The organism is Pedobacter cryotolerans, assembly GCF_005116475.1.
Taxonomy (GTDB): Bacteria; Bacteroidota; Bacteroidia; order Sphingobacteriales; family Sphingobacteriaceae; genus Pedobacter; species Pedobacter cryotolerans.
In genome coordinates, this window is record NZ_SWBO01000002.1 from 173,015 (window position 1) to 288,357 (window position 115,343).

General features: G+C 33.8%; 104 protein-coding genes (2 of these 104 running past the window's edge). 53 read left to right on the forward strand and 51 right to left on the reverse strand.

Translation table 11 applies throughout. The annotated features are described in order from the left end of the window. Nucleotides 1-206, forward strand: partial view of a hypothetical protein gene (locus tag FA045_RS03800; RefSeq protein WP_136874640.1) — the 3' portion only. 82 nt of this gene lie to the left of the window's left edge; 206 of the gene's 288 nt are visible here — the last part of the coding sequence; its start codon lies off the left edge, out of view; it ends in the stop codon at nt 204-206. A gap of 183 nt (nt 207-389) precedes the next feature. Here the strand turns inward: FA045_RS03800 and FA045_RS03805 are convergent, their stop codons facing one another. After that, nucleotides 390-1,208, reverse strand: a complete 819-nt coding sequence (locus FA045_RS03805) for an AraC family transcriptional regulator (RefSeq protein ID WP_225871269.1) — start codon at nt 1,206-1,208, stop codon at nt 390-392. Nucleotides 1,209-1,326: 118 nt separating this feature from the next. Between FA045_RS03805 and FA045_RS03810 the strand changes: the two genes are divergently transcribed. From FA045_RS03810 to FA045_RS03820, 3 genes are read left to right on the forward strand one after another with little or no spacing between them, the layout of a single operon-like run. Then, on the forward strand, nt 1,327-1,887 hold the full coding sequence (locus FA045_RS03810; RefSeq protein WP_136874644.1) for a sugar O-acetyltransferase: 561 nt from the start codon (nt 1,327-1,329) through the stop codon (nt 1,885-1,887). A gap of 1 nt (nt 1,888) precedes the next feature. Continuing rightward, on the forward strand, nt 1,889-2,389 hold the full coding sequence (locus FA045_RS03815; protein WP_136874646.1) for a cupin domain-containing protein: 501 nt from the start codon (nt 1,889-1,891) through the stop codon (nt 2,387-2,389). A 1-nt stretch (nt 2,390) separates the two neighbouring features. Next, nucleotides 2,391-3,431 carry an alpha/beta hydrolase gene (locus FA045_RS03820; RefSeq protein WP_136874648.1) on the forward strand — a complete coding sequence of 347 codons (1,041 nt, stop codon included), beginning with the start codon at nt 2,391-2,393 and terminating at the stop codon, nt 3,429-3,431. A 332-nt stretch (nt 3,432-3,763) separates the two neighbouring features. Here the strand turns inward: FA045_RS03820 and FA045_RS03825 are convergent, their stop codons facing one another. Beyond that, on the reverse strand, nt 3,764-4,906 hold the full coding sequence (locus tag FA045_RS03825) for an aldose epimerase family protein (protein WP_136874650.1): 1,143 nt from the start codon (nt 4,904-4,906) through the stop codon (nt 3,764-3,766). A 148-nt stretch (nt 4,907-5,054) separates the two neighbouring features. Here FA045_RS03825 and FA045_RS03830 point away from each other — a divergent pair, with 148 nt between their 5' ends. After that, complete coding sequence (locus FA045_RS03830; protein ID WP_136874652.1) at nt 5,055-5,750, forward strand: NUDIX hydrolase; 696 nt, start codon at nt 5,055-5,057, stop codon at nt 5,748-5,750. A 48-nt stretch (nt 5,751-5,798) separates the two neighbouring features. Here FA045_RS03830 and FA045_RS03835 read toward each other — a convergent pair whose 3' ends face one another. The 4 genes from FA045_RS03835 to FA045_RS03850 form a co-directional block, all read right to left on the reverse strand. Beyond that, complete coding sequence (locus FA045_RS03835; RefSeq protein WP_136874654.1) at nt 5,799-6,659, reverse strand: OmpA family protein; 861 nt, start codon at nt 6,657-6,659, stop codon at nt 5,799-5,801. A gap of 80 nt (nt 6,660-6,739) precedes the next feature. After that, entirely contained in the window at nt 6,740-7,048 is a 309-nt protein-coding gene (locus FA045_RS03840; protein ID WP_136874656.1) for a hypothetical protein, read from the reverse strand. 144 nt (nt 7,049-7,192) lie between these two features. Next, the gene (locus FA045_RS03845; protein WP_136874658.1) at nt 7,193-7,372 is read right to left on the reverse strand and encodes a histone H1; all 180 of its coding nucleotides are present in this window, start codon (nt 7,370-7,372) and stop codon (nt 7,193-7,195) included. 179 nt (nt 7,373-7,551) lie between these two features. Beyond that, complete coding sequence (locus tag FA045_RS03850; RefSeq protein ID WP_136874660.1) at nt 7,552-7,947, reverse strand: cupin domain-containing protein; 396 nt, start codon at nt 7,945-7,947, stop codon at nt 7,552-7,554. Between the two features lie 112 nt (nt 7,948-8,059). Here FA045_RS03850 and FA045_RS03855 point away from each other — a divergent pair, with 112 nt between their 5' ends. Beyond that, nucleotides 8,060-8,827 (forward strand): MBL fold metallo-hydrolase, encoded by a 768-nt coding sequence (locus tag FA045_RS03855; protein ID WP_136874662.1) that lies wholly within the window; start codon nt 8,060-8,062, stop codon nt 8,825-8,827. 156 nt (nt 8,828-8,983) lie between these two features. On the opposite strand, the gene FA045_RS03860 is transcribed toward FA045_RS03855, so the two are convergent. Then, the gene (locus FA045_RS03860) at nt 8,984-10,009 is read right to left on the reverse strand and encodes a S66 peptidase family protein (protein WP_136874665.1); all 1,026 of its coding nucleotides are present in this window, start codon (nt 10,007-10,009) and stop codon (nt 8,984-8,986) included. A gap of 136 nt (nt 10,010-10,145) precedes the next feature. On the opposite strand from FA045_RS03860, the gene FA045_RS03865 reads away from it, so the two are divergent. Beyond that, nucleotides 10,146-10,466 carry a hypothetical protein gene (locus FA045_RS03865; protein ID WP_136874667.1) on the forward strand — a complete coding sequence of 107 codons (321 nt, stop codon included), beginning with the start codon at nt 10,146-10,148 and terminating at the stop codon, nt 10,464-10,466. 4 nt (nt 10,467-10,470) lie between these two features. On the opposite strand, the gene topB is transcribed toward FA045_RS03865, so the two are convergent. From topB to FA045_RS03890, 5 genes are all read right to left on the reverse strand, one after another. After that, nucleotides 10,471-12,312 carry a DNA topoisomerase III gene (topB, locus tag FA045_RS03870; protein WP_136874669.1) on the reverse strand — a complete coding sequence of 614 codons (1,842 nt, stop codon included), beginning with the start codon at nt 12,310-12,312 and terminating at the stop codon, nt 10,471-10,473. Between the two features lie 680 nt (nt 12,313-12,992). Beyond that, the gene (locus tag FA045_RS03875; RefSeq protein WP_136874671.1) at nt 12,993-13,967 is read right to left on the reverse strand and encodes a transglutaminase family protein; all 975 of its coding nucleotides are present in this window, start codon (nt 13,965-13,967) and stop codon (nt 12,993-12,995) included. 64 nt (nt 13,968-14,031) lie between these two features. Beyond that, the gene (locus tag FA045_RS03880) at nt 14,032-14,958 is read right to left on the reverse strand and encodes an alpha-E domain-containing protein (protein WP_136874673.1); all 927 of its coding nucleotides are present in this window, start codon (nt 14,956-14,958) and stop codon (nt 14,032-14,034) included. 82 nt (nt 14,959-15,040) lie between these two features. Then, nucleotides 15,041-16,486 (reverse strand): circularly permuted type 2 ATP-grasp protein, encoded by a 1,446-nt coding sequence (locus FA045_RS03885; protein ID WP_136874675.1) that lies wholly within the window; start codon nt 16,484-16,486, stop codon nt 15,041-15,043. A gap of 156 nt (nt 16,487-16,642) precedes the next feature. Then, nucleotides 16,643-18,928: a GH92 family glycosyl hydrolase gene (locus tag FA045_RS03890; protein WP_136874677.1), complete on the reverse strand. Its 2,286-nt coding sequence runs from the start codon at nt 18,926-18,928 to the stop codon at nt 16,643-16,645. A gap of 150 nt (nt 18,929-19,078) precedes the next feature. Here FA045_RS03890 and FA045_RS03895 point away from each other — a divergent pair, with 150 nt between their 5' ends. Next, nucleotides 19,079-20,101, forward strand: a complete 1,023-nt coding sequence (locus FA045_RS03895; protein WP_136874679.1) for a LacI family DNA-binding transcriptional regulator — start codon at nt 19,079-19,081, stop codon at nt 20,099-20,101. Between the two features lie 77 nt (nt 20,102-20,178). After that, nucleotides 20,179-21,270, forward strand: coding sequence for a tRNA 2-thiouridine(34) synthase MnmA (gene mnmA, locus FA045_RS03900; protein ID WP_136874681.1), 1,092 nt, complete (start codon nt 20,179-20,181; stop codon nt 21,268-21,270). Between the two features lie 478 nt (nt 21,271-21,748). Here the strand turns inward: mnmA and FA045_RS03905 are convergent, their stop codons facing one another. Together FA045_RS03905 and FA045_RS03910 are read right to left on the reverse strand one after the other, a co-directional pair. Beyond that, nucleotides 21,749-22,696 carry a bifunctional metallophosphatase/5'-nucleotidase gene (locus tag FA045_RS03905; protein WP_136874683.1) on the reverse strand — a complete coding sequence of 316 codons (948 nt, stop codon included), beginning with the start codon at nt 22,694-22,696 and terminating at the stop codon, nt 21,749-21,751. Continuing rightward, nucleotides 22,674-23,429, reverse strand: a complete 756-nt coding sequence (locus tag FA045_RS03910) for a 5'-nucleotidase C-terminal domain-containing protein (RefSeq protein WP_136874685.1) — start codon at nt 23,427-23,429, stop codon at nt 22,674-22,676. Before FA045_RS03910 ends, FA045_RS03905 begins: the two co-directional genes overlap by 23 nt. A 147-nt stretch (nt 23,430-23,576) precedes the next feature. Between FA045_RS03910 and FA045_RS03915 the strand changes: the two genes are divergently transcribed. Then, complete coding sequence (locus tag FA045_RS03915; protein ID WP_136874687.1) at nt 23,577-25,208, forward strand: ABC-F family ATP-binding cassette domain-containing protein; 1,632 nt, start codon at nt 23,577-23,579, stop codon at nt 25,206-25,208. A gap of 118 nt (nt 25,209-25,326) precedes the next feature. On the opposite strand, the gene FA045_RS03920 is transcribed toward FA045_RS03915, so the two are convergent. Beyond that, the gene (locus tag FA045_RS03920) at nt 25,327-26,097 is read right to left on the reverse strand and encodes a M90 family metallopeptidase (RefSeq protein ID WP_136874689.1); all 771 of its coding nucleotides are present in this window, start codon (nt 26,095-26,097) and stop codon (nt 25,327-25,329) included. 62 nt (nt 26,098-26,159) lie between these two features. Next, nucleotides 26,160-26,678, reverse strand: a complete 519-nt coding sequence (locus FA045_RS03925) for a glutathione peroxidase (RefSeq protein ID WP_136874691.1) — start codon at nt 26,676-26,678, stop codon at nt 26,160-26,162. 295 nt (nt 26,679-26,973) lie between these two features. Between FA045_RS03925 and topA the strand changes: the two genes are divergently transcribed. The 5 genes from topA (at nt 26,974) to pbpC (ending at nt 39,203) form a co-directional block, all read left to right on the forward strand. After that, nucleotides 26,974-29,520 carry a type I DNA topoisomerase gene (topA, locus tag FA045_RS03930; RefSeq protein ID WP_136874693.1) on the forward strand — a complete coding sequence of 849 codons (2,547 nt, stop codon included), beginning with the start codon at nt 26,974-26,976 and terminating at the stop codon, nt 29,518-29,520. 72 nt (nt 29,521-29,592) lie between these two features. Further along, on the forward strand, nt 29,593-29,997 hold the full coding sequence (locus FA045_RS03935; RefSeq protein ID WP_136874695.1) for a hypothetical protein: 405 nt from the start codon (nt 29,593-29,595) through the stop codon (nt 29,995-29,997). Nucleotides 29,998-30,299: 302 nt separating this feature from the next. Beyond that, nucleotides 30,300-35,885 (forward strand): alpha-2-macroglobulin family protein, encoded by a 5,586-nt coding sequence (locus FA045_RS03940; protein ID WP_136874697.1) that lies wholly within the window; start codon nt 30,300-30,302, stop codon nt 35,883-35,885. 203 nt (nt 35,886-36,088) lie between these two features. Beyond that, complete coding sequence (locus FA045_RS03945) at nt 36,089-36,640, forward strand: REP-associated tyrosine transposase (protein ID WP_136874699.1); 552 nt, start codon at nt 36,089-36,091, stop codon at nt 36,638-36,640. Between the two features lie 184 nt (nt 36,641-36,824). Continuing rightward, on the forward strand, nt 36,825-39,203 hold the full coding sequence (gene pbpC, locus FA045_RS03950) for a penicillin-binding protein 1C (protein WP_136874701.1): 2,379 nt from the start codon (nt 36,825-36,827) through the stop codon (nt 39,201-39,203). A 1-nt stretch (nt 39,204) separates the two neighbouring features. On the opposite strand, the gene FA045_RS03955 is transcribed toward pbpC, so the two are convergent. From FA045_RS03955 to FA045_RS03975, 5 genes are all read right to left on the reverse strand, one after another. Further along, nucleotides 39,205-39,933, reverse strand: a complete 729-nt coding sequence (locus tag FA045_RS03955; protein ID WP_136874703.1) for a lysoplasmalogenase — start codon at nt 39,931-39,933, stop codon at nt 39,205-39,207. Beyond that, nucleotides 39,914-41,143: a sterol desaturase family protein gene (locus FA045_RS03960; protein WP_136874705.1), complete on the reverse strand. Its 1,230-nt coding sequence runs from the start codon at nt 41,141-41,143 to the stop codon at nt 39,914-39,916. The genes FA045_RS03955 and FA045_RS03960 overlap by 20 nt, the downstream gene beginning before the upstream one ends. A gap of 192 nt (nt 41,144-41,335) precedes the next feature. Beyond that, nucleotides 41,336-41,644, reverse strand: a complete 309-nt coding sequence (locus tag FA045_RS03965; RefSeq protein ID WP_136874707.1) for an RNA recognition motif domain-containing protein — start codon at nt 41,642-41,644, stop codon at nt 41,336-41,338. Nucleotides 41,645-41,754: 110 nt separating this feature from the next. Then, nucleotides 41,755-42,462, reverse strand: a complete 708-nt coding sequence (locus FA045_RS03970) for a DUF421 domain-containing protein (RefSeq protein ID WP_169305014.1) — start codon at nt 42,460-42,462, stop codon at nt 41,755-41,757. 93 nt (nt 42,463-42,555) lie between these two features. Beyond that, on the reverse strand, nt 42,556-43,326 hold the full coding sequence (locus tag FA045_RS03975) for a queuosine precursor transporter (protein ID WP_136874709.1): 771 nt from the start codon (nt 43,324-43,326) through the stop codon (nt 42,556-42,558). 133 nt (nt 43,327-43,459) lie between these two features. Between FA045_RS03975 and FA045_RS03980 the strand changes: the two genes are divergently transcribed. The 6 genes from FA045_RS03980 (at nt 43,460) to FA045_RS04005 (ending at nt 49,391) form a co-directional block, all read left to right on the forward strand. Continuing rightward, nucleotides 43,460-44,656 (forward strand): multidrug effflux MFS transporter, encoded by a 1,197-nt coding sequence (locus FA045_RS03980; protein ID WP_136874711.1) that lies wholly within the window; start codon nt 43,460-43,462, stop codon nt 44,654-44,656. A 65-nt stretch (nt 44,657-44,721) separates the two neighbouring features. Continuing rightward, entirely contained in the window at nt 44,722-45,867 is a 1,146-nt protein-coding gene (locus FA045_RS03985; protein ID WP_136874713.1) for a methionine aminotransferase, read from the forward strand. Nucleotides 45,868-45,889: 22 nt separating this feature from the next. Then, nucleotides 45,890-46,693 carry a nitrilase family protein gene (locus FA045_RS03990; protein ID WP_225871270.1) on the forward strand — a complete coding sequence of 268 codons (804 nt, stop codon included), beginning with the start codon at nt 45,890-45,892 and terminating at the stop codon, nt 46,691-46,693. Between the two features lie 31 nt (nt 46,694-46,724). Then, nucleotides 46,725-47,756 (forward strand): N(4)-(beta-N-acetylglucosaminyl)-L-asparaginase, encoded by a 1,032-nt coding sequence (locus FA045_RS03995; RefSeq protein ID WP_136874715.1) that lies wholly within the window; start codon nt 46,725-46,727, stop codon nt 47,754-47,756. Nucleotides 47,757-47,902: 146 nt separating this feature from the next. Further along, entirely contained in the window at nt 47,903-48,682 is a 780-nt protein-coding gene (locus FA045_RS04000) for a copper homeostasis protein CutC (RefSeq protein WP_136874717.1), read from the forward strand. Between the two features lie 280 nt (nt 48,683-48,962). Beyond that, a complete protein-coding gene (locus FA045_RS04005) occupies nt 48,963-49,391 on the forward strand; it encodes a hypothetical protein (protein WP_136874719.1) in 429 nt (142 codons plus the stop codon). A 201-nt stretch (nt 49,392-49,592) separates the two neighbouring features. On the opposite strand, the gene FA045_RS04010 is transcribed toward FA045_RS04005, so the two are convergent. Further along, on the reverse strand, nt 49,593-50,393 hold the full coding sequence (locus FA045_RS04010; protein ID WP_136874721.1) for a hypothetical protein: 801 nt from the start codon (nt 50,391-50,393) through the stop codon (nt 49,593-49,595). Between the two features lie 108 nt (nt 50,394-50,501). Here FA045_RS04010 and lepA point away from each other — a divergent pair, with 108 nt between their 5' ends. Both lepA and FA045_RS04020 read left to right on the forward strand, forming a co-directional pair. Next, a complete protein-coding gene (gene lepA / locus FA045_RS04015; RefSeq protein WP_136874723.1) occupies nt 50,502-52,289 on the forward strand; it encodes a translation elongation factor 4 in 1,788 nt (595 codons plus the stop codon). An 83-nt stretch (nt 52,290-52,372) separates the two neighbouring features. Further along, nucleotides 52,373-53,254 (forward strand): bifunctional 5,10-methylenetetrahydrofolate dehydrogenase/5,10-methenyltetrahydrofolate cyclohydrolase, encoded by an 882-nt coding sequence (locus FA045_RS04020; RefSeq protein WP_136874725.1) that lies wholly within the window; start codon nt 52,373-52,375, stop codon nt 53,252-53,254. Nucleotides 53,255-53,383: 129 nt separating this feature from the next. On the opposite strand, the gene FA045_RS04025 is transcribed toward FA045_RS04020, so the two are convergent. Beyond that, on the reverse strand, nt 53,384-53,719 hold the full coding sequence (locus tag FA045_RS04025) for a Rieske (2Fe-2S) protein (protein ID WP_136874727.1): 336 nt from the start codon (nt 53,717-53,719) through the stop codon (nt 53,384-53,386). 46 nt (nt 53,720-53,765) lie between these two features. On the opposite strand from FA045_RS04025, the gene FA045_RS04030 reads away from it, so the two are divergent. The 3 genes from FA045_RS04030 to FA045_RS04040 are packed head-to-tail and all read left to right on the forward strand — an operon-like array spanning nt 53,766 to nt 56,764. After that, a complete protein-coding gene (locus FA045_RS04030; protein ID WP_136874729.1) occupies nt 53,766-54,389 on the forward strand; it encodes a 7-carboxy-7-deazaguanine synthase QueE in 624 nt (207 codons plus the stop codon). 48 nt (nt 54,390-54,437) lie between these two features. After that, nucleotides 54,438-56,333 carry an OmpA family protein gene (locus tag FA045_RS04035; protein WP_136874731.1) on the forward strand — a complete coding sequence of 632 codons (1,896 nt, stop codon included), beginning with the start codon at nt 54,438-54,440 and terminating at the stop codon, nt 56,331-56,333. A 2-nt stretch (nt 56,334-56,335) separates the two neighbouring features. Further along, entirely contained in the window at nt 56,336-56,764 is a 429-nt protein-coding gene (locus tag FA045_RS04040) for a DUF6526 family protein (RefSeq protein WP_225871271.1), read from the forward strand. Between the two features lie 5 nt (nt 56,765-56,769). Here the strand turns inward: FA045_RS04040 and FA045_RS04045 are convergent, their stop codons facing one another. The 3 genes from FA045_RS04045 to recQ all read right to left on the reverse strand — a co-directional run bounded on the left by FA045_RS04045 (nt 56,770) and on the right by recQ (nt 60,577). Further along, nucleotides 56,770-57,492: a YqjF family protein gene (locus FA045_RS04045; protein ID WP_136874735.1), complete on the reverse strand. Its 723-nt coding sequence runs from the start codon at nt 57,490-57,492 to the stop codon at nt 56,770-56,772. After that, the gene (kdsA, locus tag FA045_RS04050; RefSeq protein ID WP_136874737.1) at nt 57,492-58,301 is read right to left on the reverse strand and encodes a 3-deoxy-8-phosphooctulonate synthase; all 810 of its coding nucleotides are present in this window, start codon (nt 58,299-58,301) and stop codon (nt 57,492-57,494) included. Before kdsA ends, FA045_RS04045 begins: the two co-directional genes overlap by 1 nt. Nucleotides 58,302-58,387: 86 nt before the next feature. Further along, on the reverse strand, nt 58,388-60,577 hold the full coding sequence (gene recQ / locus FA045_RS04055; protein ID WP_136875306.1) for a DNA helicase RecQ: 2,190 nt from the start codon (nt 60,575-60,577) through the stop codon (nt 58,388-58,390). A gap of 87 nt (nt 60,578-60,664) precedes the next feature. On the opposite strand from recQ, the gene FA045_RS04060 reads away from it, so the two are divergent. Next, the gene (locus FA045_RS04060) at nt 60,665-61,630 is read left to right on the forward strand and encodes a KpsF/GutQ family sugar-phosphate isomerase (protein ID WP_136874739.1); all 966 of its coding nucleotides are present in this window, start codon (nt 60,665-60,667) and stop codon (nt 61,628-61,630) included. A 21-nt stretch (nt 61,631-61,651) separates the two neighbouring features. After that, nucleotides 61,652-62,743 carry a mannose-1-phosphate guanylyltransferase gene (locus FA045_RS04065; RefSeq protein WP_136874741.1) on the forward strand — a complete coding sequence of 364 codons (1,092 nt, stop codon included), beginning with the start codon at nt 61,652-61,654 and terminating at the stop codon, nt 62,741-62,743. A 65-nt stretch (nt 62,744-62,808) separates the two neighbouring features. Here the strand turns inward: FA045_RS04065 and rlmB are convergent, their stop codons facing one another. After that, nucleotides 62,809-63,573 (reverse strand): 23S rRNA (guanosine(2251)-2'-O)-methyltransferase RlmB, encoded by a 765-nt coding sequence (rlmB, locus tag FA045_RS04070; RefSeq protein ID WP_136874743.1) that lies wholly within the window; start codon nt 63,571-63,573, stop codon nt 62,809-62,811. 192 nt (nt 63,574-63,765) lie between these two features. On the opposite strand from rlmB, the gene dnaB reads away from it, so the two are divergent. Next, nucleotides 63,766-65,331 carry a replicative DNA helicase gene (gene dnaB, locus FA045_RS04075; protein WP_136874745.1) on the forward strand — a complete coding sequence of 522 codons (1,566 nt, stop codon included), beginning with the start codon at nt 63,766-63,768 and terminating at the stop codon, nt 65,329-65,331. 481 nt (nt 65,332-65,812) lie between these two features. Here dnaB and chrA read toward each other — a convergent pair whose 3' ends face one another. Together chrA and FA045_RS04085 are read right to left on the reverse strand one after the other, a co-directional pair. Continuing rightward, nucleotides 65,813-67,012 (reverse strand): chromate efflux transporter, encoded by a 1,200-nt coding sequence (gene chrA / locus FA045_RS04080; protein ID WP_136874747.1) that lies wholly within the window; start codon nt 67,010-67,012, stop codon nt 65,813-65,815. Between the two features lie 30 nt (nt 67,013-67,042). Then, nucleotides 67,043-67,378 (reverse strand): tetratricopeptide repeat protein, encoded by a 336-nt coding sequence (locus FA045_RS04085; RefSeq protein WP_136874749.1) that lies wholly within the window; start codon nt 67,376-67,378, stop codon nt 67,043-67,045. A 111-nt stretch (nt 67,379-67,489) separates the two neighbouring features. Between FA045_RS04085 and FA045_RS04090 the strand changes: the two genes are divergently transcribed. The 5 genes from FA045_RS04090 to FA045_RS04110 all read left to right on the forward strand — a co-directional run bounded on the left by FA045_RS04090 (nt 67,490) and on the right by FA045_RS04110 (nt 72,659). Continuing rightward, nucleotides 67,490-68,227, forward strand: a complete 738-nt coding sequence (locus FA045_RS04090; protein WP_136874751.1) for an electron transfer flavoprotein subunit beta/FixA family protein — start codon at nt 67,490-67,492, stop codon at nt 68,225-68,227. Nucleotides 68,228-68,335: 108 nt separating this feature from the next. Further along, the gene (locus FA045_RS04095) at nt 68,336-69,304 is read left to right on the forward strand and encodes an electron transfer flavoprotein subunit alpha/FixB family protein (protein ID WP_136874753.1); all 969 of its coding nucleotides are present in this window, start codon (nt 68,336-68,338) and stop codon (nt 69,302-69,304) included. Between the two features lie 77 nt (nt 69,305-69,381). Next, nucleotides 69,382-69,996 (forward strand): bifunctional nuclease family protein, encoded by a 615-nt coding sequence (locus tag FA045_RS04100; RefSeq protein ID WP_136874755.1) that lies wholly within the window; start codon nt 69,382-69,384, stop codon nt 69,994-69,996. A 124-nt stretch (nt 69,997-70,120) separates the two neighbouring features. Continuing rightward, nucleotides 70,121-71,506 (forward strand): nucleoside permease, encoded by a 1,386-nt coding sequence (locus tag FA045_RS04105; protein ID WP_136874757.1) that lies wholly within the window; start codon nt 70,121-70,123, stop codon nt 71,504-71,506. Nucleotides 71,507-71,537: 31 nt separating this feature from the next. After that, nucleotides 71,538-72,659 (forward strand): DUF3667 domain-containing protein, encoded by a 1,122-nt coding sequence (locus FA045_RS04110; RefSeq protein ID WP_136874759.1) that lies wholly within the window; start codon nt 71,538-71,540, stop codon nt 72,657-72,659. A gap of 447 nt (nt 72,660-73,106) precedes the next feature. Here the strand turns inward: FA045_RS04110 and FA045_RS04115 are convergent, their stop codons facing one another. The 4 genes from FA045_RS04115 to FA045_RS04130 all read right to left on the reverse strand — a co-directional run bounded on the left by FA045_RS04115 (nt 73,107) and on the right by FA045_RS04130 (nt 76,560). Next, nucleotides 73,107-74,375: a citrate synthase gene (locus FA045_RS04115; RefSeq protein WP_136874761.1), complete on the reverse strand. Its 1,269-nt coding sequence runs from the start codon at nt 74,373-74,375 to the stop codon at nt 73,107-73,109. A 103-nt stretch (nt 74,376-74,478) separates the two neighbouring features. Further along, on the reverse strand, nt 74,479-75,012 hold the full coding sequence (locus FA045_RS04120) for a DUF3347 domain-containing protein (protein ID WP_136874763.1): 534 nt from the start codon (nt 75,010-75,012) through the stop codon (nt 74,479-74,481). Nucleotides 75,013-75,344: 332 nt separating this feature from the next. Continuing rightward, a complete protein-coding gene (locus tag FA045_RS04125) occupies nt 75,345-75,887 on the reverse strand; it encodes a hypothetical protein (protein WP_136874765.1) in 543 nt (180 codons plus the stop codon). 169 nt (nt 75,888-76,056) lie between these two features. Then, a complete protein-coding gene (locus FA045_RS04130; RefSeq protein ID WP_136874767.1) occupies nt 76,057-76,560 on the reverse strand; it encodes a hypothetical protein in 504 nt (167 codons plus the stop codon). Nucleotides 76,561-76,913: 353 nt separating this feature from the next. Here FA045_RS04130 and FA045_RS04135 point away from each other — a divergent pair, with 353 nt between their 5' ends. After that, the gene (locus FA045_RS04135; protein ID WP_205943093.1) at nt 76,914-77,384 is read left to right on the forward strand and encodes a BON domain-containing protein; all 471 of its coding nucleotides are present in this window, start codon (nt 76,914-76,916) and stop codon (nt 77,382-77,384) included. A 6-nt stretch (nt 77,385-77,390) separates the two neighbouring features. Next, nucleotides 77,391-77,813: an SH3 domain-containing protein gene (locus FA045_RS04140; protein ID WP_136874769.1), complete on the forward strand. Its 423-nt coding sequence runs from the start codon at nt 77,391-77,393 to the stop codon at nt 77,811-77,813. Between the two features lie 35 nt (nt 77,814-77,848). On the opposite strand, the gene FA045_RS04145 is transcribed toward FA045_RS04140, so the two are convergent. The 7 genes from FA045_RS04145 to FA045_RS04175 form a co-directional block, all read right to left on the reverse strand. Next, nucleotides 77,849-78,463, reverse strand: a complete 615-nt coding sequence (locus FA045_RS04145; RefSeq protein ID WP_205943094.1) for a hypothetical protein — start codon at nt 78,461-78,463, stop codon at nt 77,849-77,851. A gap of 5 nt (nt 78,464-78,468) precedes the next feature. Further along, nucleotides 78,469-79,596, reverse strand: coding sequence for a DNA adenine methylase (locus FA045_RS04150; RefSeq protein ID WP_136874771.1), 1,128 nt, complete (start codon nt 79,594-79,596; stop codon nt 78,469-78,471). Nucleotides 79,597-79,650: 54 nt separating this feature from the next. Continuing rightward, the gene (gene miaA, locus FA045_RS04155) at nt 79,651-80,583 is read right to left on the reverse strand and encodes a tRNA (adenosine(37)-N6)-dimethylallyltransferase MiaA (protein ID WP_136874773.1); all 933 of its coding nucleotides are present in this window, start codon (nt 80,581-80,583) and stop codon (nt 79,651-79,653) included. A 1-nt stretch (nt 80,584) separates the two neighbouring features. Further along, entirely contained in the window at nt 80,585-81,427 is an 843-nt protein-coding gene (locus FA045_RS04160; protein ID WP_136874775.1) for a hypothetical protein, read from the reverse strand. After that, on the reverse strand, nt 81,418-81,798 hold the full coding sequence (locus tag FA045_RS04165) for a hypothetical protein (RefSeq protein ID WP_136874777.1): 381 nt from the start codon (nt 81,796-81,798) through the stop codon (nt 81,418-81,420). Before FA045_RS04165 ends, FA045_RS04160 begins: the two co-directional genes overlap by 10 nt. 63 nt (nt 81,799-81,861) lie before the next feature. Further along, on the reverse strand, nt 81,862-82,938 hold the full coding sequence (locus tag FA045_RS04170) for an MBL fold metallo-hydrolase (RefSeq protein ID WP_136874779.1): 1,077 nt from the start codon (nt 82,936-82,938) through the stop codon (nt 81,862-81,864). Between the two features lie 105 nt (nt 82,939-83,043). Then, nucleotides 83,044-83,514, reverse strand: coding sequence for a YMGG-like glycine zipper-containing protein (locus tag FA045_RS04175; protein ID WP_136874781.1), 471 nt, complete (start codon nt 83,512-83,514; stop codon nt 83,044-83,046). A gap of 351 nt (nt 83,515-83,865) precedes the next feature. Here FA045_RS04175 and FA045_RS04180 point away from each other — a divergent pair, with 351 nt between their 5' ends. Then, nucleotides 83,866-84,051, forward strand: coding sequence for a hypothetical protein (locus FA045_RS04180; RefSeq protein WP_055133765.1), 186 nt, complete (start codon nt 83,866-83,868; stop codon nt 84,049-84,051). 126 nt (nt 84,052-84,177) lie between these two features. After that, nucleotides 84,178-85,563: an MBL fold metallo-hydrolase gene (locus tag FA045_RS04185; protein WP_136874783.1), complete on the forward strand. Its 1,386-nt coding sequence runs from the start codon at nt 84,178-84,180 to the stop codon at nt 85,561-85,563. On the opposite strand, the gene FA045_RS04190 is transcribed toward FA045_RS04185, so the two are convergent. The 6 genes from FA045_RS04190 to FA045_RS04215 form a co-directional block, all read right to left on the reverse strand. Beyond that, complete coding sequence (locus FA045_RS04190) at nt 85,558-85,896, reverse strand: hypothetical protein (protein WP_136874785.1); 339 nt, start codon at nt 85,894-85,896, stop codon at nt 85,558-85,560. The genes FA045_RS04185 and FA045_RS04190 overlap by 6 nt on opposite strands. A 68-nt stretch (nt 85,897-85,964) precedes the next feature. Continuing rightward, nucleotides 85,965-86,501, reverse strand: a complete 537-nt coding sequence (locus tag FA045_RS04195) for a DUF4199 domain-containing protein (RefSeq protein WP_136874787.1) — start codon at nt 86,499-86,501, stop codon at nt 85,965-85,967. An 89-nt stretch (nt 86,502-86,590) separates the two neighbouring features. Then, on the reverse strand, nt 86,591-87,058 hold the full coding sequence (locus FA045_RS04200; RefSeq protein WP_136874789.1) for a response regulator transcription factor: 468 nt from the start codon (nt 87,056-87,058) through the stop codon (nt 86,591-86,593). 6 nt (nt 87,059-87,064) lie between these two features. Next, nucleotides 87,065-87,448, reverse strand: coding sequence for a DUF3037 domain-containing protein (locus tag FA045_RS04205; protein WP_136874791.1), 384 nt, complete (start codon nt 87,446-87,448; stop codon nt 87,065-87,067). Further along, complete coding sequence (locus FA045_RS04210; protein ID WP_136874793.1) at nt 87,426-88,223, reverse strand: HipA family kinase; 798 nt, start codon at nt 88,221-88,223, stop codon at nt 87,426-87,428. The genes FA045_RS04205 and FA045_RS04210 overlap by 23 nt, the downstream gene beginning before the upstream one ends. A gap of 90 nt (nt 88,224-88,313) precedes the next feature. Next, nucleotides 88,314-89,015: a DUF4397 domain-containing protein gene (locus FA045_RS04215; protein ID WP_136874795.1), complete on the reverse strand. Its 702-nt coding sequence runs from the start codon at nt 89,013-89,015 to the stop codon at nt 88,314-88,316. Between the two features lie 244 nt (nt 89,016-89,259). Here FA045_RS04215 and FA045_RS04220 point away from each other — a divergent pair, with 244 nt between their 5' ends. The 7 genes from FA045_RS04220 (at nt 89,260) to FA045_RS04250 (ending at nt 99,775) form a co-directional block, all read left to right on the forward strand. Continuing rightward, a complete protein-coding gene (locus FA045_RS04220) occupies nt 89,260-90,069 on the forward strand; it encodes a hypothetical protein (protein WP_136874797.1) in 810 nt (269 codons plus the stop codon). Next, nucleotides 90,059-92,095, forward strand: coding sequence for a ComEA family DNA-binding protein (locus tag FA045_RS04225; protein ID WP_136874800.1), 2,037 nt, complete (start codon nt 90,059-90,061; stop codon nt 92,093-92,095). The genes FA045_RS04220 and FA045_RS04225 overlap by 11 nt, the downstream gene beginning before the upstream one ends. 4 nt (nt 92,096-92,099) lie before the next feature. After that, nucleotides 92,100-94,187: a ComEC/Rec2 family competence protein gene (locus FA045_RS04230; RefSeq protein WP_136874802.1), complete on the forward strand. Its 2,088-nt coding sequence runs from the start codon at nt 92,100-92,102 to the stop codon at nt 94,185-94,187. A gap of 4 nt (nt 94,188-94,191) precedes the next feature. After that, nucleotides 94,192-94,971, forward strand: coding sequence for an enoyl-CoA hydratase/isomerase family protein (locus tag FA045_RS04235; RefSeq protein WP_136874804.1), 780 nt, complete (start codon nt 94,192-94,194; stop codon nt 94,969-94,971). A gap of 23 nt (nt 94,972-94,994) precedes the next feature. After that, entirely contained in the window at nt 94,995-95,672 is a 678-nt protein-coding gene (locus FA045_RS04240; protein WP_136874806.1) for a hypothetical protein, read from the forward strand. Between the two features lie 137 nt (nt 95,673-95,809). Next, on the forward strand, nt 95,810-97,597 hold the full coding sequence (locus tag FA045_RS04245; protein WP_225871272.1) for an LTA synthase family protein: 1,788 nt from the start codon (nt 95,810-95,812) through the stop codon (nt 97,595-97,597). Between the two features lie 6 nt (nt 97,598-97,603). After that, on the forward strand, nt 97,604-99,775 hold the full coding sequence (locus FA045_RS04250; RefSeq protein WP_225871273.1) for a S9 family peptidase: 2,172 nt from the start codon (nt 97,604-97,606) through the stop codon (nt 99,773-99,775). Between the two features lie 395 nt (nt 99,776-100,170). On the opposite strand, the gene FA045_RS04255 is transcribed toward FA045_RS04250, so the two are convergent. Both FA045_RS04255 and FA045_RS04260 read right to left on the reverse strand, forming a co-directional pair. Then, nucleotides 100,171-100,887 carry a DUF3307 domain-containing protein gene (locus tag FA045_RS04255; RefSeq protein ID WP_136874810.1) on the reverse strand — a complete coding sequence of 239 codons (717 nt, stop codon included), beginning with the start codon at nt 100,885-100,887 and terminating at the stop codon, nt 100,171-100,173. After that, nucleotides 100,888-101,499 carry a SatD family protein gene (locus FA045_RS04260; protein ID WP_136874812.1) on the reverse strand — a complete coding sequence of 204 codons (612 nt, stop codon included), beginning with the start codon at nt 101,497-101,499 and terminating at the stop codon, nt 100,888-100,890. Nucleotides 101,500-101,648: 149 nt separating this feature from the next. Here FA045_RS04260 and FA045_RS04265 point away from each other — a divergent pair, with 149 nt between their 5' ends. From FA045_RS04265 to pdeM, 4 genes are all read left to right on the forward strand, one after another. Further along, entirely contained in the window at nt 101,649-102,671 is a 1,023-nt protein-coding gene (locus tag FA045_RS04265; RefSeq protein WP_136874815.1) for a ligase-associated DNA damage response exonuclease, read from the forward strand. 47 nt (nt 102,672-102,718) lie between these two features. Beyond that, entirely contained in the window at nt 102,719-104,311 is a 1,593-nt protein-coding gene (locus FA045_RS04270; RefSeq protein WP_136874817.1) for an ATP-dependent DNA ligase, read from the forward strand. After that, nucleotides 104,308-106,785: a ligase-associated DNA damage response DEXH box helicase gene (locus FA045_RS04275; protein WP_136874819.1), complete on the forward strand. Its 2,478-nt coding sequence runs from the start codon at nt 104,308-104,310 to the stop codon at nt 106,783-106,785. Before FA045_RS04270 ends, FA045_RS04275 begins: the two co-directional genes overlap by 4 nt. A 273-nt stretch (nt 106,786-107,058) precedes the next feature. Continuing rightward, nucleotides 107,059-107,697 carry a ligase-associated DNA damage response endonuclease PdeM gene (gene pdeM, locus FA045_RS04280; RefSeq protein ID WP_136874821.1) on the forward strand — a complete coding sequence of 213 codons (639 nt, stop codon included), beginning with the start codon at nt 107,059-107,061 and terminating at the stop codon, nt 107,695-107,697. Nucleotides 107,698-107,723: 26 nt separating this feature from the next. Here the strand turns inward: pdeM and FA045_RS04285 are convergent, their stop codons facing one another. Both FA045_RS04285 and FA045_RS04290 read right to left on the reverse strand, forming a co-directional pair. Beyond that, a complete protein-coding gene (locus tag FA045_RS04285; RefSeq protein WP_136874823.1) occupies nt 107,724-109,916 on the reverse strand; it encodes a B12-binding domain-containing radical SAM protein in 2,193 nt (730 codons plus the stop codon). A gap of 416 nt (nt 109,917-110,332) precedes the next feature. Beyond that, nucleotides 110,333-111,523 (reverse strand): BaiN/RdsA family NAD(P)/FAD-dependent oxidoreductase, encoded by a 1,191-nt coding sequence (locus tag FA045_RS04290; RefSeq protein WP_136875314.1) that lies wholly within the window; start codon nt 111,521-111,523, stop codon nt 110,333-110,335. Nucleotides 111,524-111,824: 301 nt separating this feature from the next. Here FA045_RS04290 and FA045_RS04295 point away from each other — a divergent pair, with 301 nt between their 5' ends. Beyond that, nucleotides 111,825-112,967 (forward strand): 5-(carboxyamino)imidazole ribonucleotide synthase, encoded by a 1,143-nt coding sequence (locus FA045_RS04295; RefSeq protein WP_136874824.1) that lies wholly within the window; start codon nt 111,825-111,827, stop codon nt 112,965-112,967. 88 nt (nt 112,968-113,055) lie between these two features. After that, a complete protein-coding gene (purE, locus tag FA045_RS04300) occupies nt 113,056-113,583 on the forward strand; it encodes a 5-(carboxyamino)imidazole ribonucleotide mutase (protein WP_136874826.1) in 528 nt (175 codons plus the stop codon). Between the two features lie 42 nt (nt 113,584-113,625). On the opposite strand, the gene FA045_RS04305 is transcribed toward purE, so the two are convergent. Next, nucleotides 113,626-114,189 (reverse strand): YqgE/AlgH family protein, encoded by a 564-nt coding sequence (locus tag FA045_RS04305; protein ID WP_136874828.1) that lies wholly within the window; start codon nt 114,187-114,189, stop codon nt 113,626-113,628. A gap of 131 nt (nt 114,190-114,320) precedes the next feature. Here FA045_RS04305 and pdxH point away from each other — a divergent pair, with 131 nt between their 5' ends. Further along, nucleotides 114,321-114,971 (forward strand): pyridoxamine 5'-phosphate oxidase, encoded by a 651-nt coding sequence (pdxH, locus tag FA045_RS04310; RefSeq protein WP_136874831.1) that lies wholly within the window; start codon nt 114,321-114,323, stop codon nt 114,969-114,971. Nucleotides 114,972-114,980: 9 nt separating this feature from the next. Beyond that, a protein-coding gene (locus tag FA045_RS04315; RefSeq protein ID WP_136874833.1) for a 3-hydroxybutyryl-CoA dehydrogenase crosses the window boundary here: on the forward strand, nt 114,981-115,343 show its 5' end (the start). The gene runs 525 nt beyond the window's last position; 363 of the gene's 888 nt are visible here — the first part of the coding sequence; the start codon lies at nt 114,981-114,983; the stop codon falls past the right edge of the window.

Here is a 115,343-nt window from a genome sequence, read left to right on the forward strand (position 1 = left end):
TTATTTATAGAGACGCATCAGGTGTTAATTGGGACATCAATGGACAATTCCTTTATTCACCCAAACCAACAGAAATGACCTATTTTGATTGGTTTAGGCAAATTTTGTTAGCCACAAAAGGCGAATATGGATGTGAACTTAAAATAACAAGTGAGACTAATTGGACAAATATTCCGAATGAATTAAAAAATCAAATATGCGGATAGTAGAAAAGCGACCGCATAACAAGGGTTTGCCAAAATGGGGGCAGAAGTGCTAAATTGAACTTTTGTAATACTATCAACTTTTGTGGTTTAATGAACATTTGTACTTCTAATCCCCCACTTCGGCAAGCCCCAAACCGTTAGTGGAAACCATACCAAATAGACCGCATAACCAACATTCACAAACTAATTAACCCGATTTCTAAACTCACTCGGACTTACACCCAAAAGTTTCTTCACATACCTTGTAAAAAAAGAACGGCTTGAAAAATCCATTTCATCGGCAATTTCGGAAATGTTTAGTTCTTTGTTTTGCAACAAAAGCAATATCCGTTCTTTGGCATAACGCTGTATCCATTCCGAAGCGGTAATTCGGGTATTTACTTTGCAAATATAATTGAGGTATTTGGGTGTAATGTTCAGCTTATCACTGTAAAACCGCACTTCTCGTTCTTTCATACAATGTAGTTGAACCAATTGCAAAAACCGTTCATACAAAGTTCCGCTTTGCAAACTGCGTTTTCGCCTGTCGAGTTCATCTTCAAAAATGTGCCACATTTCCAATAAGAAAATTTGCATCTGGAGCTTCAACATTTCTTCGTAAAAACGGTGGTTTGTTTCTTGCGATTTATTGTACAACAATTGAAAATTTTTTAAGATTTTCTCTTTGTCTTCTTTTTCAGGATGCAAAATAGGGTTTTCTTTAGAATGGATGTAACTATCAATACTTGCGTTTGCATTTGGTAAATTTTTGGTCAATAAATCACTATCTACAAACAATATTGTTGCTTTAAAATTTGATGAAAAAGACAGGTCTGAAATGGAAAGCCCAGCCAACCAAAAAATAAATTCGCCTTTTTTGCAATGGAATTGCCTTCCATTGAAACTAAATTTTACCGTTCCGCTTTGGCAATAAATATGAGTATGAAACCGAGTTTGAAAATCAACTGGAAATTGAGCTGTTGATGCAGTTTTGTACAAGATAACTTTTTGATTTTCTGCCATATTTATCCAAATTAAAAATTTGAAAGCAAAAATAGGTAATATTTAACATTAATTACGTTATAAATGTAACAAAACACCTTTCAATTTCTTTTAACTTTGCAGTATTAATTTAAGAATAATGCAGTCAACAGATATTTTTGAAAGATTACAAAACGGAGAAACCATTTCTTCAAACGATGCTGAAGCGTACAAAATGCGTGAAGCTTCTTTTGCTACAAAAGCATTGTTGCTAAAGATGAACAACACCGCAAATCCTGATGAAATCAGAGAAATATTAAGTGAAATTACAGCAACAGAAATTCACGAAAGTGTAACCATTTTTACGCCTTTGTACATCAATTACGGAAAACACACCAAAATCGGTAAAAACGTATTCATCAATTTTGATTGTGTATTTCTGGATTTAGGTGGAATTATTATCGAAGACAATGTACAGATTGCACCCAAAGTAAGTTTGCTTACCGAAAGTCATCCGCTAAATCCTAACGAAAGACAATCGCTAATTCCGAAACCTATTCACATCAAAAAAAATACGTGGATTGGTGCAAATGCAACCATTTTGCAAGGTGTTACGATTGGCGAAAATGCGATTGTAGCGGCAGGTTCGGTAGTTTCAAAAGATGTTCCAGACAATGCAGTTGTGGGCGGAATTCCTGCAAAAATTATTAAAGAATTATAATATGAAAATATCACAAATCACATTTGCAATCATCGCATCAACAATGATGTTGGCTTGCAATCAAAATCAAGAAAAAATGAAAACAAATACAAGCGAACTAACAGAAATTTTTCCAAAAGGTGAAAAAGGTACAAACGATTTATTTACAGGAAACGCTTATCCAACAGCTTTGGTAGATGCAGATAGTGTTTACAATACTTTAGTTGGTAACGTTTATTTCGAGCCTGGAGCAAGAAGCAATTGGCATAGTCATCCTGCTGGTCAAATTTTGATTATTACTGATGGAATTGGCTACCATCAAATAGAAGGAAAAGAAATTGAAATTATTAAAAAAGGAAGCGTTGTAAAATGTCCGCCAAATGTACGTCATTGGCATGGAGCAAGTGCTGATGTGGGTTTACAACAATTGTACATCATTCCAAAAACTGACAAAGGAATTGTAGAATGGAACGAAGCGGTAACGGATGAACAATATTCAATTAAAAAATCAAATGAAAAATAAGATGGAAAGAGTAGCAATTATAGCAATCGTATTTCTGATGACTATTGGACAAAGCTTTGCACAAAATAAAAATTCAAAGAAAATGAATACACCAAAAGAACATTATACATTTCAGTTAAGCAGCAAAGTTACACGTCAAAAAGTAACTTTCAAAAACCGATATGGCATAACGCTTTCAGGCGATTTGTATCTTCCAAAAAATGCTGGTAAAGAAAAATTATCTGCTTTGGCAATCAGCGGACCTTTTGGAGCTGTAAAAGAACAATCGTCTGGTTTGTATGCTAACCAAATGGCGGAACGTGGTTTTGCGGTTGTTGCATTCGACCCATCGTACACAGGCGAAAGTAGTGGAGAACCGAGAAATTTGGCATCGCCAGAAATTAATACTGAAGATTTTAGTGCGGCAGTTGATTTTTTAGGACTTCAAAAAAATGTGAGTAGAGAAAAAATCGGCGTCATCGGAATTTGTGGATTTGGAGGTTTTGCCCTAAACGCAACTGCGGTTGACAAACGCATAAAAGCCGTTATAACTTCCACAATGTACGATATGACCAGAGTAATGTCGAAAGGTTACAATGATGAGGTAACGTTGGAACAACGCTCAAAAATGTTAGAACAATTAGGCGAACAACGTTGGAAAGATGCAGAAACAGCAACATTTGCTTATGGACCAGAAGGAAACAAAGCATTAAATGACGATGCTCCACAGTTTTTAAAAGATTATTATGACTACTACCGAACTGAAAGAGGATTTCACGAGCGTTCGGTAAATTCAGGAAATTCTTGGACAGCAACTACGCCTTTAGCATTTATGAATATGCCTATCCTGACATATATCAGAGAAATTTCGCCAAGACCGGTTTTAATTATTGCAGGCGAAAAAGCTCATTCAAGATATTTCAGTGAAACCGCATTTCAAAACGCCAATGAACCAAAAGAATTAATCATCGTTCCAAACGCTGTTCACGTAGATTTATATGATAAAATAGATGTAATTCCGTTTAACAAAATGGACACTTTTTTTAAAACGAATTTGAAATAGAAGATTAGTAAAACAAAGGGAATTCGTTAACAAGGTATTTTGAAAAGCATGGTTAAAATGTAAACTTCGGCTTTTGTGATTCTGTAAGACTTTTATCAATTAGCTAACGGATTGCTTTGATTGCTCTGCATTCGCCAATATCTAAAATCACAACAATTTATCATACTTCCCTCCCCAAAACCACAACCTTAAATCTCTAGCCCCGATATAAGCGAAAATCCTTTTATTAAAAATCCCAAAAGCTTTTCGGCTTTTGGGATTGATAAAAGATTGAAGCGTTAGCGGGACTGGTTTTGCCAAGCACCACTATAATTGCGCTTCTAAATATTTAATTATTTACTAAACTTATATGTTGTGCTGGTTTTATACGTTTCGCCTGGCTTTAACACTGTACTATCAAAATTAGCGTGATTTGGTGCATCAGGAAAATGCTGCGTTTCTAAACATAAGGCAGAACGGTAAGCATAAGCTTTGCCACCTTTACCATCTTTAGTTTGGCCGGTTAAAAAATTTCCACTGTAAAATTGCAAACCAGGTTCTGTAGTATAAACCTCCATTTTAATACCAGTAACTGTACTTTTTAAGCTTGCAATTGGCGTTTTACCATCGTTGGTTTTTAAGGCGAAATTATGATCGTATCCTTTACCAAACTTCAATTGCTCTTCTTGTTTATCGATATCTTTTCCAATTGTTTTGGCTACGTTAAAATCAAAAGCTGTTCCTTTAACTGGTAGCAACTCTCCTGTCGGGATCAATGTGCTATCTACTGGCGTAATCGCATCTGCAGCAATCATTAATTCGTGATCTAAAATAGTTGCATTACCTTCTCCATTTAAGTTAAAATAAGCGTGATTGGTTAAATTTACAATGGTAGTTTTATCAGTTGTTGCAGTATAATCAATTTGCAAACCATTGTCGTCTGTTAAGGTATAAACAACTTTTACATCTAATTTACCAGGATAACCAGCCTCGCCATCGGCAGAAACATAGCTTAATTCTAATTTTTGTCCATCTTGTTTGGCATCCCAAACTTTATTGTAAAAACCATCGGTACCACCATGTAAGGTATTTACACCATCGTTTAATTGCAATTGATACTCCTTTCCATCTAATGTAAATTTACCCTTACCAATTCTGTTGCCATAGCGACCAATTAAAGCGCCAAAAAATGGCTCGCCTTTTTTAAGATAAGTACCAACGCTATCGTAACCTAAAACAACATCTGTTAATTTTCCGTCTTTGTCTGGCACCATAAACGAAACCACTCTACCACCTAAATTTGTAATGGATACCGAAAGTCCGTTTTTGTTGGTTAATGTGTATAAACTAACCGATTTACCAGCAATAGTAGTGTTGTACTTTGCTGTATCTGTTTGGGTTGTTTTATTTTGTTCTGGCTTTGAATTGCATGATGAAAATGCAATAGTTAAACAAAAGGCAGCAATTGGTAGGGTTTTTAAAAAAATTCTTTTCATAAAATTTACTTTGGTTTTTGCTAAAATAAGAAATAATATTAACGTTAATGTAACGATTAAATTAATCATATTGATATTGATGACAAAAACTTCAAAAAAATGCTCTAATTTTGGCGACAGTACACATATTTAAATGGCTCAGTTTTTAATGGCAAAATATTTAAATCAAAACCCTGTTCTTGTTGCGGTAGACTGTATAATTTTTGGTTACGATGGAGAAAATCTTAAACTTTTATTGATTAAAAGAGCAATTGAACCCGAAAAAAACAAATGGAGTTTAATGGGTGGTTTTATTGGCGAAAATGAAAATTTAGACGGTGCTGCACAGCGCATTTTGTTAGAATTAACAGGCTTACATGATGTATATTTAGAGCAGTTACATGCTTATGGAACTCCAGATAGAGACCCTATTGAGAGAACAATTTCTGTTGCATACTTTGCTTTAATTGATATCAATAAATACAATAAACAGCTTAATGATCAATATCATGCCGAGTGGTTTAAACTTAAGGAAGTACCCAAATTGATATTTGATCATGATAGAATGGTTGTAGCTGCTATGAATAAAATAAGGTATCAAGCTGCCCTACACCCTATTTTGTTTGAGTTGCTACCAAAAAAATTCACCATTCCGCAACTGCAAGCTCTGTATGAGCAAGTATATGATTCGCCAATAGACAATAGAAATTTTATTCGTAAAATTACAGCAAGCGGTTTGTTAATTAAGCAGCCCGAAAAAGATAAATCGAGCTCTAGAAGAGGAGCATTTTACTTTAAATTAGATAAGCAGAAACATAAGGCTCAATTTCAATCGTTTTTGAGCTTAACAATTAAACCTAAATAAAAAAAAGCCCTACATTTCTGTAAGGCTTAAATTGTTTTACATTCAATTTTATGGTTTAGTTTCTGGCGCTTTACCAATTAGCTCCATAAACTGATCTAGCTTAGGTGTAATTATAATTTGAGTACGTCTGTTTTGTGCTTTGCCAGCGGGTGTATCATTTGCTACCATTGGGTTGTATTCTCCTCTACCTCCAGCAGTTAAACGTTTAGGATCAATATTATAATCTTTTTGCAAAGCTTGAACCACCGATGAAGCTCTTAATGCACTTAAATCCCAATTGTTGCGAATGTTTGGCATAGAAATAGGCACATTATCGGTATTACCTTCAATCAGCACATCGTAAGTATTATAATCTGTAATTATTTTGGCAATTTTACTTAAAGTGGTACTAGATTTTTCAGAGATTTCATAACTTCCAGATTTATATAACATATTATCTGATAAGGAGATATAAACAACACCTTTTAATACTTTAACATCAACATCAGACATTTCTTCACGACTTAAAGATCTGGTTAAATTATTAGTCAACACCATGTTAAGCGAATCACTTTTATTTTTGGCATTTACCAATTGCTGAATGTATTTGTTAGATGAATTAATCTCATCAACCAATTTAGATATGTTCACATTACCTTGGTTACTAGAATTCAAACACTTATCTAAAGCGGCTTGTAAGGAAGTTACATTTGCTTTTTGAGCTTCAATTTGCTCTTCTAAACTTTTAACTCTTATTTTCTGACCAGAAACATCAGATTCACTGTCTTGCAAACGTTTATTTAACTCCTGATTACTTTGTTGAAGTTTAGAATTATTTGATTGTAATTCTTGAAATTTTTTGTTACTAACACAACCTTGGGTAAGTATTGCAGCAGCAAACGCAAAAGTTGCTAATAATGGATATCTCATAACTTAAATGTTTTTTGTTACAAACAAGCAACTAAACAGAAAAGTTTTAAATCATATATAAAGTATTATTAAACAATAAGTTATAGCAAACTCAATGAAGAACCTACCAAATCAATAAATTCTATTTTTGGATTTTCAACTAAGCCACTTTCATCTCTTTCATTTTGAAATTGAAGAAATGAAGGAACATTCATCACTTTATCTTGATCTTGTTCACTTTCATACATGGCAATGTGTACAAATGTTAACCTATCTTCTTTTATAAAAACATTATATAAAAAATTACATTGAGGTAAATTTTTAAAATCTGATAAGAACAGCGCAATATTCTCTTTATTTTTTTGAACAAACTCTGGTTTTACCGTATAACTTATGTGTACCGAAATCATAGATGCTCTTTATTTAGTTTGAAATTATTTAAACTTACAAATAATAATGTAAAACTAATGTGGTTTTAATCGTAAAATCATGTCATAAAAAAAAAAGACCTTGCCCTAGCAAAGTCTTTCTTTGTAATGAATGAGCTAAATATCTTATTTATCTGAGTTTTTTTTCTCAGTTACTTCAGTACGGATATCTTGAGCTAAACCTTTAAGATCTTGCATTGCTTTACGTACTCTTGTTCCAGCTGCAGCGTTACCACCGTTATAAAATTTTTCAACATCTGCTTCGATAGCAGCAATTACTTCTTTAACTTTTGAGAATTTTTCCATTTTTTTAGTTTTTATTTTGAATTCAAATATATCATTTAAACAGAATAAACAAGCATTTTTAAAAATTTAACAACATGATAATTCGCCACAATAATGATATAAATTACAAAACCTACTGAATTGCAATTCGTTAGCAATAATTCAAAAAATTAAAAAAAAACAAAAAAAAACAAAAAACCTTATTTAACCATAGTTAAAAGGCATATTACATCATTAATAGCGGTTGCTTTAAACGATAATTGTTGATGTAAAGTTAATAACTCCCCATCGCTTAAGTTAATTTCATTTCCAAAACTTTCGAATTGTAAATTACCTTTTAGTACCTGCAAACTCATCGTTGCTTCATTTTCTTCATTACCAGGATGAAATTTTTGTGTGGCTTGTAAAGCAATGATTGTGATGGTAACCTTATCAGATTTGAATACCGTAATTGCATTTTTGCCGTTTTTGTGATAAGCCTCCTCATTTTTAATTTGTTCACAAAATTTTTCAATATCAATCGGAATAATACCTGCATCTAACGGTCTTGCACCCTCGGGTCTTTGAGGTGTAGCGTAGTTATGTTTCTCTTCCATTATCTTTTTTTGTTATAAAAACATCAATTTCTATTACTTGTTTCACAATTCACACAATGTTTATAAATATGCTGATTTTGATAGGATAAAATGATTTCCTTTGTGTTAAGTTATGGCTTTATTTATCACTTCACTAAATACAGGAAGCAATGGCAATTGTTTTTACATTGGCAATGCCGATGAAGCTATTTTAATAGATGTTGGTTTAAGCTGCAAAGAAACCGAAATCAGGATGCAAAGATTATCACTTTGTATGAGCAAGGTTAAAGCTATCTTTATATCTCACGAACACAGTGATCACATTCGTGGATTACCAGTTTTGGCGAAAAAATATCAGTTACCTGTTTTTATAACCAGCCAAACTTTTACGGGCACAAAACAACAATTACCAATTCATCTACTTCAATCTTTTATAGCTTATCAGCCTGTTAAAATTGGTAATTTAAGCATCACAGCTTTTCCAAAAAAACACGATGCCGCAGAGCCACATAGTTTTACAGTTTGTTGCAACGAGGTAACTGTAGGCGTTTTTACAGATATTGGCGATCATTGTGAGCATGTAATCAATAATTTTAAGTTATGCAAAGCAGCGTTTTTAGAAGCAAACTATGATGATGAAATGCTCAACAACGGCAGTTATCCCTACTTTTTAAAAAATCGCATTCGCGGAGGTAATGGTCACTTATCTAATCAAAAAGCATTAGATTTATTTATGGCGCATAGGCCAAGTTACATGTCTCACCTTTTTCTTTCTCACTTAAGTAAGGATAACAATTGCCCTGATTTAGTGAGCAAAATGTTTAATGAACATGCAAACGGAATTGAGATTGTTGTAGCATCAAGATTGCAGGAAACACCGGTTTATTATATTTCTGCTTGATGTAGTTTTTTCGTCATATCGAGTGAGCGCAGCGACGAGATATCTTTTTTTGTCTTGCATTAATTTTGTTACTGCAAGAACTTAATACATCACTCAAGAAACATAGAGGTTTCTCCTCGTGAAGAACTCGTTCGAAATGACGGTGATTAAAAATATCTAAACCTCTTCCAACTTTGTTCCGCTCTCCCAAACTTCCAATCTATGTTTAACTCCACATTTTAAAGCAAAATTTGCTTTTTGGTGCCCTACTGGGAAATCAAAACATACCGGAAAATCTAAACCAGCCACCTTATTTAAAACAATCTGTTCTAAGGTATTACTAAAACCATCATTACTGCTATCTGTTTTAATTTTAAAACCTCCAACAATTAATCCTTTTAGTTTATTTAGTTTTCCACTACGTTTTAGGTTGTAAAACATTCGATCTATACTATACAAATACTCGCCAGTATCTTCCAGAAACAAAATTTTTCCATCCGTATCAATTTCAGATTTACTACCCGCTAAATTTTCAATACAGCGTAAATTACCACCAACTAATTCTCCAGTTGCTACTCCCGTCCTATTATCTATGTTGTAAGGAGTTGAATATTTCATTTTATCGCCCTTTAAGGCTTGCTCAATAGAATTAATGGTTTCAATTTGAATTGGTTCTGCCAAAGCCCAATCAGACGGAAAACTATTGCACATTTTTGAGTGAATGGTGGCCACATGGTATTTAGTATTAATGTGACTGTGCAAAATTGTAATGTCACTAAAACCAATTAGCCATTTCGGCGATGATTTAAACTTACTAAAATTCAATTGATCTAAAATTCTAATGGCGCCATAACCACCACGAGCACACATAATCGCTTTGATGTTGGGGTTATCCAGCATTTGTTGTAAATCTGTTAAACGTTCTTCGTCAGTACCACCAAAGGTGAAATCTCTTTTATCAACCGTGTTACCAATAAGAACGTTAAATCCCCAACTTTTCATCCTAATAACTGAAGCCTCAATTTCTTTAGCGGTAATATATCCAGCCGGACAGGTGATTCCAATTGTATCTCCTGGAATTAGATAATCTGGTATTTTGTTTTTTTTCTGCTCTTTTAAAGTATCAACTGATGCGTAACTTTTAAAAGATTGCAACATTAAACTTGCAGGAATTAAAGATGATAAAAAGTATTTGCGGTTCATGGTGTTAAATATAAAAAATATCGAACAAATACTGAAAAAGCAGTTTTTAGGTACACAAATGAGTTGTAACAAAAAATTATTTAATAAAAACTTAGTTCAATAAACCCTGTTAAAACAGTGTAGTAAATTACAGCCTATGAAAAAATGCCTTACTTTTAACAATCATCAAACACTACAATTGCAACTTAAATGTATGCGTTTAGAAATGAAACAACAAGAAAACGGAATGATAAGCGACACCAAAAATTATGTTAAAAGCATTCCTAAAAACATCATGCTCGGCAATAAAAATAAAACCTTAAATCCTAAGGCTGTAGCTAATCCGATAGGTAGGATTTTAGCAAAAGGAATTAACGCTACTTTATTAAATAAACAGGGATTTTTAACAAAAATTATTGCAGGTTTCTTTATCAAAAAGGTGAGCAAAAAATTAGAGAACAAATTACTCAAAACCTAATTTATTATACTGCTGCCTCGGCAAACTGAGCCGAAATACCGATACCCGCCAATAATAACTCTTGCGTAATAGTTTTGGTGTACTCGCAAATTTCAGCTTTAAATTCTTCCACAGATGCACCTGTTCTAATTTCTTCTAAACGTTTTTCCCATTGCCCAGTTAATTCTGCTTGGGCAATTTTTTTGTCTTTTACCACCTCATAAACGGCTAAACCTTTTTGTGTTGGCACCAAACTGCGCTTTTCTCGCTTAATATATTCTCTAGTAAGTAATGTTTCAATTATTGCAGCACGAGTAGCTGGAGTACCTAACCCACTGTCTTTCATTGCATATCGCAACTCTTCATCCTCAATTTCTTTACCCGATGTTTCAAGTGCTTTTAATAACGATGCTTCGTTGTACAAAGCTTTTGGTTTAGTCTGTTTTTCTAACAAAGCTTTATTTACAATTGGCAATAACTCTCCTACTTTAACTTTGGGCAAAGCCGGATTTTCTTCGTCCTTCTTTTCATCTTCAACTTCATTAAATACCGAACGCCATCCCGCAGAGCGGATTACAGTTCCGTTGGCAATAAATACCGAACCACTTTCTATCGTAATTTTAGTAATCTCCTTTACGCATTCTTGATGAAAAGCTTCCAACATCCTGCCTGCTACCATATCATAAATCGCTTGATGATCTTTACTTAAGTTATAAGGTTTTACACCCGTGATTAATACCGCATGGTGATCTGTTACTTTTTTAGCATTTACACTTCGTTTATTTAAAGTTGCCGTTTGCAAAAAAGTAGCCTGATTACCAAATAATTGATGATCTGTTAATGTGCTAATTAATTGAGGTACAGTTGCAAAAACATCATCTCCAATATATCTACTTCCAGTACGCGGATAAGAAACTAGTTTGCTCTCGTATAAATTCTGCAATAGATTTAAAGTCTGATCTGCCGTAAAGCCATTTTTCTTATTACCTTCTTGTTGCAAACTACTTAAATCATGCAAAAGTGGTGGTGGTTCTTTTCTGGGTTTGGCTTCAACCGCAGTAATATTTCCGCCAGTTGCAAAACCCGAAGCCACATCTTGCACCTTATCAAACACTGCCTGAGCTTCTGGTTGGGTGTTAAAATTGGCTACAGAAATTGCTTTAAATAATTGTCCATCTTTATCTAATTGTATAGCTATTTGATAAAATGTTTGAGGCACAAAATTTTTGTTTTCTAAAAATCTAGCGCAAATCATAGCTAAAGTTGGTGTTTGTACCCTACCTAAAGATAAAACCGATCTGTTACCAGCCGACAGACTTAAAGCTTGTGTAGCATTCATGCCCACTAACCAATCGCTTTGCGAACGTGCATGGGCAGAATTAAATAATGTATCGTAATCTGTGCCAGGTTTAAGGTTTCTAAAACCATCTTTAATGGCTTCATCAGTTTGCGATGAAATCCACAAGCGTTTAAATGGCTTTTTACATTTTAGGTAATAGTAAATATACCTAAAAATCAATTCGCCTTCTCGTCCAGCATCCGTTGCTACAATAATTTCGGTTGCTTCATCAAATAGCTTTTTTATAATGTCTAATTGTTTTCTAACTCCTGGGTCTTCTACAAAACCATCTTTGGTTTTTACCTTGCGGATAGAAAGTTTAAATTTTGCAGGCAGCATCGGTAAGTGTTCTTTACGCCAACCAATGTAGCCATACTCTTGTGGCGGAGCGAGTTGCAACAAATGCCCGAAAGCCCAAGTAAAAGAATAACCTTTGCCTTCTATGTAACCGTCTTTTCTGGTTGTTGCACCAAACACTTTAGCTAACTCTCTACCAACAGATGGTTTTTCGGCAATAATTACTTTCATTATCAAATATTCAGTTCTTTCGGAGGGTTAAATATCCTAAAAATTATGCAGTGGGCAATGTTAAAGTTATCTACATTAAATTTTACGTCATTTCGAACCGAAGGGAGAAATCTGTCCTTTTGCATCAGCGTCAGCTTAATTGGTAATCATCATACAAAAAAGGTTTGGTAGAAAGTACATAAAATTACGAAAAGCAATTTTAGTAGTCTTTATGTCAATTCAGTCCCGCCTGCCTGCCGCAGGCAGGTTTTTCGTTGCAATTTTTTTGTTTTTGTAATTGCTATTTACGCTTGTGCTCAGCTTGACTGGGCATCTATCTACCTACAATCCTTCGACAAGCTCAGCATGACATCAAAACAAAAAAGATTTCCACTACAACCGGGTTTAAAAGGCAAGTATTGTGCATTTATTTAGGTCTAAGCGCCCAGCAACTTTCAATAGAAGTACAGCCCTCGTTTTATAAACGGGATATAAGTGTAAATCCTTTTGTCATCCTGAGCTTGTCGAAGGACAAAAGATTGAAACGATTAGCCCGACTGACATTTATAAAAGCTACTGTATTTGCTTTTCAAAAAAAATGATTAAAGAATTTAGTTTCGGTCGGTGAGACACCTACCGATAGGCTTTGAGATTCCTTCCCGAAAAGTCGGGACAAGCTGTGCCTCGGAATGACAAAATATTTACTGTTGCTGCTGTTGTTGCTGCATTTCAATAAATTTTTGATAAGAGTTAGTTACTACAATTGGTTCTGAAATTTCATGTACATAAACTGCTTCCTGCTGTAAGGCGATTTCTTCTTCGGCTTTAATTTTTTCGTTGGTTATTACAACTGCAACCGATAATGTGTGTGCCGATGAACCTTTGTAGGTTCCTTTTACCGGTGTGCAATCACTAAAATTTCGTCCAAAAGCAATGCGAATGTGTCTGTCGCTTACCAAACAATTATTTGTTGGATCGATGCCTAACCAACCATAATCTGGTATGTAAGCTTCTACCCAAGCATGAGTTGCACCAATACCGCGTAACTCATTCCCCATCGGACAAATGTAACCACTCACATATCGAGCAGGAATTGCAGAAATTCGCAACATTTCTAACAATAAATGGGCAAAATCTTGACAAACTCCAGCCTTTAGTTCCCAAATTTTATCGATATCAGTTTCTACATCAGTTACGCCTTGTTGATAGGTGATTTGCTCATAAACGTAAGCTGAAAGTGCTTGCACACATTGCAAAACAGTTTTTTCTCTATGGGCAATTGCTGTTATATCGTTTTTAATATCATGTAATGATTGGTAAGTACCATATTTAACAAAGTCTAAAAAATCTACTTCTAAACTAGTTTTGTCAATGTTTTCCCACTGGCTTTTTGCCGACCAAAAATCTGTAGGAACAGGTACAGGTTTAGTTTCTACTTCTGCATCAACCACAATTACTAAATCTGTATGAGGTTCTACAATGGTAAAAACACCAACTTTATTACCGAAATAATCGAAATAGCTATCAACAATTGCAGATGGTCTAATTCTAATTTCATGGTTAATAATTTCTTGGTAATTATCAGACGGCGGACTTAAAATAATTTGATTGGCGCTATCAATTACTGGCGATGGATAAATATATTTTGTGGTATGTTTTACGTGGTAAATTGGCATAATTTTTTAGTTGAATTGGTTCATTAGGTTAGTTGCAAATTGCATACTGAAAATTGTTAACTGACTAACTGTTTATTCCGAAATAATTTTGATTTAGAGATTGGATGATGTTTAAAATATTACTTTCTACAGTTTCTAACAAACCTACTTGCGCTTCGGTATCTGCACCTGGACTATTATATTTTAAAATTGCTGATGCTTTGCCAATTGCGAATTCTATTTTATTAAAGCTTTCGTCTAAACTTACCGATTTTAAACGTTGCGCATAGCGATTGATTTGATTTAAACCATAAGCTATTGAATGCGGAAAATGCATTTCGTACAAAACCTGTTTAAAAATCAAATCAGGTTTTACAGAGCCAGAATTTTCTTTTAAATAATATTCGTAACCTGATATTGATACTAAAAAGTAGCGCCAACTTACAATATCCATACTATCGGTACTTAAGCCATTGGTTCTGCTAATTTGCATTTTTAAGGCAGTTATGCTTTGCAACAATCTTTCTATAAACTTACCTATACTTAAATAATTAAACCCCTCGCTCCTAAACATAGAAACATCTACTACTCCGTAATACAACATACATTGTTTAATGAGTTGGTCTATAATAGTAACCGGGTCGCCAGCAAAAACTTGCTTTTGCAAACCTGTATCTCTAATTAAATGATAGTAATCATTTAAGCACTGCCAAAGTTCTTTGGTGATATGATCTTGGGCACTTCGGGCATTTTCTCTTGCCCTAAAAATATTATTTACTACAGAGCTATCGTTATTTTTATCAAACAAGATAAACTGTAAAACCTCATTGGCATTCATGGTTTTTTCGGGTGATTTGCCATGGTTGTAATACCTATACACATCATCCCATTTTACAAATGGCACGCCATCTTGCGATGCAATATAATAGGTTCTTAAAATCCTTAATTGCACATTGGTACGCTCCATGTAACGGCTCATCCAAAATATATTTTCTGCTACTCTACTCAGCATTTACTTATTGTTTAAAGGTTGAAAAGTTTTAAGGTTGAAATGTTGCTAGGCCTTAACTGAAAACTCGAAACTGAAAACTGGACTAGTCTACCACCCAAGTGTCTTTGCTACCGCCACCTTGCGATGAATTAACTACAATTGAACCTTCTTTTAAAGCTACACGAGTTAATCCTCCTGGTACAATCTCAATTCCATCTGGCCCGCTCAAAGCAAAAGGCCTTAAATCTACCCTGCGTGGTTGTAATTTGCCATCAATATAGCATGGTGCTGATGAAAGGCTGATAATTGGCTGTGCAATAAATTGTCTGGGCGATTTAACAATCTCTTCACTAAATTCTTTCAACTCTTGATCTGATGCAATATTACCAATCAGCATACCATAACCGCCACTTTCATTGGTGCGTTTAACTACCATGTTGTTCAAGTTTTTCAAAGTATATTCACGTTCATCAACGTTTTCCATTCTGTAAGTTGGTACGTTTTTAAGGATAGGTTCTTCGTTGAGGTAATATTTAATCATATCTGGTACGTAGGCATAAATTGCTTTATCATCGGCTACGCCATTACCCATTGCGTTTACAATGGCCACATTTCCTTTTCTATAGGCATGATAAATTCCTGGAACGCCCAACATACTATCAGGACGGAAAATTAGCGGATCTAAAAACTCATCATCTACTCTTCTATAAATCACATCAACCTTTTTTAACCCTCTTGTAGTTCGCATGTAAACTTTATGGTTATCAACCACTAAATCTCTTCCTTCTACCAACTCTATGCCCATTAAACGAGCTAAAGTAGTATGTTCGAAATAAGCAGAATTGTAAATACCAGGAGTTAATAAAACTACAGTTGGTCTACTGGTATGTCTATTGCCTAAACCCAAAAGGTTTTTCATTAACAAATCTGGATAATCACTTACCGGACGAACTTTATTTTCTGGAATTAGGTTTGGGAACAATCGATAGCTAATGTTTCGGTTCTCGAGCATGTAACTCACACCAGATGGCGTTCGCAAATTATCTTCTAAAACATAGTATGAACCATCATGATCACGAATTAAATCGATACCGCTAATGTGCGTGTAGATATCAAAAGGTACATCTACATTCATCATCTCTCGTAAATAATTAGGACTAGAATAAATCAGCGCTGCTGGAATAATCCCATCTTTAATGATAAATTGTTGATGATAAACATCTTTTAGAAAGATATTAAGTGCTCGTAAGCGTTGCTTGATCCCTCTTTCAATAAAATCCCATTCGGCAGCTTGTATAATTCGTGGGTAAATATCAAAAGGAAAGATCTTTTCGATGCCTTCGCCACTGCTGTAAACAGTAAAAGTGATCCCTTGAGTTAAGAAAAGCTTCTTGGCAAGCTCATCTTTTAGCGTCATTTCAGATGAATTGATGTTTTGAAAGGCAGACATGAATGAATCGTAATGCTTTCTTACATCTTCATTGCATTTCATCTCATCAAAAACACCATTTATGGTCTGATATTGTTTAAAATATTCTATATTTTCCATAATGTTGATTAAATTACAGATAAATACATGATAATTTCAAAATTTATAACTTAAATATTTAAATTAATTTAATATTTAATTAATAATTAAAGTATTTAACACAAAAAAACATCAAATCGATGGCTTTTTATAATTTTTTAATAAAAATAAATCTATTTAAGACTTTTTTGGCTTAGCACTCATATAAAAGGTAAGTTTTCCGCCAGATGTAATATCACTATGTTTAATAAATGGTTTATTTAATTCTTTTCCATTCATCAAAACCTTTTGTACATAAACATTTTTGTCACTTTGGTTAATTGCTTCAACTGTAAATGTCTTGCCATTCTCTAAAGTTAAAGTTGCATTTTTAACTGATGGCGAGCCTAAAGCATATTCATCGCCACCTGGCGAAACCGGATAAAAACCTAAAGAAGAAAACATGTACCAAGCACTCATTTGTCCGCAATCATCATTACCACCTAAACCATCTGGCGTAGGTTTATATTGCATTTTTAAAATTTTACGGATTTGCGCTTGAGCTTTGTAAGCTTGGTCTGTCCAATTATAAAAGTAAGCCACATGATGTGCAGGCTCATTTCCATGTACGTAACCACCAATAATTCCTTCACGAGTAATATCTTCAGTATCTGCAAAAAACTCGTCAGGCAAATGCATGGTAAATAAAGTATCTAAACGAGCTGCAAACTTCTTTTTTCCACCCATTTGCATCATCAACGCTGTTGGATCATGAGGAACAAAGAAACTGTAATTCCAGCTGTTTCCTTCAATAAATCCTTGTCCGTGAGTATTTAGTACATCAAATTCTTTTTTAAATGTTCCATCAGCCATTCTCGGGCGCATAAAACCAATAGAAGGATCGAAATTATTTTTCCAATTACCAGAACGTTTGATAAACTCTTGGTAAACATCTTCCCTATTTAGCTTTTTAGCCAATTGCGCAATACACCAATCATCATAAGCATATTCTAAAGTGTTGGAAACCGAAACTCCACTTTTTTCTGCGGGAATGTATCCCAAATCCATATAATAACCAATCCCTTCGTAATTGCGTTTTTTTGCTGTCGCTATGCAAGCATCTAATGCAGCATTTGGATCACCGTTATAAACTCCTTTTATAATTGCATCAGCAATAACAGAAACACTGTGGTAACCGCTCATACACCAATTATCGTTTGCATAGTGCGACCAAATTGGCAACATCTTTAACGAATTTTGCTCGTAATGTGCCATCATAGATTTTACCATATCGTTACTGCGAGCAGGTTGCATGATATTAAAAAACGGATGCAAAGCTCTGTAGGTATCCCACAGAGAAAAAGTGGTGTAATTGGTAAAACCATTTGCGGTATGCACACCTTGATCTAAACCTTTATACTGCCCATTAACATCCATATAGGTTGTTGGGTTGATAAAAGCATGGTACATCGCCGTATAGAAATTGATTTTATCATCTTCTGATGCATCTATTTTGATTTTATTTAATTCTTTAGCCCAAGCAGATTGTGCTTGCGCTTTCACTTTATCAAAATCCCAACCAGTTACTTCTGCACGCATATTTTGTAAGGCATTTTCTTGACTAACTGGAGATAGCGCAAATTTAATTTTAACTTTTTCTCCTTCATTGGTATCAAAATCAAAATACATTCTCACTTTTCTGCCAGCAATTTCTGGATGGTTTCTAGTTTGATCAAATTTACCCCAGAAACCTCTGTAAGCTTGTTTAGCATCATAATTTTTCTGTCCGTAAGATTTAAATGGCTTAGAAAAACTCATCGAAAAATAAACCGTACGTGTACGAGCCCAACCGTAAGTTTGGCGGTAACCAGTTACTAAGGTATCATTAACCACACGAACGTAAGTCCAAACAGTTTTATCATCATAATTGTAAATACCCGCCATTAAATCTAATATGATATGACTTTGATCAGATTTTGGAAAAGTATATTGATGAAAACCAACTCTATTTGTTGCCGTTAACTCGGCGGTAATGTTATCATCATCTAATTTTACTTTGTAATATCCAGCCTCTGCAGTTTCATTGGCATGAGAAAATGCAGAGCGATATCCTGATTTTGTATCATTCGCGGTACCCGGATTTAATTGCAATTTACCTTGAGTTGGCATAATTAAAAAATCGCCCAAATCTGAGTGACCAGTGCCGCTAAAATGCGTGTGACTAAAACCTGTTATTGTTTTGTCTTCATATTTATAACCAGCACAATATTTATAAACACTGCCATTATATTTTCCATTTACTTCATAAGGAATGGTATCAGTATCAGGACTTAATTGTACAGCTCCAAAAGGTACTGTTGGTCCTGGGAAAGTATGTCCCATTTTTTCGGTTCCAATAAGTGGTTTTACATATTTTACTAAATTTTGCTGTGCATTAACTCCTAAAGCTGCAAAAAATAGTGCATAAAAAAAGAATTGTTTCATGTTTTAGTTTTGGGTTGATAAATCAAAAATCTAAGATATAAAAATTACCTTAAAACACTAACTAAAACCTTTTAGTAAATCAAATTTTACGTTAACGTATTTTTTAAGGTTTGATAAATCTGTATATTTACCAAGAGCAAACCTTAATAAATGCAAAACATTACCCTACGTGATATCGCCAAAGTTTTAAACCTATCTGTTTCAACAGTTTCTAGGGCCTTAACTGATAGTTACCAAATTGGCGATAAAACTAAAAAACTTGTTTTAGAATACGCAAAAGCCCATAACTATGTACCAAACCGAATGGCTCGTGGACTTAAAGAAGGAAAAAGCAGATCTATTGGCGTAGTTGTTTGCTCAATCGATAATAGTTTTGTTTCACAAATGCTCGATGGTATTGATCACTTTTGTACAGCTAATGATTATCAGTTAATTATTATGCAAAGCAAAGAGAATTTTGAGCAAGAAAAATCATGTATTCATTTACTTTATGCTGGTGGAATTGATGGATTGCTTATCTCTCCCACCTATCAAACAACTGATTTTGAATACTTAAAACAACTACAAAATGATGGTTTACCTATCGTTCTTTTTGATAGATTAAGCGAGCACATTGATACGCATAAAGTTGCGGTTGATAATTTTAATGGAGCTTATAACGCTGTTGCGCATTTAATAAAAAACGGATATCAAACAATTGCTCATATTAATAGTGAAAGCAAACTCAATTTAACAACCGATCGTTTTGAAGGTTATAAAAAAGCATTAAGTGATCACAACATTGCTTACAATGAAGATTTAGTTAAATTTTGTAACACCAATAATTTAAATGAAAGCTTAGAAATTGCAATTGAACAATTAATGAGTTTAGCTAAAAAGCCTGATGCTATTTTTACTGCAACTGATCAAATTAGTACAAAAAGCCTCGCCGTTTTAAATCAACTAAACTATAAAATCCCTCAAGATATTGCCTTAATTGGATTTAGTAATACTGATTTAGCAAATGTATTTAATCCGGCATTAAGTACAATTCATCAACCTGCTTTCGAGATTGGAAGCTTAGCCGCTAAACAATTACTCCATTTAATTGAACATAAAAATGAAGTAATATTTGAAACTATTTTACTTGATACCGAGTTGCAATCTAGAGCATCCACCAAACCAAGGGCCTAGTGTTTTTTACATTGCTCAGACTCCACTGGTCAATTAATTCATCTAAAACCTGTATTTTTGCATTCTGATTTTTAATAATGAGTAAACACGGAAGAATTTTGGTGGCCATGAGTGGCGGGGTTGATAGTTCGGTTGCAGCAGTAATGCTACACGAGCAAGGTTATGAAGTTATTGGCTTAACCATGAAGACCTGGGATTATGCCACATCTGGCGGAAGCAGTAAGGAAACAGGATGTTGCAGCTTAGATAGCATTAACGATGCCCGTACTTTAGCTGTAAACTATGGTTTCCCTCATTATATTTTAGACATCAGAGATGAATTTGGGGATTTTGTAATCGACAATTTTGTGGATGAATATTTAGCCGGCAGAACACCAAATCCATGTGTTTTATGCAATACCCACATCAAGTGGGAAGCTTTGTTAAAACGTGCTAACAAATTAGATTGCGAATTTATTGCTACTGGCCATTATGCAAATATCCGCCAGCAAGATAGTGGTAGGTATGTAATTTCTAAAGGTAAAGACGAAAACAAAGATCAATCTTATGTACTTTGGGGCGTTTCTCAAGAAAATTTATCTCGTACTAAATTCCCGTTGGGTAGTTTCGCAAAAGCGGATATCCGCCAGATGGCTTTAGATATGGGTCAAGAAGAATTAGCAAAAAAATCAGAAAGTTACGAGATCTGTTTTGTACCTGATAATGATTACCGAGCCTTCTTAAAACACAAAGTAGAAGACTTGGAAGATCGCGTAGCCGGTGGTAACTTCATCAATAGCCAGGGTATGATTATCGGTCAACATAAAGGTTACCCGTTTTACACCATTGGCCAACGTAAAGGTTTAGGCGTTGCATTTGGCGAACCTATGTTTGTTACGCAGATTTTACCTGAAAGCAATACTGTTGTTTTAGGCAGAGCCGATGAATTAGAACGTAAAGAAGCAATGGTAAGAAACATCAACTTGGTTAAATACGAAAATATTTACGAGCCGATGGATAATGTAATTACCAAAATCCGTTATAAAGATGCTGGAATGCTAAGCACAATTGTGCAAGAAAAAGACCAAATGAGAGTGGTATTTGATCATAATGTTTCTGCAATTGCACCTGGTCAATCCGCTGTATTTTACGAAGGCAATGATTTGTTAGGTGGTGGATTTTTAGTTTAACTCATAAATCCCCGCCGCGGCGGGGACTTACATTTGTCATTCCGAGGAACAGCTTGTCCCGACTTTTCGGGAAGCAATCTCAATTGTTAATTGTAAATAGAGATTCTTCGCTGCGCTCTGAATGACAAATAGTACCTAATGGTTGGTATCTCCATCAAGCATCTAAAGTTAGACTAAAACAAATTTAGTCATTCCGAGGAACAGCTTGTCCCGACTTTTCGGGAAGGAATCTCAATTACAAATTAGTGGACAGAGATTCTTCGCTGCGCTCTGAATGACAAAAAGTACCTAATGGTTGGTGTCTCCACCAACCATCGTTTAAATATAGTTTCGGTAGGTGAGACACCGACCGATAAGAAAAGGTTAGACTTAACAAACTTTGTCATTCCGAGGAACAGCTTGTACCGACTTTTCGGGAAGGAAACTAAATTGTTAATTGTTATTAGAAATTCTTCGCTGCGCTTTAAATGACAAATAGCTACGCATCTAACTTATTATTAATTAAATAAGGCGTGCCAACCTTCATCTTTTTGGCTTTGTAAGGCTCAAAGTAATAATCTATCCTCCCTAAATTAATCCCTGCAAAACCAACTTGGTTAATGGTGGTAATTTGACCATCTAAATTTTTAACATCTTCGGGTATATCTAAAAAAGTATGGGTATGTCCGCCAATAATTAAATCGATATTTTTGGTACTAGCCGCTAAAACCTTATCAGATACTGCATTATTTCTGTAAGCATAACCCAAATGAGATAAACAAATTACCAAATCACATTTGTAATCATTTTTAAGCTTCGCCGCAGTTTCATTTGCTATTGCTATGGGATCTAAATATTGAGTTTCACCATAATTTTTAGGATCAACTAAACCTTTCAATTGTATTCCTAAACCAAAAACGCCAATTTTAAGTCCTCCCTTTTTAAAGATTTTATAAGGCTGTGTAGATTTTGATAACTGCGTGTTCGTTAAATCGTAATTGGCAATTAATACTGGGAAATTGGCATTTGGCAGTTGTTTATAAAATCCTTCAATTCCATTATCAAAATCGTGGTTTCCTAAAGTTGTAGCATCATATTTCATTTGGCTCATTAACTTTAGTTCTAATTCGCCACCATATTTATTAAAGTAAGGTGTACCTTGAAAAATATCACCAGCATCTAGCAACAACACATTTTCTTGTTCTGCCCGTATTTTTTTAATTAAAGCCGAACGTCTTGCTGTTCCGCCTAAACCCTGATTTCTTGAACCATCCATCGGAAAAGGTTCTATCCTACTGTGCACATCATTGGTATGCAAAATAGTCAGTTTTTGTAATCGCCCATTGGCAAAAGCATCTAAAGAATTTATGTTCAATGCAGCTGCCGCACTTGCAACACCACCAACTTTAATAAAATTTCGGCGATTAATTTTTTGTAATTCTTCCATCTAATTTAGTGTTGATGCTTTTACCAGCAGCTTTAAATTCTTTAACTTCTTTTAATAAGGCATCGCGAACTAATAAACCAATATTTTTTTGTGAAATTGGTGTAGCAAATCCAGTAGCATCATCGCCACCACTGGCAATATAATCTGATGCAACAACCCAATAATTAACATTTACATCAAAAGCCTTCCCATTAATCTGGATATTTTCTGCATGTTTATCTTTAATATTAAATCTCAATCCGCTAACTGGCTGACCATTACTTGCAGCAATGTAATTAACCACCTTTAAAACATCACTTCCTTTTAGATTAAACATTACCAATTGATTTTCGAAAGGCATTAACTCAAAAATATTTGAAACTTTAATTTCGCCTTTGGCAATATCATTCCTCAAGCCACCTTTAGTAGTAGGAAAAACAAAATCAACCTGCGGCAGTAACTTTTTTACTTGATTAAAAACTGCATCGGCAAAAAAATTACCTAAAACAGATTCGGGCAAGGTTGATGCTTTAGACAAGACCACATCAGTATTGCCAATAACCTCATTCATTTCGGCATCTAACTTGGCTTTATAAGGCAAATATGTTTTTATAATATTGCTATCTACAGCAATATCGCTACTTATTTTATACTCTTCTCTGTTCGATTTTGTAAGTGCGTACTTGGTGCGGCAAGAGCCGAAAAGTAGCGCCGAAAATGCGAAAATATAAATCGGTTTTTTAATACTAATCATATCTTTTTATGGTAAGCGAAGATAGACTGCATAACAGCAAAAACAAAATTAATTCGTCATTAAGCTATTAAAAACAAATTGAAAACACATTACTATAAAAAACCATTTCTTCAATTATCTTTGCGGCTTATTTTAAAATTCTAAAAATTGATCGACGTAAATAACATCTCCGTATCATTTGGTGGCACAACGCTTTTTAGCGATGTATCTTTTTCTATTAACGAGAACGATAAAATTGCTCTTATGGGTAAAAATGGTGCGGGCAAATCAACTTTGTTAAAAATTATTGCTGGCGAAGGTAAAGCCACTAGCGGGCATATTTCTGGGCCGAAAGAAGCTGTAATTGCCTATTTACCACAACATTTGCTTACCAAAGATGATGTAACTGTTTTTGAAGAAACTTCGAAAGCGTTTAGCGAAGTTTACGTGATGCGTGATGAACTGGAAAGTTTAAATGAGCAATTAAACATCCGAACAGATTATGATACCGACGATTACATGAAGTTAATTGAGCGAGTATCTGAATTGAGTGAGAAATTTTATTCGATTGAAGAAGTAAATTACGATGCTGAGGTAGAAAAAGTATTAAAAGGTTTGGGCTTTTTACGTAGCGATTTTACACGTAAAACTTCAGAATTTTCTGGCGGATGGAGAATGCGTATCGAATTGGCTAAAATCTTACTCAAAAAACCTGATTTAATTTTATTGGATGAACCTACCAACCACATGGATATTGAAAGTATCCAATGGTTAGAAGACTTTTTAATTAACTCGGCCAAAGCGGTAATTGTAATTTCTCACGATAGAGCCTTTGTAGACAACATTACAAACCGCACCATTGAGGTTACGATGGGTCGCATATACGATTACAAAGCGAAGTACACTCATTACCTACAATTGCGTAGAGAACGCCGTGAGCACCAAATAAAAGCCTACGAAGAACAACAACGCTTTATTGCCGATAACCAAGAGTTTATAGATCGTTTTAAAGGCACTTACTCTAAAACTTTGCAAGTACAATCTCGGGTTAAAATGTTAGAGAAATTGGATGTAATTGAAATTGATGAGGTTGATAATTCTGCCTTACGTTTAAAATTCCCTCCTTCTCCTCGTTCTGGAAGTTACCCTGTGATGGTTGAGGAATTGACGAAAGCTTATGGAGATCATGTTGTTTTCGAAAAAGCTAATATGGTTATTGAACGCGGACAGAAAGTTGCTTTTGTGGGTAAAAACGGCGAAGGTAAATCAACCATGATTAAAGCTATAATGAACGAAATTGATTTTGAAGGAGAATTAAAGGTTGGTCACAATGTAAAGATTGGCTATTTCGCTCAAAATCAAGCTGCTTTATTAGATGGAGAATTAACTGTTTTTGATACCATTGACCAGATTGCCGTTGGCGATGTTCGTGTAAAAATTAAAGATTTGCTGGGTGCTTTTATGTTTAGCGGCGATGATACCACAAAAAAAGTTAAAGTTTTATCTGGTGGAGAAAAAACGCGTTTGGCTATGATTAAACTTCTGTTAGAACCAGTTAATATGTTAATTCTTGATGAGCCAACTAACCATTTAGATATGAAAACCAAGGATATCATTAAAGATGCCTTGAAAGATTTTGATGGCACTTTAATCTTAGTATCTCACGATAGAGATTTTTTAGATGGTTTAGCCGAAAAAGTATTTGAATTTGGAAACAAACGTGTTCGCGAACATTTTGAAGACATTAAAGGTTTCTTGGCTTATAAAAAGATGGCTAGTTTAAAGGAGATTGAGAAGTAATTTACTTTTTAGTTAGGTGTTTGCGTCATTCCCGCGAAGGCGGGAATCGTAAAGCATTGAGACCATCTACCTTTTAAAGCATTACGATTGCAAGTCGAGCCAGCAATGACGGAACTAACTATAACTTCTGCCCAAAAGTTTTACTCAACATATCGTACAACCTCGGGTGTTTATCTTTTAAAATTTCTGGTTGCTCAAAAAAGTATTCTGAAACAACAGCAAAAAACTCAGCTTCATTAGTGAGTGCGTAAGGATTAATATCAGATTTGTCATCTTCAATCTCGGCAATTTTTTCTCGCATTAGTTTTATCCAAGGCAAAGTATATTCATGCGCCAATAAATTTGAGGGAATACCATTTACAGCACCATCAGATTTGTCTAACAAATGAACAAACTCATGTATCCCTGTATTTTCTTTACCTGCACTTTTCGAAAATCCGTGTCGCAATGCAGCTAACGATAAAATCATTTGTCCGTTCATAAAACCACTGCCAACCATTCCCATAATATTTCTATCGCCACCTTCAAACTGAAAATCCTTATTAAAAGTATCTGGATATAACAACACGTTAGTTAAATTTTTATATTCCCAATCGTCGAAACCAAATATGGGTATTACTGCACTTGCAGCAACTAACAATCTATCTAAAACTGATAATTCAAGTCCAACTCCTTCTATTTTAACAATGGCTAAAAAACGAGCTATCTTTTTTTCAAATCGCTGCTTTTTTTCGCCATCAAGGCGGATATAAAAATCAACGTGCTCATTTAAAAGTTTAACATCAGCTTTGCTTAATTGGGCTACAACAACTTTTTTCTTTCTAAATATGAAATACAAAGCAACAATAAATACTGCCAATAAGATTAGCCAAGGTAAAATGTTCATCATCAATAATAACAAAAAAACCCAAAACAATTAAGCTTTGGGTTCGATAAAATATTTTATACTAATTATAAGTTCTGTACAATTTTATTATCAAAAGGTGTTGTAGCAGAACGAAATCTGTGCACCAACTGACCTTTTTCGTTAATCAAGAATTTCTCAAAATTCCATTTAATGTCTCCAGTAAAATCAGGATTTTCTTGCGAAGTTAAATAAGCAAACAATGGTGTAATATCATTACCCTTAACACTAACTTTTTCGCTCAATAAAAACGAAACACCAAAATTCTTTTTACAAAAATCTTGTATTTCAGCATTGGTTGCTAATTCTTGACCACCAAAATTACCTGCCGGAAATCCAATTAGTACCAACTCTTTGCCATATTGTTTGTGCAATTTCTCTAAATCTTCGTATTGTTTGGTATATCCACATTTAGATGCAGTATTCACAATCATTATCTTTTTGCCTTTAAACTGAGATAACTTAACTGTTTTTCCATCAATTGTTTTAATGGTATAATCATAAACTGATTTTGGGGGATTTGGTGCAATCCACATCGTAACTAGTAATAATAAGGTATTGATCATTTTATTTTAAGTTTAATTGTTTTAACTGCTAAGTTGTATGAAAAATCAGTCATAGTTCCTCCTTTCTAATCTCTCCCTACTTTATACGAAGATACTTACTAAACAGATTTATTACCTATATATATTACTACTAATGCAATTTTTTACAAAATAAATATAAATACTATTCTAATAGGTTTAAGCCGTGTAATAGAGCTATTTAAACTTCATTTGTAGGTGCTGTTTTTAAAATAAATAGTTCATCAATTTTGATTTTAGCGTTATTTATAGTTTTATTTGCAGAAAAACGTTCTGAATGGCAAAAAATTTACTGATAGTCGAGTCACCTGCAAAAGCTAAAACCATAGAGGGTTATTTAGGAAAAGATTTTTTGGTTAAGTCTAGTTATGGTCATATCCGCGATTTGGTAAAAGGCGATATGGGAATTGATATCGAAAATGATTTTTCTCAAACCTACGAAGTACCTGCCGATAAAAAAGCGCTTGTTGCAGAACTAAAAAAATTAGCTAAAGGTGCCGAAATGGTATGGCTAGCATCCGATGAAGACCGTGAGGGAGAAGCCATTTCTTGGCATTTATACGAAACTTTGGGCTTAAAAGAAAGCAACACCAAACGTATTGTTTTTCATGAAATTACCAAACCAGCAATTTTAAAAGCAATTGATAATCCGCGTACCATAGATTATAACTTAGTTAATGCCCAACAAGCTCGTAGAGTATTGGATAGATTAGTGGGTTTTGAGCTTTCTCCCGTTTTATGGAAAAAAGTAAAACCGTCGCTTTCTGCTGGTCGTGTACAATCTGTAGCTGTACGTTTAATTGTTGATAGAGAAAGAGAAGTTAATAAATTTAATAGTACCGCTGCATTTAAAATAACTGCACAATTTACCACCGGCAACGGAAAAGAAATTGTAAAAGCAGAATTGCCACAACGTTTTGAACAAGCTGCTGATGCGGAAAAATTCTTGCAAGATTGTATCAATGCAGGTTTTGCTGTTAGCAATTTAGAAGTTAAACCAGCAAAACGTAATCCTGCAGCTCCTTTTACCACATCTACCTTACAACAAGAAGCATCACGTAAGTTGGGTTTCTCGGTTGCCAGAACCATGCAAATTGCGCAGCGTTTGTACGAAAATGGTAAAATTACTTATATGAGAACAGATTCAGTTAATCTTTCTCAAACGGCTATAGATGCAGCATCGGCTGAAATTAGATCGGCTTATGGCGATAAATATCATCAACCAAGAGTTTATAAAACAAAATCTGCTGGTGCACAAGAAGCTCACGAGGCCATTCGCCCTACTTATTTTAATCAGCATAGTGTGGATGGAGATAACTCCGAAAAACGCTTGTATGATTTGATTTGGAAACGTGCCATTGCCTCTCAAATGAGCGAAGCAATTTTCGAAAAAACCAATGTCAACATCAGCATATCAACCAGAAAAGAAGAATTATTAGCCGAAGGCGAAGTAATGAAATTTGATGGATTTTTAAAAGTTTATCTTGAATCAACTGATGATGAAGATGAAGAAAATGAAGATAGCAACTTACTTCCGCCATTAGCAAAAGGCCAAGCTTTAAACTTAAAAGAATTAGCTGCGACAGAACGTTTCTCTCGTCCGCCAGCAAGATATACTGAGGCTAGTTTAGTTAAAAAATTAGAAGAATTAGGCATCGGCCGACCATCTACTTATGCCCCTACAATTTCTACGGTTCAAAATCGTGGTTATGTTGTTAAGGAAGATAGAGATGGAAGAAAAAGAGAATTTGGAAGTATGGTTCTGGCTAATGGAAACATTAGTAAAGTAACCAAAACTGAAATTACTGGAGCAGAAAAATCGAAACTCTTCCCTACCGATATTGGCGAAGTTGTAAACGACTTTTTAGTAGAGCATTTTAAAGGAATTGTAGATTTTAATTTTACGGCCAAAGTAGAAAAACAGTTCGATGAAATTGCGCAAGGTTTACAAGAATGGACAAAAATGCTTCATTCTTTTTACACTCCTTTTCACAATGAGGTTGAAGATACCTTAGAAAATGCCGATCGTGCAAATGGCGAGCGTTTATTAGGTATCGACCCAACGACTGGTAAAAATGTTTATGCTAAAGTTGGGCGTTATGGTCCTTTAGTTCAAATAGGAGAATTATCTGATGATGAGGAAGATAAGCCTCGTTATGCAAGTTTAGGTAAAACACAATCTGTTGGTACAGTTACTTTAGAAGAAGCACTAGATCAATTTAAATTACCTTTCCAATTAGAAGATTACCAAGATAAAGAAGTATCAGTTGGGGTTGGTCGTTTTGGTCCTTACGTAAAATGGGGCGATGCATTTATTTCTATTCCAAAAAATGAAGATCCATTAACAGTTGACCAAGCGAGAGCCATAGAAATTATTGGCGAAAAAATTACTGCCGATGCTCCTGTTGCTGAATATGAAGGTTTACCAGTTACTAAAGGAACTGGTCGTTTCGGTCCTTTTATCAAATGGAACAGCCTATTTATCAATGTACCTAAAGCATATAATTTCGATGCACTTTCTGCAAACGATATTAAGGAATTGATTGAGAAAAAGATCGAGAAAGAGAACAACCGCTATATTCAGCAATGGGATAGTGAGAAAATTGCGATAGAAAATGGTAGATGGGGACCTTTTATCCGTTTCGGTAAAGAAATGTTGAAATTGAGAAATAACCCAAAAACTAAAGCAAAATATACAGCAGAAGAATTAGCAGAAATACCTTTGGATGATGTTAAAAAACTAATCGTAGAACAATTACCTAAAGCGTTTGATGTTAAGAAAAAAGCGCCTGCGAAAAAGAAAGTAGTAGCGAAGAAGAAGTAACCCCCTACCCCCTGAAGGGGGAATAGAGGAAATTAACACATTTTACAAAAAGCCCCTTTAGGGGTTTGGGGTATGAAAAAAGATTTACCAGAAAATATAGTTGAAGATGTTGCTATTGCAGTTGCTTTAGTTGGCGAAACTGCAGAAGTTGGTAGTTGGACGGTTTATGTGGTAAATTTTAAAAATGAACCAATTTCCAATGTTTTAATAACTTCTAAAGGATACGGAGAAAAAGATGGTAAACAGGTTAAAACATCTTTACTTAGACATTCTATAGGTGATTTAGCAGAAAATTCTTTTGCAGGTGTTGAAGCCATTGATCCTGCTGTATTTGGTTTAACAAACGAATATTGGCTAAGCTATTACATTGGCAATACAATTTTCGATAAGAAATTTATCTTCCTCCCAGAAAGTATTGTAGAAAACAACCTAATTAGAGTGCCAGTTTTAAATAAACCAGGAGTGATGATTAAGTAAATTTAGTTGGTGGGTTTTAATGTTGTGTTTTACACTGCTGTTGCCATCTAAACCGTATTGAAGCGGTATCCTTTTTTGGAATACCTTAACAAACTTACGAAGTCTCCACTAACCGAAATAAGATAGACTTCGTAAGTTTTGGCACTAAAGCCAAAAAAGATTTAGCGTAAAGACGGGCTTCCATTACCTATTTACTCATCATTTGATTTACTAACAATCTATAAACTTAGTTGATAAATAATTTCTTTTAACCAATTCTTTTTTACCTAAATTTCATACAACATTTACCCATGTAATTTTGTATGAAAAACAGTCTAAAATACTCCTCTTCAACTTTCAAAAAATTGCTTTTTGCTGCAGTAGGCGTAATGTCTTTAGTAGCAATTTATTTTCTATTTTTTAATAAAAAGAAAGAACAAGATAATCAAGCTTATGCCAAATATGTAGAATCGTATACTTCGGGCACTATTTCTAAAAAGAGTTCAATTAAAATTCATTTGGCCAGTTCGGTTAAAAGTTTAAGCGATTTAGGTAAACCTGATGAAAGGGAAATTTTAGATTTCTCGCCAAATATTAAAGGAAAAACCTTTTGGTTAGATCCGCAAACGATAGAATTTAGGCCAGATGAACCTTTAAAACCTGATCAAAAATATGAGGCTACGCTAAATTTAAGCGCTATAACTACTACAGAAAAAGGCTTAGAAAAATTTGATTTTGATTTTAAGGTGATTAAGCCAGGGATGAATTTACTGCAAAACGGTTTAGTTTCGCAAAACAACACTTCGCTCACCTACATGAAATTAAGTGGAGAAATTAACACTTCTGATGATGAAGATCAGCAAAAAATAGAGCAATCTTTAGCTATAAATTTTGACCAGAAATTAAAGATCAAATGGACACATGAACCTCAAAAGCACCGTTCTGTTTTTGTGATTGATAGTATTAAAAAAATAAATAAAGCAACCGATTTAATTTTAAAATGGAATGGAGAAGAAATAGATGCAGATGAGGATAAAGGTGAAGAAAAGATTGTGGTACCTGCAAAAACGATATTTAAAGTATTGGATATTAAAGCTATACAAGGAGCCGAAGATTATGCTTTAATACAATGCAGTAATCCGGTTAATGTTGCGCAAGATTTAAATGGTTTAATTTCTTTAGGGGATTTACAAGATCTTCGTTTTACAATTGATGCCAGCCAAATTAAAGTTTATGCACCAAATGAGTTACAAGGCAATTACACTGTTAATGTAAATTCAGCAATTACTGATATAGAAGATCAAAAACTCGAAACAAATAAAGCAGCAAACATTATTTTTGAAGATAAATTACCATCTGTTACTATTGCAGGTTCGGGCACAATTTTGCCAAATTCTGGCAAATTGGTTTTGCCATTTGAAGCCGTAAACCTAAAAGCAGTTGATGTTACCGTTATTAAAATTTATGAAAATAACATTCCTCAGTTTTTTCAGGTTAACAATTACAAAGAAGGGAATGAATTAAGAAGAGTTGCCAAACCGGTTGTTCAAAAAACTATCCGTTTAGATGAAGATAAAGCGGTTAATCTGCACAAAAAAACTCGTTTTACTTTAGATTTAGATAAACTGATTAGAACTGAACCAGGAGCCATGTATCGGGTAACTATTGGTTTTAGGAAAGAATATAATGTTTATGAATGCACAGATTTGTCTGCATCAAACAATAGTGATAATGATTATGAGGAAGATTATGATAGCTATGGTGAGAAAATTGATGAGGATGATGAATTTTGGAATGCCTACCAAAATTATTACCCAAATAATTACAGATGGAGCGATAAAGATAATCCTTGTACACCTTCTTATTATACCAACGAACGCTGGGCAAGCAGAAATCTTTTAGCCTCTAACATTGGCTTGGTAGCTAAAAGAGGTAATGACAATAGCATGCTAATTGTTGCTACCGATTTGTTAACTGCAAAACCTTTAAGTGGCGTAAGTTTAGAATTACAAGATTACCAACGCCAAATTTTAACAACCGTAAAAACAGATGGTGATGGTTTGGCTATTTTTGACCTAAAAAGAAAACCATTTTTATTGATAGCCAGAAATGGAAATGAACGTGGGTATCTGAAATTAGATGATGGCAATTCATTACCATTAAGCAGATTTGATGTTGGTGGTGATGTTGTACAAAATGGCGTAAAAGGCTTTATTTATGGCGAACGTGGTGTTTGGCGCCCAGGGGATAGTGTTTTTGTTTCGTTTATTTTAGAAGACAAACAGAAAAAACTACCTGCAAATTATCCAGTTACATTCGAATTTTTTAATCCAAAGGGACAATTATCCAAACGAACTGTAGTTACACAAGCTTTAAATGGGTTTTATACTTTTAAAACTGCTACTGATAATACTGCTCCAACTGGTAATTGGCTAGTGAAAGCAAAAGTGGGTGGTGCATCGTTTTCAAAAACGATTAAAATTGAAACCATTATGCCTAACAGATTAAAAATCAATTTTAATTTGGGCGGAAAAACTTATCTAGGTAATGGCTCATCATCTGCTACTACCCTATCTGCAAAATGGCTTTTTGGTACACCAGCACAAAATTTAAAGGCTAAGGTTGATGTAAATCTAAATACTACAGAAACAAAATTTAAGAGTTTTGATGGTTACTCATTTGACAATCCGACAGTAAATTTCGAATCGCAAATTAAAACAATTTTCGAAGGCACCTTAAACGCGGCCGGAAATGCAACAATAAATACTAATCTGAGTGAAAACGATGCCGCTCCAGGTATATTGAGAGCAAATTTTAGCACTAAAGTATTTGAGCCAGGAGGTAATTTCAGCATCGATAACTTTAGCATTCCCTACCATGTTTACAATAATTATTTAGGTGTTAAAGCTCCTGATGGTGATAAATTGAGCGGTATGTTATTAACCGATAGAGACCACAAAGTGGAAATTGTAAATGTTAACAGGGATGGAAAATTATTAGGCGGTAGCAAAACAGTAACTGTTGAATTATATAAAGTGCAATGGCGTTGGTGGTGGGAACAAGACAATCAACAAAGTTACGCCAACTTTACTCAAAACGAATATAACAAACTGATTACCAAGCAATATGTAAATTTAAACAACGGTAAAGGAAGTTACACGTTACGCATAAACGAACCAAATTGGGGCAGATATTTAATTTTGGTAAGGGATGAAAATGGCGGTCATACTACCGGAAAATCTGTTTATGTAGATTGGCCAGGTTGGGCACAACGTGAACAGGGCGACAATCCAACTGAAGCTTCAATGTTATCATTTACCGCCAATAAAAATAAGTTTAATGTTGGTGAAGATATTACTTTAACCATCCCGACAGGCGAAAATGGTAAAGCTTTGGTTTCAATAGAAAATGGTAGTAAGGTTTTAAAAACCTATTGGGTTGATACTAAAAAAGGCCAAACACAATTTAGTTTTAAGGCTGAGAAAAATATGGCGCCAAATGTTTTCGCAAATATTACCTTATTACAACCTCATGCCCAAACTTTAAATGATTTACCAATTAGAATGTATGGTGCAATTCCATTAACTATAGAAGACCCAGAAACTATACTAAAACCTGTAATTAAAATGGCTGCTACTTTAAAACCTGAAGTAGAAAGCACTATATCAGTTTCGGAAACTAACGGCAAAGCGATGACTTATACCATTGCCTTGGTTGACGAAGGTTTGTTAGACTTAACTCGTTTTAAAACACCAGATCCTCATGCTGTATTTTATGCCAGAGAAGGTTTAGGCGTTAAAACATGGGATTTATTTGATCAGGTTTTAGGCGCATGGGGCGGAAATTTAGAACGTATTCTAAGTATCGGTGGCGATGGATCAGTAAATAGAAATTTAAATCCTGCAAAGGCTAACCGATTTAAGCCTGTTGTTAAGTTTATGGGGCCATTTTACTTAGCCAAAGGAGAAAATAAAACCCATAAATTTACTTTACCACAATACATCGGCTCGGTTAGAGCAATGGTTATTGCCGGACAAAATGGTGCTTATGGTTATGCAGAAAAAGCAGTAGAAGTTAAAAAACCTTTAATGGTTTTGGCAACCTTACCGAGGGTAATTGGCCCTGGTGAAAGTTTTACTTTGCCTGTAAATATTTTTGCAACTAATAATAACCTTAAAAATGTATCTGTACAATTACTGAGTAGTAATTTAACAGTAGATGGTATAAAAACGCAACAATTAAGCTTTAAACAAGCAGGCGAGCAAATGACTTATTTCCAAGTTGTTGCAGCTAATAGTGTTGGTGTAGCAAAGGTTAAAATTATTGCACAAAGTGGAAGCGAAAAAACAGTTTACGATGTAGAAATGGATATTCGAAATCCAAATCCATACGTCACAAATGTAGTTTCGGCAACTATCCAACCTAAACAAAGTTGGAGTATGAAATATGCACCAATTGGTATGAAAGGAACAAACTCTGGTTCTATTGAAATATCATCTATCCCTCCTATCAATTTAAATAAACGTTTAAGTTATCTAATTCAATACCCTCACGGATGTGTAGAGCAAACAACTTCTAGTGTTTTCCCTCAACTAATGTTAGATAAATTAACACCACTTTCTACACAGAAAAAAGCAGAAGTTGAGCGAAACATTAAAACTGGTTTAAATAGATTAAAAGGTTTCCAAACTACTGATGGCGGTTTAAGTTATTGGCCAGGAAATGCAACTGCAGATGAATGGGGAACAAACTACGCTGGTCATTTTTTAATTGAAGCACAAAATGCTGGTTATACTTTACCTGCCGGGATGTTTGATGAGTTAATTCGCTTTCAAAAAACAAAGGCAAATAATTGGGTGCCAAATTCAGAAAACTTTTACGGTGGCGATATTAGCCAGGCCTATCGTTTATACGTTTTGGCTCTAGCTAAAAAACCAGAAATGGCCGCTATGAATAGGCTTCGTGGTTTTGAATATCTTTCTGTTGCTGCAAAATGGCGTTTGGCTGCTGCCTATCAACTAGCAGGACAAGCGGCCGCGGCAAATGCATTAATTAATGGATTAGAAAAAACTGTTAAACCTTACAACCAATTAAGTGGTACTTATGGTTCAGATTTAAGGGATGAAGCAATGATTATGGAGACCTTAACCTTAATGGGCAAAAAAAGCCAGGCAGCTCAATTGTTAACAAAAGTTGCTTCGAGATTAGGACAAGATACTTGGTACAGTACCCAAACAACAGCATATAGTTTATTAGCCATTGCTAAATTTTGCGGTCAAAATAGTTCGGCTAATAAACTGCAGTATAATTATATTTTAGATGGTGCAAAAGGCAGTACAAATAGCGAGCAATATTTAAATAGTACAGCATTAACATTTAAAAACAATTCAGCAAGCATTACAAATACAGGTAATAATGTATTGTTTGTGAGGTTAATTTTGCAAGGTCAGCCAATTGCTGGTCAAAATAATTTCTTACCAAATAATGCTGATGTGTTAGATATGAGTGTGGCTTACAAAACATTAAATGGTAGAAATTTAGATCCTACAATATTAAAACAAGGAACTGATTTTTATGCAGAGGTAACAGTGAAAAATCCAGGTAAAATGGGTTTTTATGAGCAAATGGCATTAACACAGATTTTCCCTTCTGGTTGGGAAATTATTAACACGAGATTGAGTGATAATGAAGGTGCTTTAACTTCTGCTCCTTATACCTACCGAGATGTAAGAGATGATCGTGTATTTACTTATTTCAACATTCGGGAAAATGAAACGCTGATTTATCGTGTATTATTAAATGCATCTTACATTGGTAAATACTATTTATCGGCTGTGCAGTGCGAAGCGATGTATAATAACAATATTAGCGCAACTAAAGCTGGTAAATGGGTACAGGTGGTTAAATAGGTTTATAGATTTCAATAGTAGCGAGACGAATACTAGTCGTAGCGTCTCGCTACGACTTAAAAAGCACTATCTTAATATGTATAATTGATTTATATTAAAGGCCTTAGCGATAAGCTAAGACCAGTGTTTCCACTAAAGTACTAGTCGTAGCGTCTCGCTACGACTTAAAATTAAATAACTAAATAAATAATAAAATACAACTAATGGGAAGGAAATACAAATTTCACGATGATAGAAAATTATATTTTGTAACATTTACAGTTATTGATTGGATTGATATTTTCACTAGAAACGAATACACAGAAATTATTTATGATTCTATAAAATATTGTCAACAAAATAAAGGTTTAGAGGTTTATGCGTATTGTATAATGACCAATCATATCCATCTAATAATAGGCTCTGAGCATAATGTATTATCAGATATTGTAAGAGATTTTAAAAGTTTTACTTCCAGACAAATTAGAAAAGAAATTATTAATAATCCAATAGAAAGTCGTAAAGTTTGGACGTTAGATTTAATGGAAAAACAAGGATTGGCTAATGATAGAAATAAGGATTTTCAATTTTGGCAACAACACAATCATCCAATAGAATTAAGCACCAATGAAATGTTAGACCAACGCCTTAATTACATTCATCAGAACCCAGTAAAAGCTGGTTTTGTTGAAAAAGAAGAGGAATGGTTAAATAGTAGTGCAGGCGATTATTATGGAATAAGAAAAGGTAAAATCGATTTGATTTTTATAGATTGATAAAATGGTTGTAGCGAGACGCTACGACCAGTGATCGATACTATCCAAAGCTATTCTAGTCGTAGCGTCTCGCTAAGACTTAAAAAATATGTCGTAATACAAATAATTGATTTAGATTAGGGTCGTAGCGAGACGCTACGACCAGTGTATCCAATAACCGAAATATAGCGGATAATAAAACAAAATGTACAAACAAAAAGCACTTCTAATTTCAGACATCATTTGCTTATTGTTATTTGTAATTTTCCTATTTTCCTTACCTAAACAACTTTTCAAATCCCCTACTTCTTATGTATTGGAAGCCAGTAATGGCGAGTTACTAAGCGCTTCAATTGCAAGCGATGGCCAATGGCGATTTCCAGTTGCCGATAGCGTGCCAGTTAAATTTGTAAAATGCATAACTGCTTTTGAGGATAAGCGTTACTTCTTGCATTTTGGGGTAGATCCTGTTGCGATGAGCAGGGCGATGAAACTAAATTTGAAAGCTAAAGCTGTGGTTAGTGGTGGTAGTACCTTAACAATGCAAGTTATGCGGTTATCGCGAAAGCAAAACCGTAGTATTTGGCAAAAACTAACTGAAATGTGGTTGGCAACAAGATTAGAATTTACGTACTCCAAAAAAGAAATAATAGGATTATACGCTGCAAATGCTCCATTTGGTAGTAATGTGGTAGGTTTAGATGCAGCAAGTTGGCGTTATTATGGTCGTAAAGCAGAGAATTTATCTTGGGGCGAAATGGCAACATTGGCAGTATTACCCAATAGTCCATCGTTGGTTCATCCTGGAAAAAATTCAGTAAGATTAATTAAAAAACGAAATGATTTATTAGATAAGTTGGTAAAGCTAAACATCATCGACCAACAAACAGCGAACCTATCTAAATCAGAACCAATTCCGAGCAATCCACTACCATTGCCTCAAAATGCACCACATTTGTTAAGCAGGTTTAAGGAAGAAAGAAAATCTTTACAAATCAGTTCTACGAGCCTAAAAACAACCATAGATTACGATTTACAGTTAAAATTAAACGAACTACTTAAACGCTACAACAATCGCTATAAAGCAAATGGGATTAATAACATTGCAGCCTTGGTAATAGATGTAAAGACTGGAACGGTAATGAGTTACATCGGCAATTGCTATCAGCCAGAAAATGCTGCTTTTGAAAGTTATGTTGATATGATAAAAGCACCTAGAAGTCCGGGGAGTACCTTAAAACCATTGCTTTATGCTAGTATGCTAACAGATGGAATGTTATTGCCTAAAACATTGGTGGCAGATGTGCCTACACAAATTTCGGGTTATACCCCTCAAAATTACGATTTAGGTTACGATGGAGCCATCTCGGCAGATAAAGCTTTAAGCAGATCGCTGAATATTCCGGCAGTAAAAATGTTGCAGCAATATAAATACGAAAGATTTTACGACAAATTAAAAAAATTAAATTTCTCTACTTTAAATCAGCCTGCAGATCATTATGGCTTATCGCTAATTTTGGGCGGAAGCGAAGTTACAATGTGGGATTTAGCCAAAAGTTATATGGGAATGGCCAAAACATTGAACCAATATAACGAATATCAAGGTAAATATAATCCACACGATTATGATGCACCAGTTTATGCAAAAGAACAAAAATCATCCTTCAAAAAAGAAGAAACAGAGTTAAATTCTATCTTAGATCATGGCTCTATTTGGGCAACTTTTAATGCAATGGAAGAAGTAATGCGACCAGGTGATGAAGGTTTATGGGAACAATTTTCATCATCGCAGCGCATAGCTTGGAAGACTGGAACAAGCTTTGGTTTTAGAGATGCTTGGGCAATTGGCTTAACACCAGATTATGTAGTTTGTGTTTGGGTGGGCAATGCCGATGGAGAAGGTAGACCGGGTTTGGTTGGTATCGATATAGCAGCACCCGTTCTGTTTGATATTTTCAGACAACTACCATCATCTAAATGGTTTGTAACCCCGCAAACAAAGCTGAAGAAAATGCTTGTTTGTAAACAAAGTGGATATAAAGCAGGAGATTTTTGTACAGATAAATCATTAGAACTTGTGTCTTTTGCTGCCGAAAAAACAAATACTTGCCCCTACCATAAATTAATACATTTAGATAAAACAGGGACGTTTAGAGTAACAGATGATTGTGAAACAACAAGCTCGATGATACATCAGAAATGGTTCGTTTTACCACCATCTATGGAATATTATTATAAAATTAAACATAGCGAATACAAGATTTTACCGCCATTTAAACAAGGATGTGATGTTGTTGGAAATGCTGTAATGGATATGATTTATCCTAAAAATAATGCTACAGTGTATATTCCTATAGAATTGGATGGTACAAGAGGAAAAGTAATTTTAAATGCTGCACATAGAAATACAGAGCGTAAAATTTATTGGCACATTGACCAAGAATATATTGGTAGCACAAAGTCTTTCCATCAAATTGCTATAAGTCCGCAACCAGGTAAACATACGTTAACCTTAGTAGATGAAAAGGGTGAACGTTTGGTTCAGGTTTTCACAATATTGGATAAAGATAAAAAAACCAATTAATTTATCTGTTGCTAGGGTCTATGGCCATAGACTTTCTTAGTTTTCGCTCAACAGCGCCAATAGTAATTAGAAACTGTGCCAACATATAAGTAGACATAATAACCAAACCAGCACCTTTAAACGGATTTACAAATTTATTGTAGGCCAAAACAGAATCTGAAATTAGAAATAATATAGCACCAAAAAAAATCAATTGATAACTTAAGGTACTTACTCTACCCTTTCTGTTTACAGCCATCATGGCCATTAACGATATTACAAAAGCATAAATCAATACCGGAATTTTCATCCCACCTAAATGTGGTCTAATGAATAAATAAAATACTGCACAAAAAACACCAAATACAACTAAAGCAATTCTGGTAGCTGCTTTTTCTATAGATGGATTCCATTTATAATCTAAATAAAATGCTGAGATGTACAATAAATGGCCGATTAAAAAGGCTATTAAGCCGTACATAAAGAAAGCTCCATTAACATCAACAAACATCAATAAACAATCGCCTATTAAACCAAATAAAAGACCAATGAAAATTCTTTTCGCAAACCTTCCATTTAGTTGCGTTTTAAAAGCATAAAACATCATCAATGAAATAGTAATTGAAGGTTTTATGATAAATTTAAAATTTCCTAATACTAAATGAGTGGTTTTTTCATCCAACAGTGTAATTAATTGAATAATGAATATAATGGCAAAGGCGAAACTAAATTCAAGATATTTTTTGAGCATTAGAAGAGAAATATTGTAAATAAAAAAACCAAATTAATGAAACAATTTGCAAAATAACTACTGTTACTAATAAATTATCAAAAATGGGTAAGTCTTTAAAAAATAATAGTACAACTAAGCTTAAACCAATTCTACCATATTCAAATTTTTTAACCCATTTTTTATCTTCAAGCAATGCTCCACAGCTTAATAAGATTAAAATTACTTGAATGGAGGCTATGCCTACTTGATAAATATTTATTTTAGCGTATAAAAACAATAAGGCAGAACCTAAGGTTAATGCAATAAGAAATTGAAAAATAACATACCCTATAACATATTTACTATGTACAGTATCAAATTTTTTATAATTAACCGTATCAATTTCTGGAGCAAATTTAAAACCACCTAACGAAGCTGGAAACCATCCAGGAGGTTTTACAAATACCCTAAACTTTTCGCCAATATGATTAGTCTTTTTAGCCGTATTCCATAGTTCATTCCAATAATGAACATTTGCCCAAACAGGGTTCCAGCTAGCTAATGGGGTAGTAATACCATAATAAACCTCTTCTTCTTCTTTCTGAAAAGTACCAAACAGCTTATCCCAAATAATTAATGAGCCGGCATGGTTTTTATCTATATATTTTGGATTGCTGCCGTGATGAACTCTATGATGTGAAGGTGTATTTAGAATATGTTCCAAAAACCCCATACTTTTAATAGCTCTGGTGTGTATCCAAAATTGATATAAAGTATTAAAAGCACTTAAGGTAAGAAACATTAACGGATCGAAACCTACAAAAGCTAAAGGCAAATAAAATACCCAAGAAAACCAACTTTGAAACCAAGATTGTCTTAATGCAACAGTTAAATTATACTCTTCTGATTGATGATGAACAATATGAGCTGCCCACAGTGCATTAATTTGATGGCTCATTCGATGAAACCAATAATAGAAAAAGTCTACCCCAATAAAAAGTATAATCCATACCCAAATGGTTTGTGGTAAATCAAATAATCTCCAATTTTCGAAAACATATTTATAGCCAAAAAACAAGGCTGTTTTCATAAACAAGCCTGTAATTTGCGAGCCTATACCCAGACTTAGATTTGCAATTGAATCGTTTAACCGGTAATAGCCTAATTTTTTATAAAATGAATAGGCCAATTCTATCACTATAAGAATAAAAAATACTGGTACAGATAACGCAATGTAATCAACTTTCATTACTCTAATTTAGAAAAAATCCGTCATTTCTAAAATTTAACAAAGTTGATGATTAGCTCAATTAAATTTGAGGTAAAAAAATTGCGGATCCAAGACCCGCAATCAATATGTATTCGAAACCATTTTTATTAGTTTCAAAAAAATAAGACATAAATAAACCAACTATTAAAATTGGTTTGATTTAGTGAAAAATTAAAAACTACGTTCTCTTGTGTTGTTACGCTTAAAACCACCACCAGCGTTTCCGCCACCAGTATTTGGCTTGTCTTGAGCCTCAGCAACTTTAATTCTGTTGCCATTGTAGTCACCACCGTTCATTCTTTTGATAGCTTCTCTAGCTTCATCATCATTTGGCATCTCTACAAAACCAAAGCCACGGCTTTGATTAGTTTCGCGATCTTTAATAATTCTAAGTGATTTTACTTGACCGAAATCACCAAAAACGGCTGTTAATTCATCTTCCCCTACTTCTAAAGGAAGGCCTGTAATAAATATCTTCATTAATGTTTAAAAATTTGCACAAAGATAGAAAAAATAATGGAATTTTTGCTACATAAGTGTCAGTAAAAAGTATTATAAGTTATTGTTTTTCAATTATATTGATATTTTTTTTAAGTAATTCTCTTAGTTGCTAATGATTTTACCCATTTTGTTTTTTTACATCTTTTGCAATTTATCTCATTACTTACAATTAATTCTTCAGTAAATCCACAAAAACTGCATGAATAATATGCCTTTTCTATAATTGCAATATGTTTTTCACAAAAAAGATGAGGCAAAATTGGTAAACCATATTTTACAAGATCATCTGAATAATAGAACAAACTTACACTACCAGATGTTTCGATTATTGCCAATTCTACCTGACCTAAATGAGAAACACCCTGAAATCTTAATTCGCTAAAAAATTCATCTTGTGCTAAGGTTTCCTTTTTAAAGTTTTCAATTGAAAACATTCCATTTTCTATCAGGTAGGTAGCTTTTCCTTCTAAAATTTGCTCAGCTTTTTTACTTCTATTAACTATTAGCGATGTTAATTTATACGCAACAACTACTACCACAAATACAGTTAATGCAGCTAAAATACCTACTTCTTGATAAAACATAGGATCTCCAGCTGCAGAGCCTAAGCTAATAATTACAACTAATTCAAATACAGAAAGTTGTTTTACTCCTCTTTTACCTAAAACTCTTAAGCTAAAAAGTAAAATTAAGTACATAATTAGCGTACGCAGAGCGATTTCAGGAATGAAACCCCATTCTACATCACCTAGAAGAAAGTTTTGAAAATTTTCTGTAAGAAAAATACCAATCAACATATTAAAATATAAGTTATGAAGTATAACACCTCATTGCAAAATCTGTTTTAACCAAATTGAGGCTAAAAAATAATATGTATAATTAATCGATCATTATCCTCTACTTGCCAGTTTAGTCATTCGGTGAGCTAAGTCTTTACCTAAATATTGATCGATGATACCATGAACCAGATATAAAATAGGTGTCATTAAAAGTGCGATTACAAATTTATAGGTATAACCGACTAGACCAATTGCAGCAACCATTTGCCAACTCCAATTGTATGCTGGATTTAAATAAAAAGCAATAAAAATTACCACAAAACTATCTATCAACTGAGAAAAAATGGTAGACCCTGTTGCTCTTAACCACAATGCTCTTTCTCCAGTAAATTTTTTGATGCGATGAAATACTAAAACATCAACCATTTGACCTATTAAAAAAGCGGTTATAGAACCAATAATAATCCACATACCTTGTCCAAAAATTGCATCAAAAGCAGATACCATGTTTACATTTTGACCATTAACTTTTTGCATTACCCAAAAATCCGATGGTTGTAGTTTCATCGCAAGCCAAACAATTAAAAATGCGAAACCAATTAAAATACTAGTTAAAATTGATAAAAACCTAACTTGCTTAACACCAAAATATTCATTAATTATATCAGTCATTATAAAAATAATTGGCCATGTTAAAACACCAGCAGACATATTGAAAGATAAATTAGGCACACCAAATAAATTGATGTCCAATTTATTAAAACCCAATGTTTCTTCAACCGAAAATATTTTAACTCCTATAAATTCTGAGAGTATCGCATTAGCAACAAAAAATGCACCTAGAATAAGGAGCAATCGGCTTTCTTTAGTTTTAAAAGTCATGTGCATAAAAATAGTATTTATTTCATATAAATGAAATTGTTCCGATCTAGATAGAGATAATCTCTCTTAATTTTACAATGATTGTACTTATGCAAACGCTTTATTTGTCATCTTTGCGGCTTCAAAAATTCTAATGGCAAAATCTAAATCATTTTTCATCATCCTAATTTTAGGATCTCTAGCAGCATTGGCTCCGTTTTCGATTGATATGTATTTACCTGGTTTTAAATCAATTGCTGCAGACTTAAATACTGATGTCCCTAGTGTTTCGCTATCTCTTGCGACATTTTTTATTGGTATTTCTGCTGGTCAATTACTTTATGGCCCATTATTAGATAAATTTGGAAGGAAAAAACCTTTGTATTTTGGCTTAGTGCTTTACATCATTTCTTGTTTAAGCTGCGTTTTTGTCACTTCAATAGATCAATTAATTGCGTTAAGATTTATACAGGCCATTGGTTGCTGTGCCGCAACTGTAGCAGCCATTGCCATGGTTAGAGATTTATTTACGGTAGAAGAAAGTCCGAAAGTTTTTGCCTCATTAATGCTTGTAATTGCAGTTTCGCCAATGTTAGCTCCTACTGCTGGCGGATATTTAATTACCGTTTTAGGCTGGAAATCTGTATTTGTTTTTTTAGGCGTAATGGCAATTTTAATGATTTTAGCTTGCATGTTTTGGTTAAAAGAAAGTTACAAACCAGATCCAACCTATTCACTAAAACCAAAACCAATCTTAAATAATTTTTATACAGTTATTGAAGAACCAAATTTTTACACTTACGCTTTAATTAGTGCATTTACTTTTAGCGGGTTGTTTGCTTATGTATCCTCATCTCCTGTGGTATTTATGGACATTTATAAAGTTACAGAAACTGGTTACGGGTGGATATTTGCTTTACTATCAGTATTTTTTATAGGTTTTAGTCAAGTAAATAGTTACATCTTAAAATGGTTTAGTAGTAAAAAAATAATCGTTTGGGCTTTAAGTCTTCAGTGCATTTTTAGTGGATTATTTCTTTTGGCTGCGGCTAACAATTTATTAAACCTTTATTCTACAGTTGCTTTTATCGCATTATTTTTAGCTTGTTTGGGTTTTATAAATCCAAACGCATCAGCTTTGGCTTTAGCTCCATTTCAAAAAAATGCAGGTAGTGCATCGGCATTAATGGGTGCATTACAAATGGGCCTTGGAGCGTTAGCATCTGCTGCAATTAGCATGTTTGCCGCAAACGTAGTGTGGCCTATGCCGGCAGTTATGTTTATAGCGGCGGTTATAGCAGTTTTGTGTTTAACAATTGGCAGCAATCAGATAAAAAATAGAAATCAATAAAACTATACCTATCATTCTCTATACAACGTTAATAATCTATCAGATTATTTCTATTTTCGTACTGAATGATACATATTAACTCTAAACTTCCTACAGTAGGCACCACCATTTTTTCGGTAATGTCTAAGCTAGCTCAAGAACATAACGCAATAAATCTTTCGCAAGGTTTTCCAGACTACCCTACCGACCCGAAATTAATAGCGCTAATAAATGATGCAATGCTTGCTGGCCATAATCAATATGCGCCAATGGTTGGCTCGGCAATATTAAAAGAAATTGTTGCGAAGAAAATGATCGCACATTATGGTGCAAAATATAACGAAGAGACAGAAATTACCATAACAGCTGGCGGAACGCAGGCAATTTTTACAGCAATCGCATCAGTAATTAATCCTGGTGATGAAGTTATCATATTTGAGCCTGCTTATGATTGTTATGCACCAACTGTTAAACTATTTGGCGGTTTGGTAAAACCATTTACACTTCATGCTCCAGATTATACAATTGACTGGGAAATGGTAAAAAAACTATTTTCTGCTAATACCAGAATGATCATTTTAAACAGTCCACAAAACCCTACTGGTAGTATTTTAAGCAAAACTGATATAGAAGCATTGATTAAACTAACCAAAGATACCGATGTACTGATATTGAGTGATGAAGTTTATGAACATGTTATTTTTGATGACGCACAGCATGAAAGTATTGCTCGTTATCCAGAATTAAGGGATAGGAGTTTTATCATTGCCTCTTTTGGTAAACTATTACATACAACCGGTTGGAAATTAGGTTATTGTTTAGCACCGATTAAATTAACATCAGAATTTAGAAAAGTACACCAATTTAATGTTTTTAGCGTTAATACACCTATGCAAATAGGGATCGCGAATTATTTAGCTAATGATCAGATTTATAGAGATATTTCTTTGTTTTTTCAGCAAAAACGAGATCTATTTAGAACTTTGTTAAGTGAGACCAAATTTAAATTATTACCTTGCAAAGGCTCATATTTTCAATGTGTTAGTTTCGCTCACCTTACTGATGAGAGTGACATAGAATTTGCAAAAAGAATAATAACTGAATTTGGTGTGGCAAGTATCCCCGTCTCTGCATTTTACACCAACAAAACAGACGATAAAATCTTAAGATTTTGTTTCGCTAAAGAACAAAAAACATTAGAAGCGGCTGTAGAAAAACTGAAGAAAATATAATTTATCCCTAAAAAATTATAAAATGGAAAATCTTAAATATCTTAATATAGAAAACCTAAAGATCACCGTCTTTCAAGCCTATTTATTTTGGGAGAATGCGGATAAAAATCTACAGAACATTTCTTTAAAATTATCAAGCGGGGTTAGAGAAAAAACCGACCTTATTGTGTTGCCAGAAATGTTTAATACTGGTTTTACTATGCGTGCCGATGAAATGGCCGAACAAATGGACGGCAAAACCATGCAATGGCTTAGTAAAACTGCGGCAAGTTACGAATGTGTAATTACGGGCAGTTTAATCATTAAAGAAAATGGTAATTTTTATAACAGAATGATTTGGATGAAACCAAATGGTGAATATCAATATTACGATAAACACCATTTATTTAGCATGGCTGATGAAAATAAACATTTTGAAGCAGGAAATGAGCAGCTAATTGTTGAATTAAAAGGATGGAAAATTCGATTAGCAATTTGTTATGATTTACGTTTTCCGGTTTGGTTAAGAAATAAAAATGCCGAATACGATATTTTGTTATTGGTTGCTAGTTGGCCAGATAAACGTTCTTCTCATTGGCGAACGTTGATACATGCTAGAGCAGTTGAAAATCAAACCTATGTTGTTGCAGTAAACCGAGTTGGGCACGATGGAAATCAAATTTATCACAGTGGTCACTCGATGTGTATTGATCCTTATGGTAATACAGTTTATTACAAACCAGAAGATGAAGATCTTTATACTTTTAGCATCAATTATCCCGAATTAGAGAAAATAAGAAGGCAATTTCCTTTTTTAGATGATGCAGATAATTTTAATTTAAATTAACAAATTTCTCCAATCCATATTGTTTCCTTAAATGTTTAACAGAAGAAAATTCCTAAAAGCATCTGCCCTTTCAACTGCACTTTTGGCGGTTAATAAAAATAGTTTTGCCAATGATATTCAAAAAAGCACTTCAATAAAAAATCAGCCAATTGTTATTTCTACTTGGGATTTTGGTGTTGCGGCCAATGCTGATGCATGGAAAGTTTTAAGCAAAAATGGAAGAGCGCTTGATGCTGTTGAACAAGGCGTTTGGGTACCAGAAGCTGATGAAACAAACCAGACTGTAGGTTATGGGGGTTTGCCAGACCGTGATGGCAGGGTAACTTTAGATGCCTGTATTATGGATGAACTGGGTAATTGTGGAGCTGTTTTAGCATTAGAGCATATTAAACATCCCATTTCTGTAGCTCGTAAAGTGATGGAAAAAACGCCACATGTAATGCTTGCTGGCGATGGAGCATTGCAATTTGCGCTAGAACAAGGATTTAAAAAAGAAAACTTACTAACTCCTGCAAGCGAAAAAGCTTGGAAAGAATGGCTAAAAGAAGCTAAATATAATCCTGTGATGAATATCGAGAATAAGCTTTACGATAAAGCCGCTCCCCAAAGATTACCTGGTAACCAGTATAACCATGATACCATTGGGATGATAGCTTTAGATGCTCAAGGAAATCTTTCTGGTGCTTGTACAACTAGCGGAATGGCTTATAAATTACATGGTCGTATTGGTGATAGTCCAATTATTGGCGCTGGATTATATATTGATAATGAGATTGGTGGAGCAACATCAACAGGTGTTGGAGAAGAAGTAGTAAGAAACGTAGGCTCATTTTTAGTGGTTGAATTAATGCGACAAGGGTATTCTCCTGAAGATGCATGTAAAGAAGCGGTTATGCGTATCATTAGAAAAAAACCAGAAACTGCAAAAAATATCCAAGTTGGCTTTTTAGCACTAAACAAAAAAGGAGAATATGGTGCTTATGCTATACAAAAAGGTTTCTCTTATGCTGTTTGCGATACCAAAAAACAAGATTTAGTGATTAAAGGAAAAAGTTATTATTAATCCCTAACAAATGTTAAGAAGTTAAGCGTTGGCGGGGATGCCAACCCAAGAGATTTCCAGCGTTGGCGTCCCCGCCAACGTATTTAAAAATCCTTAAATTATTGACATTCAATAGCATATAAAAATATTAAAAAGCAATCTTATATATGCATCAAAGAAGTAGTGCCGTTGAGGCAAAGCCCCCTCTAGGCGTTTGGAGGTTAGAAATCTGTGCCAACTCCTACACCTCTGCTTTAGCGGCGCAAAATGGTGGCGCACACCGTGTAGAGCTGTGCGAAAACATGGCAGAAGGCGGAACTACGCCAAGTTATGCACAAATCAAATTATGTAAAGAAAGATTAAATATCCAAGTTTGGCCAATTATTCGTCCTCGAGGCGGAGATTTTTTATATAATGATGATGAGTTTGATTTAATGAAAGAAGACATCAAAATTTGTAAAACTTTAAATTGCGATGGTGTAGTTTTTGGTATTTTAAAAGACAATGGAGAAATTGATGTAAAACGTTGCGCAGCATTAATTGAATTGGCAAAGCCGATGCCTGTAGCCTTTCACAGAGCTTTTGATATGAGTATTAACTTAGAAAAAGCTTTGGAAGAATTGATAGAGTTGGGTTTTGTAAGAGTTTTAACATCTGGAGGAGCCAATAATGCTTTTGAAGGAATAGAAACCATTGCTAAATTAGTTAATCGAGCTGCTGGTAAAATTGAAATAATGCCAGGAGCAGGAATAAATCCATCAAATATTGCTACAATCGCTACAAAAACAGGTGCAAAAAATTTCCATTCATCTGCCAGAATAAATGTCAAAAGTAAAATGAAGTTTCTCAATTCGGATGCCAAAATGGGAAGCATTAAAGACGAATATCAGTACCAGCAAACTTCTGCCGAGTTAGTTAAACAAATGGTAGATAAATTAAACAAATAAAAACTATCGGTCGGTGTCTCACCGACTGAAATAAAATAAAAATTCCGGCTGGTGAAACAACAGCTGACAAACTAAATTTCAAACCAATGAATGCTAGATACATAAGTTTTACTGTAGGAATAATATTTTTCGTATTATCTTACGTAGTTAAAAAAACAATAGACATTAATTTTCAGGACACTTATTATATTATTGAATATGCTTTTGTATTTAAGCTGATAGCTTTCTTCGCATTTTTCGTTTCCGTTATTTTAAGTTTTAAAAACAAAAATTCTAACAAATGAGGCTATTGACATTGCTCCTATTTTTTCCTTTATTTTCTTTAGCTCAAAAGCAAAAAGCGCCAGATTTTGCTTTAGGTAATTTTACCGATGATTACAAAATAACCTACACCATAAATGATACAATTTGGATTCAACATCCAAATACTAAATATCATATCATAAAATGGAATAAGAAAAAACAATATGTAGTAGCTAAAAACGCTGCAAGTAATAAAGAAGATGCAAACAAATATACGCGTATCGATTACATGACCTTTAGCAACATGGAGCCTTACCTTTGGGGTTTTTGTTTAACAGTTTACGATGCCGCAACCGAAAAAATTGCTAAAAAAACCGCTTACGTGGATAGAAAAAATCCTAAAAAAGGCTGCAATGGTTATCCATTTTCGAGAATGAAAAGGGTTGAGGAGAAAGTTGTTAAATAAGACTTTAAACTTCTTTTGAAACATTGCAACCTTAAATAGTAGCACAAACCTTTGTTATCTAAACCAGATTGAAGCGAAAATCCTTTTGTGTTTTTTATGCTGAGCAAAGCGAAAGCAACACAAAAGATTGCAGCAAAAAGCTGGATCAAATATTCAAAAAAGCCACCGCTTTTGCTTTTCTAAATTAAAAAGTTGCAGTTGTTAATTCAATTTAATTGTTTGCGTTTCATTATAGTTTTTAATCACTTTTAAAATCTTAAACTCATTGTGTACCATCACAATATTATAAGCCAACAAAGCAAAAATAATAGGATCTATATTATTCTGAAACTTAAACCCAATAATTTCTGAAGGAATAAATACGAGCACCACTACTCCTATTATGGTGAAAAATGAAAATTTTAAGGATTGAGTAAGAACAGTTAATCTAAATATATTGGCGTTTCTAAAGTCCTTCGGATTTTTAAAAAGTTGCACTAAACTATTAAATAGATAGAATAAAATTAAAAAAGTTGCAATGCTTGATGCTATACCATTATTAAAACTAGGAAACTTGAGGTAATCGTTATAAATGAAGTAGAAAATAAATAATGTACAGACTAAAAACTTAAGCAATTGAAAGTTTTTACACTGTAATACCCAATTTAAGGAAGTGTTTTTGGTTTGTGTTGCAAATTCTGAAATTTTTAGAATTGTAGCTTCACTTAAATTTGTAAAAGGATTAACTAAACTAATTATTACCAAAAGTAATGTAGAGTAAAACTGAAAAGAGACATCGTTTACCAATGCCATTACGCGGTCTTCTGTTAAAAGATCAGCTGAAAAAATGGAAATTACAATAAATAGCACAATAGTAATATGAAATACTAAAGGTAAATAATTGATAATGATGTTGTTTGATGCTTGTTTTTGAAAAATTGAAGTTGTTGCATCTCTGTCTAAAAAACTGTTAATCTTTCGGACAAAGAGCATAATACTAAAAATAAAGAATATGCCTAACATAGATATAAAGTAGAATGTTCACAAATATATTTTCTTTTGTGAAAATGTACTAATGTGTAGCTACTAATCGCTCTAAAATTTCAACAAAAAAACTATCTTTGCACAAAGATGAAGCACATACGTAATTTTTGCATTATTGCACATATAGACCACGGAAAAAGCACTTTAGCCGATAGGTTGTTAGAATATACAGCGACGATTTCTCAACGGGAAAGTCAGGCTCAATTGCTTGACAATATGGATTTGGAGCGTGAGCGTGGTATCACGATTAAAAGTCACGCGATACAAATGAATTTTAAAATTGATGGTCAGGAGTACAATTTTAACTTAATTGATACACCAGGACACGTTGATTTCAGTTACGAAGTATCTCGTTCTATTGCGGCTTGCGAAGGCGCTTTATTGATTGTTGATGCATCACAAGGTATTCAGGCACAAACCATTTCTAACCTTTATTTAGCATTAGAGCATGATTTAGAAATCATTCCGATTTTAAATAAAATGGATTTGCCAGGTGCGATGCCAGAAGAGGTTAAAGACCAAATTATTGATTTGATTGGTTGCAACAGAGAAGATATTATTCCTGCATCTGGTAAAACCGGAATGGGTATACCAGAAATTTTGCAAGCCATTGTAGATAGAGTTCCGGCACCAGTAGGCGATCCAGAAGCACCTTTACAAGCGCTGATTTTTGATAGTGTTTTTAACTCATTTAGAGGAATTATTGCTTATTATAAAGTTGTTAATGGCGAAATAAAAAAAGGTGACAAGGTAAAATTTATAAATACTGGTAAAGAATATTTAGCTGATGAAGTTGGTATTTTAAAATTAGATATGTCGCCAAGAAATTCTGTTAAAACAGGAGATGTTGGTTACATTATATCGGGTATTAAAGAAGCTCGTGAAGTAAAAGTTGGTGATACGATAACAAACGTTGCAAGACCATCTTTAGATTCAATTCAAGGTTTTGAAGAGGTAAAACCGATGGTATTTGCTGGTATTTACCCGGTTGATACAGATGAATTTGAAGAATTACGTGAAGCAATGCACAAGTTGCAACTGAACGATGCCTCGATTGTTTTTGAGCCTGAAAGTTCAGCTGCTTTAGGTTTCGGTTTCCGTTGTGGTTTCTTAGGGATGCTGCACATGGAGATTATACAAGAACGTTTGGAGCGTGAATTCGATATGACGGTAATTACCACGGTTCCTAACGTTTCTTATATTGCCCATTCTACCAAAGGCGAAGAAATTTTTGTAAATAATCCATCTGATTTGCCAGATCCAAGTAAATTAGATTCTGTTGAAGAACCATTTATTAAAGCAAATATTATTACCAAAGCTGATTTTGTTGGTCCTGTAATGTCACTTTGTATTCAGAAAAGAGGAACCATCATTAATCAATCTTACCTAACTTCTGATAGAGTTGAGTTGGTTTTCGAAATGCCAATGGGCGAAATTGTATTTGATTTTTATGATAAATTGAAAACGATTTCAAAAGGTTATGCATCTTTCGATTATCACCAAGTTGGTTACCGTAAATCTGATTTGGTAAGATTAGATATGCTGATAAATGATGAACCTGTTGATGCTTTATCTTCATTAATTCACCGTAGCAATGCCTATGATTTTGGTAAAAAAATCTGCGAAAAGTTGAGAGAATTAATCCCTCGTCAGCAGTTTGAGATTAAAATACAGGCATCCATCGGTGCAAAAGTTATTGCCCGTGAAACTTTGAGTGCTTTACGTAAAGACGTAACCGCAAAATGTTATGGCGGTGATATTTCTCGTAAACGTAAGTTATTAGAAAAACAGAAAAAAGGTAAAAAACGTATGCGCCAAGTGGGTAATGTAGAAATTCCGCAAAGTGCGTTTATGGCAGTTTTAAAATTAGATTAAACCCCAGATTTGAGAAATTAGATTTGAGATTTGAGACCTAGTCCAATCTCACATCTCATATCTCATATCTCACATCTCAAGATATGCAACTATTAGACGGCAAATTCGCATCAGAAAAGATAAAAACAGAAATAGCAGCAGAAGCAGCAGATTTTTTAGCACAAAGTGGAAGAAAACCTCATTTAGTTGCCATATTGGTTGGTAACGATGGTGGTAGCGAAACTTATGTAGCTAGCAAGATGAAAAACTGTGAGAAAGTTGGTTTTAAATCTTCATTATTTAGATATGATAACTCGGTTACTGAGGCTGAGTTATTGTTAAAAATTGAAGAAATCAATCAAGATGTTGATGTTGATGGGTTAATTGTTCAGTTGCCTTTACCAAAACACATTGATCCAGAGAAAGTTACCGAAACGATAGATTATCGCAAAGATGTAGATGGTTTTCACCCTGTGAATTTAGGCAGAATGATGCGTAATTTACCTTGTTTTATTCCTGCAACACCTTACGGGATTTTGCTAATGCTGCAAGCTTATAACATTGATACAACCGGCAAACACTGTGTTGTAGTTGGTAGAAGTAATATTGTTGGTAGTCCGATGAGTATTTTGATGGCACGAAACGCAAACCCCGGAAACTGTACTGTAACGCTTACCCATAGCAAAACGCATAACCTAAAAGAAATGGTTTTGCAGGGCGATATTGTTGTAGCTGCAATTGGTAGAAAGAACTTTGTTACTGCCGATATGGTTAAAACTGGTGCCATTATTATTGATGTGGGCATAAACAGAGAAACTTCTACAGAGACAAAATCTGGCTTTAAATTATACGGCGATGTAGACTTTGAAAACGTAGCACAAAAAGCATCGTGGATTACCCCTGTACCAGGCGGTGTTGGCTTAATGACTATTGTTGGTTTATTAAAAAATACTTTAGCATCTGCCAAAGGCGAAATTTATTCTTAATCCCTTTTAAATCTAACCAAAGGAAAGACTTTAGATTTCGTAGAAATAATTTAATAGATTTGTCAGTCTGAAGCGTAGTCGAAGACAAGGGGAAGCGATTTGTCAGCAATGACGACTTATCTAACAAGCTTAAGAAAACAACCTTTTAATCCAGCTCTGCCTGAAACCAATATACAATCCATCTTCCCGTAATTCTAAGGGATAAACATCAATGTAATCTCCTTGACCTGTATAACCTCTACCAGTTTCTAAATTATAGCCATAACGATGAATTGGGCAGATGATATGTCCTTCTTTACACCAGCCTCCGCTTAAAATTCCTCCAGCATGCGGACAGGTATTTTGTATAGCAGCAAAATTTCCTTTATGCTTAACTATACAAATTTTCTTTCCTTCGACCTTTGCCATTTCTACAAAATCATCTCTTTCAGCTTCTTGTTTTGACAAAACCTTTACCCAAATCATCTTTTCTACTTTATTGAATGTGTATATTTGCGCTCTAATTTACAAAATGGCACACAATATACCAGAAGATGGCACATTACTTCCGTTAATGGAAGAATTTTATACGATACAGGGAGAAGGATATAATACCGGAAAAGCTGCTTACTTTATTCGTTTAGGTGGTTGTGATGTGGGTTGCCATTGGTGTGATGTGAAAGAAAGTTGGGATGCTGAACTACATCCACTTACACTTTCTGATGATATTGTAGAAAAAGCTCAAACATTTCCAGGTAAAGCCGTAGTGGTTACGGGTGGCGAGCCTTTAATTTACAACTTAGATTATTTAACAAAAAAGCTACAAGCCAAGGGTATACTAACTTTTATAGAAACTTCTGGTGCTTACCCCTTATCTGGTAATTGGGATTGGATTTGTTTATCACCAAAGAAATTTAAAGCCCCTCGACCAGACATTACTCCTTTTGCCAATGAGCTTAAAGTAATTGTTTTTAACAAAAGTGATTTCGAATGGGCTGAGAAATATGCAGAAAGTGTCTCTCCTACCTGCAAACTTTATTTACAGCCAGAATGGTCAAAATCTAAAGAGATGACACCATTAATTGTAGATTATGTAATGGCAAACCCAAAGTGGGAAATCTCATTGCAAACGCATAAGTTTTTAAACATTCCTTAATATTCGATATTTTATTTTACATTAGTCATAATCAAATTGATGGCCTGGATGACTAAGTTTATAACATTTCTTTGCTGCTTAATCGCTTTTTCGGCCAATGCCCAAAATTCTACAAATAAAAAAGCGCAAGAAAGTTTTGAAGATGCTCAGCAGTATTTAAGACAAAATATTTTTGACGACGGCATCAAATTTTTAGACGAAGCTGTAAAATTAGATTCGAAATTTCAGTTGGCATATATTCAGTTGGGAGATATTTATCGAAGATTAAAAGACCATTCAAAAGCTAAATTAAATTACCAGAAGGCCGTAAATTCTGCTGCTACAATTGAACCTCGTATTTATTATGTGCTTGCTGAAAGTGAACTACTTTCTGGGGATTATGCCAAAGCAAAAGCTAACTTCTTGTTATTTCAACAGAAAAATGTAGGTGCTGATGAGGAATTTATCAGTAAAACCAAAAAATATCTTTTAGATTGTGAGTTTGCAATAACAGCCATAAAAACTCCCGCTAAATATGAGCCCATAAACATGGGATTTTATATTAACAGTGCAAATAGAGATTATTTTCCGGCTTTAACAGCAGATGGAGAAACTATTATATTTTCTCGAGTGGTTAATAATAATGAAGATTTTTATACTTCAACCAAAAAAAACAACCAATGGCAGCAATCACAGTCACTAAGCAACCAAATTAATACACCAAATTATAACGAAGGTGCCCAGTCTATATCGCCTGATGGCAAATACTTATTTTTTACAGGTTGTAATCGCCCAGATGGCTTAGGTAGATGTGACATTTACGTTTCTAGAAAAGAAGGATTAGCATGGGGAAAAGCGATTAATCTTGGTAAAAACATCAATTCTGAATATTGGGAATCGCAACCATCTATCAGCCCAGATGGCTCTACCTTATATTTTGTAAGTAACAGACCTGGTGGAATGGGAAGTTATGATATATGGAAAAGCTTATTGAATGATGAAGGTCAGTGGTCTTTACCTGTAAATTTAGGCGATAAAATAAACACACCTTATGATGAAAATACACCATTTATACATGCAGATGGGAAGACACTTTATTTTGCATCTAACGGTTGGCCAGGATTCGGAGACAAAGATATCTTTTGGAGCAGATTAGAGGAAAGCGGTAAGTTTTCACCTCCAAAAAATTTGGGTTACCCAATTAACACATTTAATGAAGAAGTTGGATTAATTGTTACAGCTGATGGATCTGAGGGTTTATTCTCATCGAATATTAAAAATGGTGGTTTTGGAGATTTAGATATTTATCATTTTAAATTGCCAGAAAGTGTAAAACCATTTCCAGTAACCTATGTAAAAGGTATTGTTAAGGATAAAGAAACAAAGCAATTATTACAAGCTAATGTTTTGGTTATTGATTTAAAAAACAACAATGCTGTATTTAATGATTATACATCTAAAGAAACCGGAGATTTTTTAGCGGTTATGCCAATTGGCAGTGAATACTCGTTTAATGTTGATGCAGCTGGTTATTTATTTAACTCACAACATTTTGAATTATTAAAGAACCAAGGTAATAAGCCCATCGAGGTTGAAATTTTACTCGATAAGATTAAAGTAGGAAGCAATGTAACACTGCAGAATATTTTTTTCGAAACTAATAAATACGAGCTTTTAGCTTCATCTCGGGCAGAATTAAATATTTTAGTAGACTTGCTAAAAGAAAATGAAAATGTAGCTATAGAAATTGAAGGGCATACAGATAATGTTGGCGAGGATAAACTAAACCAGAAATTATCAGAAAATAGAGCGAAAGCTGTTTTTGATTTTTTAATAAACAACGGGGTTGATAAACGTAGATTATCTTACAAAGGCTATGGAAAAACAAAGCCAAAAGCAGATAACAAAACTGAAGAAGGAAGAAGACAGAATAGAAGGACAGAATTTATTGTTACTAAAATATAATTATGGAACAAAACTTAAAAAATCATAGCAAATATGTAACTGGGTATCATGTGGTACTCACATTCTTAATTTTAGCTGGTACCATTGGTGCAGCTATCAATTTTTATCATTCATTGAATAATGCTAATCATTACAACTCAGCTTTGTTATTGATCTTATTTTTTATTGCGATTATTCTTTTTTGGTATGTAAGGCAGTTTCCGTTAAAAGCACAAGATAGAGTAATTAGAGCCGAAGAAAACATGCGTTATTTTAGCATAACTGGCAAATTATTACCAGTTCAATTAAGAAAAAGTCAAATTATCGCATTGCGTTTTGCTGGAGACGATGAGTTTGTAACACTTGTAGAAAAAGCAATAAAAGAAAATTTAACTGCTAAAGATATTAAAGCACTAATTAAAAATTGGCGAGCAGATTATTACCGTATGTAACTAAGCTAAGACCTTATTTTTCGGCCATTTTTAACTTCAATTTCAGAACCTTCTACCAACATGATTGAGTCTGGTTTTACATCTTTTAAATGGCTGAAATCTTTACCGTAATTTTTTTCAAAATCAATTTCAATATTGTAATCTAAGATTGGGTAAGTTTCCCATCTTTGGTGAGCTACTCCATATTCTGAAGTAACATTGTTGCCAATTTTAGTATAACCCCAATAATGCTCTGTAATAAAATCAGCATCACTTTCTAAAGGAATAATTTCACTTTTGGGATGAGCAGTTACTGAAAACTTGTTCCAATTACCAGTTTTCCAAGCATACTCAACTGTTAAATGTTCATTCGTTTCTGTCCATGTGTGTTTCATGGGTAAGGTTCTGTAACTTTCTTTGTAAACAGTATTTGCAATAAATGTGATAGCTGGCTTAGGTACAATCTCACTGATAAATACTGCACCTCTTTTCCATTCGCCATTGTCATTATATTTTACATAAAAACGCAAGTTCACTTCTTCAAAATTACCATGAAAAGGAATTTTTAAACCTTTAAGTTTTGTATTCAAAAACATGAAACCTACAATGCTTACATAATGCTTTCCATTCCAATCATCTAAAACTGTAAATGGAGGAAGGTACTTTTGGAGTATTTCCTTATCAACTGCATAGTTAATTAGTATTAATTTTCTCCATTCAGCCGTTAAAAAAACATCGTTGCTTATCATTATATAATTGCTTGTCTTACGCGGATCAATTTAATCAGTAATTCTTCGAGTAAAGCTAAATTTAGCATGTTTGCACCATCAGATTTTGCATTAGCTGGATCAGGATGTGTTTCTATAAATAAACCATCTGCACCAACCGCAATAGCAGCTTTGGCAATAGTTGTAATTAATTCTGGCTTACCACCTGTTACTCCGCTACTTTGATTTGGTTGTTGCAAAGAATGTGTGCAATCCATTATTACTGGAACTCCAAAACTTTGCATTTCAGGCAAACCACGGTAATCAACAATTAAATCTTGGTAACCAAAAGTATTTCCCCTATCGGTTAACATTACCCTATCATTGCCACTATCTTTAATTTTATCAACTGCAAATTTCATTGATCCGGCAGATAAAAATTGACCTTTTTTAACGTTCACTACCTTTCCAGTTGCTGCAGCCGCAATTAACAAATCTGTTTGTCGGCATAAAAAAGCCGGGATTTGCAATACATCTACATAAGCGGCCGCCATTGCAGCTTCAGCACTTTCATGTATATCTGTAACAGTCGGTATATCAAACTCTTTTCCAACTTTTTCTAAAATTTTCAAAGCTTTTTCATCACCAATGCCAGTAAAAGAACTGCCTTTACTTCTATTCGCTTTACGGTACGAGCCTTTAAAAATAAATGGTATTTGGAGCTTATTAGTAATGGTTAAAATTTTCTCTGCAATCTGCAAAGCCATATCTTCGCCCTCAATAGCACAAGGACCAGCCATTAAAAAGAAATTATTAGAATTTTGGTGTTTTAGTTTTTCTATTTGTAGCATTTTATGAGATGTGAGACCTGAGATCTGAGATTTGAGTTTGAATACTTTGTCTCAAATCTCATAGCTCAATACTCCGATCTATTTTTCTAGTTTCCTAATTCCGACATGAATTTAATTCGCATCAATTGTATTTCTTCACGAGTGTAATCGCTTTCGCCTAAATCATTTAATGCAGCATCAATTGAATCGTTTTCGGCAGCTCTAAAATAATCGAATACTTCATCTTGCCTATCCTCATCAATAACTTCATCTACAAAATAGCCTAAATTTAATTTCGTACCAGAGTTTACAATTGCCTCAACTTCTTTTAAAATATCGAAGTAGGTGATGCCTTTTGATTTGGCGATATCTTCTAAACCTATTTGTCTATCAATATTTTGTATAATAGAAACTTTTAAGGCTGATTTATTTGCTTGAGTTTTGATGACTAAGTCAATTGGTCGTTCAACATCATTATCGTCAACATATTTTTTAATCAACTCAATAAAAGGACTTCCGAATTTTAGCGCTTTACCGTGGCCTACACCAGATATTTGTTTCAATTCATCAACAGTTATCGGATAATGCGTACACATTTCTTCTAATGATGGATCCTGAAAAACTACAAATGGTGGTACATTTTTTTGTTTGGCAATTTTCTTTCTTAAATCTTTAAGCAAGCCTAATAATTGCGTATCCAATGCACCAGAACCATGTTTTACATCTTCTTCATCATCATCTGCTGCACTTTCTATTAACTCATTTAATATAAATTTTAAACTGTATGGGTTTTCGATAAAATCTTTACCAGCTTTTGTTAATTTAAGGATACCATAACTGTCAATATCTTTTGAAACAAAATTATTTAGCACCGCTTGCCTGATTAAAGATTTCCATAAAATCTCGCCAGCTTCTTTACCGTAACCAAATTCTGGTAATTTATTTTGCTCATAAGCAATAGTTTGAGCCGTTTCGCTACCCATAAAAATGTTTAGTAAATGGCTATCATCAAACTTTTCTTCGGTAGATTGAATTAATTTTAAGAAAGTTAGCAGATGTTCTTCAGCTTCAAATTGCTGTTTTGGCTTTTTGCAATTATCGCACATGCAGTTACAGCCAGTTTCGTTAAAATTTTCTCCAAAATAGTGTAAAATCTGTTTTCTTCGGCATACGCCTGATTCTGCATAATCAATAACCTCTTTAAGAATTTGAGTGCCAATTTCACGTTCAGATACAGGTTTATCTTTCATAAACTTGGCTAGCTTATCTACATCCTTTTGTGCATAAAATGCCAAACAATAACCTTCTCCGCCATCTCTCCCTGCCCTACCAGTTTCTTGATAATAGCCTTCCATACTTTTTGGAATATCATGATGGATTACAAACCTAACATCTGGTTTATCTATACCCATACCAAAGGCTATTGTTGCAACAATTACTTCAGCATCTTCCATCAAAAATTTATCCTGCGTATCGGCCCTAACTTTTGGTTCTAAACCTGCATGATAAGGTAAGGCCTTAATTCCGTTGAGGTTTAAAGCTTCGGCAACTTCTTCTACTTTTTTACGACTTAAGCAATAAATAATACCAGATTTCCCTGTATTGTATTTAATATATCTGATAATTTCCTTAATCACATCCCTTTTAGGGCGTATTTCATAAAATAAGTTTGGTCTATTAAATGACGATTTAAACAAGGTTGCATCAGTCATCTGCAAGTTTTTGACAATATCTTGTTGTACCTTAGGTGTTGCAGTTGCAGTTAACGCAATAATAGGAATGTGGGCACCTAAGCCAGTAATTACCTGCCTTATTTTTCGATATTCCGGTCTAAAATCATGTCCCCATTCAGAAATACAGTGTGCTTCATCAACAGCAACAAATGAAATTTTAAGTAATCTCAAAAATTCTATGTTTTCTAGCTTTGCTAAAGATTCGGGGGCAACATAGAGTAATTTGGTTTGCCCATCCAATAAATCAGATTTTACCTGAGTTATTTCGGCTTTATTTAATGATGAATTTAGAAAGTGGGCGATACTATCACTACCTCCGAATGCCCTTAACTGATCAACTTGATTTTTCATCAAGGCAATTAAAGGAGATATGACTATTGCCGTACCCTCACTCATTAATGCTGGTAACTGGTAGCAAATAGACTTACCACCTCCAGTAGGCATAATTACAAACGTATTTTTCCCTTCTAATATATTAGTTATGATGGGTTCTTGGTCTCCTTTAAAATTATCGAAACCGAAGAAAGTTTGTAAATTATCAAACAACGACTTTTTCACGTCCATTTTTTGTATCAAATATTCTGTGCTATTATTGTTCAAAATAACATAATTTTGCAGTAATTAAAGCATCAATATACTAATAAATTCTCTTTGAAAAGTAAAAAATATATAATCGAATCTGCTGTTTCTACTTTAAAGCTAGAATCAGATGCTATTTTAAACCTTACTAACCATATAAATGATGATTTTGTAAACGTTGTACAGGCAATTTTAAACAGCAAAGGCAGAGTAATTGTTACCGGAATTGGCAAAAGTGCCATCATTGCACAAAAAATTGTTGCAACTTTTAATTCTACAGGCACTCCGGCTATTTTTATGCATGCTGCTGATGCGGTGCATGGCGATTTAGGGATGATACAGCGTGATGATATTGTAATGTGCTTATCAAAAAGTGGCAATACACCCGAAATTAAATTACTTGCCCCATTATTAAAGCAGTCCAATAATTTATTAATTGGTATGCTCGGCCAAATAGACTCTGATTTGGCTAAACAAGCAGATTTTATCTTAAACGCTAGCGTAAGTAAAGAAGCTTGTCCGCATAATTTGGCCCCAACAACAAGCACAACTGCTCAATTAGCCATGGGCGATGCATTGGCAATTTGTTTATTGGAGTCTAGAGATTTTAACACTAATGATTTCGCTAAATATCATCCTGGTGGCTCACTAGGGAAAAGATTATATTTAAAAGCTGGTGATTTAGCTTTAAAAAATGAAAAACCAAGTATTTTGCCAAATGCGGCAGTTAAAGATGTGATTATTGAAATTAGCAAAAACCGTTTAGGTGCCGTTGTTGTTACAGAAAATAATCAAATTTTAGGAATTATAACTGACGGTGACATTAGAAGAATGCTTGAAAACCATACGAACATTGAAAATATTACTGCAGCAGATTTAATGAATACAAATCCGAAGCAGATTGATAAAGACGAATTGGCTTTACTTGCATTAGAAATTATTAAAGCAAACAATATTACCCAACTTTTAGTTACTAATAGTGGTATGTATTATGGATTAATACATATGCATGACCTTTTACAAGAAGGTATTATTTAAATAAAATTATCTTTGTGATACATGAATAAAAATAATTACGCATTAATTATGGCCGGCGGAGTTGGCAGCCGTTTTTGGCCGGTAAGTAGAACAGAATTTCCTAAACAATTTATAGATTTTTTTGGCGTCGGAAAAACACTTATTCAAAGTACATACGATAGGTTTTTACAAATCTGTCCACCAGAAAACATATTTATTGTTACCAATGATATTTATGTAGATTTGATTAAAGAGCAAATTCCAAGTATAGGCAATAACCAGATTTTAGCTGAACCAATAATGCGTAATACTGCACCTTGTATTGCTTATGGCTCAATGAAAATTGCCGAACTTAATCCCGATGCAGTAATTGTTGTAGCACCTTCAGATCATACTATTGCCGACCAGCAAGGTTTTATAAAGGCAATAGAACAATCCATGGCTGCAGCAGCTGACAACAATTGTTTAATTACTTTAGGGATTAAACCGAATAGGCCAGATACAGGTTATGGCTATATTCAATATAATCAAGAATTGTTACCAACAGACCAAGAAATTCATAAAGTTAAAACCTTTACCGAAAAGCCAAATTTAGAACTTGCGCAATCATTTGTTCAAAGTGGCGATTTTCTGTGGAATGCTGGAATTTTCATTTGGTCTGCAAAATCGATTAATAAATCATTCGAAAAGCATTTACCAGATATGCATGAGATTTTTAATCAAGGTAAAAACTTTTATAATAGTCAAAACGAAGTTCAGTTTATAGCAAACGCGTATTTACAATGCACTAATATTTCTATAGATTTTGGTATTATGGAAAAAGCCGAGAACGTTTATGTTTTACCATCTGATTTTGGTTGGTCTGATTTAGGTACTTGGGCTTCTATTTACGAAATGGCCGAAAAGGATTATGTTGGTAATGCTGTTATTCCTTCAGAACAAGTGATGATGTTTGATTCATCTAATTGTATGGTTAATGTACCGTCAGAAAAATTAGTAATACTGCAAAGCTTACACAATTATATCGTAGTAGAATCAAATAACACACTACTCATTTGTCCACGCTCTGAGGAGCAAAATGTGAAACATATTGTGGCTGATGTTAAAGCAAAATTTGGGAATAAGTTTATATAATAGATTTGAGAAGTTAGCTATTAGATTTGAGACATTTCTAAATTCTCAAATCTAATAGCTCAATACTATTGACGCTGCCTAACAGCCTCATACAAAATAACTCCAGCAGCTACAGAAACATTTAAAGATTCTATTTTACCTGCCATTGGTATTTTAGCTAAATGATTAGCAACCCTAAGTAAATCATTAGAAATGCCTTCATCTTCCGAGCCCATTACTATTGCTGTTGGCATAGTGTAATCTGGAGCATAAATTAAATCAGTAGTTTTTTCTGTACAAGCAACAATTTGTAAACCACTATCTTGAAGAAATAAGCAGATTTTTTTCAAATTATCATGTCTGCAAATTGGGATATTAAATAACGCACCAGCTGATGTTTTGATGGCATCAGCATTAATTTGAGCAGCATTTTTTAAAGGAACTACTATAGCATGAACACCCACACAAGCAGCGGTACGGGCAATAGCACCCATGTTACGCACATCAGTAACACTATCTAAAACTAGTATTAAAGGCGTCTCCCCTTTTTCAAAAATTGCCGGAATAATATCTTCGATATTTTCATAGGTTATTGGAGAAATTACAGCAATTACACCCTGATGATTTTTCTGCGACATTCTATTCAATTTTTCAACCGGAACAGAACTTAAAGGAATTAAAGTGCCATGAAGTAATGTTTTTAATTCAGTGAATAAATCGCCAGCTAAACCACGTTGTAAATAAATTGTTTCAATATCTCTACCTGCTTTTACAGCTTCTATTACTGCCCTAATACCAAAAACAAATTCATTATTTTCTTTTACGCGTTGTGGTCTTCTAAATTTATCCATGTCTTTTTATCTATTGCAAAAGTAATAAATAGATATGAGATACTAAGATGAAGATGTATTCAATACGATTATCTTTAAATGAAGATTTAGTGGGAAAATTTTATTCTTTATCAACATCAACAGAACCAACTTGTTAACAAACAAATTAAAACTTGTAAAACAACAAGCTTAACTTTTAACTACTTTTGTTAAATGATTACCGATAACGAACCGCAAGGACAAGGCAAACTTTCAACATCAGCACGTAAAAGCAGATTATCCACTTCTATGAATACTATGGGCAAAATACCGCCACAAGCTATAGATTTAGAAGAAGCTGTTCTAGGAGCATTAATGTTAGAAAAAGATGCTTTGTCTACCGTAATCGATATTTTAAAACCAGAAGTATTTTATGCCGAAGCGCATAAGAAGATATTTGAAGCCATCGCAACTTTGTTTCAAAAATCTAAACCTGTTGATATTTTAACTGTTACTTCAGAAATGCGTACGCAAGGTACACTTGAAATTGTAGGCGGTGCATATTATATTACCAATTTAACAAATCGTGTAGCTTCTGCTGCAAATATCGAATACCATGCCCGTATTATTTCTCAAAAATATATTCAACGAGAACTAATTAGAATATCAACAGAAATAATTACCAACGCTTACGAAGATACTACCGATATTTTTGATCTTTTAGATCATGCTGAAAAGAATTTATTCGATATCGCTCAAAATAATTTACGTAGAGATACGCAAAAAATGGACGAGATTATTAAACAATCCTTAGCAACACTAGAAGAATTGCGCACAAAAACCGATGGTTTAACTGGCGTTCCATCTGGCTTTACCGATTTAGACAGAATTACTGGCGGATGGCAAAAATCAGATTTGGTAATTATTGCAGCCAGACCAGCAATGGGTAAAACCGCTTTTGTACTAACCTGTGCTCGAAATGCAGCGGTAGATTTTAAGAAACCAGTGGTTGTTTTCTCTTTAGAGATGTCGTCTGTACAATTGGTTAATCGTTTAATTTCTGGCGAAACTGAAATTGAACAAGAGAAAATTAGAAAAGGAAATTTAGCAGAATGGGAATGGCAACAATTACACAGTAAAATTGGAACCTTGACAGAGGCACCTCTTTTAATTGATGATACACCTGCGCTTAATATTTTCGAATTTAGGGCAAAATGTCGTAGACTAAAAGCACAGTACGATATTCAAATGATCATCATCGATTATTTGCAATTAATGCATGGTAAAGGCGAAGGACAAAGCGGTGGTGGTAACCGTGAGCAAGAAATTGGTAGTATTTCTAGAGCACTTAAATCTGTTGCTAAAGAGCTAGAAGTACCTGTTTTAGCACTTTCTCAATTGAGTAGAGCGGTAGAAAACAGACCAGGACCAAACGGAAAAAGACCATTGTTATCCGATTTACGTGAATCAGGATCTATTGAGCAGGATGCCGATATGGTACTTTTCTTGTACCGACCAGAATATTATGGTTTAACAGAAGATGAAAATGGAAGATCGATGGCTGGAGTTGGCGAGGTAATTATTGCCAAACACCGTAACGGTGAAACCGGTATTGTTCCACTTCGCTTTATCGGTAAATACGTTAAGTTTGCCGATTTGGAAGAGAGTTTTATGCCTCAAAATAGTTTCTCATCTGAAAGCCAAATGATGCCTTCAAGTAACTTTGATAAACCCTCTGGAAATGTAATCATTAAGCCATCAAAAATGGATGATTATAATGATGATGGTGCGCCATTTTAATTAATTTTTGGAAAAACTTCTTCTTACGTTCGCGTCCTCGCCAACGTACAATTAGATTTTCATATTTTTTTTTAAAAACGACTGTTACCAATTCTTGGCTAAACCTGCCCCCACTACTCGCTACCTGCCTACCGCAGGCACAATGTCATAAAGTTAAGCGTTGGCGGGGACGCCAACGCTGGAAGTTTCTTATGTTGGCGTCCCCGCCAACGTGTTAATTATTCTAAACTTAAGGACATTGACCGCAGGCAATCTTTTACCTATTAATCCCAGCCGCGTGTGGCGATAGTAAAAGTATTTGCGCTGCTATTGGGTTTAAAAAACAAAACCATTAACTTTTGGGTTAGGTCTGCTCCCTGCAACCGTAAATAGTAGCAATATCTGCAGTTATCTAAACCTTGGCGTAGCGGCATCCCCCGATTTTTCTTCGGGGATATAGCGAAGCAAAGGACTTTCCTTTAATTTTTATATTGTATTTGCTTTACAAAAAATAGCCTAATATTATACCCGCTATAATAATTAAAGGCGGACTAATTTTGGTAAAATTTAGCAACAAAAAAGTACTCACAATAATAGATAACGGCATTAAATTAAAGCTTATCGGTTTTATCAACAAAATAAAAGCGGCGAAAATAAAGCCAACACTTACTGCATTAATGCCAGAAAGTGATTTTTTAATTCTCGTAATTTTTTTCAAATCATTCCAAAAAGGAACGATAAATAACACCAAAATTAAACCCGGTAAATTTATACCTATTACTGCTAACAGACCTCCAAAAGCTTGCCCAACAATACCGTACCCACCTTGTTTCATACTTAAAGCGCCGAGGTAACTGGTAAATGAAAATGTTGGACCAGGCAAAACCTGTTGCAATGCAAAGCCCGAAATAAAATCAGATTGGAGCAAATACTTTTTCATTTCTACAAACTCGGTAAACATTAACGGAACTAAAACCTGACCGCCGCCGAATACAAAAATACCATTACGGTAAAAATTTTCGAACAGCCTAATGGGTAAACTAAAGGGCGATGTTCTATTAATTAAAGCGCCCAACATAGCCATAAAAAGCAGTACACCAATAAAATAACTGAGTTTACGAGGATTAATATTTGCAAATAAACGAACCCTTATTTGAGCTTCATCTGTTGGTGTTGCAATTGCCGATGACACCATACCGCCAACAAAAATTGCAATAGGAAAAACATAGGCGTTCTTTAAAACCAATGTAGCTACAACCGCACCAAAGGCTAATAAAATAGTAATTTCTGATTTAAGCACCTTTTTTGCAAGGTTAAATGCTCCATAAGCAACTATACCTAATGCAATTGGGTGTACAAATTGAAGTATATCTAGAAATTCTTTCTTCGAATCTAACAATGCATAACTAATTGCAGCGCATGTCATAATAGCTGCCGAAGGTAAAATCCAAATAAAAAAGGTGAGGATAGCTAATTTTAATCCTCCTACTTTATAACCAATACCAACCAATGTTTGGGTAGAAGCTGGTCCGGGTAAAACCTGTGCTAAAGCATTTAATTCTAATAACTCTTCTTCGGTAATAAAATGCGCACTTTTTACAAAATACCTAAGCAATAAGGAAATATGTGCCTGAGCACCTCCAAATGCAGTAAATGTAAAAAGAAATACGTTTTTAATAAATAAGAGTTGTCGCTTAGCCATAAATTAATTGAGCCCTTTGAAGGGTTTGGGTTAATCGTCTTCGTAATCTAAACCAGCTGCAGAATTATAAGCACCCTGTAATTCTGAAAGTGAATGCATATCTCTTTTGGCCCTTGCGGCTAACATTCCTTTTTGATAAATTTCAATTGCTTTTTCTTTCTCGCTTTCTTTTTCGTACAATTTACCCAAATGATAATAAGTACCCACGTAATCTGGATGATCGTTTACCAATTTAAGATAATACATAAATGCTTTTTCTGTGTCATTTAACGTGTTGTATTCTGTAGCTAAAGCGTATAATATAAAGCTATCGTTAGGATCGTTCTCTAAAAACTCTAATAACTTGGCTAAACGTGTATTTTGCATTTTATTTCCCTGCTTTTTTAATTAGATTTGCATAAAGACAATTTTAAAGAAATCATCATTGTACATGATTGTGTAATGTAGGTTTTATTACCATTAATCAAATATATACGTATGAAAATATTAGTTTGTATTAGTAACGTGCCAGACACCACAACAAAAATAACTTTTACTAACGATAATACACAATTCAATACCGCGGGAGTTCAATTTATTGTAAATCCGTATGATGAAATTGCATTATCTAAAGCTATTGAACTATGTGAAGGTGGAAAAGGAACTGTAACCGCCATTAACGTTGGTGAAGCTGCAACCGAACCTACCATTAGAAAAGCATTGGCAATTGGTGCTGATGATGCTGTAAGAGTAAATGCTGCACCAAGAGATGCTTATTTTACTGCCTTTCAGATTGCTGAATATGCAAAAGCAAATGATTTCGACATGATTTTATGCGGACGAGAATCAATTGACTATAATGGTTCTCAAGTTGCTGCAATGGTTGGTGAGTTTTTAGAAATCCCTTCAATATCAATTATTAAAAAATTAGATTTTGACGGTACAACTGCAACAATTGAACGTGAAATTGAAGGTGGAAAAGAGGTTGTAACTGTTACGGGAAAATTTGTAGCAAGTTGTGCAGAAGGAACTGCTGAAGCAAAAATTCCTAACATGAGAGGAATTATGTCTGCAAGAACAAAACCTTTAACTGTAGTAGAGGCCGTAGCAATTGAAGAATTAGGGAAAGTTACAAAGTTTGAAACCCCTGCTCCACGTGGTGCTGTTAAATTAGTAGCTGCAGAAAGTGCAGAAGATTTAATTGGTTTATTGCACAGCGAAGCGAAGGTAATATAGCGAATTGCGTTAAGCGATAAGCGTTGATGAACGCTTAAGACAAGACGCTTAACGTTCAACAATTAACTTAATATTAAAATCCCTGGTGGAAAAATTATAAATTATTATATGTCAGTATTAGTATATGTAGAACAAGCCGATGGTAAATTTAAGAAATCTGTTTTTGAAGCAGTTTCTTATGCAAAAGCTATCGCAGATAATCAAAATACAAGCTTAACTGCTGTTTCAATTGGTAATGTAGCAGAAGCTGATTTAAAAGAATTAGGTAAGTATGGTGCTGCTAAAGTTTTAAATGTTGCTACAGATCAACTTAAAAACTTTGTAAACCAAGCTTATGCAGCTGTAATAGCAGAAGCAGCCACAAAAGAAAGTGCAAACTTAATTATACTATCTAACTCATTCTCTGGAAAAGGTTTAGCGCCTCGTATTGCAGTAAAACTTAAAGCTGGCTTAGTAGATGGCGCCGTAGAAATGCCAAATTTTGATGGCGGTTTTTCAGTTAAAAAAACTGCCTTTTCGGGTAAGGCTTTTGCTGTAACCACATTAACTTCAGAAAATAAAGTAATTGCCTTAAATCCAAATGCTTTTGGAGTTAAAGAGAATGCAGTTGATGCAACAATAGAAAACTTCAATCCAGAAGTAAAAGCAACCGACTTAACGGCTATTGTAAAAGAAATTGTTAGAGCTACCAATAAAATCTCCTTACCTGATGCAGAGTTAGTTGTATCTGCAGGTAGAGGCTTAAAAGGTCCAGAAAACTGGGGTATGATTGAAGAATTAGCTGAACTTTTAGGTGCAGCAACCGCTTGTTCTAAACCAGTTTCTGATGCAGATTGGAGACCACACTCTGAGCACGTTGGTCAAACAGGTATTGCTATTAGTCCTAATTTATATATTGCTATTGGTATTTCTGGTGCAATACAACATTTAGCTGGTGTTAGCTCATCAAAAGTAATTGTAGTAATTAACAAAGATCCAGAAGCTCCTTTCTTTAAAGTGGCCGATTACGGTATTGTTGGTGATGCTTTTGAGGTTGTTCCGAAAATAATTGCTGCATTAAAAGCACATAAAGCATAATCATAAATTGTCATCCTGAGCTTGTCGAAGGATTTGTTGATGATATTTCGACAAGCTCAATATGACATATCTAATCTATGAAAAAAGTAAAACTTGATATTGTTGGCTTATCGTACAGCCAAACCCAATCTGGGGCTTATGCATTGGTGCTAGGCGAAGTGAATGGAAGAAGACGTTTACCAATCATAATCGGAGCTTTTGAAGCGCAAGCTATAGCTATAGAGATTGAAAAGATGACGCCTACTCGGCCTCTTACGCATGATCTTTTCAAATCATTTGCTCAAGTTTACCAAATTGAAATTACCGAAATCATTATCTATAATTTGGTAGATGGTGTTTTCTTCGCTAAATTAATTTGTACTAACGGAGAAAATATTCAAGAAATTGATGCCAGAACATCTGATGCAATTGCTTTAGCTGTAAGGTTTAATGCAACAATTTATACGTACGAATTTATATTATCTTCTGCCGGAATTGTAATTGAAGGAAATGACTTTCTTTTTTTAGAAAACATGGATGCCATAACCAAAGAACATAGTTCTGAAGATATGCCGACATCTATCCCCGTTTCTGGCTACCAATCTTTATCTGTTGAAGACCTGCAGGCTAAATTAAATGAGGCATTGGCAGAAGAGGCTTATGAAAAAGCTGCAAGAATTAGAGATGAAATTGCCAAAAGAAATGCAGAATAAAATTTTGCACTACTAAAGTGAAATTGTATCATAATTTCGAATAATTCTTGCCCTAACTCATTATTATTTTCTAAATAATAGTTATTTCTGCTACATTTAAAAAAACAAACAACTAAAACTATTTATGAATATTAAGATACGCTTAACCCTGATGAATTTCATGCAATTCTTCGTTTGGGGAGCATGGCTAATTACCATTGCAAATTATTGGTTTGGTACTAAGCAATGGGATGGCGCTCAATTTGGGTTAATATTTGCTACCATGGGTTTTGCATCTTTATTTATGCCAACCATAACAGGTATTATTGCCGATAAGTGGATTAATGCAGAAAAACTATACGGAATTTTACACGTGCTTTATGCGGCTACATTATTTTATATTCCTCAAGTAGAAACACCTAACCAATTCTTTTGGACGATATTTTTAGCCATGTGTTTTTATATGCCAACCATTTCACTAAGTAATTCAATTTCCTACTCTACACTTAAATCTAGCGATTTAGATGTAGTTAAAGATTTCCCTCCAATTAGAGTTTGGGGCACAATTGGTTTTATTGCTGCCATGTGGATTACTAATTTAACTGGCAGTAAAGCAAGTGCAAATCAATTTTATATTGCAGGTGTTGCAGCTTTAGCTTTAGGAATTTATGCTTTTTCGTTACCTAAATGCCCTCCATCTAAATTAATTGAAGAAAAATCTACCATAACTCAAAAGTTCGGTTTAGATGCTTTTAAACTTTTTGCCAATTATAAAATGGCTTTGTTTTTTATCTTTTCTATGTTTTTAGGCGGAGCTTTACAATTAACAAATGCCTATGGCGATGTTTTTTTAGATGAATTTAAGCTCTTCCCTATTTATGCAGAGTCATTTGTAATTAAATATTCTACTATCATTATGTCTATTTCTCAGGTTTCTGAGACTTTATTTATTTTGGCAATTCCGTTCTTTTTAAAACGTTTTGGCATTAAAAGAGTAATGGTAATTGCAATGCTAGCTTGGGTTTTCCGTTTTGGTTTTTTCGCTTATGGCGATCCACAGGGAAATTTATGGATGATAATTTTTTCGTGTATTGTTTATGGTATGGCATTCGATTTCTTTAACATTTCAGGCTCCTTATTCGTAGAAACTTCTACAACACCAAAAACACGTTCATCTGCTCAAGGTTTATTTATGATGATGACAAATGGGTTTGGAGCAGTTTTAGGTAGTGTAGTTTCTGGCTGGATGATCCAAAAATATTTCACTAAAGCTTATACAAACATCCAATCTTTGGCAGATCATGTAAAAGCTACAACTACAGATCCGCACTTGTTGAAATTTTTAGAAGATAAAGGTATTTCTGTTTCTGGCAACGGTGATTTGAGTAGAGCACTAGATGTAAAAGATTGGCACAACATCTGGCTTTCATTTACAATTTACGCCTTAGCAATCACAATTTTATTCATGATCTTCTTTAAGCATAAACATACCAAAGCAGAAGAAAAAGCAATTGAAGCCATTACTCATTAATCGCAAATACCCATCGTAAATTAAAGCTCGTATGTCGTCTTTTAAACTTAGAAAAGAGAAAAATTGTCTCAACTGTGGTCATGATGTAGAAGAACATTTCTGCCCAAAATGCGGGCAAGAAAATATTGAAGTTAAAGAAGATGCTTTACACATGGTTGCCCATGCCATTGCAGATTACTTTCACTTTGAACATAAGTTTTTCGGCACCTTAAAACCTTTACTTTTAAAACCAGGGGAATTAACTAAACAATATGTAGCTGGTAAAAGAGTAAGATTTATACACCCAATTAGACTTTACATTTTTGTAAGTATTGTTTTCTTTTTAGTAGTATTAAAAGGAAGTGTTAAAGAAAAACAAGATGGTAAAGAAAAAACTAATACTACCGCCTCTAAAACTACAACTACTAAAAAAGACAGTTTAGATAAACCTAAAAAAGAGCTATCTGCTTCAGAAATTAGCGAAATAAAAGAAACTTTAAAATATGTACCAAATTCTAATGGACTAAGAGATAGTGTAATTAAAAAAGCTATTGAAGAAGAAACTAATGCTAAAACAGAAGATGATGGACCTAGTATTAGATTTGGCAACGGAAAAAAAAGAAAAGTTTTTTCGAACAAATGGGACTCTTCAGATACTACAGTTGCCCAATATGAAAAAAATCAACAGGCTCTTGCTAAAGATAAAAGAGATGGTTTTGTAAAACATTATTTTGTAAAAAGAACTATTGAATTAAATCAGTACGATAACCCAGCAGAGAAATTTTTAGAAGATTTTCTTCATAATATTCCCAAAATGATGTTTTTGTTGTTGCCATTGTTTGCGCTTATTTTAAAACTGGTTTATATTAACAAATCAAAGTATTACTACGAACATTTAATTTATTCATTTCATGTTCACTCTGCTATATTTATAAGCATTTTAGTGATGATGTTTTTACAATGGCTATTTGCTTTGTTTTTTGACATTAGTGGGTTATTAGCTTTCGCCTGCATTATTTACATCATTTGGTACATCTACAGATCGTTAAGAACTTTTTATGCAAGTACCCGCTGGGTAACTGTATTGAAAATGTTCTTCCTTAGTTTTGCATATAATATTGTACTTACAATTTGCTTTTTAATTATTATAGCCATAAGTTTTGTGATGATTTAATAAATATAAGTCATTTAGAAAAGCCCGGTTTAGACACAAATTAAAGTCGGCCGGGCTTTTTGCTGCAATCTTTTTGTTTTAGCGTCATTTCGAACGCAGGGAGAAATCTGTAAGATAGTACAACTACAAAAGCAGATACCTTCCCGATTAATCGGGATTCCTCATTTCGGTATGACGACGAGAACAGAAAAAACAAAAAGGATTTTCGCTTCAATCCCGTTTAAGTAAAGTTTTTGCTAAATGAGCGGTTGCAATTTGCCAAGCACTGCTAACGTTGTAATATAAACCTAATGGGAACGAGCACGATCCCGATTCTTCATCGGGTGAGTAAAGTGGACAGTAGGGCTAGTTTTGCCAAAAGCTCATCACATTCTTTTTCAAAAAAAACACATAAAAAAAAGCCAATACTGATGCATTGGCTTTTAGAATTTGATAAGTTACTAGCTTTTACAAGTGTTTATCTACATCACCTACGTAAATTTGGCGTGGTCTGCCGATAGGTTCCTTATTTTCTCTCATTTCTTTCCATTGTGCAATCCATCCTGGTAATCTGCCTAGTGCAAAAAGAACGGTAAACATTTCGGAAGGGAAACCTAAAGCTCTGTAAATAATACCCGAATAGAAATCTACGTTTGGATACAGTTTACGATCGATAAAATATTGATCTGTTAAAGCTGCCTGCTCTAATTTTTTAGCTATTTCTAAAACTGGATCATTGATACCTAAGCTTTCTAAAATATCATCGCAAGCTTTTTTAATGATTTTTGCTCTTGGATCGAAGTTTTTATAAACTCGGTGACCAAAACCCATCATTCTAAAAGGATCATTTTTATCTTTTGCTTTCGCTATCCATTTATCGGTATCGCCACCGTCTTCTTTAATTTTCTCTAACATTTCGATTACTGCTTGGTTAGCACCACCGTGTAGCGGGCCCCATAATGCCGAAATACCTGCTGAAATAGAAGCGTAAAGATTACAGTCTGATGAGCCTACAATTCTAACGGTAGAAGTTGAGCAGTTTTGCTCGTGATCTGCATGTAGAATTAATAATTTGTTCATTGCACTAACAACTTTCGGATTTGGCTCAAAATCTTCGGTACGTTGACCAAAAGTCATCCAAACGTAGTTGGTAATGTAATCGTATTTATTTTTAGGGTAAATAAGTGGATGCCCCAAAGATTTTTTATAGATGAAAGCTACAATGGTTGTCATTTTAGCTAACATTTTGATAATTGTATCGTTCTTCTGCTCTTCAGATTGATTAGCTTCTAAACTTTCTGGGTAAAATGTTGAAAGTGAACAAACTAAAGAAGATAATTGAGCCATTGGATGAGATTTTGACGGATAGCCATCAAAAAATTTCTTCATATCTTCATGTATCAAAGTATGCATGCTGATATCACTTTGAAACTTCTCTATTTCTTGTTTTGAAGGAAGTACACCATATATTAATAAATAAGCAACTTCTAGAAAAGACGCTTTTTCAGCTAATTCTTCTATTGGATAACCACGATATTTTAAAATACCTTGTTCGCCGTCTAAAAATGTGATGGCACTTTTTGTGGCACCCGTATTTTTATAACCAAAATCTAATGTAATGTGACCTGTTAAATCTCTTAGTTTCGAAATATCGATGGCCTTCTCACCTTCGGTTCCCGTGATTACCGGAAACTCATAAGTTTTACCGTCTATCTTAATTTCTGCAATAGCTGACATATATTATAGTTTTATGAATAACAAAAATAGTTAATGTGTTTTTAAAAATAAGGTTTTGAACCTAACATTACTGTTAAATTGGTGTTAATTTTATCTAAAAAAATTATTTTGTTTTAATTTCTTCAAGTACTGCTCCGCATTCCATCATCTCGTCTCCATAATATGGATTTTGGATTTTCTTTTCTGAAGCTAACCATTCGCCTCCATCGCCATTATTTGCCATTGGGCAACGCTGTACATAAATGGTACCTGATTTTAATTCGGCATGCTTAAATAGAGCAATTACATCTGTACTTAAAGCTGTAAATTCTTTGCGCTGGCTCTTTATATCATTCGAATTTTCAATTTTATTGGCTATTAATGCAGTATTTTCGCAACCTGAATGATTTTTAAGAGCAGTAGCCAACACAGCAGCTTTCTGTTTTGCATCTTCAAACTTAGTAGCAACTAGCGCATCTTTAAGCCCAATGTAAGCATTGTAAAGATTTTGAACTGAATCACTTTCAAAACTCAGATTTGTAGTGGAAGTTGTAGAAATTTTATGAGCTGTTGTATCTTGCTGATCAACAGATTTATCAGTTTTACTGTTACAAGCTAAAACCAATAATAATGCGCCAATACTTAAATATTTTTTCATACTTATATATTTGTTAAAATCAATGATTATTACTAATCAAACTTCAATGATTTTGTTTAGCGCTCAAAATAGCATTTAAAATTTTAAAACCATAAAAAAAACAGTCAAAATTTAAGGAATATCCTATAAAATTAGATTATAGTTATATTTAAAATTTATATCCTAATTTAATAATGAAAATAATATTATTTGGTTGATGTTTGAAGAATATTTTTAGTAGCACTAACTAATAAAAATGATAAGACAGCTTAATTTTACATGATTAAGTTTTTAGCCAACAAAAAAGGCCTCAATAAAAATTGAGGCCTCTTTTTTAAAAAATTTAGCAAGAATTACAATTTGAAATTGTAACCTAAACGTACAGCATATTGACCGTTAACGCGTTGGTAAGTTGATGAAGTACCATCTTGTTGATAACCTTCATAACGAATACCTAACTCTAAACCATTATCCCATTCGTAACCTGTACCACCACCAAAAATAAATGATGTTTTTGAACCATCTTGGATGGCAAAACCTGCACCAATTAATCCGTTGATAAACATTCCTTTTACAGGATAAACTTTAACACCACCAATTGCAGGGATAAAATCGTAATCTGCAAAAACACTTCCTTCTCTAGCCATTAAACGAGTGTAACCGCCAGAAGCAGTTAAAGCAACAGCTGGAGCTAAATCTAGTTGCAAACGTAAATCTGCACCAACTCCGTAACTAAATGGAGAGCTGTCTCTAACTATACCAGCTCCACCGCCAATACCAATTTTAAAACCAGTTTCTCTTGGTGTAGACATGGTAGTTTGTGCATTTACATTACTTGAAAATAAAGTAGCAGAAATGGCTAATGCAGCAGTAAAAATTTTAGTAGTAATTTTCATAAGTTTAAATATTAATTAATTTTTTGAGTTTAATATTGCTACATACGAGCTGAAAGCTATTACAGTTTTCTTTTAATGAATATTTTTCAGAAAAATTATTTAATAATTTAAAAAGCAAAAAAAAAGCCCCAACCAAAAATGGTTAGGGCTAATTCAATTCTATTAAATATTATAATTTAAAGCCATAAGCTAAACGGATACCTGCGTAACCTGTATTACCAATACCTTCATATTTAGCAGCTAAGTCTAATCCATTGCTCCAAGAATAACCTAAAGCTGGAGAGTAAACAAATTCAGTACCACTATAATTTCCAACAGCAAAGCCTGCACCAGCCTCAGCTAAACCATACAAACCAGAACCAGTTGTATCAAAAAAGTATTTTAAACCAGCTTTAACAGGAATATATCCATAAGAAGGAACATCAATACCTGTGTTGCCAATTTCTTTACCAACTAATCTAGTATAACCAGCAGTAAGAGGTACTGAAAGTTGCTTATCGATATCAAATTGATAACGTAAATCACCACCAATAGCCAGACCATAGGCATCACTAGTAGGTACACCGACATTTAAGCCAATACCAAATTTAGGAGATTGTGCGTTTGCGTTTACTGAGAAGAATAAAGCCACTGCAGCTACTGCAGAAGCTATGATTTTTGTAGATTTTTTCATTTTAAAAATACTTTGGTTAAGTTATTTGTTAATAATAAGCACAAATTCATGCTTATACGTGCCACTAAACAAATTGTGTGCCATAAGCCTTAATTAAATAGATCAATTTATTACCATTTAAGGCTTATTGAGTGGTATTTCTACAACTGTCAAATCAATTGAGCTTATTTCTAATCAAGTGTATATTTCTAATTACTAAAAATTAATTCAAAATAGTTAACAAAATTTACTTGTTAGTTAAATTATATAACTAATTGTAAATTAGTGTATTATGTTGATAAATAATCATTCTTGTTTAACAAAAACTACCGCTAAAGTTTATAAATTCATTAAAATTTAAAAATCAATATCAAATGAAAATCATGAAATCAATGGCTTTTATGGCCTTAATTTTTTCGGTATTATTTACTGGTTGTAAACCAAAAGATGCCGATATTAAAACAGCAGTAGAAAAAAGTATTTCAGCTGTGCCAAGTTTAGCTGGTACAACTGTAGAGGTTAAAGAAGGTGTTGTTTCACTTTCAGGACAATTACCAGATGAAACTGCCAAATCATTAGCTGAAACAACAGCAAAAGCAGTTAAAGGAGTAAAATCTGTAGTAAATAACTTAAGTATAGCCGCTCCAATTACCATTGCAGTTGATGAGGTTTTAACAAAATCTGTAAAAGATGCGGTTAAAGATTATCCAACAGTTGTTGCAGCCATAAATGATGGTGTGGTATTATTAACTGGAGAAATAAAGAAAGATGCTTTACCTAAGTTAATGATGGCTTTAAGTTCATTAAAACCTAAAAAAATTGAGAACAAATTAACTGTTAAATAACAAAAAATGGCTTTACAAGATAAATATAAACAACTAACTGATGCCGCAATTAACGGTGGCATTACAGATTTACAAGTTAGAGAGCAAGATGGCGTACTTTATGTTGACGGGACTGCAGCTAATGGAGCAGTAAAAGATCAATTATGGGATGTTTACAATACAATAGATCCGAACTTTGTTTCGGGAGATTTAGTTTTAAATGTTAACGTTTCTATTGATGCAGCTGTTACTAAAGTTAAAGTGATAACCCAAAGCAGCAATTTAAACATTAGAAAAGGACCAGGAACTGACCAACCAATTGTAGGCAAAGCTGCACATGATGAAGTAATTACCTTGGTTAACAGAAGTAATGAGCAATGGTGGTTAGTGAGAACTAATGATGGCGAAGAAGGCTATTGTTATGCTCAATATCTTGCTCCTGAAGCTTAATAACAATAAAAACCCGATCAAGTTATCGGGTTTTTTTATAACCTATTTTGCCAAATTTTAAGTTCTTTTAAGCTAAAGTGATAATTTACGGTTACACCTTTATGCTCCCCATTTACAATATCGCCTTCACCGCTTTTTCTTCTAAACCTTCTATTATCTTTTTCTTTTAAATAAATTGGTTTTAATTCGCTTACAAGTCTATAATAATATTGCTCCTGATTTAATGGAATGATACAGGGCCTATTTAGCACTACCCAAAATATAAATATTTGCAATTTATCTTTCTCTTCTTGTTCGAAATAACGCACTAAATCGCTTAAATTTAAAGCAACCGTTTCCGAAGGTTTTAATCCACTTTGCGGGATGATATTTTCTACCCGCATAAAAGTTCTTTGCTGCACTTTTAGTTCGATATAGAATTTAAAACCATCTACTGTACTTACCTCTATATCTGGATAACCCTTTTCAACTGTTTTTCTTGCGTTAAAATTAGTTGCCGTATTAATGTGAGTGATTAGCTTTTGCTCGTATGCCTCAGAAAAAGTGGCATCAATTTCAAAAGCATAGTTCATCTTACTCACACCATCGCAAGGTGTTGGGCAAGTTTTACAGTTATATACAAAAGGACTTATGAGTTGGTAGCCTTCCACCCTGTTTAATAATTAGTAATAATTAAATGCGTAACACCTCTATTATTTCTACCTCTAACATTATAGGTATAATTTTTATCGAATGTTTTAATATGTACTAAGGGATGAGTATATATTTGTCGTATAAATGCAGTTTCTTTAATCACAACCATCCATTTTGCAGTGGTTTGGATTAAAAAATCTGCTAATCTTTTCTGATCTTTTTGGGTAAATGCACTTTGATCATATTCAGAAAACTCGCTATCATAAGGCGGATCTAAAAAAATAAAATCTGATGCTCGAATTTTAATCTGATTTAGAAACTGCTCAAAATCTAAATTAAATATTTTTGACTGTTTAAACAACTCGGTTATGCTTTCTTTAAATATATTTTCAACTTTTAATCTAAAGTTTTTTTTATTGTAAGCAATACCTCCATACGGGATATTAAATTCGCCTTTGGCATTAAACCTAAACATTGAGCCATAACAAAACTCACGCACAAAATACCAGTTTGCAGCTGCTTTGGTAGCGCTTAATTTCAATACCTGATTGTACTCCATGTTTAAGAGTGTTCTAGTAAAAAGATAAAAGCCACTTTTTATGCCTGTTTCAAAATGATCATACAATTCTGCCGAAGAAAAAATTCTATTTTCCTTTTGGCAAATTCTTTTAATTCTCCTCGCCTTATCTGCAACACTTGCCAATAACATCTTGTTAAAAAGAATGTCATCAACTATAAATTTATGATCATTAAAAGTGGTGGATTGAGCAAAACTAGGAGCTATCAAATTTTGGATTAATGAAATAAATTCGGCTTGATCAAATTTACCATCAACATAATTTTCATAAAATCCAGCAAAATTAAGCCAAAGTTTACGACTAATATTACCCAACTCATCCCAAGCACCAGCGTATTTAAGCAATTCTAATTTGAAATCTTTGCTACCAATCTGTCTGTAAAAATTGATTAGACCTGTGCTTTTATCGTTAATAAAAGTTTCTTCTTTTGGTTGCAAAGCGAAAAAAACTCCACCACCCCCAAAAAATGGTTCAATGTATCTTTCAAATTCAGGAATTTGGTCGGCAAACAAAGCAAATTCATCATACTTCCCTCCTGTCCATTTGATGATTGGCCTTAGTTTTTTATCCATTTTATTGATTTGTGCGCTAATTATATTGATTAATTAATTTCAAATATGCAATAATTACTTTTTAAAATTAGCATCAATGAGCCGAATAGAAGTGCTTTTTAGTAACTCAAAATCTTGATCGGTATTTAGCCAATTTATTTTAACACCGTCTTTTTCCATTTTTCTAAAAAAAGTCATCTGTCGTTTTGCAAATTGACAAATTGCAATACTTAGTTTTTCTCTTAAAAAAGCCAAATCAAATTCATTTTGTAAATAAGATACCATAAATTTATATTCAAGTCCGTAAAATGTTAGCACAGCTGGATCAACACCGTTTGAGATTAATGTTTCAACCTCTTCAATTAATCCATTGTCTAAACGATAATTTAACCTTTTTATAATTCTATCTCTTCTAATTTCTACATCGCTTTGCAATCCAATAACTAATGGATTTAATGTTGGTCTAACAACCGGCTTAAGTTTATGATCTTTCAAATATGCGGCTATTTCAATTGCTCTAGTCAGTCTTTTAACAGATGAAAGATCTACGTGAGCGGTATGTTCTTTTGGGTATTGTTTTAAAATATTTTGAAGTTGTATTTGATCAAGTTCTCTATATTTTTCTCTTAACTCTTCGTTTTTTGGTATTGCAGTTAATTCATGATTTTGTAGCAAGGCATGAATATACATTCCAGTACCGCCACAAAGTACAGGCAATTTATTTTTTTGTGTAATTGTGGTTAATGCCTGATAGAAATCTTCTTTAAAAACATTTACGTTATATTTTTCTCCAGCATTAACAATATCTATTAAATGGTAAGGAATTTGGCTTTCACCAATTTTATACTCAGCTAAATCTTTCCCTGTCCCAATATCCATTCCTTTAAAAATCTGCCTGCTATCAGCGCTAATAATTTCAGCGTTTAATTCATCAGCTATGCTTACTGCAAGTTTTGTTTTGCCTGAAGCAGTAGCACCAAGAATAATAAGTAAATTTTCTGATGGCATTTTAAAGATATAGATGGTACTTTAAGTTTCCAGTGTTAAAAACCTTGATGTAGTTCAATTCTTTTAAATATTCATCCAAATTTAAGTTATTTTGCGCTTTAAAGGATAGAAGAATATCTTTTGGCAATCGATGAGGAGTGTATCTATGCAGGTTTTCTGCATTAACATAAAAGTATAGGGGCTCGGTTTCTGCAGTTTGTAGAAAATTCAATTTTTCATATCCTTTACCCAGCGACCAATCTTTATCAGCATAACTCATGATATCATTTACTTGAATTTGCTTAGAAAAATGCTTAATTAGCTTGCTCAATCCGCCAACAACTGTTACACCATCTTTGGAAGCAAAACGAACTAGCTCCGCTGATAAATAGTCATTTCCTTTTAATTTCATCGGTCTTGCATCACTAAAGGTTGCAACAGCAATAATTTCACTTTTGTCTGCTAAACCAAAAGCATATTTAGCTTTAACATAACCTTGTAAATGATTAGATTCTAAAAAAACCTTGGAATCATTAATAGTTAAATCTACAATTTTCGTTTTGCGTGCATGAAAACCAATATTTTGCGAAAAAAGAGATTTAAATCTAATTAAAACTTGATTTTTCTTATTTAACCAAATGTCTTCCCAAAGATGAATTATTTGTTTGTTTTCGTTTTGATATTTATTTTGAAGTGCGATTAAGTCTTCTGGATTAAATTTATTGATTAATGGAATTAAGTGTACAAGAATTCCATTTTGTGCGTCAATTATGCAATTATTGGATACAAATGATAATTTAGCATTTTTAACTAAGCTATTTACTGCACTAAAAACTTCATCCTGCCACAAATCAATTATACCCACCCGTTTTGTTTAAAATCCGTAAAATTGGCTCCAAGCGTACTAGTTATCTGATCAAGTAATTTATCATCAAGATTAACAATATTAAAACATGAAGTGTCATTCACCGAAAGTTCCATCAAATCGGGATGAATAATTTTACTTAATTCTACTTCACTTTGTGTTGATAATAAACAAAAGTGAACATAATCCTCTTCAATTTTTACACTAGCGAAAGGTAGAGAATCAATTTTTTCACCTTCAGTATCAAAAAGTTTCTCGCTCCACAATTCGTACACAGTTTCGCTATTTACCCTAGCGGTAAAGCCATTAGCTGTATAAGGTTGTAAATTTGCTCTAATTGTTTGGAAAATTTCTATAAGATCTGTTTTCATAAGTTTAGCATTAGTTTGCTAAAGGTAAACACTAAAATATTATCAATTGTTCGTTTTAACAAATTATAAATTTAACCACCATTTTGTTTTTGGTAAATCATTACTTAATGAAAATGTTTGACCTAATTGTGGTGTTAAAATATCAACTTTTAAATCTTCTGCTTTTGCTACCAATATTTTTATAGGTTCATCCCAATCATGCAAGGCTAACTTGTATTTACCCCAATGCACAGGTAATAAGTATTTTGCATTTAAATCTAAACTAGCTTGTACAACTTGCTCTGGTAGCATGTGTATAAATGGCCACATGGTATTATATTGGCCACATTCTAAAATTGCCAAATCAAACGGACCATGTTCTTTACCTGTAGTTTTAAAATGCGTATCATATCCAGAATCAGCACCTAAATAAATTTTATTTTTTGAGGTTTGCAGCACAAAAGACGACCATAAGGTTTGGTTTCTTTTAAATAACCTACCAGAAAAATGTCTGGCTGGTGCTGCTGTAAATTTAATATTTGCCATGGGCGATGCTTGTTCGCTCCAATTAAGTTCGGTAATTTTTTGTTCATCAATTCCCCAATGTACTAAATGTGCTCCTACACCTACTGAGGTGATAAAAAATTTGGTTTTATCCTTCAGTTTTAAAATCGTATCATATTCAAGATGGTCGTAATGGTCGTGAGAAATTAGCACAATATCTAATTCTGGCAAATCATTAACAGTAATAAAATTAGTTCCTGAAAACTGTTTAGTGCCAATAAATTGAAAAGGCGATGGTCTTTCGTTAAAAACTGGATCAACTAAAATATTGATTTGATCTACCTGAATTAAATAAGAAGAATGACCAAACCAGGTTAACTTAAAATCGTTAGATCGAGATAAATCTGGTTTTTGATGAGGAATTATATGTTGAGGAGACCCGTTTTTGTTTCCTTTTAGCATAGTTTTAATCATCATCCAATAGGTAACGTCATCGGGTTTTGTTGGCGTATGCGATTGGTTTTTGAACTCACCATTGGTATAATTATTTAATAATTTTATGTTCCTTAATGTTTTCCCGCTAGGATGTTTACCAAAAACAGGTAAATTAAAAACTATTAAAAGAGTGAGAACGAGCGTAACAAAAAAATAGATCATCTATAAAAATTATAAGTGCAATATTACCATTTAGTAAACAAAGTGCACAAAAAAACCTTCAATCTGTTACCAGATTGAAGGTTGAAATATATTTATGAATGCTTTTTAGTTTTTAGGTTGTACTCTACCACTTTTTCTATCTTCTGCTCTACCAATTGCATAACCAGCACCAGCACCAGCTAAGCCACCAATTACAGCACCTCTACCATCTTTTTTATCAATTAAAATACCACCTAAAGCACCTACACCAGCACCAATTGCAGTACCTTTAGCAGCATCACTCCAACCTTTTTTCTTAGCTGCAGTTGTTGTACCTGCCGATGATGTTGTAGTACCACCGCTTGATGAATACCTAGTGGTAGTAGCGCTTCTTCTAGCAGCAGCTAGTTCAGCTTGGTGTCTTGCTTCAACTTCAGCTTGCTGTTTTGCAACTTCGGCTCTTTTAAAGCTGTCTAATTTTAAACTATCTTTAACAGCAGTTACTGCTTGTTGTTTTGCTAATTCTTGTTCTTTAGCACTGTTGCTGCATGATGCTAAAACTGTAGCTAATGCAACTATTGCGAATATCTTTTTCATGTCTGTTAATTAAATTAATTTATACTATAATCTATCTTGTAAAAATGATGCCAAGATTTAATGTTGTTAATATTTTTTTTTATTGACTAGCATTTTTTCAATTACATTTTACATAACAATAATAATTGAATTTAGTTTTTCGCTTATTTTGCTTATATTTGCAGCAACGGAATATCAATATACTTTTCTCTACAAATACCTACTGAAACATTTCAGCACATTAATCTTTAGCATGCAACCGTTAACATGCAGATTGACATCAAGTTTAGATCAAATCATTTTAACAATCAGGTTAAAAGATCAGCCAAGGGTTAACAGAGAACGGTCTTTTTATCATTAAAATAGTAATATATGGCAAAGTCGCAGGCTACCTTCATGAAAAAGCAGTTGGAAAAAAATAGACAAAAGAAAAAAGAAGAAAAATTAGAACGTAAACAAGAACGTCAGCAAAACTCTACTGGAGGAGACTTGGAAAGCATGATGGCATACGTAAATGAATTCGGTGAGATTGTTTCTACACCACCAGAAAAAAAATAAAAACCTCACTCCCGCCCTTATCGCGGGAGTTTTAGTTTACAGACGAATCTTAAATATTACATTTTGTAAATGATTTCGCTCTTAAAAAATGATAACTTGCCTTAAAAGTATTTCGACAAAATATACATGAAATTAACCATTTGGGGTGCTGCACAGCAAGTAACAGGCAGTATGCATTTGTTACAAACTGAAAATTATAACATTTTAATAGACTGTGGTTTAGATTACGAAAAAGGAACTTACCAGGAAGAAAATGAATTTTTTCCGTTTGATCCGAGTACAATTGATGTGGTAATTTTAACACATGCACACATCGATCATTCTGGAAATTTACCCACTTTGGTAAGGTTAGGTTTTGCCGGACAAATTCTCTGTACCCCTCCTACAGCAGATTTAACAGAAATATTGTTATTTGATTCAGTAAATATCTTTTTAAGTAAGCAAAAGAAAAAACCAAAAAGAGGCAGAGGTAATTACGGTCCTAAGCCGTTGTATTTACAAAGAGATGTTATGGAAACTGTAGATCGCTTTGTAACTATCGGATTTAATAAGCCCTTTAAAATCAATGGCAGTATCGAACTAACATTTATCCCGGCAGGACATTTATTAGGTGCTGCAGCGGCTGTAATTAGCATTAATGAAAACGGAATTACTAAAAAAATAGGTTTTACAGGCGATGTTGGCAGGAAGAATTACCCTGTTTTGGTTGACCCTGAACCATTGCCACCTTTAGATTATTTGGTTAGCGAATCTACCTACGGCGGCAGGTTTCACAGTAAGGACAAAACACTTGAAGATACCTTAATTGAAACAATTAAAGAAACCTGTATTAAAAGTCCAGGCAGGTTAATTATCCCTGCTTTTAGTATTGGAAGAACACAATCGCTGGTGTTTACCTTAAATCAAATTTTTAGTAAGGGTTTATTGCCACCAGTTCAAATATTTGTAGATAGTCCGTTGGCAAATTTCGCTACAGATATCTATAGAAAACACCATCAACTGGTTAATGAAGAGGCAAAAACTTTTTACCAAACCAAAGGTGATGAATTTGATTTCGAAAATTTAGTATATGTTCAGGATAGAAAAGAAAGTGAATCGGTAATGAATTACTTAGAACCTTGTATTATTATTTCATCGGCAGGAATGCTAGAAGGAGGAAGAATTCAGGATCATCTTTACCACAACATACAAAATTACTATTGCACAATTTTATTTATAGGTTATTGCGCTAAAGGAACTTTAGGAGATCGACTTTTAAGAGGCGATCCAATTATTAGATTGCGTAATAGAGATTTGATGGTATATGCTACCATTAAAAAAACTGACCTATTAAGTGGACACGGAGATCATCAAGATTTAGTAGATACCGTGAAACAACAAGACTTGCAAAAACTAAAAAATGTATTTTTAGTTCATGGCGAAACTAAAAGCATGGATGCTTTAGCTCAATCATTAACAGAAGAAGGTTACCACGTTGTTAAACCAATTAAAGGCGAAACAATAGAATTATAACACTAAATAAACATAAAATTTTGCGTCTCTAACAGGCTGACCTTTTATCGTTAGTATCTCTCCTTTATTATCTCTTAGTGGTTTGATGACAAAAGGTTCATCAGATTTTTGAGACTCGGCAAATGCGATATTTAAACGGTCGATAAAAGTATCAGCTTTTACACGCCATTTTTTATCCATGTACCAAAAATAAGCGAAAGTTTTTTTGGTATCTCCTTTTAGTTTACCATCTAACCTAACAATACCTAAATTTGCTTTTAATAATGGTTCTACAGCTTTTTTATAAAAGGTTTTAAAATCTTTAAATTCTGGAATTACGTTAACTTCACTCATCTTTTTAATTTTAGCGCAATTTACATCATTTCTACAAAACGCATGTAACGCCTTTTATTTTTTATTATTTACCCCGCTTTAAGTTGATTGTCTTTTCTTTTCAAAATCAATGCGCTAAACAAAGTAATAATTAATCCGACTGGAAAAATTTCTATATAAGTAAATGCTACCACAATGGCAGGATTTTCATATAACTTGTTCATTTGCTTTAAACTGGCAATTTGCTCATTTATTTCAATAACTGACAATTCTTTGTTCGCTTCAATTTTTGCAATTGAATCTGCAGTCATTAACTCCATAAAATTTGGGAGAAAATTATAATAAACTACCAACCAGGTTACAACGTATAATGTAGATGCAATTAATGTAATTAATATCCCGATGTTAAATGCTGTTTTAAATGAAATTAAACCATTGTTGTAATGATCACGGTAGTTTTTAATAGCGATAAATATAGTTGAAAAGGCAATAATCATGGAAGAAAAACCAAGAACCATGTTACCCTCAAAATCTTTTGATTGGTAACATTTGATCATGCTAACCGCCATAAACGTACTTACAATTAAACCGGCCAATAGGCCAAAAATTAAAATATTCCTTTTCATAATAAAAAAATTATGGTGCTAAGTAACTCATCATTTCAATAATCTCATTCATACTTTAGGATGATTTTTAAAAATTATAGATTTTAAAACTAAAGTATGATGGCCGACTTTTTAGCCATTTCAATTGCCTGCGTTCTTCGTTTTACATTTAATTTTGAAAACAATCTACTGATATGAGTTTTTACCGTATTTAGTGAAACAAATAGGTTTTCTGAAATTTCTTGATTACTTAAACCTTGAGCCATTAATTGTAAAACTTCTAATTCTCTTTTACTTAAACCCAATTGTAAGATGAGCTTTTCATTAGGTTTAAAATTGTTAGAATTACTCAAAAATTTATTTTTTTCTAAGATAATTGTGGTGGTTTTTGGCTTGGTTAGTTTAAGGGCAATCCAAATTCCAAGACTTGTAAATAATAAAGCAGTAGCGCTTGCGTAAATTTCGAAAGAATAGTTTGCAACTAAAAACTGGTATTCTATCCATTTTAACAAGCCAAACAATACCGCAAATGCAACGGAGTAATAGATAAGCTGCCTGTTTTTTGAAGATAGCATCATAACATTTTACAAAACCATTTTATTAAATAATTCGTTCAAAGTTTCATCAGCATTGCTACAAAAACCCGGATGTACTTTTGAGGCCTGCACAACTGTACTTCTGGTAGCCGTTAACCACCTAAAACGAGAAGCTAAATCTAACTGACCAATTGCTCCTGCTTCTTTCCCTCCACAACAAATTTTTTCTATGGAACTTAAATTTGATTGTATTACTTCTGCTTCAACTTCGCATGCAAAAGCGGCTAAGCGAGTTAGGTTCACTTCGAAAATACATTTTAAAAATTTTTGCTTTGCGCAAAATAGAATTACACCAACATTTATAAATTCTTCACGCTCTACCCTAGGCACAACGCGAATGATTGCGTACTCAAATAAGTGCCTGTTTTGCATTTTGTGCTTCTTTAACAAAAACCTCCGAATGGCTAATTCTTGTGTTTAAAAATAGAGCGTAGGCCTGTCTTTGGGCTTCGCTGCTGCTAAAAATATCTTCATTTAACCATTCATCAGGTATTAAATTTAAAACCTCATTAATAAATGCTGGAGTTAAAATAGATTTGAATTGTTGATCAACTTTCTCTAAGTCATCAGCTTGTGCTAATAAAACATGATCTTTTACTAAAACAAATGGGCGTTTAGCTTGCTCTTCCCAATTTTGCCATGAGTGGTGAAAATATAATGATGCACCATGATCTATTAACCATAGTTCTTTGTGCCAAATAAGCATATTGGTATTTCTTGCTGTACGATCCATGTTGGTCAGTAAGCAATCTAACCAAACAATTTGAGCTGCTAATAGTGGGTCTATCTTAGTAACTGTGGCGTCAAAAGTTATTGCACCAGTTAAATAATGCAAAGCCAAGTTTAAACCCACGCTAGCTTTTAGTAAGTCTTGTATTTCTTCATCAGGCTCGGTTCTTCCAAATGCTTCATCTAAATTAGCAAAAACAACTTCAGGCACTTTTAAACCTAATTTACGGGCAATTTCAGCACCAATAATTTCAGAAATTAAAGCCTTATGCCCTTGTCCTGCTCCTCTAAATTTTAATACATATAAAAAATCATCATCTGCCTCTGCAATGGCAGGCATAGAGCCACCTTCACGCAATGGTGTTACGTATCGGGTTACATTTACCGTTCTTAAATTTAAAGGCTGTAGATTATCCATGAGCTAATCAAATGTAGAAAAATAAAATTGTTATGATATAAAAAAAGCATCCCAACAGTTTGGAATGCTTTAAAGTATTTTTTTTGCAATTTAGTTTTGTTGTATTACATGAAATTTAGCTGTGGTAGTTGTTGCTGCATCAAACCAAATGGTATAAATTTTACCTGAAGTAAAATTTGTTGCTGGTATTGGAACTGATATTCCTGAATTAACCACACTAACCTGTAATGCAGCAGTAGCATCTAAAACTAAATAGCCATTTGTATTTGCATTCCCAAAACTCAAACCATTTACTAAAGCCGTATTATCTGCTAATGACACATTTAAAGTGTTGTTTAATGCAGGTGCCAAATTAACGAACCTAACCTTTATTTTACCAGCAGCAGGAGCCGTTTGATCATCCGAAAAACCATTCATTCTTGCTGTTCCAGACTGATCAACATAATAAAATACTGTATATGATAAATCTGTATTTAAAATTGCCTGGAGTGCTACAGAAACCGCAGTAGAACCAGCGTTCCTGAAAGATATAACTGAATTACCCGCTTTTAAAGTTAAATAAGGACTTGTTTGTGCATAAGCGACAGCTGCAGTAGTTAATTTTGTGTCGTTTTGATAAAAATCTTGCGCATTTGAACCTGAAACCGTATTTGTTACGCTCATTTTTGCATTACCATATTCAATTGGTTCGATTTCCTGTTCTACATCTTTTTTACAAGAAGATAATAACACGGCAAAAGCACTTAAGGCAATAAGTACAAATGCTCGCTTTTTGTTAATAAAAGTTTTCATAGGGTGTTTATTCTAATGTGTTAAGTAATAATAAAATTCAAATTTACTCATAATCAAAATATTAAACAACCTAAAGTGTATTTAGATTTCATTTTTCACATCACTTCATAACCTTAGTTGATAGTATTAAGAAAAATATTTTACTATAAAATTAAATTCTTTATTAATAGTTAAAAATAAAATTAAATTTTGTTTTTATTTGAAATTGTTTTTGAGTTTAAGTAAATTGGTTTTACCTAAACTTATGAAAACCTTTATTAAACTCTCTATTTTACTGTTATTTAACTGTAGCTATTACGCTGTAGCACAAACTAATTTTGGACCACGCCTAACTGCCATGGGTAATAACGGAGCCGCCGTTAAAGATATTTGGAGTACTGAAGCTAATGCAGCCGGAATTACTGGAATTAATTTACCAACTATTGCTTTAAACTACACTAAATACTTATTAGATAACGAGTTAAGCAAACAAGCAATTTCATTTGTTCTACCTTTAAAAAATAATTTTTTAGGAGTAAGTTTTCAACGATATGGCATTACCCAATACAACGAGATTAAGGGTGGTTTAGCTATTGCGAAAAAATTTGGCGATAATTTATCTCTATCGCTAAAAGGAAATTACCATCAAATCAGTATTGCAAATTATGGCGCCACAACAGCTTTATCTGTTGATGTTGGCGCTATGTACAAATTAAATGAGCAATTAACATTTGGTTTTTACATCAATAATCCAGCTGTTCAAAAATATGGTTCAAATCAGGTTCAAAAAATAATACCTACAGTTTTTCATCTGGGCAGTGCTTATTATGCAACTGATAAATTATTGTTAGCATCAACTTTAAGCAAAGATTTACATGCTGGTATAGATTTTAGCTTGGGTATTGATTATAAAATTATCGATTTAATAAGCCTAAGAGCTGGTTTAAGTGTAAAACCCTTTAAACATTATGCTGGCTTTGGTATTAACTACCGCAAATTAATGGTTGATTTTGCTGTAGAAAACGATCCAAATTTAAATTACAATCCTCAAATTGCTTTGGCTTATGCGTTTTAGTATCCTAACCTTACTAATTGTATGGGGTATTTGTGCAAAGGCACAAACTCAAGAAGATATATTAATTAAGGATTTGATTGAAAGTATTGCAGAAAATTTAGCTGATGATTTCGATTTATCTGAACTGCAAGACAGGCTTACTTATTACAGAAAGAGACCAATTAATTTAAACAATACTAATCCCGAAGAATTAAAGACATTATTTTTCCTCTCTCCTATTCAAATTAGCAATATTTTCACCCATATTAAAACCAATGGAAAGTTTATTGATGTTTTAGAACTGCAAAGTGTTCCAGAATTTGACATAGAAACCGTCAATAGATTATTACCATTTGTAACCTTAAATCAACAAGATTTAGTAGATAAAATTACACTCAGGAACATCCGAGTTTTGGCAGATAATGACTTGGTTCTGAGAATTGGTAGCGTTTTAGAAAAACCAAAAGGTTTTACAGATTTACCTGGAAGCAGATATTTAGGCACACAAGAAAGATTTTTGTTGAGATATCGTTATGATTATTCAAATCGAATTTCTGCATCTTTTATTGCAGAAAAAGATGCTGGTGAAACTTTTATTAAAGGCGAAAAACAAGTGCTTTTTGATTATCAATCATTTCATATTGGCATTTACAATACTGGCAAGTTCAAAAAGATTATTTTAGGAGATTACTCCTTGCAATTTGGGCAAGGTTTAACTTTGTGGACTGGTTTTTCTTTTGGTAAAGCGCCCGATGTGGCAACTATTGCAAAAAGAGATGTGGGCTTAAGAGCTTACACATCGGCTAATGAATATTCATTTTTAAGAGGTTTTGCAACAACTGTTCAGCTTAGTAAAAATATCGAGTTTACACCTTTTGTTTCATTTAGAAATTTAGATGGTAGTTTGAGTTTAGACGAGAATGGAAATGAAGTTTTAGAAAACATCAATGAAACTGGTTTACATAGAACACAAACAGAAATCAAGAATAAAAACAGTGTCGGCCAGCAAGTATACGGAGGTGTTATACAATATCAAAAAGACAATTTAAGTATTGGCGCAATTGGCTATCACTCTAAATATAGTAATGCATTTATTACTGGCGACCAGCTTTATAGACGAAACAATTTTGTTGGCAAGAGCTTAACAAATATTGGTTTAAACTATAACTACACTTACAAAAATATTTACTTTTTTGGCGAAGCTGCAAAAAGTTTAACCAGTGGTTTAGCTTATTTGAATGGCGCATTAATCAGTTTGTCATCAAAAGTATCGGCTGCTGTTTTACACAGAAATTATCAATCCAATTACCATAACTTTTTTAATCAAGCAACTGCAGAAGCTAGTGAAGCTTTTAACGAAAAAGGATTATATATAGGATTAAACATTAATCCTACAAAAGCATGGAATTTATCATTTTATGCCGATTATTTTAAATTTCCATGGTTAAAATTTAGAATTGATGCCCCATCTGACGGATATGAAATTTTAAGTCAGCTTACTTACACACCTACAAAAACATTTAAAGCTTTTGTAAGATATAAAAGTGAGCTAAAACAACAAAACACTGATTTGGATGTTCCAATTAATTTTTTAGATAATGTAAAAAGAGAATCATATAGAGCTGATGTAAGCTGGCGATTGAGTAAAACAATCAGATTTCAAAACAGAGTTGAAGTTTCACAATTTAAAAAAGGTGTTGACAATGCAGAATTCGGATATATGATTTATCAAGATGCAAGTTATGTACCTAGCCTTTCAAAATTAAGTGGAAACATACGAATTGCCTATTTTAATACACCATCATTTAACAGCAGAATATATGCTTACGAAGATGACGTACTGTACAATTTTGCTTTTGCCATGTACAACGGAAATGGTATTAGAACGTATGCTAATCTTAAATACAAACTTCTTAAAAAGTTAGATGTATGGGCAAGATATGCCTTGTTTTTATATAAAGATGTTGAAACCGTAGGTTCAGGCTTAGATGAGATTGCTGGCAACAAAAAAACTGATGTAAAACTCCAAATCAGATATCAGTTTTAACAATATGACATTTAAATCAGAGATTATATTTGTAAGAGTTTTAGCTCCATTTTTAGCTGGTATTGTTATTTTTTATCTATTTGCTGATCAAAACTTAATTAATGATCTGCTAACGGTAAGTATATTACTGCTTACTTTTTTAATTATTATAAATGTTTTTTACAAAAGTATTAAGGCTTATCACTTTAAAAAATTAATAACTACAATCTTTTATTTGTTCTGTTTCGCATTTGGCGGATTGCTAACTCTTTTGCATCATCAAACTTATCGTAGCAACTATTTTGCTAGTAGCAATTACGATTATTTAAAAGTTTGGATTAATGATGAGCCACAACTAAAAAATAAAATTTTAAGATTTGAAGTTATCGTTACGCATGGCTTTAATAAAAAAGACGAAAAACAACTTTCAGGTAAATTACTAATTGCACTAAAAGTAGATAGCATTAAGCCAATTGAATTAAATTACGGGGATGAATTAATAATTACAGGTAAATATCAACCTGTAGAGCCTGCATATAATGATGGTGAATTTGATTTTAAAGCATGGCTAGCTGTTAAAAACATTTATCAGCAAACATTCATCAATCAAAATCAATTGGTAAAACTTAATGAAAATGAAGGAAACAAAATCATCAAATTCGCTATTCAGCAACGCCAAAAGCAAGTAAAAATTTATAGAAAATTGATTAAAAATGATGAAGCGTTTGCTGTAGCATCGACATTGGTTTTAGGTTACAGAGCAGATTTAAGTAAAGAAACCTTAAATGCGTATAGCAAAACTGGCACCATACATGCACTTTCAGTTTCTGGTGCACATGTAGGGATTATCTTCTTTCTGCTAAATGCAATGCTATCCTTTTTAGATCGAAAAAAACTTTTAAAAGTAATTAAGCTCGTAGTAATCTGTTTTTTGATTTGGTATTACGCATTACTTACAGGTTTTTCATCTTCTGTTCTTCGCTCAGCAATAATGATAACCATTTTTATTTTGGCAAAATCATTTAACAGAAGCAGCAACAACTACAATATATTAGCATTTACAGCATTTATCCTATTATTTTATAATCCATTTTACATTTGGGATGTCGGCTTTCAGCTATCATTTATATCTGTATTTGGATTAATTTATTTACAGCCGAAAATTTATAAGTGGTTATACTTTAAAAATAAATGGGCAGATAAATTATGGTCGGCAATTGCATTAAGTTTAGCGGCACAATTGGCTACTTTTCCATTAAGTGTTTTTTACTTCCATCAGTTTCCGGTGTATTTTCTATTAGGCAACATCTTTATTTTACTACCTCTTATTATATTGATGTATTTCGGGATAGGTATTTTAATACTAAAGGTCTATTTTTTGGCTCCAATATTCGAATGGATCATCAGTTTTACAAATAATGGATTAAAGTTTATTGCAGATTTACCTTTTTCTGGCATCACATCAATTTGGTTAAATACTTGGCAATTGTTATTACTTTCTTCAGCAATAGGTTTTCTTATTTACGCTTTAGTAAACTACCAGAAAAGGCTGCTGTTTTTTGCCATTTGTTTATTAATAGCCTTTCAAACTTATGCTGCATTTGTAAAAACATCCGCAATGCGACAACAAAAAATTAGCTTTTTTACCTTAAGAAAAAATTATGCAGTAGCTTTTGTACAATCAAATAAAGCCATACTCGTTACCGATTTAACAGCTGATGATAAAAACTTTCAATTTTTTGTTGAGCCTGCATTAGATAAAATGCAAGTTGAAGATGTATTATTTATCAATTGGAAACAGGATACTGTACTTACTAATTTTGTAAAGAAAGAGAGTCAAATTAGGTTTTTGAACTATAAGATTTTGATGGTAGATGAAAAATTCAATTATAAAAAGATTGACAATATGCCTAAAGTTAACGCAGTTTGGTTGCACAATAACACACGTAAAAACATTAAAGAGCTACCAGAAGAGGTAGTTTTTAAAGAACTTATTATAGATGCGAGCAATAAAGATTACATGATTAAAACTTATGAGAATGATGCAAAAAAAATTAAGCTGAAATATCATACATTAAAGAAAAATATTTCATATTTGATAAACCTTAAGTAATTAAATGGCTGAGCACTTAGTATTATATGAAGTTAAAGATAGAATTGCAACTATCACTCTAAACAGGGTTGAGAAGCGTAATGCGCTAAATCCGGATTTGGTAGAGCAGCTAACCAATAATTTACTAATAGCCGAAGAAGATAATGATGTTAAGGTTATTATATTAAAGGCAAATGGAGCTGTATTTAGTGCTGGTGCAGATTTAGCTTACTTACAGCAACTTCAACAAAATAGCTACGAAGAAAACTTAGCAGACTCTAATCAGCTTAAAAAACTATTTACCACCATTTGTTATTCACCTAAAATTGTAATTGCTCAGGTAGAAGGACATGCCATTGCTGGTGGTTGCGGTTTAGCAACAGTTTGTGATATTATTTTTGCTGTGCCCGAAGCAAACTTTGGTTATACAGAAGTTAAATTGGGCTTTGTACCTGCAATTGTATCATGTTTTTTGTTGCGTAAAACAAGTGAAACTATTGCAAAAAAAATATTATTAACAGGAGAATTATTTTCTGCAGAGCAAGCGCTAGCCTATAATTTAATCACCTTTGTAACAAAAGCTGAAGAAATTAATCAAAAAACAAATGAATTTGCATTAAGCCTTTGTAACAACGCTTCATCAAACTCGTTAATGATTACCAAGCAATTAATAAACCAAACTACCTATACATTATTAGAAAAAACATTAGATATGGCAGTACAAATTAATGCTAGAGTAAGAGAAAGTGATGACTTTAAAAAAGGAGTTGCATCATTTTTAAATAAAGAAAAAATTAATTGGTAAACTACAACTAAAAATTATAAAACATGTTTAAATCAGTAAAAACAGGCGTTTTAGCCGCAATCTTAATCAGTACGGCAATTTTTGCAAACGCACAAAAGAAAATTAGTGAAGGTACAGTTACTTATGCTGTAGAATATGCGCCAACTGCAGAGCAGGAAGGAATGGTTGGTATGTTACCTACAGAACAAAAAGTGAAATTTAACGGAAACTTAATTAATATGGTAATGGAGCAGGGACCAGCAACAATTACTGTATTTTCTGACCTTGCTACACAGTTAGGATTAGTTCTTATTGATGTTCCTGTTGCGCAAATGCAATTTGCTGTAAAACAAACTAAAGCAGATTACGATAAGCAAAGGGCAACTGCGCCAAAATTTAGCGAATTTAAAGCAACTGGCGAAAAGAAAATGATTGGAGCTTATAACACAGAAAAATATACTTATAAAGATGACAAAGGTGCTGCTTACGAATTATGGGCAACAACTGATGTAGAATTACCAGCAGGTTTCGCAGGTGAAGATTTTAAAGGTGTTAAAGGTGCTGTAATTAAGTTCACTAACTTTCAACAAGGTTTAAAACAAACTTTAACAGTTAAAGAAATTAAAGAAGAAAAAACCGGCCCTTTTAACTTAGATGTACCTAAAGGATACGAAGTTAAAACCATGGAAGAAATTATGGCAATGCAAGGCGGCGGCGAATAATCCGCTTTACCTTATATTAAATCAGGCTTTTATTTTGGCATTTTTAGTAAATTGCGCCAATGTTTAAAAGCCTGATTTTTTTTGTCCGTTTTTTTTTACTTTGGTTACTGTTTTTTGCCATTGATCGATTTGTGTTCATGTTTATCTTTCATAAAAAACTGAGAGATATTCCGCTAAGCGATAAATTTTATACATACTACCAAGCCTTAAGATTAGACCTATCAATGGCTGCTTATCTGGCTGTTGTTCCGTTAATTGTTTACCTATTTTGGTATTTCACAAAAAAATCAACTGCCAATTTTAAGTGGGTAGTAATTTATAACAGAATTTTAATAGCCTTATTCGGATTTTTTTCCATCGTAAATTTTAATACTTATCGAGAATGGGGAAGTAAAATCAATTATAGTGCAGTTGCGCCAATTATTTTTACACCAAAAGAAGCAATCGCTTCTAGTGGTACTTCACCATTTATGTTTTCGATGTTTATTTTGGCAATATTAATTGGAAGTGGGTTTTACCTCAATTTTTTATTAGTTAAGAAGCAAATTACCTTTATTAAAACACCAATTTACTTAAAAGTAATTGTTGCAATTTTATTAACAGGTTTTAATTTTTTATTAATTAGAGGGGGTTGGGGAACAGCACCTAACAGCCAAAGCATGGCTTATTTTTCTAAATATGAGATTTTAAATCATGCCTCATTAAATACTGAATGGAACTTAATGTCGAGCATTTTAGCCTCTAATAAAATTAACAAAAACCCGTATTTATTTATCGATCAAAAAGAAGCAGAAAAAACAGTAGCTGATTTGTATAAAGTAGAAAAGGATACCACAATTTCTATTTTGAAAAATCAAAAACCCAATGTCGTTATTTTTATTTTAGAAGGTTTTACAGCTAATCTTACTAAAACATTAGGCAATGAAAACGGCATTTCTCCAGCTTTTGATAGCTTAATAAATGATGGTTTATTATTTACAAAAATTTACTCATCAGGTACTAGAACAGATAAGGGTATTATTGGCACCTTAACAGGATTTCCAACTTTAGGCTTGGGTAGTATTGCAAAATGGCCCGAGAAAATGCAAAAAATCCCAGCCATTAGTCAAAAACTATTTCAAAATAATTATCAAACTTCATTTTACTACGGCGGAGAAGCAGAATTTGGTAATTACAAAGCATTTATCCTCAGTCATAACTACCAAAAATTGGTTGATAAAAATAGCTTTGATAAAAAAGATATGAACTCGAAATGGGGTGCTTATGATGGATTGGTTTTTAACAAACAATTGGCAGATATGAGCCAAACTAAACAACCATTTTTTTCTACTATACTTTCGTTAACCAATCATGAGCCATTTGAAGTTCCAGGCACTGCAAAATTTGGAAGAAAAAATTCTATTGAAGCTTTTAAAAGCACTGCTTTTTATACCGATTCATGCATTAATTCTTATTTAAATGATGCAAAAAAGCAAGCTTGGTATAAAAACACTTTATTTATATTTATTGCAGATCATGGTCATCTTTTCCCGAAAAATAAATATGATATTTCGCAGCCAGAGCGATACCATATTCCGCTCCTATTTTACGGCGATGTAATTAAAGATGAATTTAAGGGTAAAAAAATAGACCATATTGGTAGTCAACAAGATTTGGCTGCTACCTTATTAGCTCAATTAAACATCTCACACAAAGATTTTTTATGGAGCAACAATTTATTAAATCCTTACACAAAGCATTTTGCTTTTTTTAGCTGGGATAACGGCTTGGGTTTTGTAAAAGACAATCATTACGTTACTTTTGATACTATCGGAAAAAACATCCTATATCAAAGCGAACCCACAGATAAAGAGAAAACCAATAAAAATTTAGCATTAGGAAAATCTTACCTACAATCTGTCTATCAGCAATTTATAAACCTATAAAACACTATGAAAATTACCAAACTAATTATGCCTATTTTATTTGTTTCTTTTTTAGCATCAAGTATAACTAAAGCACAAAGAGGTGGCATCAACTGGACTAAATATGGCAACAGTTATTACCAGAACACTGGTGGCGAAATTGTTACCATTACCTTACCAAAAAACGAGCGTAAAACAATTTTAAGCCTAAGAATGCTTACACCAGCAAATGCACAAAACCCATTAAATGTTAGAAGCTTTCAATTCTCTAATGATGGCACAAAAGCATTAATTTACACCAATACAAAACGTGTATGGCGCCAAGATAGTAAAGGCGATTACTGGGTTGCAGATATCACAAACAATACTTTAAAACAAATTGGCAAAGGCAAACCAGCTTCATCATTAATGTTTGCTAAATTCTCTCCAGACGGCAGCAAAGTTGCTTATGTAAGCGAACATAATATTTTTGTTGAAGACTTAGCCACCAACAATATCAAAGCTTTAACCACAAATGGTACAACAAGAATGATTAATGGAACTTTTGATTGGGTTTACGAAGAAGAATTTGGCTGTTTAGATGGTTTCAGATGGTCGCCAGATGGAAATTCCATCGCCTATTGGCAAATTGATGCTACTAAAATTAAAAACTTCTTAATGATTAATAATACCGATTCTATTTATTCATTTAATGTACCAGTAGAATATCCTAAGGTTGGTCAAGATCCTTCTGCTTGCAAAATTGGCGTGGTTGATATTGCTAGTACGCAAACAAAATGGTTGGCTGTTCCGGGTAGCGAAATTCAGAATTACATCCCTCGTATGGATTGGATACCAAACACCAACGAAGTAATTTTACAACAATTAAACCGCGAACAAAACCAAAGCAAATTATTTGTAGCCAATGCTGCAACTGGCTCAATTACCGAAATTTATAAAGAAACTAATCAATCGTGGATTGATGCTCAAGACCAATTCATTTGGTTAAATGGCAATAAAGAATTTATCTATCAAACAGAAAAAGATGGCTTTAACCACTTCTATCGCGTTAGCAAAGATGGTAAAAAAGAAACTCTAATTACCAAAGGCGATTATGATATCATTGACCTAAGTTTAGTTGATGAGAAAAACAATTATATCTACTTCATTGCTTCGCCAAACAATGCCACCCAAAAATATTTGTACAAAACAAAGTTAGATGGTAAAGGAAAGTTAGAAATGGTTACACCTTCTGTTTTACCAGGTACACACAACTATTCTATTTCTCCAAATGGTTTATTTGCTCGCCATACGTATCAAAGTTCAACAATTTCGCCTGTTACCGAATGGATGAATTTTGTAACCTTACAGCCAACTAGCATGGAAGGAAGTTTAACCAACCAAATAGCCAAACAACAACCCATTAAAAACAAAGTAGAGTTTTTTAAAGTAACTACAGAAGATGGTATTACATTAGACGGCTGGATGAAAAAACCAGACAATTTTGATGCAACCAAAAAATATCCGGTAGTATTTTATGTATATGGCGAACCCGCTTCGCAAACTGCTGCAGATGTTTGGGGTGCAGGAAGAAACGGCTTGTATGCAGGCGATATGGCCAAGGATGGTTACATCTATATTTCTATGGATAACCGTGGCGCACCAGTACCAAAAGGAACCGCATGGCGCAAAGCGATTTATAAAAATATTGGTGTTTTAAATATCCGCGATCAAGCAATGGCAACCAAAAAATTATTGGCTACCTACCCTTTTATGGATAAAGACCGTGTTGCTGTACATGGTTGGAGCGGCGGCGGTTCATCAACCTTAAATTTGCTTTTCCAATATCCAGAAATTTATAAAACTGGCGTTGCAGTCGCTGCAGTTGCTAATCAGTTAACGTACGATAATATTTATCAAGAGCGTTACATGGGTACTCCTTTTCCTACTACCGATGCGTATGTAAAAGGCTCGCCAATTACTCATGCTAAAAATTTAGTAGGCAATTTATTGTACATACACGGTACTGGCGATGATAATGTACATTACCAAAATGCCGAAATGCTAATTAATGAACTTGTAAAACATAAAAAAGTTTTTCAATTGATGAGCTATCCTAACCGTACCCACGGCATTGGCGAAGGCGAAGGAACTAGAGAACATTTAGCCTTAACTTTCACTAAATTTTTAAAAGAAAACTGCCCTCCAGGAGCAAGATAATTAGCTAAGTTTTAAGAGCCGCAGATAAGCAGATTCATACTGTAGATCTGCGGCTTTTTTATTTAAAAAGGTACTGTATCCTTTCAATTGAACGTTAGTCCCGCCCTCGCTTCAATCTTTTTTTGGGATTGTCATCCTTGAGCGACTACCTGCGGTAGGCAGGTAGGCGAAGGATTTGCAGCAAAAAAGGATTTTCCGCTAAGTCGGGTTTAGTACACCAAAGCTTGTGCTTATAGCTGCGTTTTCCTTGCAATAGCCCATGTTAAATAGCCACGATTGGAGCGCAAATCCTTTTTTATGTCACTCTGAGCGTAGTCGAAGAGTAAGTAAAAAAGATTGCAGCAAAAAGCGTGATTGACACTAATAGTTGCACTGTTATTGCGCTTCAGAAAATTTTAAAGATTAATTTTAAGTACGCCCAAAGCTACAACTAAAGCAATGCCAAAGCTCAATAAAGTTCCTATAAGCACGTATTCAGTTAACTTAATATCGTGAGCATCTTTTAAATCGCCGAACCTAAAAATAGATTTTGCAGCCAGTAAAAAACCTACCGCTTCAAAATGATTGGTGCAAACAAATAAATAGATCAGCAAGCGCTCCATAATACCAATAAACTTACCTGCATCTTGCAAAGATGTGGTTGATAATTGATTAGAAGGTTGTTTAGGAATCCATTTGGCGATAATAACCCTTATAAAAATAGCAGCAGGGGTTGTTAAAAACAAAGCACCAACTGCAAAAAGCCAAAGTTTAGTATCTTGTAAAAAACTAAGACTTAATTTAGGCTCGTAAATGTTATGCCAACACACAAAAATTAGCGCTACATGCAGCATTTGATCGGCAAAAAACCATTTTCTTTTTGTTTTCTCTAACTGAAATGTAAGTTTCATGGCATCAATTATCCCATGCCCAATGCCTACTACAAAAGCAATTTTCCAAACACTAAATGAGGCAAAAACAATAAATATTAAAGCAATATGAATAGCAATATGTAAATAAAGCTTATCTGATTTTAGCTTTTTCCGTTCTTTTTCTGCCACCCAACTATCGGGTTGTAAAAAGAAATCGCCTAAAATATGGGCCAAAAAAAGTTTAAGTAGCGCAATCTCCATTTATTTTTTAATTAGTTTGGCAACTTGGGTTCTATATCTATTTTCGAGCTCCATAATTTCGGTAAAATGCGCTCTTTTTAAAGCTTCACTAACCGATGATTGGCTTCTCCCAGATATTTTGGCAATTTTATCTTGTTTGGTATTTTGGTTTTCTATCGCATATTTAACCATTTCTGCAGCAATTTGCCCCCAACTATCCATCGTTATTAAAGCCAATTTAATAAATAAATTCAATTCTTCATCAAACTTTGGCCATGGCGTAATTAATGCCATGTTAACTTTGTTGGTTTTTAGGGTATCAAAAGCATTACCAGAGTTAATAAAAACCTCTCCATTGGCCTCGGTTACCTTTTCGGCATTAATGGTTTTTTTACCAATTCCAATTCCAATTCTTACATCGGCACCCTTTAAAGTTTTAATACAAGCCTTAATATAAATGGCATTTATTAGCGCATCTTTTGCGTTCAATTCTACCTGAAAACTATCTCCACGAAATATTTCCCAATTGATATTTTTACCAAAAAGACCATTTAATGCGTCCTTTAGCGTACCAATCCATTCATCTGGTAGCTCTCTAGAGTTAATTATATCTCCTGTTATTACTGCTATCATAAATCTAATATCGGGTATTTACCCGATAATTCAAAATATCGGGTATTTACCCGATAATTTAAGATATCGGCTATTTACCCGATAATATCTATTTAAGTTAAATGCCTATAAGCAAAAACTAATTGTTAATTTGTTGGTTTATTACAGCGATGGGATTAATTGAATTTACAAATCGTGGCATTTACTGCAAACAAGGCAATTTTTATATTGATCCATGGCATCCAGTAGATTACGCTGTTACCACACACGGGCACGCAGATCACGTAAAATGGGGAAATAAAAATTATTTGTGCCACGATTTAACCAAACCAATTTTAAAACAACGTTATGGTTTAGAAGATAATGTACAAACCTTGCCATACAATAAAGAAATAGACATTAACGGGGTTAAATTAAGTCTTTTTCCAGCCGGACATGTAATTGGTTCATCACAAATAAGATTGGAGTACAAAGGAGAAATTTGCGTGGTTTCTGGAGATTACAAAGTAGAATATGACGGTATTAGTACGGAGTTTGAACCTGTAAAATGCCATACTTTTGTTTCTGAAAGCACTTTTGGGTTACCAATTTATACTTGGCAGCCACAAGAATTAATTTTCGAACAAATTATAAATTGGGTTACAGACAATAACACTAAAGGTAAAACCAGCATTTTAGTGGCTTATAGTTTAGGTAAAGCACAAAGGTTAATTAAAAACTTAGCAGGTGCATTCCCTATTTACGTACATAACTCTATTGCTAATTTAAATGAAGCTTTTGTAGAGGCAGGGGTAGATTTACCTGAAACCATAAGAATAACGCCAGAAATTAAAAAAGATGAACTACAAAAAGGCATTGTAATTATTCCGCCAGTATTAGCCGATGGCAGATGGGTAAAAAATCTACAACAGCCTGCAATTGGCGTTTGCTCTGGATGGATGGCTGTTAGAGCAGGCCGTAGATGGCGTAGTGCCGACGCCGGTTTTGCTTTAAGCGATCATGCAGATTGGCGAGGATTATTATTGGCCATTAAAGCTACACAAGCTGAAAAAGTATTTGTTACACACGGTTCTACAGCGGTTTTTTCTAAATATTTAAATGAAATTGGCATAAGCTCAGCAGAGGTAACTACAAAATACGGTGCCGAAGATGATGAAGTAATTGGCGAAGAAAATAAGGAAGAAATAAAATAAGATATGCAGTTTGTCTCAAATTTCACATCTCAATACTCAAATCTTATATGAAAAGGTTTTCACAACTCATCCAAGAATTAGAACTGAGCAATAAAACTAATGATAAAATTGCTGCTTTGGTTTCTTATTTTACAGAAGCTGATGATAGAGACAAACCTTATGTGATTGCAATGTTTACTGGCAAACGACCAAAAAGACCAATAACTACTGCATTAATCAAACAATGGGCAATAGAATTAAGTGGGATACCAGAATGGTTATTTGGTGAAAGTTATAGTAGTGTTGGTGATTTAAGCGAGACGATTGCTTTGGTTCTTCCTCCAGCAGAAAATGCAATTGAAAAACCTTTACACCAATGGATTGCAGAACTTGCGCAACTACAAGGTAAAACAGATGAACAGAAAAAATCCTATATTTTAGAAGCTTGGAATAGCCTAAACACCCAAGAACGTTTCATTTTTAACAAGTTAATCTCTGGTAATTTTAGAATTGGGGTTTCTAACAAAATGTTGGTAAATGCTATTGCTAAACACAGCGAAGAAGACAGCAGCAAAATAATGCACAGTATTATGGGTAAATGGCAACCCAACGAAATCACTTATCAGGAGTTGATTGCTGGCGCTCACGTAAACACCGATAACAGTTGGCCTTACCCCTTTTGCTTGGCTTACGCTTTAGATACAGCACCCGAAAATTTAGGAGAAACAACAGCTTGGCAAGCCGAATGGAAATGGGATGGTATTCGTGGGCAAATTGTAAAACGAAATGGCGAATTATTCATTTGGTCGCGGGGCGAAGAATTGGTTACCGATCAATTCCCAGAACTCCATTTTTTAAAAGATGAGCTGCCAGACGGAACTGTTTTAGATGGAGAAATACTTTCGGTTAAAGATGGCAAGGTACAATCATTTAGCACTTTACAACAAAGATTAAATCGTAAAACGATTAATAAATCTCAATTAAGTGATGCACCAATTGGCTTTTATACGTATGATATTTTAGAATACGATGGCAAAGATATTCGGCAAGAACCCTTATCAGCAAGAAGAAAAATTTTGGTTGATATAATCGGTAATTTAACAACAAAAGACATCGCTTTGCTATCTCCCGTAATTGAATTTGATAGCTGGGAAAAACTAGCAGAATTGAGGGCAACTTCAAGAGAATTAAACAGTGAAGGTTTAATGCTAAAAAAGCTGGATTCTGTTTTTCATACTGGCCGTAAACGTGGCGATTGGTGGAAATGGAAAATAAATCCTTACACTGTAGATACAGTGATGATTTATGCTCAAAAAGGAAGCGGTAGAAGAGCCAATTTTTATACAGATTATACCTTTGCGGTTAGAGACGGAGAAAAATTAATTACCATTGCTAAAGCCTATTCTGGCTTAACAGACAAAGAAATTAAGGAGGTAAATTCGTTCGTTAATAAAAATGCTATCGAAAAATTTGGTCCAGTTAGAACGGTAAAACCAGAACTTGTTTTTGAAATTGCTTTCGAAGGCATTGCCGAAAGTAAAAGACATAAAGCTGGTTTAGCTTTGCGTTTTCCACGTATCGCCCGATGGCGAAAAGATAAAAAAGCAGATGAAATTAATACTTTAGACGACTTAAGGCAGTTACTGAATTCTACAATATGAGTTTAACCAAAACTAAAGGTTATCAGCAGGTTTTAGCTTGGCTACAAAAAGACGATAAAAAGCCATTTAAGTTTCAAGAAGAAGCTTGGAGTTATTATGCCAAAGGTTACAGTGGATTAGTAAATGCCCCTACAGGCTTCGGAAAAACGTTTTCTTTGTTTTTAGCGGTTGTAATTGAAGGCATAAATTTAGCAGAACAGAAAGATAAAAAGAAGGTTAAAGATCGTTTACAACTCATCTGGATTACGCCTTTACGTTCGCTAGCCAAAGATATTGCAAGGGCGATGCGAGAAGTTTTAGCAGAATTAGAACTGGATTGGTATGTTGGCGTAAGAAACGGAGATACCTCTCAGGCAGAAAAACTGCAACAAAAAAAATCGATGCCAGAGATTTTGTTGATTACTCCAGAAAGTTTACACCTTTTATTGGCGCAAAAAGGTTCATCAACTTTGTTTGAAAGCTTAAAATGTATAGTTGCAGATGAGTGGCACGAATTATTAGGCAGCAAACGTGGTGTTTTGGTAGAGTTAGCCATCTCTAGAATTAAAGGTTTGCAAAAAGCCAATAAAAAACAGCATTTAAGAGTGTGGGGCATTTCTGCAACCATTGGTAATATTGAGGAAGCTTTAGATGTAATTGAACCAGATACAACAGCCAAAAGAACCATCATCAAAGCAAAGCTGAGTAAAAAAATCATCATCAAATCTATTTTACCAGATGACATTGAAACTTTGCCTTGGGCAGGGCATTTAGGCTTAAAATTGGCTTATAAACTCTTGCCGATAATAGAAAAAAGTAAAACCACTTTAATCTTCATCAATACTCGCGGTCAGAGTGAAATGTGGTACCAACATTTGCTAAATTTAGAACCGGAACTGGCAGGTAGAATTGCCATACACCACGGCTCCATAGATTTTGAGTTGCGCAATTGGATTGAAGATGCTTTACATACTGGAATGTTAAAAGCTGTTATTGCTACTTCATCATTAGATTTAGGGGTAGATTTTAAACCTGTAGATACGGTTGTACAAGTAGGTTCGCCAAAAGGTGTTGCTCGTTTTCTGCAAAGAGCTGGTCGCTCAGGTCACTCGCCTGGCGAAACCTCTAAAATTTATTTTTTACCAACTCATGCTTTAGAATTGGTAGAAGCTGCCGCGATTAAAGAAGCTGCCAAAAATAACGATATAGAGAGTAGAGAGCCTGTAATTTTGGTTTTCGATACGTTAATTCAATATTTGGTTACGCTTGCCATAGGCGATGGATTTGATGATAAAATAATTTACGAGGAAGTTAAAAATACCCACGCTTTTAAAATGCTTTTGCCCGAAGAATGGAGTTGGGTAATGCAATTCATCACCTTTGGTGGAGATAGTTTAACAGCTTACCAAGAGTTTAAAAAAGTTGCTAAAGATGAGGAAGATGGACTTTGGAAGGTAAAAAGCCGACAAATTGCAATGCGCCACCGACTACATATTGGCACCATTGTAAGTGATGCAATGTTAAAAGTAAAATTTCTTTCTGGCGGATACATTGGAATGGTAGAAGAGTATTTTGTTTCTAAAATTAAAGCTGGCGACAGTTTTACCTTGGCAGGAAGAATTTTAGAATTTGTACAGATTAAAGATATGACAGTTATTGTTCGCAAGAGCAAACAGAAAAAAGCAATGTCGCCGAGTTGGTTAGGTGGCAGATTGCCTTTATCATCCAATCTTGGTACAGTTTTAAGAAAAAAATACAATGAGGTACTAAATAAAACCCATCAGGAAGAAGAATTGGATATAGTTTACCCATTGTTTTTGGTTCAGCAAGAACGCTCACACGTACCCCGAAATGATGAATTGTTAATTGAAATGATCAATAACAAAGAGGGTTTTCATCTTTTTGCTTATCCTTTTGAGGGCAGATTGGTGCATGAAATATTAGCTGCTTTAGTGGCGTATCGTTTAAGTAAACTTTTACCAATTACGTTTTCATTAGCAATGAATGATTATGGTTTTGAGCTATTGAGCGATATAGAAATACCGATGGATGATGCCATTGCTTATGAAGTTTTTTCTCCAGAAAATTTAACAGAAGATATTTCTTTGAGCATCAATTCTACAGAAATGGCAAGGAGAAAATTTAGAGATATTGCCTGCATTTCTGGTTTGGTTTTTCAAGGTTATCCTGGCAAATACGTAGCTAATAAACATTTACAATCATCTGCTGGCTTGTTTTTTAACGTTTTTAGCGATTACGATAAGCACAATTTGTTATTGCGTCAAGCTTATGATGAAGTCTTTTACCAGCAATTGGAAGAACCACGATTAGCCGCAGCTTTACATCGCATCCAACAAAGCACTATTGTAATTACCCATCCAACAAGATTTACCCCACTTTCTTTCCCAATTAAGGTTGATAGTTTACGAGCCAACATGAGTTCAGAAGAATTGGAACATAGAATTGAACGTATGAAAGTTGAGATTTTTAAATAAGGTCTTACTTTGTCAAAGCTTTAGAAAACTAGCTCAATGCTTTGACAAAGTTAAATGAGGAATTCAATTTTAAACTTTGTCAAAGTAAATACAGTAATTTCCACAATAACTTTGACAAAGTAGAAAGCTGAACAAGCATACTTTGTCAAAGCTCTAGAAAACTAGCTCAATACTTTTATAAAGTTAAATGGGGAGTTCAATTTTAAACTTTGTCAAAGTGAATACAGTAATTTCCACAATAACTTTGACAAAGTATATTTAACTTTGGCACAGATGACGATAACGATTAGAGACGAAGAGCTGATTTTAGCAAAAGAAAGAGCCATTTATTTACCAAAAGAAAAACTTTTAGCCATAAGTGATTTACATTTAGGTAAAGCAGCCCATTTTCGCAAAGCTGGTTTACAAGTTCCATCTACCTTAGCACAAAGTGATTTAAATAGATTAAGTTTTTTGTTAGATGAGTATCAACCCGAAACTTTATTGATTAATGGAGATATGTTTCATCATGAATTAAATACAGATATTGATGATTTTGAAAGATGGAAAGGACAATATCCCAACTTAAAGTTTGTTTTGGTTAAAGGAAATCATGATAAGCTAGATGAAACACAATACCAAAATTTAGGAATTGAAATACATGAACCAAGCTATTGTACTTCAAAATTCTGTTTTATACATGATGCAATAAAATGTAAAGAAGAAAACCTTTATCCTATTAGCGGACATATCCATCCTGGCGTTTCAGTTTATGGAAAGGCAAAGCAATACCTTAAATTTCCTTGTTTTTATTTTGGTGGTAAATATGCAGTTATGCCTGCTTTTAGTGCATTTACAGGTTTAAGTTTAATTAGACCTAAAGTTAGCGAACAAGTTTACGCAATAACGCCAACAAAGGTTGTTAAGGTATAAAATTTAATAAATTTAGGGCTATTGGATTACAAAACCAGCAAACCAAATTCTCTCAGTATATGAATAGGTTTCGAATACCAAAACAATTCAAAATGTTCGATGGCAATCTCAAAGTCGGCTTTAACTTCTTGAAAATTTAAAGTTTGTTCATTTGAAACTGAAATTTTCTCTAAAATAACAACCAGCCACTCTCCTTCTTTTCTATTAGTTTGAATACTGAAAGTTTCCTTTTTGCTGTGGAAATTTAAAGTCATCATTTCCCAAGTATTGCCTTTTTTAGATTTGGTAAATATTTCTGTTGTTGGCTTCCCTCCTAACCAAATAATTTTGGCAGTTGGTTTAACGTTAAAATTCTCATTATCAACTAAAGCTTTATTAATAAAGTTAGATGGAATTGTTGTCCTCGGTATTTTAAAATCAAACCAATCTTGCAGTTTGTAATCGAAACAAATGCCATGCATAAAATTGAAAAGTGATTTCTTTAATCCGAAGCTAAATTTATTATGGTCAATTCCAGTTTTGTCTGTGTAATTGATATCGTTATTGGCAAAAGTTCCAATTTCTTCAGTTTCTTTTATTACGCCAAATTTCTCTGGGTACAAACCTACCGGACTATGAGCTGTCATGGCAAATTGGTGCCAAAACCCCGATTGCAACACACCAGCTTCAAATAACTGACGGACCATTTCTAAACTATCAACCGTTTCTTGTACCGTTTGAGTTGGATAGCCGTACATTAAATAAGCGTGAACCATAATCCCTGCTTCTGTGAAGTTTCTGGTTACTTTGGCCACCTGTTCTACCGTTACACCTTTATCAATCAGTTTTAATAATCTGTCTGATGCAACTTCTAATCCGCCAGAAACAGCAATACAGCCAGATGCTTTTAACAACAAACATAAATCGCCAGTAAAACTTTTTTCGAAACGGATGTTGGTCCACCACGTAACTGAAATTTTTCTACGTAAAATTTCTAAAGCAACTTCACGCATTAAAGCTGGTGGAGCGGCTTCATCCACAAAGTGAAAACCATTTTGGCCAGTTTGTTCTACTAATACCTCTATCCTATCTACAATTTGTTTAGCTGCAATAGGTTCGTAAATTTTAATGTAATCTAAAGATATATCACAAAAAGTACATTTACCCCAATAACATCCATGTGCCATAGTCAGTTTGTTCCAACGGCCATCGCTCCACATTCTATGCATCGGATTTACAATTTCGATAACTGATATATAGTTGTCTAGCTGTAAATCTGAATAATCTGGCGTACCTACATCAGCTTGTTTGTAATCGTTTCTTAAAGCATCATTTTTGTAAACAACTTCTCCATTTTCTAGTAAAAAAGTTCGTTTGTAGAGATTAAACTCACCATTTTTTAAAACTGCATTACAAAGTAATTCAATCGGTAATTCTCCATCATCGAGTGTAATATAATCGAAAAACTCAAAAACTCGTTTATCTGATAAAGAACGTAATTCGGTATTTGGGAAACCACCACCCATTGATATTTTTATATGGGGATAGTTTTGTTTTACAAATTTTGCACAGCGAAAAGCTGCATATAAATTACCAGGAAACGGAACAGATATAAGGAATAATTTAGGCTGTACTTCTTCTATTCTACTTTTAAGAATGTCAATTAAGATTTTATCGATATAGGTTGGCTCCTGATTTATTGCCTCGTACAATTCATCAAAAGAATTTGCACTTCTACCCAATCGCTCTGCGTAACGGCTAAAACCAAAATTTGGATCGATGCATTCTACTATAAAATCAGAAATATCTTCTAAATATAATGTAGCTAAATGTTTGGCCTTGTCTTGCGTGCCCATTGCACCAAAAGCCCAATCAAGTTCTTCTAATTGTGCAAAGCGAGATGCTTCTGGCAAATAATCTTCTTGGCAAATCTGCAAAGCTAAAGTTGGGTTTTTACCTTGTAGAAAAGAGATAACAGAATCTATAGTTTTGAGGTATTCTTCCCATAGGGAAATAATCCGTTTAGCATTTTCAGACAGATGTTTAATTCCTCCGCCGCGGCGGATTAGGTCGCTTAACCCCTTCTTAGAGAAAAGCGCCAAAATTACTTCTATACCTAAATCTGCTTGGTTTGATGAAATACCTTTTGTATTTAAAAACCCTTTAATATACGCAGTTGCTGGATACGGTGTATTCAGTTGTGTAAATGGCGGTGTAATTAAAAGTAGGTCGCTTTGCAAAAGGATATATTTTGTGCAAAAATACAGGAATTTTCATCATTAAAGATTTTAAACAAATCTTTTTAGCTCAAAGATCATCCAAAACAAGAATAAAACTCCAGTAAAAAAGTATATGATAAACAATATATAAAACTTACTATAACCTAGCTCTTTAAACTTAGCAAACGCTTGTTTTATCTTTCTTTCATAAATAAATCCAATTAGTAAATGAAATGCCGTTATAACACCGAAGATAATTTTCCAATACTTTATGTCAAAATATTCAGTTAGAAAAACAACTTGTGAGGCGTTTAGAATAACTAGTAGTGAGTTACTAAAATTATAATCTGCTCTATCAGTGTTATTGTTATTTAATAAAGTTTTTGTTAAGTACAAAGAAAACACATTCCATGAAATTAATATTCTGATCAAAAGTGTCATATATTCTGTGCGATTACAAAACCACTTGCCCAAGCCCACTGAAAGTTATAACCACCCAACCAACCTGTAACATCCATACATTCGCCACCAAAATATAAACCAGGTATTTTTTTGCATTCTAAGGTTTTAGAAGAAATTTCATTGGTATCAATTCCACCACGCATAACTTCTGCTTTGTCATAACCTTTATCACCTGCAGGTTTCACCTTAAACTCATGAATAGTTTTAAAAATGAGTTCCATTTCTGATTTGCTTAAATCTGCAACGGTTTTAGTAAGTGGTAAAAATTTGCCTAAAGCATCTGTAAATTTCTTAGCGTAAAATCTGTTTAACAAAGTTGATAACAATGTTTTGCCGTTGGTTTTACGTTCTTCTTCTATTAATTCAATGATATTTTGATTGGGCAATAAGTTGATATTAAACACTTCTCCTCTGCGCCAATAGCTCGAAATCTGCAAAATTGCTGGACCGCTTAAACCCCAATGAGTAAATAAAATATTCTCTTCGAAGGACATTTCATCATTGCTCACTTCACAAAAAACTGAATTACCCGAAAGTTGAGCATACCAATCTTCATCTTTACCAGTAATTGTTAACGGTACCAAAGCTGGAGCAGTTTCAATTATATTTAGTCCGTTGTTACGAGCAAATCTTAACGCAAAATCTGTTGCTCCCATTTTTGGGATGGGTAAACCGCCACTTGCCACAACTACTTTAGGTGCAATAATTGATTTTGTTTTTTCGCCTAAAACATAGCTAACTTTAAAACCTTCTGATGTTTGTTCGATGTCTTTTACATCTATGTTGCACCAAATTTCTTGTTCCATTTCTTCGCAAAGAGATGTAAAAACGGCTACAATGTCTTTCGCATTTTTATCTACTGGAAATAACTGACCTAAAGTTTTTTCGCCGCCAACTATACCATAAGTTTCAAAAAAGCTGATGGTATCATCAACTGTCCATTGGTTAAAAGACGACTTTAAAAAATGTGGATTTGCAGAAATAAACTGTTCTGTAGTTGCAAATTGGTTGGTGTAGTTACATCTGCCACCACCAGAAATTAAGATTTTAGCACCTGGCTTACTGTTTTTTTCGAGCACGATTACCTTTTTGCCTAAAAAACCTGCTTGCACCGCACACATTAATCCGCAAGCACCGGCACCAATAATTATTGCATCTACATTCATTGGTGCAAAGGTATAAGTTTTGATTGGTTGCTCTGGTGTTTTTATAGATAGTAGCACTGTCTTTTGTAAAATAGCCCTGACAGCAGTAGAAATACTTTTTGTTGCTACTGATCTTTCAAACTTCGTAAGTTTTAAAAACTTACGAAGTTTCTTCCACCAACAATCACAAAAAGATTGTAGCGGATGGCGGGACTATCCAAAAATGGGTGTAAAATATTGCGCTTCTAATCTTAATCTAAGATGCAATTAAAGCAATTTTATAGGTAAATTTTGTTATTTTTGCACAAACTCTAAGGCAACAATGGCAAAACAGATAAGCGAATTAAAATTAGGTATTTTAGGTGGTGGACAATTAGGTAGAATGCTGATTCAGGAGGCTATTAATTATAATTTAAGCGTTTCTGCCTTAGATCCAGATCCTGATGCACCTTGTAAACACATCACTCACAAATTTGAGTGTGGTTCGATTACGGATTTTGATACCGTTTATAATTTTGGGAAAAAAGCAGATATTATTACCATTGAAATAGAAAAAGTAAATATTGAAGCGCTAGAGCAATTGGAAAAAGAAGGAAAAATTGTTTTTCCGCAATCTCGAGTTATTCGATTGATACAAGATAAGGGCGTTCAGAAACAATTTTTTAAAGAAAATGATATTCCCACCGCTCCATTTCAATTAGTTAACAGTCAGGATGATATTTTAAATGCAAACTTTACTTATCCGTTTATTTTAAAGCAGCGAAAAGATGGTTATGATGGCAAGGGTGTAATGAAAATTAACAGCATTGCCGAAGTCGAAAATGCTTTTGATGCACCATCATTGATAGAAGAATTAATTGATTTTGATAAAGAAATTGCAGTTATTGTTGCCAGAAACTCAAACGGCGACATGAAAACTTTTCCGATGGTGGAAATGGAATTTAATGCTGAGGCAAACTTGGTAGAGTTCTTGATTTCTCCATCTACTTATCCCGACGATATACAGCAAAGAGCAGAGCAAATTGCTTGTAACATTGCACAAGCCTTAAACATTACCGGAATTTTAGCGGTAGAAATGTTTGTAACCAGAGATGGTGAAATTTTAGTAAACGAGCTAGCTCCAAGACCCCATAATAGCGGTCACCAAACGATTGAAGGCAATTATGTTTCTCAGTTTGAGCAACATTTGCGTGCTATTTTTAATTTACCATTGGGCGATACCAGATCTGTTAGCAATGCTGTAATGATTAATTTATTAGGCGAAAAAGGGCACGAAGGTTTGGCAAAATACAGTGGTTTAGAAAAAATTATGGCGATTGATGGTGTTTATGTTCATTTGTACGGCAAAAAATATACTAAGCCTTTTCGTAAAATGGGACATGTAACGGTGGTAGATCAAAACCGTGATTATGCAATTGAGAAAGCTCGATTTGTACAGCAAACTTTGAAAGTAATAACCCCCTAACCCCTCCGATAGAAAATCGGAGCAGGCTCTAAAGGGGGAATGAATAACAAGTTGGAATAGCAAACTTTAAAGATTTTATTAAATTGATATGAACAAAATAGAGGAAAAAGCCCCTTTAGGGGTTGGGGTTTTAGTAGGTATTATAATGGGCAGCAAATCTGATTTACCAGTAATGCAAGATGCTGCTGATATTTGTAAGGAATTTGGTGTAGAATTTGAAATGACGGTTGTTTCTGCACATCGTACCCCTGAAAGAATGTTTACTTATGCCAAAGATGCTGCTAGTAAAGGCTTAAAAGTAATTATTGCTGGTGCTGGTGGTGCAGCTCATTTACCTGGTATGGTGGCTTCAATTACTACTTTGCCTGTAATTGGTGTTCCTGTAAAATCATCAAACTCAATTGATGGTTGGGACAGCATTCTTTCTATTTTACAAATGCCAAATGGTATTCCTGTGGCAACGGTTGCCCTTAATGCGGCTAAAAACGCAGGTTTATTGGCTGTTCAAATTTTGGCAACTGCCGATGATAGTTTGGCGCAAAAAATGCAAGTTTATAAAGATGATTTAAGAAAAAAAGTAGAGGAAAGTGCAGAGGAAATGAGTTCACAGTTATAAGTTGGCACCCAAAACCGTTAATTGCAAATTAGCAACTAAAAACTAATTCAAACTCGGATCACTCGGGAAATTACTTACATGAGCATATTTTGGGCCTAAATTAATAATAACATCTCGCCACAATTGTTCTTCATTTTGCGAAAAGACAATATCTTGTTTAAATTGATTAGAAACTATCCAAGTATTCTCTTTAATTTCTTCATTTAATTGACCAATAGACCAGCCAGAATAGCCCAAAAAAAACTTAACCTCATCTTGGCTTAGGCTATTGTTATTTACCAATATTTTAAGCGTTTCATAATTCCCACCCCAATAAATTCCATTTGCAATTTCTTCGCCACTGTTTAATTTATCGTAACAACGATGTATAAAATGGATAGTATCTACTTCTACTGGTCCGCCAATAAAAACGGGAAAATCTGCTTGCCATAAATCTGGCATCAAATCTTTTAATAAAAGTAAGCTAGGCTGATTTAAGATAAAACCTAAAGTACCGTCTTCATTATGTTCAGCCATTAGTATAACCGATCGCTTAAAATTAGGATCATTTAAAAATGGTTCAGAAATTAATAACTTGCCTGCAGAAGGTTTCAATTTACTTAACATGCATTGAAATTAAGAAACCATTGTCATTAAACCAAAATCAATTAAGCCAATTAATTATGATTGTTATCATTTGATGACAAAAAATAGATTAACCTTATCAAAGTTGAATAACTAAAGCTTATTTTTGCCTTATGGAGGTTACTAAAGAAACACTAGAAAATTTAAGACAAGATTATCGCTCTGCACAATTGAATGATAATGATGTGAACAAAAACCCGATTAAACAATTCGAAAAATGGTTTGCAGAGGCAATGACTGCCGAAATATTTGAACCTAATGCAATGACTTTGGCAACTGCAGATAAAACTGGTAAACCAAATGCCCGTATCGTTTTACTAAAAGGTTTTGATGAAAATGGCTTTAGCTTTTACACCAATTATTTAAGTCAGAAAGGAAAAGAATTAAAGAAAAATCCGCAAGCTTGTTTGGTTTTCTTTTGGGGCGAGTTAGAGCGTCAAGTGCGTATCGAAGGAAAAATCGAAAAACTTTCTAAAGAAGCTTCAGAAAAGTATTTCCACAGCAGACCAATTGCTAGTCAAATTGGTGCAATTGCTTCTCCACAAAGTCAAGTTTTAAATGATAGAAAAGAATTAGAACAAAAATTTGATGAGCTTAAAACCCAATACGAAGGAAAAACAATCCCTAAACCTGCACATTGGGGCGGTTATATCCTTAAACCAACCTCAATAGAATTTTGGCAAGGTCGCAGAAGCCGTTTACACGATAGAATTAAATTCGATTTAATAAGCGGAAAATGGCAAACCAATAGATTAGCACCGTAAATATTTATTATGAAAAACATTACAGTAATAGGCTCTGGCACTATGGGCAATGGTATTGCTCATACTTTTGCGCAATATGGCTACCAAGTAAATCTTGTAGATATTAATGCAGAAGCTTTAGAAAGGGCACTTGCAACAATTACAAAAAATTTAGATAGACAAGTTGCTAAAGGCACATTAACCGAAGATAGTAAAGCAGCAACTTTAGCAAATATTACCACCATAACAGATTTACAGAATGGTGTGAAAGAAGCCGATTTAATTGTTGAGGCTGCAACAGAAAACATAGAGCTAAAACTTAAAATTTTTAAAGATCTAGATCAGTTTGCAAAGCCAGAGGCAATTTTAGCCAGCAACACTTCTTCTATTTCG

Excerpts from the sequence above, each read along its gene's own strand:
- FA045_RS03905 (WP_136874683.1), bottom strand. The coding sequence starts at position 22,696 with ATGGAAGAATTACAAAAAATTAATCGCCGAAATTTTATTAAAGTTGGT.
- FA045_RS03995 (WP_136874715.1), top strand. The coding sequence starts at position 46,725 with ATGTTTAACAGAAGAAAATTCCTAAAAGCATCTGCCCTTTCAACTGCA.
- FA045_RS03955 (WP_136874703.1), bottom strand. The coding sequence starts at position 39,933 with ATGCTCAAAAAATATCTTGAATTTAGTTTCGCCTTTGCCATTATATTC.
- FA045_RS03835 (WP_136874654.1), bottom strand. The coding sequence starts at position 6,659 with ATGAGATATCCATTATTAGCAACTTTTGCGTTTGCTGCTGCAATACTT.
- FA045_RS03885 (WP_136874675.1), bottom strand. The coding sequence starts at position 16,486 with ATGGAAAATATAGAATATTTTAAACAATATCAGACCATAAATGGTGTT.
- pbpC (WP_136874701.1), top strand. The coding sequence starts at position 36,825 with ATGTACAAACAAAAAGCACTTCTAATTTCAGACATCATTTGCTTATTG.
- pdxH (WP_136874831.1), top strand. The coding sequence starts at position 114,321 with ATGGAGGTTACTAAAGAAACACTAGAAAATTTAAGACAAGATTATCGC.
- FA045_RS03840 (WP_136874656.1), bottom strand. The coding sequence starts at position 7,048 with ATGATTTCGGTACACATAAGTTATACGGTAAAACCAGAGTTTGTTCAA.
- FA045_RS04035 (WP_136874731.1), top strand. The coding sequence starts at position 54,438 with ATGACTAAGTTTATAACATTTCTTTGCTGCTTAATCGCTTTTTCGGCC.
- FA045_RS04245 (WP_225871272.1), top strand. The coding sequence starts at position 95,810 with ATGTTTATCTTTCATAAAAAACTGAGAGATATTCCGCTAAGCGATAAA.
- FA045_RS04040 (WP_225871271.1), top strand. The coding sequence starts at position 56,336 with ATGGAACAAAACTTAAAAAATCATAGCAAATATGTAACTGGGTATCAT.
- FA045_RS04230 (WP_136874802.1), top strand. The coding sequence starts at position 92,100 with ATGACATTTAAATCAGAGATTATATTTGTAAGAGTTTTAGCTCCATTT.
- FA045_RS03975 (WP_136874709.1), bottom strand. The coding sequence starts at position 43,326 with ATGACTTTTAAAACTAAAGAAAGCCGATTGCTCCTTATTCTAGGTGCA.
- FA045_RS03945 (WP_136874699.1), top strand. The coding sequence starts at position 36,089 with ATGGGAAGGAAATACAAATTTCACGATGATAGAAAATTATATTTTGTA.
- FA045_RS03810 (WP_136874644.1), top strand. The coding sequence starts at position 1,327 with ATGCAGTCAACAGATATTTTTGAAAGATTACAAAACGGAGAAACCATT.
- lepA (WP_136874723.1), top strand. The coding sequence starts at position 50,502 with ATGAAGCACATACGTAATTTTTGCATTATTGCACATATAGACCACGGA.
- FA045_RS03985 (WP_136874713.1), top strand. The coding sequence starts at position 44,722 with ATGATACATATTAACTCTAAACTTCCTACAGTAGGCACCACCATTTTT.
- FA045_RS04175 (WP_136874781.1), bottom strand. The coding sequence starts at position 83,514 with ATGAAAAAGATATTCGCAATAGTTGCATTAGCTACAGTTTTAGCATCA.
- FA045_RS04165 (WP_136874777.1), bottom strand. The coding sequence starts at position 81,798 with ATGAAAACAGATCTTATAGAAATTTTCCAAACAATTAGAGCAAATTTA.
- FA045_RS04025 (WP_136874727.1), bottom strand. The coding sequence starts at position 53,719 with ATGATTTGGGTAAAGGTTTTGTCAAAACAAGAAGCTGAAAGAGATGAT.
- FA045_RS04170 (WP_136874779.1), bottom strand. The coding sequence starts at position 82,938 with ATGATCTATTTTTTTGTTACGCTCGTTCTCACTCTTTTAATAGTTTTT.
- FA045_RS03980 (WP_136874711.1), top strand. The coding sequence starts at position 43,460 with ATGGCAAAATCTAAATCATTTTTCATCATCCTAATTTTAGGATCTCTA.
- FA045_RS04085 (WP_136874749.1), bottom strand. The coding sequence starts at position 67,378 with ATGCAAAATACACGTTTAGCCAAGTTATTAGAGTTTTTAGAGAACGAT.
- pdeM (WP_136874821.1), top strand. The coding sequence starts at position 107,059 with ATGACGATAACGATTAGAGACGAAGAGCTGATTTTAGCAAAAGAAAGA.
- FA045_RS04135 (WP_205943093.1), top strand. The coding sequence starts at position 76,914 with ATGAAAATCATGAAATCAATGGCTTTTATGGCCTTAATTTTTTCGGTA.
- FA045_RS04235 (WP_136874804.1), top strand. The coding sequence starts at position 94,192 with ATGGCTGAGCACTTAGTATTATATGAAGTTAAAGATAGAATTGCAACT.
- FA045_RS04205 (WP_136874791.1), bottom strand. The coding sequence starts at position 87,448 with ATGCAAAACAGGCACTTATTTGAGTACGCAATCATTCGCGTTGTGCCT.
- FA045_RS03925 (WP_136874691.1), bottom strand. The coding sequence starts at position 26,678 with ATGATCAATACCTTATTATTACTAGTTACGATGTGGATTGCACCAAAT.
- FA045_RS03920 (WP_136874689.1), bottom strand. The coding sequence starts at position 26,097 with ATGATGAACATTTTACCTTGGCTAATCTTATTGGCAGTATTTATTGTT.
- FA045_RS04000 (WP_136874717.1), top strand. The coding sequence starts at position 47,903 with ATGCATCAAAGAAGTAGTGCCGTTGAGGCAAAGCCCCCTCTAGGCGTT.
- FA045_RS04110 (WP_136874759.1), top strand. The coding sequence starts at position 71,538 with ATGTCGTCTTTTAAACTTAGAAAAGAGAAAAATTGTCTCAACTGTGGT.
- mnmA (WP_136874681.1), top strand. The coding sequence starts at position 20,179 with ATGAGTAAACACGGAAGAATTTTGGTGGCCATGAGTGGCGGGGTTGAT.
- rlmB (WP_136874743.1), bottom strand. The coding sequence starts at position 63,573 with ATGGATAAATTTAGAAGACCACAACGCGTAAAAGAAAATAATGAATTT.
- FA045_RS04005 (WP_136874719.1), top strand. The coding sequence starts at position 48,963 with ATGAGGCTATTGACATTGCTCCTATTTTTTCCTTTATTTTCTTTAGCT.
- FA045_RS03825 (WP_136874650.1), bottom strand. The coding sequence starts at position 4,906 with ATGAAAAGAATTTTTTTAAAAACCCTACCAATTGCTGCCTTTTGTTTA.
- FA045_RS04140 (WP_136874769.1), top strand. The coding sequence starts at position 77,391 with ATGGCTTTACAAGATAAATATAAACAACTAACTGATGCCGCAATTAAC.
- FA045_RS04130 (WP_136874767.1), bottom strand. The coding sequence starts at position 76,560 with ATGAAAAAATCTACAAAAATCATAGCTTCTGCAGTAGCTGCAGTGGCT.
- FA045_RS04305 (WP_136874828.1), bottom strand. The coding sequence starts at position 114,189 with ATGTTAAGTAAATTGAAACCTTCTGCAGGCAAGTTATTAATTTCTGAA.
- recQ (WP_136875306.1), bottom strand. The coding sequence starts at position 60,577 with ATGGACGTGAAAAAGTCGTTGTTTGATAATTTACAAACTTTCTTCGGT.
- FA045_RS04255 (WP_136874810.1), bottom strand. The coding sequence starts at position 100,887 with ATGGAGATTGCGCTACTTAAACTTTTTTTGGCCCATATTTTAGGCGAT.
- FA045_RS03850 (WP_136874660.1), bottom strand. The coding sequence starts at position 7,947 with ATGGAAGAGAAACATAACTACGCTACACCTCAAAGACCCGAGGGTGCA.
- FA045_RS04180 (WP_055133765.1), top strand. The coding sequence starts at position 83,866 with ATGGCAAAGTCGCAGGCTACCTTCATGAAAAAGCAGTTGGAAAAAAAT.
- FA045_RS04030 (WP_136874729.1), top strand. The coding sequence starts at position 53,766 with ATGGCACACAATATACCAGAAGATGGCACATTACTTCCGTTAATGGAA.
- FA045_RS03860 (WP_136874665.1), bottom strand. The coding sequence starts at position 10,009 with ATGAACCGCAAATACTTTTTATCATCTTTAATTCCTGCAAGTTTAATG.
- FA045_RS03845 (WP_136874658.1), bottom strand. The coding sequence starts at position 7,372 with ATGGAAAAATTCTCAAAAGTTAAAGAAGTAATTGCTGCTATCGAAGCA.
- FA045_RS04115 (WP_136874761.1), bottom strand. The coding sequence starts at position 74,375 with ATGTCAGCTATTGCAGAAATTAAGATAGACGGTAAAACTTATGAGTTT.
- FA045_RS03805 (WP_225871269.1), bottom strand. The coding sequence starts at position 1,208 with ATGGCAGAAAATCAAAAAGTTATCTTGTACAAAACTGCATCAACAGCT.
- FA045_RS04265 (WP_136874815.1), top strand. The coding sequence starts at position 101,649 with ATGGGATTAATTGAATTTACAAATCGTGGCATTTACTGCAAACAAGGC.
- FA045_RS03965 (WP_136874707.1), bottom strand. The coding sequence starts at position 41,644 with ATGAAGATATTTATTACAGGCCTTCCTTTAGAAGTAGGGGAAGATGAA.
- FA045_RS03830 (WP_136874652.1), top strand. The coding sequence starts at position 5,055 with ATGGCAAAATATTTAAATCAAAACCCTGTTCTTGTTGCGGTAGACTGT.
- topA (WP_136874693.1), top strand. The coding sequence starts at position 26,974 with ATGGCAAAAAATTTACTGATAGTCGAGTCACCTGCAAAAGCTAAAACC.
- FA045_RS04100 (WP_136874755.1), top strand. The coding sequence starts at position 69,382 with ATGAAAAAAGTAAAACTTGATATTGTTGGCTTATCGTACAGCCAAACC.
- FA045_RS04150 (WP_136874771.1), bottom strand. The coding sequence starts at position 79,596 with ATGGATAAAAAACTAAGGCCAATCATCAAATGGACAGGAGGGAAGTAT.
- purE (WP_136874826.1), top strand. The coding sequence starts at position 113,056 with ATGAACAAAATAGAGGAAAAAGCCCCTTTAGGGGTTGGGGTTTTAGTA.
- FA045_RS04220 (WP_136874797.1), top strand. The coding sequence starts at position 89,260 with ATGAAAACCTTTATTAAACTCTCTATTTTACTGTTATTTAACTGTAGC.
- FA045_RS04105 (WP_136874757.1), top strand. The coding sequence starts at position 70,121 with ATGAATATTAAGATACGCTTAACCCTGATGAATTTCATGCAATTCTTC.
- miaA (WP_136874773.1), bottom strand. The coding sequence starts at position 80,583 with ATGCCATCAGAAAATTTACTTATTATTCTTGGTGCTACTGCTTCAGGC.
- FA045_RS03815 (WP_136874646.1), top strand. The coding sequence starts at position 1,889 with ATGAAAATATCACAAATCACATTTGCAATCATCGCATCAACAATGATG.
- FA045_RS04225 (WP_136874800.1), top strand. The coding sequence starts at position 90,059 with ATGCGTTTTAGTATCCTAACCTTACTAATTGTATGGGGTATTTGTGCA.
- FA045_RS03875 (WP_136874671.1), bottom strand. The coding sequence starts at position 13,967 with ATGCCAATTTACCACGTAAAACATACCACAAAATATATTTATCCATCG.
- FA045_RS04210 (WP_136874793.1), bottom strand. The coding sequence starts at position 88,223 with ATGGATAATCTACAGCCTTTAAATTTAAGAACGGTAAATGTAACCCGA.
- FA045_RS04270 (WP_136874817.1), top strand. The coding sequence starts at position 102,719 with ATGAAAAGGTTTTCACAACTCATCCAAGAATTAGAACTGAGCAATAAA.
- FA045_RS04125 (WP_136874765.1), bottom strand. The coding sequence starts at position 75,887 with ATGAAAATTACTACTAAAATTTTTACTGCTGCATTAGCCATTTCTGCT.
- FA045_RS04195 (WP_136874787.1), bottom strand. The coding sequence starts at position 86,501 with ATGAAAAGGAATATTTTAATTTTTGGCCTATTGGCCGGTTTAATTGTA.
- FA045_RS04290 (WP_136875314.1), bottom strand. The coding sequence starts at position 111,523 with ATGAATGTAGATGCAATAATTATTGGTGCCGGTGCTTGCGGATTAATG.
- FA045_RS04215 (WP_136874795.1), bottom strand. The coding sequence starts at position 89,015 with ATGAAAACTTTTATTAACAAAAAGCGAGCATTTGTACTTATTGCCTTA.
- FA045_RS04275 (WP_136874819.1), top strand. The coding sequence starts at position 104,308 with ATGAGTTTAACCAAAACTAAAGGTTATCAGCAGGTTTTAGCTTGGCTA.
- FA045_RS04010 (WP_136874721.1), bottom strand. The coding sequence starts at position 50,393 with ATGTTAGGCATATTCTTTATTTTTAGTATTATGCTCTTTGTCCGAAAG.
- FA045_RS04065 (WP_136874741.1), top strand. The coding sequence starts at position 61,652 with ATGAATAAAAATAATTACGCATTAATTATGGCCGGCGGAGTTGGCAGC.
- FA045_RS03910 (WP_136874685.1), bottom strand. The coding sequence starts at position 23,429 with ATGATTAGTATTAAAAAACCGATTTATATTTTCGCATTTTCGGCGCTA.
- FA045_RS04045 (WP_136874735.1), bottom strand. The coding sequence starts at position 57,492 with ATGATAAGCAACGATGTTTTTTTAACGGCTGAATGGAGAAAATTAATA.
- FA045_RS03940 (WP_136874697.1), top strand. The coding sequence starts at position 30,300 with ATGAAAAACAGTCTAAAATACTCCTCTTCAACTTTCAAAAAATTGCTT.
- FA045_RS04120 (WP_136874763.1), bottom strand. The coding sequence starts at position 75,012 with ATGAAAAAATATTTAAGTATTGGCGCATTATTATTGGTTTTAGCTTGT.
- FA045_RS04185 (WP_136874783.1), top strand. The coding sequence starts at position 84,178 with ATGAAATTAACCATTTGGGGTGCTGCACAGCAAGTAACAGGCAGTATG.
- FA045_RS03895 (WP_136874679.1), top strand. The coding sequence starts at position 19,079 with ATGCAAAACATTACCCTACGTGATATCGCCAAAGTTTTAAACCTATCT.
- FA045_RS03960 (WP_136874705.1), bottom strand. The coding sequence starts at position 41,143 with ATGAAAGTTGATTACATTGCGTTATCTGTACCAGTATTTTTTATTCTT.
- FA045_RS04090 (WP_136874751.1), top strand. The coding sequence starts at position 67,490 with ATGAAAATATTAGTTTGTATTAGTAACGTGCCAGACACCACAACAAAA.
- FA045_RS03970 (WP_169305014.1), bottom strand. The coding sequence starts at position 42,462 with ATGTTGATTGGTATTTTTCTTACAGAAAATTTTCAAAACTTTCTTCTA.
- FA045_RS03880 (WP_136874673.1), bottom strand. The coding sequence starts at position 14,958 with ATGCTGAGTAGAGTAGCAGAAAATATATTTTGGATGAGCCGTTACATG.
- FA045_RS03990 (WP_225871270.1), top strand. The coding sequence starts at position 45,890 with ATGGAAAATCTTAAATATCTTAATATAGAAAACCTAAAGATCACCGTC.
- FA045_RS03935 (WP_136874695.1), top strand. The coding sequence starts at position 29,593 with ATGAAAAAAGATTTACCAGAAAATATAGTTGAAGATGTTGCTATTGCA.
- FA045_RS04200 (WP_136874789.1), bottom strand. The coding sequence starts at position 87,058 with ATGATGCTATCTTCAAAAAACAGGCAGCTTATCTATTACTCCGTTGCA.
- chrA (WP_136874747.1), bottom strand. The coding sequence starts at position 67,012 with ATGGCTAAGCGACAACTCTTATTTATTAAAAACGTATTTCTTTTTACA.
- FA045_RS04250 (WP_225871273.1), top strand. The coding sequence starts at position 97,604 with ATGAAAATTACCAAACTAATTATGCCTATTTTATTTGTTTCTTTTTTA.
- FA045_RS04095 (WP_136874753.1), top strand. The coding sequence starts at position 68,336 with ATGTCAGTATTAGTATATGTAGAACAAGCCGATGGTAAATTTAAGAAA.
- FA045_RS03820 (WP_136874648.1), top strand. The coding sequence starts at position 2,391 with ATGGAAAGAGTAGCAATTATAGCAATCGTATTTCTGATGACTATTGGA.
- FA045_RS04295 (WP_136874824.1), top strand. The coding sequence starts at position 111,825 with ATGGCAAAACAGATAAGCGAATTAAAATTAGGTATTTTAGGTGGTGGA.
- kdsA (WP_136874737.1), bottom strand. The coding sequence starts at position 58,301 with ATGCTACAAATAGAAAAACTAAAACACCAAAATTCTAATAATTTCTTT.
- FA045_RS04240 (WP_136874806.1), top strand. The coding sequence starts at position 94,995 with ATGTTTAAATCAGTAAAAACAGGCGTTTTAGCCGCAATCTTAATCAGT.
- dnaB (WP_136874745.1), top strand. The coding sequence starts at position 63,766 with ATGATTACCGATAACGAACCGCAAGGACAAGGCAAACTTTCAACATCA.
- FA045_RS04260 (WP_136874812.1), bottom strand. The coding sequence starts at position 101,499 with ATGATAGCAGTAATAACAGGAGATATAATTAACTCTAGAGAGCTACCA.
- topB (WP_136874669.1), bottom strand. The coding sequence starts at position 12,312 with ATGAAAGTAATTATTGCCGAAAAACCATCTGTTGGTAGAGAGTTAGCT.
- FA045_RS04020 (WP_136874725.1), top strand. The coding sequence starts at position 52,373 with ATGCAACTATTAGACGGCAAATTCGCATCAGAAAAGATAAAAACAGAA.
- FA045_RS03855 (WP_136874662.1), top strand. The coding sequence starts at position 8,060 with ATGGCTTTATTTATCACTTCACTAAATACAGGAAGCAATGGCAATTGT.
- FA045_RS04190 (WP_136874785.1), bottom strand. The coding sequence starts at position 85,896 with ATGAGTGAAGTTAACGTAATTCCAGAATTTAAAGATTTTAAAACCTTT.
- FA045_RS03865 (WP_136874667.1), top strand. The coding sequence starts at position 10,146 with ATGAAAAAATGCCTTACTTTTAACAATCATCAAACACTACAATTGCAA.
- FA045_RS03890 (WP_136874677.1), bottom strand. The coding sequence starts at position 18,928 with ATGAAACAATTCTTTTTTTATGCACTATTTTTTGCAGCTTTAGGAGTT.